Origin of the sequence: Nostoc sp. (assembly GCF_036917555.1) — a bacterium.
Taxonomy (GTDB): domain Bacteria; phylum Cyanobacteriota; class Cyanobacteriia; order Cyanobacteriales; family Nostocaceae; genus Nostoc.
In genome coordinates, this window is sequence record NZ_JBALDD010000074.1 from 57,672 (window position 1) to 173,014 (window position 115,343).

Below are 115,343 nucleotides of genomic sequence, written 5' to 3' on the forward strand. Positions count from 1 at the left end.
ATGTCATGTATACATCAGGTTCTACAGGTACACCCAAAGGTGTTAGCGTTATCCATCGTGGTGTAGTTAGGTTAGTCAAAGAAACTAATTATGCTCACCTCACGCCTGAAGAAGTAATTCTGCAACTTGCTCCTATTTCCTTCGATGCTTCCACTTTTGAAATTTGGGGTTGTTTACTTAATGGTGGTCGATTAGTAATCTATCCTCCAAATACACCATCTTTAGAAGAATTAGGGCAGATTATTCAGCAATACCAAGTTACTACTCTTTGGCTGACAGCCGGTTTATTCCACCTCATAGTAGATGAAAAAATTGATGTTTTAAAATCTTTACGTCAACTTTTAGCAGGTGGTGATGTCTTATCTGTTCCCCATGTACAGAAATTTATCCAAACAGTAAAGAACTGTCAACTAATTAATGGTTATGGACCAACTGAGAATACAACTTTTACCTGCTGCCATCCTATAACAGCACCACTACAACTAGATGTTTCGATTCCTATTGGTCGTCCAATTGCTAATACCCAAGTTTATATATTAGATAACAATCTCCAATCAGTATCAATTGGAGAAACTGGTGAATTGTACATTGGTGGTGATGGATTAGCTAGAGGCTATTTGAACCGTCCTGATTTGACTGCCGAAAAGTTTATTTATCACTCCTTTGATAGTAGTTTAGCAACGCGCCTTTACAAGACTGGAGATTTAGCTCGTTATCTTCCAGATGGCAATATCGAGTTCTTAGGTCGGATTGACAATCAGGTAAAAATTCGCGGTTTCCGAATTGAACTAGGGGAAATTGAGCGGGAAATTGCACAACATCCTGACGTTCGGGAAATTGTCGTTTTAGCTTGTCAGGATGAAGCAGGTGAAAAACAGTTAACAGCTTATATTGTTCCTCACTATAACAGTGGATATACGCACAATAAATTACGTGGTTTCTTACAACAGCGACTACCTAATTATATGGTGCCATCGGCATTTGTGATGTTAGAATCACTGCCTTTAACTGCAAATGGCAAAGTAGATAGACATAAATTGCCAGCACCAAGTAGAGAACGTCCGCAACTGGAACAAGCGTATATTGCTCCCCAAACCGATTTAGAACGTCTGCTTGCAGGTATTTTGTCCGAACTGCTGAAAATTGATCGCGTCGGGATTGATGATAATTTCTTTGATTTAGGAGCAACTTCAATCTCAATTTTACAAGTTGCGGCGCGAGTCAAACAGGAACTTGGTATTGAGCTACCTGCTGTAAAGCTATTTCAGTATTCAACAATTGGCTCTTTAGCAAAGTATTTGGATTCAAACCAGAATAGCCAACCGTCTTCTGACAAGCTGCAAAATCGTGCCCAACGCCAACAAGCAGCTCGGACTCGTCGCCGTAATCATCAACAAGGTGTTTAAGCAATGGTGAATATGCAAACCTCAGATAACCAAGATCCTATTGATGGTATTGCCATTATTGGTATGGTAGGAAGATTTCCTGGCGCTGGAAATGTCGATGAGTTTTGGCGCAATCTGTGCGAGGGATTAGAATCAACGACTTTTTTTGAAGATGAGGAGTTAGATCCTAGTATTGATCCGAACCTTTGTAAAGATCCTAGCTACGTGAAAGCTAGAGGAGTAATTCCTGGGGGAGAAACCTTTGATGCTGCGTTTTTTGGCATTAATCCGCTAGAAGCTGTGGTTATGGACCCACAGGCTAGAGTTTTCCTAGAGTTGGTTTATGAAGCTTTGGAAAATGCTGGTTATGAATCAGAGTCTTTTGAAGGTTTAATTGGTTTATACGCTGGTTGTGGTCAAAATACTTATTTTGCTAACCACATTTCTGGACGTATGGAAATTGTCGATCGCATCGGTGAGTTCCAAACGATGTTAGCCAATGAAAAAGACTTTTTGACAACCCGTGCTGCTTACAAACTCAACCTCAAAGGCCCAGCTGTCAGCGTCAATACAGCCTGTTCCACTTCTTTGGTAGCAGTCATTCAGGCTTGCCAAGCCTTAACCAGCTATCAGTGCGATTTGGCTTTGTCTGGTGGTGTATCTATGACTACACCTCAAAACAGCGGTTATGTGGCTCAAGAAGGCGGTATGTTGTCTGGAGATGGGCATTGTCGTCCCTTTGATGCCAGCGCTCAGGGCACAATGTTCAACAATGGCGCAGGAGTAGTTGTCCTCAAGCGTTTAGAAGATGCACTTAATGATGGCGATCGCATCTATGCTGTAATTCGAGGTTCTGGTATCAATAATGACGGCGCTGATAAAGTGAGCTTTACGGCTCCCAGCGTAGACGGACAAGCAGAGGCGATTGCGATGGCGCAAGCTTATGCCAACTTTCACCCGGAAACCATCTCTTATATTGAAGCTCACGGCACAGCAACACCTTTAGGCGACCCAATTGAAATTGAAGCGCTGACACAAGCATTTCGCGTACATACAAATGCTAAACAATTTTGTGCGATCGGCTCTCTTAAAAGCAATGTCGGACATTTAGTTGCAGCGGCTGGAGTAGCAGGGTTAATTAAAACCGCTCTCGCTCTGCATCATAAAAAAATTCCACCTAGTTTAAATTTTGAGGCTCCCAATCCCAAAATTGACTTTGCCAACAGCCCCTTCTATGTAAATACCAAACTAGCTGAATGGTCGGAAGGTGAAACTCCGCGACGAGCTGGTGTGAGTTCTTTTGGTGTCGGCGGGACTAATGCTCATATTGTGCTAGAAGAAGCGCCACAAATCCAAAGTTCAGGATCTTCTCGCCCACAGCAGCTATTTTTACTCTCGGCAAAAACTAGTCAAGCTTTAGAGGCTGCAACAGCAAATTTGCAGCAACATTTGCAGTACAATGCCGAAATTAATTTAGCTGATGTAGCTTATACTTTACAGCGAGGGCGCAAAGCTTTTAACTACCGATGCAGTATAGTTTGTCACGATATCACAGATGCGATCGCAGCCCTGCAATCTTTAGATCCAAATCAAGTAAATACCCGTCATACAGAAATCCGCAATCCAGCCGTTGTCTTCATGTTCCCCGGACAAGGATCGCAATATGTGAACATGGGATTGAATCTCTACAACTACGAACCTGTGTTTCAGGAAGCAGTAGATGAATGTGCTGAAATCCTTAAGCCTTTGCTGGGCAAGGATTTACGAGAAATCATCTATCCTGCACCGAGCGATGCCTACGGCGGGCTACGCCTACGCGAAACTGCGGCTATCTCCCTGCGGCAAACCTGCTTTACCCAACCAGCATTATTCGTCATTGAATATGCCTTAGCGCAACTGTGGCGAAGTTGGGGAGTCAAGCCGCAAGGCATGATTGGTCACAGTATTGGCGAATTTGTCGCCGCCTGTATTGCGGGTGTATTCACCTTAGAAGATGCGTTGATGTTGGTTGCAACTCGTGGTCGCTTCATGTGGGAGTTACCCGCAGGGGCTATGCTCTCAGTGCGCCTACCAGCCAAAGAGGTAGAGCCACGATTGAGTACAGAACTTGCGATCGCCGCAATTAACGGCCCTTCCCTGTGTGTAGTTTCTGGCCCCACAGAGGCGATCGCAGTTCTGCAAAAACAACTTGAAAGCGAAGAAGTTATCTGTCGCCATTTACACACTTCCCACGCTTTCCACTCTCCAATGATGGATAGCATTATTCACCCCTTTGCTGAGGTAGTTGCAAAGGTTAAATTATCACCACCCCAAATTCCCTTTGTATCTACAGTTACCGCCGACTGGATTACAGTCCAGCAAGCAACCGATCCGATGTATTGGGCTACACATCTACGTCAGACTGTAAGATTTGCAGAGGGCGTACAAACCCTATGGCAGCAACCAGAACGCGTACTGTTAGAGGTGGGGCCGCGAATCACAACTACAACCTTAGCCCGCCAACAAGCAAAAGATATTAAACAACAGATAGCGATTCCTTCTCTGGGTGATAACGCTGAGAATGAAGCCGAATGGACGGCATTACTCAAAGCAGTAGGACAACTGTGGCTAGCAGGAGTATCTATTGATTGGAGCAACTTCTATCAAAGGGAAACGCGACAACGAATTCCCCTACCCACCTATCCCTTTGAACGCCAACGCTTCTGGATTGATCCTCCACCTCATCCCAATCGTGCAGTAATTCCCAAACTTGCAAATCCCCAGTTATTAGAAAAGACCCAAACTATGACAACATCTCCTCAGCAAAAGCTCATTCCCCTGCTCAAAGAAATTATCGAAGAAACATCAGGATTGGAAATCGCTAGTGTTGACGACTTGACGACGTTTTTAGAAATGGGATTAGATTCCTTATCTCTGACACAAGTCGGGTTAGCTTTAAAGAAAAAGTTTCAAGTCAAGGTAACGCTTAGACAGTTACTAGAAATTTACCCGAATTTAGGAACACTGGCTGACTTTATCAATTCAGCCTTGTCTCCCGAAACTTTATCCGCATTAGGATTAACAGAAACCGTTGCAGAACCAACTCCAGAAGCAGCATTATCAGCACCTGCAACCACATCACCCACTTTGCTAGTGCATGAAGTTCATACAAATGGATCAAATGGATCTGCACCTCAGATTTCCCTGCAACCTGCTGTATCTAATAGCATCCTAGAAAATGTGATTAATCAGCAGCTACAAATCATGAGCCAGCAATTGGCACTATTGGGTAATAACAGTCAATCTCTAACAATTCCAGTTGTACCTGCGGCGACATCTCAAAATAATCATGTCAAGCCACCAAACGCTGTATCTGTCCCCACAACCCAAACGAGCAAAGAATCACAAACATCGGTAGATAATGAGTCAAATGGTGCTAAAAAGACATTTGGTGCGGCTGCTCGAATTGAAAAGACCCAAACTAAAACTCTGACAGCGCAACAACGCACTCATTTAGACAAAATTATTCAAAGATATACAAAACGGACTCAAAAATCCAAAGAATATACTCAATCTCATCGCCCTTATCTGGCAGACCCAAGAACTGTTTCCGGATTTAACCCGACGATGAAAGAGATGGTTTACCCCATCGTGGTGTTTCGTTCATCAGGTTCTAAACTTTGGGATGTTGATGGCAATGAATATGTCGATTTAAGCAATGGCTTTGGCTTGAATTTGTTTGGTTGGTCGCCACCTTTCATTACCGAAGCAATTGAAGCACAACTTAAACTCGGCATGGAAATTGGGCCGCAAACTCCCTTAGTTGGAGAAGTGGCAAAGCTAATGTGTGAGTTGACCAACTTTGACCGAGCAGCCTTTTGCAACACAGGTTCAGAAGCAGTATTGGGAGCGATGCGGATGGCACGCACCATCACAGGGCGTAACTTAATCGCCATCTTTTCTGGAGCTTATCATGGTATTTTGGATGAAGTAATTGTTCGAGGTACAAAAAAACTCCGGTCAATTCCAGCTGCTCCTGGTATCCCACCTGAAATGGTGGAGAATATTTTGGTGGTGGACTACGATTCGCCTGAGTCTCTAGAAATCCTCAAAAGTCGGGCTGATGAGTTAGCAGCAGTGATGGTGGAATCTGTACAAAGCCGTCGCCCTGAATACCAGCCTAAGGAATTCCTCCAACAATTGCGTGATTTCACTCAGGAAGCTGGTATTGCCCTAATTTTTGATGAAATCGTTACCGGATTCAGAATTCATCCAGGTGGCGCTCAAGCACATTTCGGTATCAAAGCTGATATAGCAACCTACGGTAAGATTGTGGGCGGTGGGCTACCAATTGGAGTCATTGCTGGCAAATCACAATATATGGATGCTTTAGATGGCGGGTTTTGGCAGTTTGGCGATGACTCTGTTCCAGAAGTAGGCGTGACTTACTTTGCCGGCACTTTTGTTCGCCATCCTTTAGCACTAGCAGCGGCGAAAGCAGTACTTCAGCATTTAAAACAGAGTGGCCCCAGCTTGCAGCAAAATCTCAATGCAAGAACTGATAAGTTTGTAGCGGAACTTATGGGCTATTTACAGCAAGTTCAAGCACCGTTTACAGCTTATAATTTCGGCTCCCTGTTCATGGTGAAATCTGCACCAGAGTTCACCTATGGAGATTTACTGTTTTACTTGCTCCGGGATAAGGGAGTGCATACTTGGGATCATCGTCCTTGCTTCTTGACGACAGCCCATTCCGAAGCCGATCTGGCTTTTGTAATGGCAGCCTTTAAAGAAAGTATTGCCGAAATGCAGTCTGCTGGCTTCTTCTCTGCACTGCCCATAGAAGTAACAAACCGCGAAATTACCAATAACAGCCTACGCAATCGTCCTCCGCAACCTGATGCCAGATTAGGACGCGATCCCCAAGGGAACCCCGCCTGGTATATTCCTGATACTGAGCGACCTGGGAAATATTTACAAGTTGCCAGTGTTTCCTGAAGTATTTTAAAAAAGCAATTGCAGAGAAAGTATAGTGCGTGTCAATAATTTTTGCAAATAGCAAATACTCATCCATAAAGGTTTTGTATGTCGATTGATAATCTACTTGAACCTAGTTCTATAAAGTCCGATGCAAAGCTCCCGGAACAAATCATTGAAACTGATATTTCAAACTTCCGGGAAAACTTCAACTCTTCTCACTTCATGTTTTCGCATAACCTTGCAGGACATGCTTTATTTGAGATTCCCCGCTTAGTTGAGCTGGCAAATACTATGTTAAGTCAGGGTAGAACAAATAAAATCCAGTCTTATATCAGCAAAGTCCCTGTTGAGCAAAAGTGGAATCAGCGTCCTGGAATCAAGCAAATTAACGAGGCGATCGCACATATTGGAGAATCAGATTCTTGGGTCATGCTTGAAGATGTTCAAGTAGACTCAGAATATGCTGCCTTGGTTGACCAAATTATAACTGAACTCGAAACTCTTACAGGTAAACCCCTTCGGCAGCAAATGACGTGGCTAGGTGCTTACATCTTTATTGGTTCTCCTAATTCTATTACACCTTACCATATCGATAGTGAGTTGAATTTCTTGTTTCAAATTCAGGGCAAAAAAGATATGAGCCTCTTCAATCAAAACGATCATTCTGTACTGAGCGAAGAGGAGATTGAAAAATTTTACGTAGGTGACCTGAATGTAGCAAATTATAAAGAGGAAAATCAGAGTAAAGCAAGGGTTTACCATTTGCAACCAGGCAAGGGACTCCATCATCCAATACTGGCACCCCATTGGGCCAAAAATGATAATAATGTCTCTGTAGCTTTGAGTATCCTCTTCTATCTGCGACCTTACGATCTCAAAGCCAGAATATATCAAGTGAACAGTTATTTACGCAGACTGGGATTAGAACCCACTCCACCAGGTAAGTCTCCCTTGAAAGACCGGATCAAAATTTTGGCTCTGGGTCTTCTATCCGATCGCCGACCGAAAAATAAATTTATGCTACTGCGCTCTGGTGTATTAAGACTCAAATCTCTTGAGGGAAGGCTAAAGCAATTTCTCGACAAGATTACGAAAAAAATCTAAATTTTTCCAAATGATTAATTATTAATTAGCCTGAATACTGAATCTGTGTTCTATAGCAATTCTAAATCATTTGTGAAATATTCTATTTTAGATGCTTTGTGTAGCTTATTTTTATACAAACTTACATCCTCCATAGTCGCTGACAACAAGCAACTACGCATCTACATTAAAAAATAACTTTCACAACTAAAACAGGATTGCTATAAGTAAAAATTAAAACCAAAAATGTCAATATATAAACACATTAAATCGCTCACTTCTTTACGCGGTATTGCAGCCTTGGTTGTTGTTTTACACCATTTTTCTTCCTACGGTTTACCGAAAACAGGTTCAACTTTATCAACTTATAGCAATTTTTTTACAAATGGATATTTATGGGTTGACTTTTTCTTTATTTTGAGTGGTTTTATCATGACCCACGTCTATGCGGAGGATTTTTATTTAAAAGTAAGTTTAAATCACTATTGCTCGTATTTATTCTCGCGTTTTGCTAGAATTTATCCTTTGCATATATTTATAATTTTTCTATTTATTGGATTAGAATTTGTCAAAGCATTTTTACTAAACACTTCTGCTTTTACTGGTAAATTTAACTTAACCGCTCTTGTTGCCAATATTTTTCTTTTACAAGCGTTCGACCTAAAGTGCCCACCTTTATTATGGTGTAATACCTATTGGAATGAACCGGCTTGGTCAATTAGCGTAGAATTTTTTATTTACTGTATATTTCCATTTTTATTATTAATTTTATTAAAAAAAAACCACAAAATTGATTTAATTATTTATAGTTTTACTCTTGTTAGCATTTTAATGCTAATCACCTTTACCTGTGGCAATTTAGATACTATTATTGGCATACCTTCAATAGCTAGATGTGGGCTAGAATGCATATTGGGTATTATTACTTACAAAATTTACTGCAGAGGTAATTATAAAAAGCATTTCAATCTTAATTTCCTGGCAATTATAGCTATAACTTGGATAATTTTAATTATGCATTACTATTGGCATGATTTTCGTAACATTCATGATTGGCTAATTTTACCAGCTTTTTCTCTACTGATTTTATCAGTATCTATCAACAACAGTTTAATATCAAATTTTCTAAATTCACAGTTAATGCTATATATTGGGACGATATCTTACTCAATTTATATGGTTCATTGGTTTGTTCTAGAATTATTAAAAGTTTTCTGGCTTTATAAATTTCACAATGTTTTTTGCAAAGGATTCACAGAATATCAACAATTGATATTTTTAGGAGTATTTCTGATGATTATTTTATTGGCTGCATCATTGACATATAGATTTGTAGAAGTTCCTGCTCGTAATTATTTAAAGTCTAAAATTTTAGAGCTACCAGGTATTTAAAGTTATTTTTAAAGAAAAGATTGAGATTTAATCACATTCAATACACTGAGAAAATAATAGAGTTTTATGACCTCATCACCTATAGATTACCAATCTACATTAACTGCGGTTGATTTTGATCCATTTGCAGATGGAGAATTGCTTTTGACCGCCCCTGCCACAGAATCACAAAAAGAAATTTGGGCTTCTGTGCAAATGGGAGATGCTGCCAATTGTGCTTATAACGAGTCTCAATCTCTGCGACTAAAAGGCGAACTTGATGTCAAAGTTTTCCAGTCTGCGGTGGAAAAGTTAGTACAACGCCATGAAGCACTACGGACAACTTTTAGTACTGATGGCAATACACTCTGCATTGTTGCTTCTCGGCAAATTGAAATTCCGATTATTGAACTTTCTAACCTGGAACCACAGGAAAAACAGGAAAAATTAGCTAGTATCTGGCGACAAGAGGTAGAGCAACCTTTTGATTTGGAACATGGCCCTCTATTTCGAGTAAAAATTGTCAAATTGCAGCCGCAGGAGCATCTAGCTATTTTGACAGCCCATCATATTATTTGTGATGGTTGGTCTTGGGCAGTGCTGATGCCAGATTTGGGTAAACTTTATTCTGGCTTGCAACAGGGTATTGTTCCTGAATTAGAAGAACCAGACTACTTCAGTGAATACGCGACTTTGCAGGAAGAAGAGGCGGATAGTCCAGAAGCGATCGCCACAGAAAAATATTGGTTGGAACAATTCGCTGACTCTGTACCTGTACTGGATTTCCCTAGCGATCGCCCCCGTCCCCCACTCAGAACCTTTAACGCCGCTCGCGAAGATTGGCATTTAAATCCCGAACTAGTTGCCAACCTGAAACAATTAGGAACGAAACTCGGTTGTAGCTTTATGACTACGATCCTGGGAGGATTTGAGGTCTGGCTGCACCGTTTAACAGGACAAAACGACTTAGTTGTAGGTATTCCAGCCGCCGGACAAGCTGCTTTAGGGCAATATAATCTCGTAGGTCACTGCGTAAATTTACTACCCTTGCGTAGCCAAATTCATGGCGAAACATCGTTCAGCGACTACTTGCGATCGCGGCGCTCGGCTGTCTTAGATGCTTATGACCATCAACAATTTACTTTTGGTAGTCTGATAAAAAAATTAGTATTGCCACGGGATTCTAGCCGCATTCCCTTAGTACCAATTATATTTAATGTCGATCAAGCTTTAGACAGCGATCGACTTCCGTTTATCGATTTAGAGGTAGAATTTTTCTCCAATCCCCGCGCATTCGAGAATTTTGAACTGTTTATCAATGCTACAGAATCGCATGATGAACTTATCCTCGAATGTCAGTACAACACTAATTTATTTGACGCTGATACTATCCGCCGCCGGATGGCAGAGTTTGAAACTTTGTTATTGGGCATAGTTACTAACCCTAATCAAAGTATTGCTAAATTGCCAATTTTGCCAGTAATTGAGCAACAGTTATTAGCAACATGGAACAATACTCAAACAGCTTATCCCCAAAATATCTGCATTCACCAGCTGTTTGAAACTCAAGTGGAGAAGACTCCAGATGCGATCGCTGTAGTTTTTGAAAATGAACAAATTAGCTACCGCGAACTGAATCAGCGAGCCAATCAGCTAGCCCATTACCTCCAAAGCTTAGGAGTCGGGTCAGAAGTTCTAGTTGGTCTGTGTGTCGAGCGCAGTTTGGAAATGGTTATAGGAGTTTTAGGCATTCTCAAAGCTGGGGGAGCTTATGTACCATTAGATTATGCTTATCCTCAAGAACGTTTAGCTTTCATGCTGCAAGATGCTCAGGTATCAGTGCTACTAACGCAACAGAAGCTAAAATCGGGTCTACCCAAACATCAAGCAGAGATTGTTTGCCTTGATAGCAACTGGCAATCCATAGATTATGAGTTGGATAACCCTACACATAACGTCACTGCCAATAACTTAGCCTACGTCATTTATACATCTGGCTCGACAGGTCAACCGAAAGGCGTTCAAATTCAACATCAGAGTGCTGTTAATCTCCTGAATGCGATCGCACAAGAACCCGGTTTAACTGCTGAAGATACTCTCCTCTCTGTTACTAGCCTATCCTTTGATATTGCCGTCTCAGAAATTTTTCTACCCCTGTCTGTAGGTGCGAAGTTGGTATTAATAAGCCGTGAAGTTGCGGCTGATGGTACTCAACTGTTAAAAGCGCTAACCACCTCCGGGGCAACCTTTATGCAACCTACACCAGTTACTTGGCGGCTATTACTGGCAGCCGGATGGCAAGGTAGTCCTCAACTCAAGATGATTTCCACAGGCGAAGCCTTACCTAGAGACCTCGCAAATCAATTATTACCGAAGGGAGCTTGTCTGTGGAACCTCTACGGGCCTACAGAAACAACGATTTGGTCAACAGGCTACAAGGTGACAACGGCAAATAAACCAATAGGCATTGGTTGCCCTTTAGCTAATACGCAAATCTACATTTTAGACTCCCATTTACAACCCGTTCCCATTGGTATATCAGGTGAGTTGTATATTGGTGGTGAAGGACTAGCAAGGGGCTACCTAAATCGTCCCGAACTGACTGCTGAGAGATTTATTTCTAATCCCTTCAGTTCAAATCCTAAATCGCACTTATACAAAACTGGAGATTTGGCTCGTTATTTACCAGATGGACATATTGAATACTTAGGTCGTATCGACTATCAGGTAAAATTGCGTGGTTTCCGCATAGAATTGGGTGAAATTGAAACCGCACTTCTACAACATCCAGGAGTCAAAGAAGCGGTTGTAATTGTTCGAGAAGACATTCCGAATGAGACTAGTTTAGTAGGTTATATTATTGCCGAAACTGCTCAAGATAGCTTGCAAGTTATTTCGCAATTGCGTCGATTCTTGAAACAGCAACTTCCTGACTTTATGGTGCCAACGATTTTTATGGCACTGGAAGCGATGCCGTTAACCCCCAATGGCAAAGTTGATCGCAAGGCACTGCCAGAGCCAGATGCTTCCCGCCCAGAACTGGAGGCAAATTATGTAGCACCTCGCACTCCCATTGAACAGCAGATTGCAGATATCTGGGCGCAGGTTCTTAATGTCAAGCAGGTTGGGATTAACGACAACTTTTTTGAATTGGGTGGATATTCTCTACTAGGAATTCAAGTGGTTTCTCGAGTGCGCCAAGCCTTGCAAGCAGAAATTCTGATGTCCAATTTATTTGAATTACCAACGGTAGCAGATTTGGCTGAACGAGTGGAAACTCTGCGGTGGGCAACCCAAGGCGTTCAAGCTGCTGAGAGTGAAACAGCTGATGATTACGAGGAAGGTGAGCTATGAAAACATTAAATGAACTACTATCTGAGCTACGTCAGCGCGATGTCAAACTTTGGCTAGAGGGCGACCGCTTACGTTATCGGGCCGCAAAAGATAGTCTCACACCGGAATTGCTGACCGAGTTAAAAACTCAAAAAGCCGAAATCATCAACTTTCTCCGACAAATTAACACAGCCGCCAGTTCACAAATTCCCCCAATTGTCGCTTGTGAACGGAATGGCAACTTGCCGCTTTCCTTTGGTCAGCAACGGATATGGTTTCTTCATCAGTTTGAACCTGATAGTTCCTCAAACAATATGCCAGTTGTAGTACGTTTTACGGGGAATCTCAATGTTGCTGTCTTAGAGGAAAGTTTAAGAGAAGTCGTCCGTCGCCATGAAGTCCTGCGGACAACTTTTCCAGCAGTGAATGGAAAGCCCACTCAAGTCATCGCCACTGATGTTTCCTTGACACTGCCAATAATTGATTTACGGCAAGTACCAGATGAACAACGAGAGGCAGAAGCTCATCTACTGGCAACTAAAGAAGCTCATCAACCCTTCGATTTAGGTAATGGGCCGATTTTGCGGGTGTTATTGCTGCAATTAAGCGATCGCGAACATCTGCTAATTTGGAATATGCACTGCATAATTTGTGATGGAGCTTCGTCCGATCTGTTCTATCAAGACCTCATTACCATTTATAAAGCATTGTCGGCGGGAAAAGCTTCTCCTCTAACTCCCTTACCAGTGCAGTATGCTGATTTTACCAATTGGCAATATCAATGGCTCCAGGGAGAGGTTTTAGAGTCACAGGTAAACTACTGGAAGCAAAAGCTAGAAGGTAATTTACCGATCATTGAGTTACCTTACGATCGCCCCCGTCCTCAAAGTGTGCAAACCTATCGAGGCGATCGCGCGGCCCTGCTGCTATCAAAGGCGCTGAACCATGCCCTAACAGACATGAGTCAAAAATGGGGTGTCACCCTGTTCATGACTCTATTGGCAGCATTTGAGCTATTGCTCTACCGTTATTCTGGACAAGAAGACCTACTAATTAACTTTGCAAGTGCAGGTCGAGGACAAGTTGAAACTGAGGGGTTGATTGGATTTTTTTCTAATACTCTTGTACTGCGGAGTAACTTTGCTCTTAACCCAACTTTCCGAGAATTATTAGACCGAGTGCGTAAGGATTGCTTAGAGGCTTATACCCATCAAGACCTACCCTTTGAGAAGCTAATTGAAGAACTTAGACCAGAACAGCGAAGTCGCAATAGCTCACCACTGTTTCAGGTAAAATTTTCCCTCAATCCTCCTTGGTCAAATGGTCGTGGCATGGCATCAGTGCAACTACCTGATTTGACTATCATATCTCTATTTGGCTACATCTATCATGGCAAAACCAAATACGATCTGACATTGGTCTTGCGGGAACAAGATAATGGTCTAGGCATGGTATTTGATTACAATGCCGAGATGTTTGATGCCAGTACAATAGAGCGGATGTTGGGACACTTCAACACTTTACTCGAAGGTATTGTTAGTAATCCCGATCTGCCGATTGCTGAATTACCCCTGTTGACAGCACCTGAACAACATCAATTGCTAGTTGAGTGGAATAGCAAACAAGCTGATTCTCCTCAGGATACTTGTATCCATCAGTGGTTTGAAACTCAAGCTAAAGGAACTCCAAATAATATTGCAGTAAGTTTTGAAAATCAGCAACTAACCTATCAGGAACTCAACCAGCGTGCAAATCAACTAGCCCACTATTTACAAACTTTAGGGATAAAATCGGGGGTACTCGTCGGTCTTTATCTAAAGCCTTCTCTGGAGATGATTGTCGGGCTGTTGGGTATTTTGAAAGCTGGAGGAACTTACGTATCCATCGCTCCAACATCTGGGCAAGATGGTCTGGCTTTCATTTTAGAAGATGCCCAAATATCTTGGGTATTAACCCAAAGCTCATTAGTTGAGAAACTCTCTAAGCATCAGGCACAAGTTATCTGTTTGGATAGTGATTGGCAAGGTATCTCTCTGCACCCGACTGAAAATCCAGAGAATTTTACCACAGATCAAACTCTTGCCTGTGTGATCTATGTGTCTGGCTGCAATGGAAAACCCAACGGTATAGCTATTACCCACCGTAATCTTGTCACCCACAGCTTGGCAATTAGCGAAACTTGGGAGTTGAACCAGAGCGATCGCCTATTACTTATACTTAGTAGCAATTGCAATACTTTCATTGAATCACTTTTCCCCAGTTGGATTACTGGTGCTACTGCAATTCTCCAGTCTCAAGAGCTACAAAACTCGACGACGCAGTTTTTCCCATTCATTGCTCAACAACAGATTACCGTTGTCAATTTACCTACTTATTTTTGGTATGAGTTAGTTAAAGAGCCATCTCTATCTCCACAAACCTTGCCAGCCAGCTTGCGCTTAGTCATGGTTGGTGGCGAAAAAGTCTCACGCCATGCTTATCTAACTTGGGTAGAAAAAGTTGGCAAGCAAGTACGCTGGCTGAATGCTTATGGATCGCTAGAAACAACTTTAACCGCCACGGTTTACGATCCAGAGACTGCCACTGAAGCCAGTAACACTCGGTCAGAAATTCCTATAGGAAAAGCGATCGCCAATACCCAAATCTACATTCTCGATCAGCGATCGCAACTCCTCCCTATTGGCATAACTGGTGAAATCTACATCAGCGGTATTGGTATTACCCAAAGCTACTTTAATCGTCCCGAATTAACATCTGAGAAATTTATCTCCAATCCCTTTAGCAGCGAATCTGGGGCATACCTTTACAGAACTGGTGACTTAGGACGCTACTTAAGTGACGGCAATATTGAGTTTCTGGGTCGCTTAGACAATCAGGTAAAAATTCGTGAATTTCGCATTGATTTGGCTGAAATTGAAACAATTTTGGCTCAATATTCAGGCGTGCAAAAAACTGTGGTGATTGCCAAAGAAGATGTTCCTAGGGATAAAGGTTTAGTTGCTTATGTTGTCCCCAAACAAGGGGAAACTTTTGGGAGTGAGCAACTGCTGAGTTTTCTCCAGCAAAAGTTACCTGAACATTTGTTGCCTTCTGGCTTTTTCATAGTCGATTCTCTGCCATTGAATGCTAATGACCAAGTTGATCGCAAAGCCTTATCTGCGCTGAATCAAAATAATTCTAAAATAGAAAAAATATTTGCCACAGCAGAAGATCCATTACAACTTCAGTTAACTAAAATCTGGGAAAACCTTTTAGGTATTCATCCCATTGGCATAAAAGACAACTTTTTTGATTTGGGTGGAAACTCACTACTTGCAGTACATCTGTTTTCTCAGATTGAAAAAACATTTGGTCTAAATCTGCCCTTAGCTATTCTCTTGCAATATTCAACCATTGAGCAATTCACTAATTTTATTCGCCAGCAAGGGTTTTTGCCAGAAAGCCATAATAAGGTTGAGAGTAGTACTACCAACTCAGGAAAATCGATACCTTGGTCATCACTAGTACCAATGCAGCCCAATGGTTCCAAGCCACCTCTATTTTGTATCCATGCAATTGGTTTAAGTGTCCTCTACTATCGAGATTTATCACTTCATTTGGGTGAAAATCAGCCATTTTATGCACTACAAGCACGAGGATTAAGTGGGAAAGAAGCTCCCTTTACCAAGCTTGTAGAAATGGCGGCTCATTACATCAAAGAGATACAAACTATTCAACCTGAAGGGCCTTATTTTTTGGGTGGTTCCTCCTTTGGTGGACTAGTAGCTTGGGAAATGGCTCAACAACTCGTAAGGCAAGGTCAAAAAGTAGCTCTGTTAGCTTTATTTGATACCACTGGCCCAAATTATATTAAACAAGCGCCATTAGAAAAGCGAGTTTCTCAGCATTGGGACAACCTAACAAAACTTGGGGCTAATTACGTGCTTGAGCAAATAAGGAACAAAAGTTCTTGGCTGAAGTATAAACTTCAAGAAAAGTTCCGAAAATTGCTCTTTAAGTTTTCCTTAATAATCTGGCGGACTGTACCTTATAATTACCGGAAATTAACAATCGAAGAGGCCAATAAACAGGCAGCTAGAGAATACGTTTTAAAAGCTTATCCAGGTCGAGTTACTGTATTCCGAGCAGAAGAGCGCTTTGCATTGGAAAAACGGGAGGTTGACCCCCAAATGGGTTGGAGTGAAATGGTCTTAGGAGGTTTGGATATTCAAAATGTCCCAGGAAATCACGATTCTATTTTTAGAGAACCCCATGTCCGAACTCTATCTGAAAAAATGAGGGCTTGTATAGATCGAGTTATTGTAGACATCTAAAATTCATCTAATTTGCAGAAATAGTTATAGCTTTTCAACCTCATCTCGCTTCCGGGATGGGGTTGTTTTATTTGCGGGTAATAACTTCAACTATGTATGTATAAATGCGATCATTGCCAAAAAAGCCTTTGGATAAGTCCTAAACTTGTGCGTAGGCTTGTTGCAGGCATTTTTTGACGGTGAATAAGGACAGCAAATTACACCGCGACTTTCAAAGCTGATTCCCTGTTTGCACTATTTATTGTTATTGATGCCAAACCTGATGCTATTTTCGATGGCAATGGTAATATTGATCCGCAGGTTTAGGCAGTAAATTTACTGGAGTTAACTATTAGCCTTTTATATAAGTTTAATAATGACTCTTTCACGATGCCAAAAAAATCCTGCTTCTACGTGATTTACACCAGACAACACGTAACGGCTGTAACGAAAAAACTATTAATTAATAAGAGGAATTATGTCAAAGACCATCGCGATCGCAAAAGAGCCAACTCAAGACTTGTATGAGCAAATACCTGCTACTCACTTAGTTTTCATCGACCCACAGGTTGAGAACTACCAAAGTCTGGTAGCAGGTGTCTTGCCGAACACCTCTGTTATAGTCTTAGATCCTGACCAGAATGGCATTGAACAAATTAGCCAAGTGCTGGCAACTTATCGGAAAATCAACAGCCTACACATTGTTTCTCACGGCGCACCAGGGCAAGTCTACTTGGGCAACAGTCAACTCAGCTACGAAACCCTCAACCATTCTGCTTGGCAACTCATGAACTGGGCAAATGTTTTGAGTGCAGATGCACAACTACTATTGTATGGTTGCGAAGTTGGGCAAACACAGCAAGGTAAAGCATTTGTACAGCGCCTGAGTGAATTAACAGGTGCAGTAGTAGCGGCGTCTGATAACTTAACCGGGAGTACTGCATTAGGTGGTGACTGGGAACTGGAAGTTTCTACGGGGGCAATTGTTCCTGCTCTAGCGTTTCAGCCAGAAGTAATGGCAGTTTACGCTTCAGTACTAAGTGTTCCAGTGGTAGCGAATGCAATTCAGGATCAACAAGCCACTGAAGAGATACTCTTCAACTTCACTGTCCCAAATAACACCTTCACTGATGCGGATGTTGGAGACATCCTCACCTACAATGCAACCCTAGAAAACGATAATCCTCTACCAAATGGTTTGAAGTTCAATCCTACTACCCGTACCTTCAGTGGTACTCCTGAGAATGCAGACGTAGGTAGTATAAACATCAAAGTTACCGCTAAAGATGTTGCTGGAGATCAAGCCAGTGATGTGTTTAAAATCACGATTAATAATGTCAATGATCCTCCAGTCTTGGTAAAAGAAATTGCAGACCAAGAAGCCACCCAGAACACACTCTTCAACTTCACTGTCCCAGATGACACCTTCACTGATGCGGATGTAGGAGACATCCTCACCTACACTGCAACCCTAGAAAACGATAATCCTCTGCCAAATGGTTTGGAGTTCGATTCTACTACCCGTACCTTTAGTGGTACTCCTGAGAATGCGGACGTAGGTAGTATAAACATCAAAGTTACTGCTCAAGATGTTGCTGGAGAGCAAGCCAGTGATGTGTTTAAAATCACGATTAATAATGTTAATGATCCTCCAGTCTTGGTAAAAGAAATTGCAGACCAACAAGTTACCGAAGACACACTCTTCAACTTTACAGTCCCAGCTGACACCTTTAGTGATGCGGATGTTGGAGACATCCTCACCTACACTGCAACTCTGGAAAATGATGACTTACTACCCACTTGGTTGAACTTCAATCCTACTACCTTTACCTTCAGTGGTACTCCTGAGAATGAGGACGTAGGTAGTTTGAATATCAAAGTCACAGCTAAGGATGTTGCTGGAGAGCAAGCCAGTGATGTGTTTAAACTTGCGGTTGCTGACGATACTGCTGTCGTGACACAAATTACAGGCGATATCTTTAGTGTCAAGACTAAGCTGAACATTAAAGGTGATAAAGGAAAACTCTCAGTCAAGATTAAAAACAACACCTCTTTAGAGGTGAATGAACTAAATGTATTTACTGTTGACGATGAAGAAGGTAGGATTAACGGCATAGCTCCTGGTGCAGAAGGCTATACACAAGCAGTTCTTTTCCGTTCAAAGGTGGTTTTCTCCACCCTTGCCAATCTGCCTAATGGTTTTAATCCCGCCGACCTGAAAAACATATTAGAATTCGACTCTGATACCAAACTCAGATTTTATCTGGTATCGAACAGTACTACTCAGGCTGTACTGTCTGGAAAAACCCCCTTCTCAAGTGTGCTTTTTTCCTCAGCTACAAATAACAACGTAGAAGATGAAGGGTTTTCTCTCAACTTCCAGAATTTGGTTGTGAATATTCAGCCAACCAGTCAAGAGGTATCTTTAGGTACAGGTCTGCAAGGTAAATATCAAGGCGAACTGATTGATTTACGGAGTGTGACACAATCGGTATCAGCTGAGTTTGCAGTCAACAGAGAAGCATCTTACAACAACTTTGTGGGCTTCTATCAGGTGGCTGATGAGAAGGGTGGAATTGACACCAACGGTGATGGGGTAGCAGATATTCTCGTTGGCCAGGCTGGCTACGCCGAAGCCGCTGTGCGTGGGCGTGTTGGAGGCATTGACTTGACGGTGGACAACCAAGGCACTGCAAATTACACTGGCACTTTCGGGCCGAATTCTTTGTTTGCACCATTTATTATTGTGGATGGCAGACCCGATGCAATTCTCAATGGCAAAGCCAATAGGAATGTTTATTTCACATTCTTGGGTGCTAACTCAGATAAGGTAGATCACATTCGACTATTGGGAAATAACACCTTTGGTTTTGAAGATTTACGAAATGGTGGTGACAAAGATTACAATGATGTGATTGTGCAGGTTAATTTGAGTGATAATCTTGCCTAGTATCAAATACGAGTAATTACTTACTAAAATCGAACAACTTCATCCCGGTTGCGGGGTGAGGTTGTTTTGTGCATAACAATTAGATGGACTCGCTATTACTTAAATTAGTAAATTTACTGAAGGCACTTGTTGTCTTTACTTCATAAATTTAATAGTTAATTACTCTAGGTGATAAACAGTCTTACTCTTTACTTTTCCAGTTAATTTTTATTAAATTAAGCTAGCAAAAAAGTGATGGAGAATTATTTCATAATTAGGTATAGGTGATTTTTAACGAGGAAAGCTGCTGTTTTTCGCCATTAGTGATATTGTCAATCCCTGTATTCAAGAATTTGTAAAAAATGATTCAGAAATTTAAAGTTTTTTTTATTACATAATTCTTAACTAGGATATTTACTTAGGAAAATATTTATGATATTTTCATGTTGACTATCATAAAGTAAAATATGTAGCGCTAAATTTAACAACCACGTTTATGTGTTTTGCTTTGATGATAAGTATCCATCTTGCATAGTTGCAATACTAAGATATTGATTTTAATTTTGTATAAATTATGTAGCGTTAACCAAGTGATAACTTGTCCTCAATCTATTTACAGTATGCTTTATTTTGAAAAACGTATAACGATTGTAACCGTGTGATATAAATACAGGTCTGCAATTAGACGAACTTGTCCTCTGTGCTTTTACACATTTAAACGTCTGAATTCCACAGAAGTCTTGTCACTGCTGGCATAAAAGCAAACACTGCCACTGTTAGTAAAAGAGATACTCCCTAATATTTCCGACTTAATTCCTCACTTTTACTTGTTTTATATGACTTATATTAAGAACACTTTTCCCGAATTTCTCACCACCCTAGAGGGGTTTGAGCAGTTGCCAGATGGAGCGATCGCTAATCTATCAGAACAACTGCAAGCCTGGCGCTATCGCATAGGTCAGAAAATCATCGGTAAAGAAAGTCTCCCGGAACATATCACCATCATTTATGAAGGACAAGTGCGCCTGTTGGGATACGACCCCCAGACGCAATTGCCAATCACCTTAAAATTACTGCAACCTGGGGAAATTATTGGTGAAATTGGTTTGTTGCGCGATGTCGCCTGTGAAACAGCGATCGCTTCTACCGAAGTAGTATGTTTAACCTTGAGTGCAACAGCATATTTTAGCTTTCTGGCTTCATACCCAGCTTTTGCCGAAGCTCGTAAGAACCGCAGTTATTTGGTAGAAGTTTTCGATATTCTCAGTTCCTATTGGCAAAAGCAAGCGATCGCTACCTTAAATCTCAGAGAACTGGCAGAAAAGGCCTTACCCCAGGCGAAAATACATTATCTCCCTTCAGGAAAAACTCCATTCAACCAACTCGATAGCAAAAGCGTTTGGTTTGTGAGTGGCGGTGGTACAGTCACGGATTTGTCACCTGGCGATCGCTTAGAATCAGACGATGACAGAGACAAGATCCAGGTCATCGGTCAAAACCCCGCACGCTTGCTTGGTATACATCCCTCAGATTTGATTTTAGAAGATAGTCATCAGATAGAACTTGCGGTAACTGAAACCAGAGTAGATAGAGATAGCGCTGACGACCTAGATATTATTCCCTACGCATCAGACGAAATAGTTCCACAGACAGCCCCTCAAAATTCAAATAATTCGTCAAAACAAAAATACCCATTTTTTGGCGGTAAAGGAGAACTGAATTCAACCTTCGCCTGCTTCCAAATGATCGCGAAGCACCTAGAAATGCCGTTTCGTCGAGAGGTGGTTCGCCGCATCTTAACTGAGCAAATCAAACGTCAGGGCACTATATCATTTCAAGTGACTGCTTACCTGGCAGAGTTAATTGGACTTAAAGCGCAGTTGATAGAGTTACCAGTCGCCTCAGTGACGCGCATTCCGACACCAGCGCTGATTCGCTACGGTGATAATTTTGCCGTTTTATATGAAGTAGATGCCAATACCGTGGTTGTGGGTGTTCCATCCAAAGGAATTGTGCGCTGCAAACCCGCTCAATTGGTTGAACAATTAGAGGTCGATCCAACTGACTTTCCGCCCAAAGTTAGGGTCTTACTGCTGACTGCTACCAATCAAACGCCGCAAGAACGCTTTAGTTTACGGTGGTTTCTGCCCTATTTGTCAAAACACCGTCGAGTCCTGATAGAGGTCTTTATCGCTTCCTTTTTCGTGCAGTTGGCAGCGTTGGCAAATCCCCTAGTCGTTCAGTTAATTATCGACAAAGTTATCACTCAAAATAGTATTGGTACACTACATATTTTGGGTGTTTTGCTATTAGTAGTCGGACTATTTGAAGCAGTACTAACTACCTTACGAACCTACCTATTTGTTGATACCACTAACCGGATTGATATGGGTTTAGGGTCACAAATTATTGACCATTTACTACGTTTACCACTACGTTACTTTGAACGCCGACCGGTGGGTGAACTTTCCACTCGCATCAACGAACTAGAAAATATCCGCCAATTCCTCACGGGTACTGCCTTAACAGTGGGGTTAGATGCTCTATTCTCGCTGGTCTATATCGGTGTGATGCTGATTTACAGTTGGCAACTCACCTTAGTAGGCTTAAGCACAATTCCAATATTTGTGATTATCACCTTAGTTGCTTCTCCCACTATTAGCAGACAGTTACGTGCCAAAGCCGAACGCAACGCCGAAACTCAATCTTATTTAGTGGAGGTAATGTCAGGCATTCAAACAGTAAAAGCGCAAAATATCGAATTGCGATCACGCTTTTCCTGGCAAGAGCGTTACGCTCGGTTTGTCGCCGCTGGTTTTAAAACAGTTGTGACTTCCACCCTGGCTAACTCTACCAGCAACTTTCTCAACAAACTCAGCAGCTTACTTGTTTTGTGGGTAGGAGCTTATTTAGTACTGCAACAAGAATTAACTTTAGGCGAATTAATTGCCTTTAGGATTATATCTGGTTACGTCACCAGCCCAATATTACGTTTAGCTCAACTCTGGCAAAGCTTCCAAGAAACTGCCTTGTCTCTAGAGCGTTTAAGTGATATTGTCGATACCCCACAAGAAGGAGAAACAGACCGCTACAATATACCCTTACCTACGATCAAGGGAGCAGTGAAATATGAAAATGTTTCCTTCCGCTTTGGCACAAGTGGCCCTCTGCAACTTTCTAATGTTAACCTGGAATTTGCGCCAGGGAAATTTGTCGGTATTGTCGGACAAAGTGGCTCTGGTAAAAGTACGATGATGAAATTACTGCTGAGACTTTACGAAACTGAGTCCGGCAGAATTTTGATTGATGGTTATGATATTGCCAAAGTGGAACTTTATTCGTTGCGACGACAAATTGGCGTAGTTCCCCAAGAAACATTATTGTTTGACGGCAGCGTTCAGGAAAATATTGCCCTAACCAATCCCGATGCCACAACCGAAGAAATTATCGAAGCGGCTCAGGTTGCGTGCGCCCACGAATTTATCATGAACTTACCAAACGGTTACAATACGCGGGTGGGAGAACGGGGTTCTGCACTTTCAGGTGGACAACGACAAAGAATTGCGATCGCTCGTTCTGTTTTACAACGACCAAAATTATTAGTTTTAGATGAAGCAACTAGTGCATTAGATTATCCCACAGAACGGCAAATATGTCTCAACTTAGCCAAAGCCTTCAAGGGTGATACAGTATTTTTTATTACCCACCGACTGAACACCGTGAGTAATGCAGACATGATTGTTGTGATGGATAACAGCAGGGTTATAGAACAAGGTAGCCATCAAGAATTAATGGCTACTAAAGGTCATTATTGTTACCTGTATCAGCAACAAGATGTAAACTTGTAATTAATCATTCTTGAGGGCAAAGGTTTTTGGCATCGGGAAACATTGCCCACCCTACAAAAAATTCAAAATCCAAAACCCAAAATCATTATGACTCAACTTAATGGGAATCACCTCAACGGCAATCACAAAAACGGCAATCACAAAAATGGAGTGAAGCACGATTCACAGGTACTGACAAAACAACAGAAAGCTATTCAAGAGTCTTTCACTAACTCCAACACTCAAGAATTTGAGCAGTCCATTGTCTTGCGCCAATCTCCAATTTGGTCGCGTACAATCATGGTTACACTCATGGGGCTAGCCTGTTTTGGAATTGCTTGGACTTATTTTGCCAAAATTGAGCAAGTAGTGCCAGCAACAGGGCAATTAAAACCCCAAGGAACAGTCAAAGAAGTTCAGGCTCCTGTTAGTGGAGTGGTGAAAACAGTTAATGTAAAAGATGGACAAGAAGTAAAACCAGGAACTTTACTGCTAACTTTTGATTCCATAGCTTCTGTTGCCGAATTAAATTCTTTGAATAAAATTCGCCTTGCATTAATTAAAGAAAACCAGATTTATCGCCGATTGATGAATGCAAGTACTGCCACTGGCTCGGAATTGTTATATTTGCGCGGTAATTTGCCACAAGAAACTGCTTTTCTACTGAAAAGTCGAGCAGCATTAGTAGCAGAAAATGAATTATTCCGCACTCAATTAAAAAATTCCGGTCAAGATTCTGGAGTAGGAATTGATGAACAACAACTTCTACGAGTGGCCAAACAAGAATTAGACTCTCGCTCATCATCGGCGCGATTAGAAGTAGAAAAAACCAAAAAACAATTTACTCAAAATCAAATTAAACTGCAAGATAGTAAATCAAGTTTAGCTATTCAAGAGGGGATTTTAAATAAGCTGAAGATATTAGCAGAAGAAGGTGGTATTTCTCAACTTCAGTATCTCAACCAGCGACAAGAAGTACAAAACCGCACGGCGGAAGTAGCGCAACTAGGTGAAGAAGTGAAACGCCTCCAGTTTGATATAGAAAAAGGACAACAAGATTTAAGCAATACGGTAGCTGTTTCTGATAAAAACATTTTGGATAAGATAGCTCAGAACAAACAGCAGATTGCCACAATCGATAGCCAATTCATGAAAGTTGTGCTGGATAATGAGCAGCGTTTGGCAGATGTCAATAGTAAAATATCTCAATCACAGTTAAACGTTAAATATCAAGAACTCCGCGCACCTGTGGCGGGAACAGTTTTCGATTTGCAAGCAAAAAATCCTGGATTTGTCGCAACTCCAACTACAAAACTGTTGCAAATTGTCCCCAAAGAAAACTATATCGCTGAAGTTTTCATCACTAACAAAGATATTGGGTTTGTGCGAAAAGGTATGAAAGTAGATGTCAGAATTGACTCCTTTCCTTACAGCGAGTTTGGCGATATCAAGGGAGAAGTGACTGGTATAGGTTCAGATGCATTACCACCAGACGAAACCCATCAGTTTTACAGATTTCCGGCAAAAGTCGCATTAGATAAACAATCCCTAGTGATTAAGGGCAAAAAAGTTAACTTGCAATCAGGTATGTCCATCAGTGCCAATATAAAAGTGCGCGAAGAAAGGACTGTGCTTAGTTTATTCACTGAAATGTTTACCAAGCAAGTTGATGCTCTTAAACAAGTACGATGAAGAGGGTTGAGTTAAAAGATTGCAGTGGCTCCCCAAGGAGAATTACTGCTTCACCAAGTACATCCGTACTGAGTACTTACTTTTTCCTCTCTCAGCACTCAACACTCTTGATGATGGTTAATTTTCAACGCATCGAACCCGCTCCCGGACAAGAATCAGTTTGGGATTATCCCCGTCCTCCTCTTTTGGAGGACACAACCAAACATATTCAAATAATCTTTAACGGAGTAGTAATTGTAGATACTCACAACGCCAAACGTGTTTTAGAAACTAGTCATCCTCCTTCTTACTACATTCCCCCAGCGGATATCAAAATGGAATATCTACAGATGACTCCGCAATCTAGCTTTTGTGAGTGGAAGGGAAGTGCTGTTTACTACACAATTCGAATTGGTGATAAAGAAGTCCATAATGCTGCCTGGTTCTACCCCAAACCCACACCAGCTTTTGAATCTATCAAGGACTATGTAGCTTTTTATGCTCATTTAATGGATAAATGCTACGTTAATGACGAAGAGGTGCAACCACAACCAGGTAATTTCTACGGTGGTTGGATAACCAGTGATATTGTTGGGCCATTTAAAGGCGCTCCTGGTACTTGGGGATGGTGAGTCGATTTTAAATTTTGGATTTTGGATTTTCAATTTTGAATTCAAATTTAAGAATGTTGTTTCTAAATCCTGATGAAAGTAGAAGTAGTACCACATAATCCAATATGGTGCGGCAAATTCGACGATGAATCAAAGTATGTTGCACTTACACTAGGTGAAAATGTAGTTGCTATTCACCATATTGGCAGCACAGCAATTCCATATATCTACGCCAAACCCATTATTGATTTGTTAGTTGAAGTTGAAAATATCACCAAAGTTGATGATCATAGTTTGGGTATGGAAGCGTTAGGTTATGAAGTAATGGGCGAGTTTGGCATACCAGGTCGCCGCTACTTTCGTAAAGAGAATGAAACAGGTACAAGAACGCATCATGTCCACACCTTTACAGCCAGATCACCGGAAGTAGAACGACACTTAGTATTTCGGGATTACATGATTGCACATCCCGAAGATGCACAGAAATATAGTGAATTAAAACGTAAGTTAGCGAAACAATATCCTAACGATATCATCGGATATATGAATGGGAAAGATGGGTTCATTAAAGAGATGCAAAAGAAAGCATTGGTATGGTGGACACTTGATAAATCTGAATAACATAATCTCTTTTACCCATCTTTCATAACATTGAAAACTCCAGTTCTGTCTTCCAAAGATAGGTTAATAAACCAAGTTTTATGAAATCTCAAAAAACCCGTTTTTTAGGATTACTGAATTGATGTTTTAGCTACCTAGCAGCTTTCGTTTCAAACATCAAATACGTCCCTCCTAGTCCTTCCACAATTGTGCGTGTATTGGCAATCATCATTTTCTGATAAGTGTCCGCGTCGCTTCCTGGTTCACCAAGTCCCTCAGCATATAGCTTTCTGTTAGAAATGTTTACTTCAGCTTCTGTGGCTACAGATTGAATCAGATTATGATTAATTTCCACTTCAGCAAAAATTGTTGACACTTTAGCCCGTTTAATGTTTGTAGCCAAATTTTTGACTCGTTCTGCTGTCAGCTTTTGGTTATGACTAATACTTTGCAATCCTCCTGCCAATGAAATACGGTATGCTTTGGTGTAATAACTCAGTGCATCAGAGGTTGTAACTAACTTACGTTCTTTGGTAGGAATACTGGCAATTCTTGACTTAATCCAGCTATCTAGTTGAGTGAGTTCATTTGTAATTTTTTTAGTATTACTGCTATAAGCTTCTGCATCACTAGATTGTAATTTTCTTAAATTACTATTAATTACCTCCACCATTCTGATAGTATTTTTGGTATTGTGCCAAACATGAGGATCGGTTACATTCTTACCACCTGCCTGAAATTTTTGTGGCTTAGGCACTGCCAGTTGAGCGACGGCTATTTTTGGTGTAGGGTTTTTAGTCGCTTTAATTAACTTGATCAGATTTGGTTCAAAATTGTAACCATTATAAAGAATAAGATTAGCTTGCTGAATGGCTTTACGATCTTCCAGTTTTGGTTTATAAAATTGGGGGTCAGCAGTAGGGGGAATTAAGCAGGTGAGGTTAACTGTATTTCCGGCAACTTGCCTGGTTAAGTCACACAGTACGCTTGTAGTCACTACAACTTGGGGAAGATTCTCATTTACCTGGCTGTTAGTCTGAGTGAATGTAGTTCTTACAGCTTGATTTCCACACCCAACAAATCCAATCGTCAAGGCAGCAAGAATAGCTGGGAAGAAATTATTCAATGGTGATTTTTTTGACATCCTCATCTCCTACTGGATGTATAAAAAAAGCTAATCATTATTGGTAAAGTATTAGTAAAATACCAGGGAAAAGTCTTCAGCAGGGAAGAAGTTAAGGGCTGACGGGGAAGCCTTCGGCAAAGAAAAGGGTAAAGGTTAAGGGAAGAGGAATTAATAGACTTTCTTCTTTATCACTTGTCTGTTTTCCCAGTCCACACCCAGCAATTTTTGGTTGGCGAACCACTAGCGAGGTTTTTACAGGCAAAATATTAGTTAACTGCACACAACAGGCTAGAAAACTGGTAAAGGTAGGAGCACAATAATAAAGGCAATGCTGGGGAGTCTCCAAGGAGTGTAGTTCTCTTACCATCTGTTGAAGGGTTTATACCATTGTGCTTACATCCCACAAAGGTCGCAAATTGACTAGAATTCTCAGGTTAAGCAGTGGGAGGTAGTAATGATGAGGCTTATCGATCATACGGGTTGATTTCGCAAACCGAGTCGTGAATCTAAGGCAATTGTAGCTGTGGTTTTGTGAGGTGTGGACATATCATTGTTACAAAATTGGCAAATTGGCGATTTTTTAGCCATCAGCCTTTGTTACACTAATTTTCAGTTAGTAAAGCCTTTCAATATCGCTTAGAGCATCATCTAACTACTTTTTATTGCCAGAATCCAGATGTACTTTGTGCCATAAATTTTATCCTTTAGTTTCTTCATCATTAAATAAGAGCCAAATCAAGTATATAGAACAATTCCTCAAAGCTAATATTGGTCAAGATAAACAATGGTAATTTTAGTTGTCATAATTAACACCCTGATTTCACTGATACTAATCTATGTGGCTTGGCGGGTGTGGCAACTTAAGCAGCAGCTAGCATACATAGCAGATAGGTTAACCGCCTATGAAAGTTGTACCAATGCAGCCCTGAATAAAGCACCCGAAAATATTTATCTCAGTCAACAGAATATTTATAACTTACGGCAGAGAAATCAAGCGCTACAAATACAAATTCAACAAGTGCAGCAAATTATCAGTCTACTTTTGCTAGGACGCCAAATCTGGCAGCGTTATTTTCTGAAGTTAGAGTTAATATCTGGAAAAAGAACAGTTGCAAAATGAGTTACAGCAGAATTCAGAATTCAGAATTCAGGAGTAAAACACGCTTTATACCTAGGAAACAGAATTAGCTTGTGTACCTCACCAACTTGAAATCTTCTGTATGCCAGGTTGAGATGAACATTTATGATTAGGGGTGATGCGGGGACATATAGAGAAGTCCGTAGTAAGATCCCATAGGGTGTATTAGCTTCTAGCGTAGGCATAGCCCGCACTTCGACAAAGCTCAGTGACCACCGCAGGCATCGCTTCCCCTTTCCATAACCTAATTTTAAGCAACCTAGCCATACTGGTTACGAAACTACGCAAGACATAATACAAAGAAACGCCCGCCAGAAGGCTTACCGGAGGTATCAAAACTTTGGGAGATACAGGGAGTTTTGAATTATAAGTAATTAATGCTTTTAGTATTAATGAATAAAAGCAACATTTCTGGCTGATATTTTGTCACCATAGATTAACTGAATAAAATCGGTTGAGTCTTGCAAGGGGAGAAAACCCACCTAAAATGGGTGTAAGGAGAGAAACAACAAGATGTCTAATAACCGTTCTGGAGTATTTTTTGGCGGTTTGATCCTAGGAGCTACCATCGGTGCTTTAACCGGTTTACTCGTAGCTCCACGCACAGGGCGCGAAACGCGTAAAATTTTGAAAAAATCTGCCAATGCTATCCCAGAATTGGCAGAAGATTTATCAATGAGTGTGCAAATTCAGGCAGATCGTCTCTCTGCTAGCGCATTACGAAACTGGGATGACACTTTAGATAGATTACGGGAAGCGATCGCAGCAGGTGTAGATGCCAGCCAGCGAGAAAGCCAAGTCTTGAAGCGACAAACGTCTGTTGAAGACTCAGATTCACTTCCCCAGCAATTAGAACGCTCATAAATGACATAACCGTGATTGAACCCCTGTTTTGGTTGGGACTTTCTTTACTTTTAGTCGCCACAAGCTTGACTGCGGTTTTAGTGGCGGCGATACCGGCTTTGCAGGAGTTAGCACGCGCGGCTCGCAGTGCAGAAAAGCTATTTGATACTCTCTCACGGGAGTTACCACCCACTTTAGAAGCTATCCGCATGACTGGCTTAGAACTCACTGACTTAACTGATGATGTCAGTGAAGGTGTAAAAAGTGCTAGTCAAGTCGCGAAACAAGTCGATCAAAGTCTTGATACTGCCAGAAAACAGGCTCAAAATCTGCAAGTAGGTACACGCAGTATTTTTATTGGCGCGAAAGCTGCTTGGAGAAACTTCACGCGCCAAAAACCCGCAAGGCGGATGAGCGATCGCTTGCCAAATAATGAAAAACCACCACTAACGTTGCGAGAACGAGAAGTGCTGAGGCAAGAAAATCGCCGAATCAAAGCAGAAGTGTACCGCGCTAATGACGGTTACAACGACGCCACTAGCTGGGAAAACAATTTCGATGAGGAAGATTGAGCAAAGAAAGGGCATAGAGCATTGCTTATCTTCCTTGTTGCGGGTGTCAAAAGGTGCTATTTTATCAGCTTAAAAAAAGCGATTTTTGTTTATGGATAAACTTATATTTTAATTGGAGAAAGCTGTATTTTAACTATAGCTGAACGATGGGTACTGTAAAGTTAATTAGAAGGCATTCTTCAAAGTCGTCACCTTCCCAAGTGCCAGCGTGTCGAAGGATGGAGCGTCCAGAAGCAGGACAGTATGTAAGTTGCTCTTAATCATTAGAAGTTTCCGTAGAATCCCTTAAAGGGATAGGTTCAAGCTTACCTAGTTGCAACTCCTTTTTTGTATAGTTAACCTTAATAGAACGGATCAAATCGAGTGCTTCTGTTAGCAACTCCGGCGGTAAAGTTTCTATTTCTTGGATTAATAATTCTTTGTTAGTCGTCTCTCACCTCTAATCATTTCCCTTTTATTGTATGGGGAACCCACTATGGCTTAGTCAATTTTGAGTTGTTAAAAACTTTGACGATAATAATAATCAAAAATAGGGTAGATGAGTCTAGTGTCTATAGCCTCCTCCCCTCTCCCTAGCCACAGGAATATTTTGGGTATTTTAACTGATTGACAAAATACACTTTATCTTTATATATCACGAAGGCTACTCTCCACTCTCCAAAAACCTTTTGCTTTGATCCCCTGGATTAGAGTAAAGTAAACAAGTGTAAAGAACTATCATTTTTCTAGTACTCTTTTAAAACAACTTGTTCGCTTTTACCGTTGATATTTGTATAAAAACGTCCATGCAATCTTGTTTTTGGCGACGAATTCTAATATCTATTGCAATATTTTTCCTGGCTGGGTCAATTTGGGTGATGCATTCTTCCCCAGCACTGGCTTATGACAATCCTGAGTTACTTCCTGACACCTTTACCCCAGTTGTAGATTTAGCTAAATCTCTGCCTGTGCTGCAAGAAGAAAAGCTTGTCAAAGATTTAGAGCAGTTTGAAGCCGACACAGGTTGGAAATTGCGAGTCTTAACCCAGTATGACCGCACCCCAGGTCGCGCGGTTATCAAATATTGGGGTTTGGATGACAAAAGCATTCTACTCGTTGCTGATTCTCGTGGTGGTAACATCCTCAGTTTTAGCGTCGGTGATGCTGTTTATGAACTTTTACCCCGGACTTTTTGGATAGAACTGCAAACCCGTTTCGGTAATTTGTACTTTGTCCGAGAAGAAGGCGAAGACCAAGCCATTCTACAAGCCTTAGAATCAGTTAAAGGCTGTTTGCTCAAAGGGGGTTGCAATGTTGTCCCTGGACTACCACGAGAGCAGTGGATTCTCACCTTGATTACCTCAGTTATTGGTGGGGTGATTTGTGGATTTGCAGCTCAACCCCGTGAAAAAGGACAAGTTTTTGCTTGGCAATGGGCTTTAATTTTCTCACCTTTGTGGGGAATATTGTTTATTGCCTTCGGCATTGGGCCAGTTGTGACACGTACAAGCGACTGGTTGCCTTTAGTTCGCAATATATCTGGGTTTCTCATTGGCGTCTTGGTTGCCTACCTATCTCCTATTTTCAGTCGGTCTTCTTCTAGTAATGAGTTATGAGTCAGTAGTTAGGAGTGAGTAGTTTAATTAACTTATAAATCCTGACTCCTAACTCTAAACTCTCTGAAGCTGATAAGCTGAAAGCTAATATTTGAGAAGCTCAACAAAAATGGAATGGCATATAACTGATGCTCAAAGTTTAGCAATCATTGATAGTGAAATTGACGATCATGTCTTTTCACCCGCAGAGTATGAGATTGTGCGTCGGGTAATCTACGCCACTGCTGATTTTGAGTATAAGTCTTTGATTCGCTTTTCTGAGCGTGCCTTGCAAGCTGGAGCAGCAGCGCTAGCCGCACGTACCACGATTGTGGTAGATGTCCCGATGGTACAAGTAGGTATTGCCTACGACATTCAAAACACCTTTGCGAATCCAGTGTATTGCAGCATGGAAGCTCTGACACGCCCTCAAAAAGAAAAAACTCGCGCAGCATGGGGAATAGAAACCTTAGCAAAGCGTTATCCAGAGGGCATTTTTGTGGTGGGTCAAGCGCAAACGGCCCTGACTGCACTGGTGGATTTAATTGAAGTTGAGGAAATTAGACCTGCTTTAATAATCGCAACTCCAGTGGGATTTGTAAATGTTGATGAAGCTAAGAAGCGTTTACAAGACTCACTAGTGCCTCACATCACGATTGACAGCCGCAAAGGTAATGCAGTTGTAGCAGCTGCGATCGTTGATGGGTTGGTAGACTTAGCTTGGCAAGCCTATGGACAAGATAGAAATCGGGGGAGCTAGAAAAGTCGGCTGTATCATACCCTTGATGCCAAATAGTATTTAAAACGACTGACATATCCTGATATTATATTTTTGTTAAGTAGTGCCTATAAAGGAGCCTTTTGTTGTGGTAATTCGAGGTTTCAGGTTAAGCGCATATCTTGCAATTCCCGTGGTATTAGGTCTTTTGGTTGAGCGAGAAAGGATAAAAATATATTTAGTTGAAAACATCCCTCAGATATTCACTAACAAACAAATTATCCTATCTAGCCATCAGCTAATCAGCATTAGGGCAACTCCGAAAACATACTATGTTAGTGGTAGTGGAAATGACAAAAATAGCGGACTCTCTACTTCATCCGCCTTTAGAACAATTCAAAGGGCAGCAAATCTAACCAATCCTGGCGACACAGTATCGATTATGAACGGAGTCTACAGGAATGCAAAACCAAGTGGGGACGTAGTATCTATTACTCGCTCTGGAACAGCAAATGCATGGATTAAGTTTAAAGCATATCCTGGACATCAGCCGAAAATTCAACACAATGGATGGCAGGGAATTTTTATTCACAAGAAAGCATCATATATTGAGATAAATGGGTTGGAGGTGATAGGAAACAATGCCAACATAAGCCTTGATTATGCGATGAGTCAGAAAACTAATAAACAAAACCCGCTAACGAATGGAAATTGCATTAATGTAGATGGACGAAAAGATGGTCGTAGTCACCATATACGTATTGTCAATAACAAGGTACATGGGTGTGGAGGAGCAGGCATTTCAGCTATCGAATCGGACTATGTGACAATAGATAATAACGAAGTTTTCGATAATGCCTGGTATAGCGTTTATGGTAACAGCGGCATTTCGATTTTGAATAGTTGGAATTCTGACAACAAGCGGGGATACAAGATTTTTGTTATTAACAACAAAACCTACAACAATCGCATGTACATTCCTTGGATTGCAGTCGGAAAGATCACAGACGGTAATGGCATTATTATCGATAGTTCTAGAAACGATCAGAATAACTCAAAATTGGATGCATATAAAGGATATACTTTAGTTAAAAATAATCTTGCATTTAATAATGGTGGATCGGGTATTCATGCATTTTTAAGCGAACATGTTGATATTGTAAATAACACAGCTGTTTTAAATAATCAGAGTCCAGAACTTAATGGCGGACAAATATTTGCTCATACCTCATCTGATGTCAAAATTCTCAGGAACATTCTTTATGCTTTTCCTGGAAAAAATATTAATAATAAGACTAAAAATAAAAACGTTATTTATGATTATAACATCTACATAAATAGTTCTAAAATAAATGTTAAGGGGCCTCACGATATTGTTGCAGGCTCACAATTTTTAAGCAAGTATCCCACTCTAGAAAAAATATCTGGCGATTGGAAATCGCGGTTAGATAAACAAAATCCGCCAACACGGTCTTACGTAGAACCTAAGTCGGCAGGTTTTGCCTGTGGGGCAGTGACTTATCGTTTACAAGGGAAACTCATCAAAGTGGGATGCTCTCGTTAGTAACAAGGCAGGAAATTCAGGGTAGGAGAGATAGACTTATCCTGAGTCCGAAAGCTCGAACCTCCTGTAGCAATTTTGTATAAATATGCGCCAAATTATATAAGGAAGAAACCGCATAGACACTGCATCGGCTACCCTGCGGGTAGGGCGCATAGACACGAAGTGGTTTCCCGTTCGCGTAGCGTCTTTGACAGGAAAAGCGGTAACGCAAAATCAAATAGACAAATTTTAATGAGATGATTTCTTATTAAGAGCTAAGTTTTTATCTCAAGATCGCTATGACAATCACCCTTTCCCAGCAAGCCTTTGATGAACTATTTCAGGAGACGGTGGAACGTTCCCAACACCCAGATCCAGATGATGTGTTGGATGTGGTATATAAATATCCGCGACGGCTGGGACAAGGTTACTGGCGGAGAATTGAGTTACACCAAGGGTTGGAGTTGATAATTGGCAATTTGCAAATGCGCGATCGCATGATTATTCTACAACCAGAACAAGAACATGATTGGTTAGAATATCACTTTCATTTTTCTGGAGAACATCACGATCAATACAGAAGTGTTGGTGCAGGCGAGTATAGTTTCGTAGGAAGTGGACTAGATCCCAAGCAAACGAGTGATTGTTCGGATAAAAACTCCTTTCTGGAGGTGAATATCCTGATGCAGCCTGAATCACTATATTCTTTTGCTGCCAATCAACAAGGACAATTACCCCAAGCGTTGCAACCGTGGATTCGGCAATCTGATCAAACATATTACTGCCGTTGTGGAACTGCAACACCTGCTATGCAGACTGTTACACGGCAAATTATCGAGTGTCCTTATCAAGGAATTGCCAAGCGGCTGTATTTGGAAGGTAAAGCTTTAGAGTTGATGGGAATGTTGGTTGCACAGGAGATAAAAATTAAGGATGGTAATAACCACCCTCACACTTTGAAGTCGGATGTAGTAGAAAGAACCTATCATGCCAGAGATATTTTGGTGAAACGATTAAGTAATCCGCCTTCGTTTATGGAATTGTCAAGGGCAGTAGGTTTAAACGACTATCTTCTCAAACAGGGATTTCGTCAGGTATTTGGCACAACAGCTTTTAGTTATTTACATCACTATCGCTTAGAACAAGCGCGTCAACTCCTAGAAACTGGAGATATGAAAGTGTCAGAAATTGCTAACATTGTTGGCTTTATCAGTCACAGTTACTTTACCAGCGCCTTTAGGAAAAAATTCGGTTTTTGTCCTAAGCAATATTAAATGCAGCAGAAAAAATCCGTATAGCGATAAAAAAGTCTTCACGTTACACCAGAAAGTTGAGTAATGTTTTTGACAATTACTATCGATTTTGGTGTGAGCAGTGTTGAATTTGTGGCAGACATCGCTATTTTTGACAGGTATATTTTTTATTCTGGGGATACAAATAACATCGGCAGAGACTGCTGATTCTAATCGCACTGCCCAAATTTTGGTACAGTTACCAACATCCACATCAGAAATCATCCCAGTCACGGGAGTAAAGGCAAATCCTACAGACAAAGGTGTAGAGGTAATTTTAGAGACAACTCTTGGGGAACAACTGCAAATTACCAACCGCAGCACAAGTAATAATTTTATTGCTGATATTCCTAATGCTCAGTTGTGTTTGCCCAATGGTAATGGTTTCACCTTCCGTTCAGAAAAACCGCTTGCAGGAATTATTGAGATAACAGTTACAAATATTGATAGCAATACTATCTGAGTGACGGTGGTAGGTGAGAATACTTTGCCAAGGGTTGAGTTATTTGATGATGATGCAGGGCTGGTTTTTGGGATAAATTCTGCTGCAACAGCGACGCAGCCACAACCAGAAAAGCCAACAGCTGAGACACCACAAGAGCAACCAGCAGCGCAGCAGGATGAGCCGATTGAGTTGCTGGTGACAGGGGAGCAAGATGGGTATCGCGTACCCAACTCCTCAACTGGGACAAGAACAGACACACCTTTGTGTGACATTCCTCAATCAATTCAAGTCGTGCCCCAACAGGTACTGCGTGACCAGCAGGTTAACCGCCTAGACGATGCGCTCAGAAATGTTGCAGGTGTCATAGCAGAATTTACGGCTGGTCCAACCGTTTACTATAAAATTCGCGGATTCGGTGTAGCGGATAATAGCTTGCTCAGAGATGGATTACCCGATCCTGGCGTTGGAGATTCGGTTGAGCTTGCCAATGTAGAGCGAATCGAAGTTCTCAAAGGTTCCGCATCCGTGCTATTTGGCTTGGGCAGTCCGGGGGGAAGCATCAATATCGTCACGAAACGTCCCTTGAGCGAACCTTTCTACACTATTGACGCCACCATTGGCAGCTACAATTTCTACCGAGGCGCGGTTGATTTCTCTGGGCCGTTAAATGACTCAAAAACTGCACTGTATCGTTTTAATGCCGCCTATAGAAATTCAGGTAGTTTTATCGATTTCTACAATAGTGAAAGTTTGAGCCTATCCCCTGTCGTTAGTTTGGCGATCGGCAAGAAAACTAACCTAACTTTGAGCGCAGACTACATCGGAACTAGAGACTCTGGCAAAGGATTTGGTCTGCCGACTGTGGGCACGATATTTGCGAACCCTAACGGTAAACTCCCCCGTAATCGCAACTTGACTGAACCGACCGATAACATAGATGGAACAACCGTCAGAACTGGGTATCAACTAGAACATAAATTTAACAACAATTGGTCTTTAACCAATGTGTTTCGGTATGGTTATCGTAGTTACTATTCCACAGAAACGAGACTTGATGGTTTGGATGCAGACAACCGAACGATGAATCGTTCTTTCTCAATCTATGACAATAGGTTTACTAGCTATACTCTAACCACAAATGTTGTGGGCAAATTTTCTACAGGTTCAATTGGGCATCAGCTTCTATTTGGGGTTGATTTGAATCGGTCGATAAGTGCAGTACCAAGAATTGCATCTGATGGTGCTGTTGCTTCCATTAATATATTCAATCCTATTTACGGTCAACCCAATGGTGGTAGTGGTTTATTTCCCTTTGAATATAGTAATGAAGCAACAACAGACTCCTTTGGCATTTATCTTCAAGATCAAGTCGCTCTTACAGAAAGCCTGAAGGTACTTCTAGGCACGCGATTTGATGGGTTTAAGCAAGTTTCTAAAGATTTTATTGCGAATACAGAAAGTAGCCAATCAGATAGCGCCTTAAGTCCTCGAGTTGGCATTGTTTATCAACCCATTCCCGCTGTTTCACTCTATGCCAGCTATATCAGTTCATTTACGCCAGCAAGAGGCACATTTCTTTTTGGCAGTAATTTGGATACTCTTTTTGATCCAGAACGGGGTAGACAGTTTGAGGTTGGAGTAAAGGCAGATTTAAACAGCCGACTTTCGGCAACACTTGCTCTCTATGATTTGACCCGTACCAATGTTTTGGTAACAGATGATCAAGATTTTCAAATCCAAACGGGCGAGCAGAATAGCCGAGGGGTTGAACTGAGTTTGGCGGGCGAAATTTTGCCGGGATGGAATATTTCTGCCGGCTATGCCTATACGGATGCCCATATTACTAAAGATGCTACTTTTGAAGTTGGAAGTCGTTTGCAAAGTGTCCCAGACCATACTTTCAATCTATGGACAACTTACGAAATTCAAAAAGGTGATTTAAAGGGTTTAGGATTTGGTTTAGGTTTGTTTTTTGTGGGCGATGCCTACGGCGGTAAACTACGCGCTGGAGATTTACCAAATACTTACGATATCCCAAGTTATCTTCGGACTGATGCATCTATTTTCTACAACAGAGATAGATTTAGAATCGGACTCAATTTCAAAAATTTATTTGACGTAGAGTATTTTGAAATTGGATATTTTGGTGGTCGTGTTGACTATGGACAGCCCTTTACAGTTCAAGGAACTGTTTCTTGGCAGTTTTGAGGTTGATCGTAACAAAGGCGATCGCCAGTGGGAAACCAGTTGGATTGGTAGGGTTTATGAGTTGCACTACAAACTACTCGCAGGCGACACTGGCTTGCCGATCGTGGGTATCGTCGCCCTCTTGACCCTGATTCTCAAGCTCACAGGGATTGTGCTGTGGCCCAGTTGGCGCAAACTTGTTATCGGGACTTAAACATTTTTGAGGCACAAATAATCCTCAAACCCATACAGGGCAAGAAAAATACACCAAATGCTCAAAAAGGCTTTAAACCCAGATATATCAATAAACTAGACAAAACGATGTTAAAGTCTCTCTGTATATAAATTTGAGGCTTTTTTCTGACCACTTTTTGTCTAAGTCCCAAAACCTATACTAATCACTTCTTCAATCCTCTACTCTACGACGCCGCCGACGCGGCTTTTGTTGTTGGTCTTCACGCAAGCGGCGACCGACTTCGTTAAAGAAATCCCGCCGCAGATAAGGATAATCGCTAACCCACAGGTCACGATTGGGAAAGTATATATCGCTGAATTCATCAATACTGCTCAAATCTGGGCGATTTGACATCACTACCATTTCTGCAATTTGACCGCGAGTAATAACTTTGTGTGCTGAACGCAATGGTGCTACAAACTCAATGCTAAATCCTGTGTCATCACCTATCTCTAAATTTATCTGTTTTTCTCGGTTTTCTACAATCACCAATTCACCTTTGTTGTTGACTGTTTCGGTTTTACCTATCAACTGGTCTGTAATCCACCAATCTAGGACTCGACCACGAAAAAAGCCGCCATACTTGTAACGGCGGCATTGTAAATTCCGCATACTTGCTTGAAACACTGGATACCACAGCCAAAAAAAAGCGCTAATTACCCCTAGCACAAATACTATTGAAGCAAACTCAAGCTTGAAAATAACTGTTACAAGCAAAATAACAACTACCGCAACTACAGAAATTAACAGCCGTTGCAAAAAATTTGAGAACTTCCCCCAGTAGTACTTGTACTGCAAACCAGTGGCAATTAGGGGGACAACTTGTTCAAATTTCTGGCGAGTCAGTGGTACTAACATGAGTGCTGAGTAATGAATGCCCAATAGTGAGTTTAAAGTATCTTTTCTAATCCATATACTAGCGACTTTAGCGTTAAGACTTTGCGAATCGCTAGTAGCACTCCTGGCATATAACAAGCGCGATCGCTCGTATCATGTCGTAAAGTATAAATCTGTCCTGCTGCGCCAAAAATCACTTCCTGATGGGCAATCAATCCCGGCAAGCGCACGCTATGAATTCTAATCCCTTCATCTGCAATACTGCCCCTGGCTCCTGCTAATTTCTCCGTTTCTTCTACAAGCGCAGGGTTAAAAGTTTTACCCAATTCTCCTAGTAAGTGCGCCGTTTGAATGGCAGTACCACTGGGTGCATCAGCTTTTTGGTTGTGATGCAGTTCGATAATTTCCACATGGTCAAAATATTTGGAAGCTGCGATCGCAGCTTGTTGCAACAGTACCATCCCAATGGAAAAATTAGGAATAATTAGACAACCAGTGCTAGCTTTGTCGGCAAAGTCTGCCAAGTCTTGAATTTGTTCTGGACTTAACCCAGTGGTGCCGACTACAGGACGAATACCGTAAGCGATCGCACCGCGAATATTGTCATAAACTGAATCAGGATGGGTAAAGTCTACAATCACCCCTGGAGGAGACTGTCTGTCACCAGCCACATACCCCAACATCGGTTCTAATTGATTGGTAATCGGCACTTCCAGAGGTTCGCTTAAACCCGCCAACTCCCCAGCATCTTTATCTTGATGTTCTAAACTGTGGTCAATTGCACCCACTAGGTTTAAGTCAGGCGCTTGTGCCACCGCCTTAACCACCTCACGGCCCATTTTGCCAGCAGCACCGTTGACAATAACCGGTATAGGAGCTTGATTCGTCATAGGTCGAGAAATACTTTTTGAGTCAACAAGGGAATTGTAAAGACTTTCGCGATCTAGTAGCTAGCTTCTCAAATTTTTGGCTTAATTCCACCTACCCTGAGTTGTGCAGCTAATCGCTTACTTTTTCTACTCCCCAAAATATCAGTTCTCGTTTTCATTGCACTATAGCGCTTCTCATTTGTGTGAGATACACCCCGCGATATGATTTTGTACCGCATCCAAATGGGAACCGCTATATCTTACCCAGTAACCCGTTTTATTTGCCGATCCTACTGCCTTGATAAGTAGTCCTTATAAAATATATCAGCCTTTGTTTGTCAAGTCTAGTTGACCATTTATAATATTATTGTTATATTTATTTACATAGCTTAGTAAAGCCCCAAAGTAAGCTGCATAGCTAAAATTGCACCTTGTCTATTACCTACATAGTTTTGGTTGCGTTGGGTGTTAACTAAGAAAAACAGACTTCGGTTTTACAATATCCCATCGATATTTGGACTTCTCCCATCTACCTCGGCTATCAAGTCGGGGTTTTTTATGTTCTCGATTATTCCCTTATTTCTTTAACTTTTCTAAGGAAACTTTCGCTCTCGCACTTCCACGGCATAATCTTGCACAGCTTTGGTAATCGTCTCGCGCAAATTTGTGTAAACTTTAGCGAATGGTGGATGCTTTTCTGCCAGTCCGAGGACATCTGAGGTAACTAATACTTGTCCATCACAGTGAATTCCTGCACCGATACCAATTGTGGGAATACTTAATTTTTGTGAAATCTGCATTGCCAAATCTGCGGGTATATGCTCTAAGACTAGAGAAAATACACCTGCTTGTTCGAGAGCGATCGCTTGTTGTAAAATCCTCTCACTGGCTTCTTGGGTTTTTCCTTGTTGTCGCAAACCCAGTTGATGTATTGATTGCGGTGTCAAACCCACATGACCCATGACCGGAATTCCAGCTTCTACTAAACGAGCTACAGTTTGGGCGATCGCTGGATAGCCACCTTCCAATTTTACCGCTTGAGCGCCCGTTTCCTTTAGTACCCGCCCAGCTGAGTGCATCGCTTGTTGGAGACTTTCTTGATACGTCAAAAATGGTAAATCTACAACTACTAATGCCCGTTTAACCCCACGGCGCACAGATTTGGCGTGATAGATAATTTCATCCAAAGTTATTGGCAGTGTTGTTTCATACCCTAGAACTACTGCCATAGAATCACCCACAAGGATTAAGTCTACACCAGCTGCGTCGAGGAGTTGAGCGATCGCATAATCCCAGGCGGTCAACGCGACAATTGAACGTCCCTGTTGTTTCCATTGAATTAATTGCTGGGTAGTGATTGCCATTTATTTGAGTGCTGAGTAGTGAGTGCTGAGTGCTGAGTTAGAAGTTAGGGTTTTGAATTTAAAAAATTTTTTAACTTATAACTCCTAACTCATAACTCTTAACTAATCATTTAACGGCGCGGCTGAAAGCAATATGGGGTTTTGCACTGTCTGTTTTGGGCATTAACCAAGCTAGACCTTCACTAGTGCCAATCCATAATTTATTGCCGATGTCAGGTGCAAGGGTAATAACCCGACTAGAAGGAAGTCCAGCAACTTCTCCGTCTAATACAGCTCCTGTATTTGGATTTAATCGTAACAAACCATTATTAGTCCCCACCCAGAGACTACCATCTTTAGCAAAACGTACCGCGGTCACGTCACGCCCACGTAAGCGAGTTACAGACCGCAACACTGCACCAGTTTTTGGGTTAATAACTAGCAAATTATTCGGCATTCCCGCCCAAATTAACCCTTCTGGACTAATAGCTAAAGCTTGTACAGTTGTCCCTGGTAAATCGGCTATTCGCTTCATAATCGCAGCACTAGCAGTATTTACCCGCACCAATCCATCAAGAGTACCAACCCACAATTGACCTTCAGCATCTAAAGTTAGGGCGTTAGCGCTGACACCAGGCAGATTTTTTAATGTTGTCATAATCAAGCCTTGGTCGGGACTAATGAGAGCTAAACCGCTATCAGTTCCAGTCCACAAATAACCTCGTTTGTCAAGTAATAGTGACAATACGCGTTTTGAAGGCAAAAATAAATTTTGTGCAGTAATTTCGTTAGTGCGGGGGTCAACTCGAACTAGTCCCTCATAACTTCCTACCCACAAACGTCCTACTTTGTCTTGGGCTAAAGCACCAATGGCAACATTTGGTAAGCTAACACGAGAAATAATCTTGCCGGTTTTAGGATCAATCCGCGATAGTCCCCGCCAAGAACCTACCCAAAGATTACCTGTAACATCTCCTAGTAAGTTACCAACACGATAATCAGTTTTTGGCGAATTTTCTTCAACTCCCCGCTCATCGGGCAAAGGTTCTACTCGCGGTGGCGGTGGGGAAAGTGGGTAAGCGGGGGTTACATCAGATGCATTAATCTCAGGGGTTTTTTGTGCCCATCCCATATTTGGCAAAGCTATCAACCCCAGCAAGATAGAAGTAATTAATAAACTAGTACGCTTGTAAAACAATACCACGGTGACATTTCCTTTGGAGACAGTACCCATAGCATTTACCTAAACTGGCTTTGGGTTAATTTCAGTGTTCCCTTGGCTGTGATTTTTTAAACATTGGGAGTGGGGACACAACCTTGGAGAGGCTGCACTTCTCTACAAGACGCTGCGCGAACGACAAAGCTCTGTCACCACACCAACGACAAGCGGTAGTTGAGCGCAGCGATGCACTGAGCTTGTCGAAGTGTCGAAACTCAGTGCATCGCTGGGGACTGGGAATTTCCCCATCTCCCTCATCTTTTCAGTCCTTTACAGTTATTAATGACATTTTGTAAAGCTCTTGTAACAAAAAGTTTAAATCTTTATGTAATAACAAAATTAAATAGATAAGTTAAAAACTTTCAAAGAATAACTTATCGAATTCTTGATATATTGTGAAACAAGTTACAAATTACGTGGTGTGCAATTCTTTTATCTTTTGCTCACCACTCTGCTAAATCTCTGTCAAGTAAATTCTTTTCTGGTATCTTTTCCATCAAAGGGAAAGATATAAGGAGTGTAAAGGCGGGAATGTGTGCCAGCCAGCCCAATCCCCTGAATACCCTGATTTATGGGGGAATTATCTAAATCAAGCCACAAAAGGCGGAAGTTTTAGTGAAATTGAGAAGGTTTAGTTGGGTGCGAAGAAGAGGTAAAAAAGAATTTTGATTTTTAGCAAGAGGGAACAGTAGAAGCGCTAGGTCGTGTACCCCTAGAAGGGGAAAACACTGGTGAGGAGGGCTACCACTGCTACCAAAGTGTCCGCCGCAAAAAAACTGCTAACCTTTGCCAAAGGCAACTCCTAACAAAAAATTTTTCGGCTCTTACCCTCGCTCAAGGGGGGCAAGAGCGAGGTGAGGGTGAAGTTGCACGAAACGTGATTTGATAATTAAAAAAGAGTGATTTCAGGGAAGGATAAAATTATGTCTTACGCTCAAACGAAGACTCAGAGCAAATCTGGGTATAAAGCCGGGGTTCAAGATTACAGACTAACTTATTACACACCGGATTACACTCCAAAAGATACCGATCTTCTAGCTGCGTTCCGTATGACACCCCAGCCAGGTGTTCCTCCCGAAGAAGCAGGTGCGGCTGTTGCGGCTGAATCTTCCACAGGTACTTGGACAACTGTGTGGACAGATTTGCTCACCGACCTCGATCGCTACAAAGGTCGTTGCTATGATATCGAACCAGTTCCGGGTGAAGACAACCAATATATTGCCTACGTTGCCTATCCTTTGGACTTGTTTGAAGAAGGTTCTGTAACCAACGTGTTGACCTCAATTGTCGGTAACGTATTTGGTTTCAAAGCTTTACGGGCATTGCGTCTAGAAGACATCCGTTTCCCAGTAGCTTACATCAAGACCTTCCAAGGGCCTCCTCACGGTATCCAAGTTGAGCGCGACAAGTTAAACAAATACGGTCGTCCTTTGCTGGGTTGTACCATTAAGCCCAAATTGGGTCTTTCTGCTAAGAACTACGGACGCGCTGTATACGAGTGCTTACGCGGTGGTTTGGACTTCACCAAAGACGACGAAAACATCAACTCCGCACCATTCCAAAGATGGCGCGATCGCTTTTTGTTCGTAGCTGAAGCTATCAACAAAGCCCAAGCAGAAACTGGTGAAATCAAAGGTCACTACCTAAACGTCACTGCCCCCACCTGTGAAGAAATGCTGAAGCGGGCTGAGTACGCTAAAGAACTCAAAATGCCCATCATCATGCATGACTACCTCACCGCAGGCTTCACCGCCAATACCACATTGGCTCGTTGGTGCCGCGACAATGGTATATTGCTGCACATTCACCGTGCTATGCACGCTGTAATTGACCGTCAAAAGAACCACGGTATCCACTTCCGTGTATTGGCTAAAGCTCTACGTTTGTCTGGTGGCGATCACATCCACACTGGTACAGTAGTTGGTAAGTTGGAAGGTGAGCGCGGCATCACAATGGGCTTCGTTGACCTGTTGCGTGAAAACTACATTGAGCAAGACAAGTCTCGCGGTATCTACTTTACCCAAGACTGGGCTTCTCTACCTGGTGTAATGGCAGTTGCTTCTGGTGGTATCCACGTATGGCACATGCCCGCGCTGGTAGAAATCTTTGGTGATGACTCCGTACTACAATTCGGTGGTGGTACTCTGGGACACCCTTGGGGTAACGCTCCTGGTGCAACCGCTAACCGCGTCGCCTTGGAAGCCGTTGTTCAAGCTCGTAACGAAGGCCGTAACTTGGCTCGTGAAGGTAACGATATCATCCGTGAAGCTGCCAAGTGGTCTCCTGAACTGGCTGTTGCTTGCGAACTGTGGAAAGAAATCAAGTTCGAGTTTGAAGCAATGGATACCGTCTGATCAAAAGCTAGGAGTTAGAAGTAGAGACGCGATTAATCGCGTCTCTACAAGAGTTAAGAGTTAAGATTTGCATAAATTCATAACTCATAACTCATAACTTATAACTCTTCAGGGCTGGGGTCAAGCATGAATCTTAAGCAAATTGCGAAGGACACAGCCAAAACTCTCCAAAGTTATCTGACTTATCAGGCTCTAAGGACAGTATTGGCACAGCTAGGCGAAACTAATCCGCCATTAGAACTTTGGCTACATAACTTTTCGTCTGGCAAAATTCAGAATGGTGAGTCATTCATTGAACAACTGTTGCGAGAAAAACCAGATTTGGCTTTGCGAATCATGACTGTCAGAGAACACATTGCGGAAGAAATTGCAGAATTTTTACCAGAAATGGTACGCACTGGCATTCAGCAAGCCAACATGGAACAGCGTCGCCAGCATTTAGAGCGCATCACACGAATAGACACATCTAACCCCAGTCTGCAACCAGAACAGCAAGCAACTTCAGATCAAAATTTGGATAACTTATCCAATTAGTTCGGTCAATCTACTAGTAAAAATCGCAACCCATTATCAAAAGATATGCAAACTTTACCAAAAGAGCGTCGTTACGAAACCCTTTCTTATCTGCCCCCTCTGTCTGACGCTCAAATTGCCAAGCAGATCCAGTACATTTTGAATCAAGGTTACATCCCAGCGATCGAGTTTAACGAAACTTCTGAGCCAACAGAATTATATTGGACACTGTGGAAGCTGCCTTTGTTCGGTGCTAAATCTACTCAAGAAGTATTGAGCGAAGTTCAAGGATGCCGTTCTCAATTCAACACCAGCTATATCCGTGTTGTGGGTTTTGACAACATCAAGCAGTGCCAAATTCTCAGCTTTATTGTTCACAAACCCAACAAAGCCAACAGATACTAAGCCTAGTAAGTTGGAATTAATCATGGGATAGTTGAAGCAATTTGTCTATCCCCGTATAGGAGAGGTAGAATTATCTGCCTCTCCTTTTTTATAATTAGGTGCGGATTGGAGTGTATTGCAATAGTCAAAGGATGGTACAAACGTGCCATACAAGAAGTATTTGGGATCTTAATATCATTGAGAACTTTAAGCATTTATATTTCACCATCTAATGCATTATCCGAAGCGTCCCGGTTGGTGGGAGAATAGAGACGAGAAATGATGCAAGTCTTGTGTTATCTCCAGCCCAAAGGAATCTGTAGAAATGTGGAAACGAATTGTATTAATTTTGCTATTGGTGTTGAGCTTCAGTCTGAGTAATTCGGATGTAGCGGCTGCGGCTGGACTCAAAAGCTTTGTAGACAGTAGTGATGGCTATCAGTTTTTATATCCTAACGGCTGGCTGCCAGTTAAAGTTGCCGATGGACCAGATGTAGTTTTCCACGATTTGATTGAGGTGTCTGAAAATGTTTCGGTTGTGATTAGCCCAGTTCCAGAAGGCAAAACTTTGTCAGAATTGGGAACCCCAACAGAAGTAGGATACAAATTAGGAAAAGCGGCTCTTGCGCCTCCTGACTCTGGTCGTTCGGCTGAATTAGTCAATGCCGCACAGCGAGAAGTAGACGGTAAAACATACTACCTTTTAGAGTATGAGGTTAATCTCCCAAATCAACAGCAACGACACAACATCGCTAGTGTTGCTGTGAGCCGTGGTAAACTTTTTACCTTCAACGCCTCAATTCCTGAAAAACGTTGGCAGAAAGTCAAACGAATGATTGATGAGGTTGTCAATTCTTTTTCTGTTTATTAATTAGGGAGTAGGGAGACATCAATTAAAAATTAAAAATTAAAAATTAAAAAAAGACTGAGGGAAAAGGGGAACAAGGGAAATAAGCAATGCCTAGTACCCCATCCCCAATTACCAAGTTGGTCAGATTATGAAAATTCCACCTTTTGTACTTGCTTCAGCTTCTCCAGCCCGACGCCGCTTGCTGCAAACTGTTGGTATTGAACCGATAGTTCGACCTAGTGACTTTGATGAGTCGCAAATTGAACTAAGTGAACCAGCAGAATTGGTCAAAACTCTTGCCCAGTATAAAGCAGAAACTGTAGCCCCACAGTTTGAATCAGCTTTGATTATGGGTTGTGATTCAGTTTTGTCCATCAATGGTGAAATTTACGGCAAACCAGCAGACTTCTCTGAAGCGATCGCACGTTGGCAGATAATGCAAGGTAACTTTGGCGACTTGTACACAGGTCACACCTTAATTGACCATGACCAAAACCGTACTTTAGTCAAGTCACAAGTTACAAGAGTTTACTTTGCTCAAATGAGCGAGAAGGCAATTAAAGCTTATGTTGCCACAGGTGAACCCCTCAAGTGTGCTGGTGCCTTTGCCATTGAAGGTTTTGGAAGTTTCTTCGTGGAAAAAATTGAAGGCTGTCACAGCAATGTAATTGGACTCAGTTTACCCCTGCTGCGGCACATGTTAGAGGAACTGGGATACGATGTCACTGATTTGTGGCAATAGTCGTTTATCCTTTGTCCAAAGTTAATGACTAATAACTATAACGGTTCTCGACCCAGTAAGGTACAACTTTGACCTCACTTCCATTCTTCTCTCCTTGTAGGAGAGAGGCTTTGAATTTTTCCCCCTTCCCGCTTCAGAAAGGGGGTTACGTCTGTTTGCATACCTGTACCTCACCAGATTGAAAATGGCTATAACCTAAGTTTTGTGTAATTTACTAACGAAAATTAGTTTGACAATCTACTGTTTCAAATCATGTTTCAACAAACGTTTGAATAGCGTATAAGTTGTATATTTTGTGCAAAAAAAAGTTAAATTTTAACGATAGCTTAGAAAACATTAATTAAAATTATCTTGGAAGTACTACAATAATATTAAAGCTAAAAATAAAAATATTTATTCCTCAAAATAGATCAAAAAATTGGATAAAAAATAGTGAATGCATCGACTTGGAGAAATATATTGTTTTAATTTATTTATTTTTGAAGGGCAAACTGAACGATGGGATATGTCGGGAGATAGATATGTAAGTCAAATTAATCATGACGGAAAGAAACTTGTCTGATTTTTACAGCAAGCTTGGTGATAAAAAACAACAATAAATAAGAGAAAAAAATGCCTAGACTTGTAGGACAGCGCTCTAATACTGGAGCAAACATCACCGTTCTCATCATCCTTGTCGCCATCTTTAGTGTACTCCTTGAATACTTTGGCGTTATTGACATCGTTCCCGGTTTTGGTAGAGAGGGACGATATTTTCAGCTAAAAATTCAGCCAACCAACGAACAAGTCACTAAATAACCCAATTAATAATAACTGCAAGGGATAGAGAAATGCGTAAAGGTAGTGATGTGATCGATAAAGTAGTCGTCACCTCTGACAAGGGTAAGAAAATTCAGCGAATTCTAGATTTAATTTTTGATCACAAACGTAATCAGCTTTTAGGTTTCCTGGTTGAAGAGAAGGGACTATTTCGGGATGCAAAAGTCATTCCCTTACAAGAGGTGCAAGCGATCGGGTCAGATGCGATCATAGTTAAATCAAAAGAATCTGTTGTTAAGGCACATCGTGTCCCTGCAATTAAAGAGATTCTGCACCAGAATATCGTACTAAAAGGAACAAGAATTCTGACCACTGAGGGACTTTACCTTGGTGGACTGGTGGATTTGTTCTTCGATGAGCATAGTGGACTGGTGGAAGGATACGAAGTTTCTGGCGGTATATTTGCCGATGCTTACTCCGGGCGATCGTTCGTTCCCGCTCCCGAAACACTGACAATTGGTTATGATGTTGCCTTTGTGCCTCCAGAAACTGCTCAGATGATGGAAGAACAGGTTGGTGGTATCCGGGGAGCCGTCCAAGCAACTGAAGACAGGTTCCAAGAATCGGCTCAAACAGCTAACCGCAGGCTACAGTCAGCCAGCCAAGCGGCAGGTGAGCAACTGCAAAGCTCAGTAGAGAACGTGAACCGCAGGCTACAGTCAGCAAGCCAGAATGCAGGTGAGCAACTACAAGCCGCAACTGATGCTACTAGCAGCAAACTGCAAGACCTCAATCGAAATGCAGCTGCCTCCTTGACAAACAATTTGGTTGACCCTGCCAAGCAAAAAGTATACGTGATTGGCAAGCATGTTGAGCGGGATGTGCTAACTCCAGACGGTAGTGTACTGCTACTACAGGGGCAGTCAGTCACCCTAGTCGATGCAGAAGCGGCTGAGCGCATAGGTATCCTTGATGAACTCTATCGAGCCACGGGTGGCAGTCTGACTGCAAACATTAGCCGCAATTTGAAAGCAGCAACAGAATCTACTAGCAATCAAATTGGGAGTGCAACGATGAGCAGTGCTGCTAATCTACGTCACTCGGTTGATGGGCTGGCAACACAAGTACGTGTGGCGATCGAGCAGGCAAGAGGGCGCAGAGTTTTGCAAACAGTACGTGCTGACGATGGCTTAATTATTGCGGCATCTGGGCAGATTGTAACTGAATCCGTCCTTGCTCGTGCCCAGACTTACGGCAAACAAGCAGAATTACTGAACGCTGCTGGTCTGGTGGCAACCGCAGTTCGTTCTACCACAAGTGACACATGGTTAGAAACCAAAGTTCAAGTGCGCCAGGGGGCAAGCGTCGCCCAAGAAAACCTCAACACTTTCTGGCAAGCCTTGAAACAGAAGGCAGAAATGCTACAAAGACGCAGCACACGGGCGATGAGGAAGCAACGAATTGAACTTGCACTGGGTCGTCCAGTTACCCGCGTCATTCTTGATCCAGAAGACAACGTGATTCTGAATGTGGGTGAATTGATTACGCATCGTGCTGTGCGTCAGGCTGAAGAAGGTGGAGTCCTGAATATCTTAGTGAGTTCGGTCTATATTAAGGAGCCAGAAATATCCGATCAAGAGCTACGTGCCCAAGAACATGGAATGGCAGCCCTGGTGCATCACGATAATGGGCGATCGCAACTTGAAGCCAAATCAATCTCAGTAATTTAATGCTCGACTTTAAGACCTTTGGGCATTTGTTTCGTGTCTTGTGCCTTATCCGGTTCAATTGCCGCTACGGTTATAGCGTTTATTTGCGGTAACAGGCATCATCTACAGTGATAGGATGTCGAACATACGCTGCCAGTAGCTTTTGAGTTGTCGTTTTGGAAGACAATAAAAGTGCTTCGTCAAAATTAAAGGGGTTGAGAAGTAGCAAAAGGTCTAACCAATTAGAAGCTCTTAACTGCTGTAAACTTCGAGATAAAGCCTTCTTGCTTGCATAGCAAAATCTGGTCTATGAAAATCTAGTTTCATAGCTTTCTATTAGCCTTCAAAAATGGGCTAATCTAAAATTATTTTTGTAACCTAGACTACAAAATAAATAATCCTTGTGAAAAGTATCTGTCTTATAAATTTACGTTGGCTGGGTGTAAGTGTTTGCTTGTATTGCAGACCACAACAGATATGACACGACAAGTTGTAAACTGGCCACTAGATCGCATTCCCAACTAGAATATGTCATTTACTTCTATGCCCTCGCTGCGTGAGCAACAACATCCCCTAATTCGTCAGCTAGCTGATTGTATTGAGGCAGCTTGGCATCAGCACCTGGATTTATCCCCCTACCATTTGCCTAATGAGTTGGGGTATGTGGAAGGTAGATTAGAAGGCGAAAAACTGACGATTGAAAACCGTTGCTATCAAACGCCCCAGTTTCGGAAAATGCACTTGGAACTGGCGAAAATCGGAAATATGCTGGATATTTTGCACTGCGTCATGTTTCCTCGTCCAGAATACAACCTGCCGATGTTTGGTTGTGATTTAGTTGGAGGTAGAGGTCAAATTAGTGCAGCGATCGCAGACCTTTCTCCGATTCAGTTAGAGCGCACCTTACCAGAAGCTTATACTTCTGCACTGACACAGCTAACAGTGCTTAACTTTTCCCAACCCCGTGAATTACCAGAATGGGGAAATATTTTTTCAGATTTTTGTATCTTTGTGCGCCCCAGTTCCCCAGAAGAGGAAACAATGTTTCTGTCGCGGGTGCGAGAATTTTTAGACATTCATTGTACCCAAGCGATCGCCTCTAGTCCTGTTTCCGTTGAACAAGTCACACAAAATCTTGCCGGACAACACAACTACTGTACCAAACAGCAGCAAAACGATAAAACCCGCCGTGTACTAGAAAAAGCCTTTGGCCCAGTTTGGGCAGAAAATTACATGACTACAGTTTTATTCGATCTCCCAACTTAATCATCTCCTCCATCTCCCTCATCTCCCCTATCTGTAGGCTCTGTTACGTTTTCAGCTAACGGATAAATGTAGAATTCATTCAACGAGAGTTTAATGGAGTTCCAAAACAGCAACAGGGAGAATAGTAAGGTCTTTGAAGCGAATATCACAAAATGGTTTGTTGTCTAGGTAGGTGCAAACAACTAGAGACAGCTAACTCATTGACCAGAAAATTAAGGAAACTGTGATATTAGGAATGTTCAAGTTGACCCTTCGACTTCGCTCAGGGTGAACAGACATTTTTTAGTTAGTTAATTGTTGATTTACTTAAGGAAGACTAACTTTTGTAGCAAGATTGTGTCCAACAAAGGCAACAGTCTATTTTTGACGTTTCTTTTCAATTTTGTGACTAACTATAGCTGTAATGAATGTAGCAGTAAAGTACCGCATCATACCAATTTAGAATTTTTTATAGACACATGATATGTCGCGTCTCTATATCTAGATTCATACTGCTTGTAAATTCTGCTAACTCCCATTGCACTCATGTCTCAATAATACTCAGAGTTATTGAATAGCCAGCTACTATAGCGTTTCTCAGTTTCAATACACACCTAAACCTAGTAAGCCTCAAAGCTTCTCTCCTTTTAGGAGAAAGATCAAAGTGTATTGCATAGATAATGATACCAATTTGAAAAAAGAATGCGACAGATACATACTCCCAAACCTTTGTTCTGTCTGGCTTTCTTAATTTTGAATTTTGTTAGCGCAGCGTAAAGCCTTCTCTTTCAGAGACGCTAACGCGAACGGCATAGCTTCTCTACGAGACGCTACACGAACGCTTAGAGCGAGTCCGTGTACTCTTACAGAGAAGCAAGCTACGCGTAGCGTCTCGTAGAGAGCGTCATTTTGAATTTTAAATTGGTATGAGCAGCTATAGAAAACACCATTTTGTAAAGCCATAGTGTTGAACGTTCATCACACAATGGATTTTTAAGCCATACCCAGCTTGAAACCACTGTTGTTTGTCCTAACAGCTGGCTGTTGATTAAAAACCTTTTTATTTTTACTTCCATCAGCACAATTCAGGTAAATGGGCAACATACTATGTCAAGGGTGACTGAAAAGCCGAAGCCAAGTGAACAGACACTAAATCATGAACAACCTAACATTTGGTGGGGTATCGCTGTAGCCGTGCCAGTAGTAATCGCCGCTGGGATACTAGGTACGGCCAAAATCGAGCAGTTAAGAAAACTAACTACATCCGTACCAGTAATGCCATCTACCAATAGCATTAGCGCTGTAGGGCGTTTGGAACCGCGAGGTGAAGTTGTTAAATTGTCTGCTCCATCATCAGGATTAGCGCCATCGTCACGAATTCAACAACTTCTGGTGAAAGAGGGTGAACAGGTAAAGCAAGGTCAAATTGTGGCAATTTTGGACAACCGCGATACCCAAGTAGCCGGACTACAAGAGGCAAAAGCGAAAGTCCAAGAAGCCAGTGCGAATTTAGCGCAAGTCAGGGCTGGCTCTCCAAGAGATATTCAAGCTCAAAGAGCAGTTATTGCTCGCCTACAAGCGCAGTTAATTGGGGAAAGGAATGCTCAACAAGCAACGATCGCGCGGATTGCAGCTCAGTTAAGTGGTGATAAACTTGTCCAACAAGCAACTGTGAATCGCCTAGAAGCTGAACTCAGTGGGCAAAGAGATGCTCTCAGAGCGACGCTTACACGTATTAAAGCCGAACAGCGTAATGCTCAAGTCGATGCCGGACGCTATGATTATTTATACAAAGAAGGTGCTATTTCTGAGCAAGAGCGGGACAGAAGACGCTTAAGTGCAATAACTGCTAATCAGCAGGTGGCTGAAAGCCAAGCTACCCTAAAGCAGACATTGGCAACTTTGCAACAGCAACTTGCTGAGGCTAGAGCCAACCAAATACAAAATTTAGCAACTTTGCAACAGCAGTTAATCGAAGCTAAAGCTAACCGCGATAAAGCTGTAGCAACTTTGCAAAGACAAATCGATGAAGAAAAGGCCAAACTAAGCAGAATTTTAGATGTTAGTCCTACCGATGTGCAAGTAGCGCAAGCCCAAGTTAGTAATGCGATCGCAAATGTCAGAAAAGCCGAAGCAGAACTAAGGTTAAGCTACGTTCAAGCACCAATCGCTGGAGAGATTTTAAAGGTTTACACCAAATCGGGTGAAGCGATCGGCGCAAATGGCATTGCTGAAATTGGCCAAACCAAGCAAATGTTTGTCATTGCTGAAGTCGCTGAAGACAGCATTGGTAAAGTGCGTCTTGGTCAAAATGCTACTATCACCAGTGATAACGGCGCATTTAGTGGCGAATTAAAGGGAACTGTCACTGAAATTGGCAGAAAAATTGGTAAAAAAGATGTGCTGAATACAGATCCAGCAGCAGATGTGGATGCCAGAGTTGTAGAAGTTAAAATTGCTCTATCTCCAGAAGATAGCCAGAAAGTTTCTGGTTTAACTTACGCCAAAGTTATTGTCGATATTAATAATTAATTAAGTTGTAGGTGAGCAGTAATCCCAATCCATAATTTGATATTTTGGATTAAAAATATTCTTTAATAGTCTGTTTAATCAATTTTAAACATTCTATCAATCCGGTACGGGTGTCACCATAATAGGTTGAAAATCTAAAATCACTAAACTTGCTGAGACGCCTATAAAATGAATCAAAAAATTACTTTGTCATGGCTACAACTGACAAGAGAAAAAACTCGCCTAGCTGTGGCTTTAGCAGGAATTGCTTTTGCCGATATTTTAATGTTTATGCAACTCGGCTTTCGGGATGCTTTGTATTATAGTAACGTTCGATTCCATAACAGCTTGCAAGGCGATATTGTTTTAATTAATAGTCAATCTAACGCTATATTGGCGATGAGAGGCTTTTCTCAACGGCGATTATATAAAGCTTTAGAATTACCCACAGTTCAATCAGTACATCCGATATATTTGGACTATACAATCTGGAAAAATCCTGTTACAGGAAGGCCTCGGAGTATCCTGATATTTGGAATGAACCCAGAAACTAACCTACTTAACTTACCTGGAGTTCAAGAAAATTTAGATAAACTTAAACTACCTGATGTAGTTCTATTTGATCGGTCTTCTAGGGTAGAGTATGGCCCGATCGCTGCTAGTTATGAGCAAGGAAAGACTGTAACAGCAGAAGTACGAAGGCGGCGAGTTAAAGTAGAAGGGCTATTTACTTTAGGCGCATCATTTGGCGCAGATGGTAATTTAATTACCAGTGATATAAACTTTTTGCGAATATTCAGCAATCGTCAAAAAGGATTAATTGATATTGGGCTAATTAGATTAAAACCGGGAGCCAATGCTAATGTTGTTGCCCAAGAATTACGAAAGTATTTACCTAATGAAGTAAATGTTTTAACTAAACAAGAATTTATTGAGTTTGAGCGTAATTATTGGGCAAATAGTACAGCTATTGGCTTTATTTTCACATTAGGGACTGTCATGGGTTTCATTGTGGGGACTGTAATTGTTTATCAAATTCTTTATACAGAAGTTGCAGATCATTTAGCTGAGTACGCTACCCTCAAGGCAATAGGTTACACACAAAACTATTTATTGACGGTCATTCTTCAAGAAGCTTTATTATTAGCTGTTTTAGGCTATTTTCCTGGAATAGTTTTTGCCTTATTTATGTATAACAGCGCCAGAAATGCAACACTTTTACCAGTTTTTATGAGTTTTGATCGAGCGGTAATGGTATTGATTTTGACTATGCTAATGTGTATTATTTCTGGTGCGATCGCAGTTAGAAAATTACGCTCTGCCGATCCAGCAGATATCTTTTAATTAATTCAATATTAATTAAAAGATATTAATAATAAGTTTGATTTATGATAATAACTAAGCAAATTTAATTTCTGACAGTCACTACAGTTAAATTTTGGAACTACTAATTTATATCTAACAAAAATATGATCGAAAAAGAACCTGTAATCGCAATTAAAAATCTCAATCACTTCTATGGCAAAGGCGCACTGAGAAAACAGATATTATTTGATATCAACCTAGAAATTTATCCCGGTGAGATTGTGATTATGACTGGGCCATCAGGTTCAGGTAAAACAACATTACTGAGCTTAATTGGTGGTTTGCGGTCTGTACAAGAGGGAAGTTTAAAATTTTTAGGTGAAGAACTTATTGGCGTCAGTCAAAACAAATTAGTGCAGATGCGACGCAACATTGGTTATATTTTCCAAGCTCACAATTTGCTAGGGTTCTTGACAGCCAAGCAAAATGTGCAAATGGCAGTAGAATTGAACGATAATATTTCTCAAACAGAAGCAATGGCTAAATCAAAAGCTATGCTAAGGTCTGTTGGTCTAGAAGAACGAGTCGATTACTACCCAGACAATCTTTCTGGTGGACAAAAACAAAGAATTGCGATCGCCCGCGCCTTGGTGAACCGTCCTCCCTTGGTATTAGCAGACGAACCAACAGCAGCATTAGACAAACAATCAGGACGTGATGTTGTGGAAATAATGCAGAGTCTAGCCAAAAATCAGGGAACTACCATCTTATTAGTGACACATGACAACCGCATTTTAGACATAGCCGATCGCATCGTCGAAATGGAAGATGGTCTTCTAACCCGTAATTCCCCCAATACAGTTATTCAGTCATGATTTTAGTCATTAGTCATTTGTCCTTTGTGAATGACCAATGACTAATTACCAATGACTAATAACAGCCATAATTTATTGTCTAGCCGAGCCTGATTTTTTAATTCCAGATGACTTTGGTGGAGTTGGAGTATTTGGTTGACGACTAGTACGAAAAGTTACATTCACGCCTTCATTCGATTGTTCCAGCACCAGTAGAGGCGTAGGTTTAGCCTTTTGATCCCAATGCATGGTAGCAATCCGACCTTGAATTATTGGTTGCCAACTATCTTCATCTTCTATGGGGCTTAGGTAAGTTTCTATACAATCAATAATTTGACTAATAGTCGCAGAAGTTGCTTGCGTCGGTAACTTCATTAACTTGATTTGAATCCGAAACAGCACCCGTTTAGCAGAATTCCCTGGACTACCAGTCTCATACTCTACATCAAAAATTTCATCTACTTGCCGTCCAGCGCTATTAGCAATTCCGACCGATCCAACTTGTGCTTGATTTGGACGCAGGGCTTGAGAAATTTTTTCTTTAATCTGAATCTTTATTTGATTAAGAATTGCAAAATGAAACACCTCCTCTGACATCCGCATTCGCAGATAATCCAGGTTAAAGTCCCGTGAGTTCACCAAATCGGGATTAGTTTCCATTTTGCGAATTGTTTCCAGCGCCAGCTTAAATTTTTTCTCTAGTTCTCGCGCACGGAATTGTTCAAACTTAAGTTTTTTCTCCAGCTTATCCATCTGGAGTTTAATATACACAATCAAAGCAATCACCACTAAAGCCAGTCCTCCAGAAGTTACCAACAATAACGGTGGTATTTGAGGATTACTTGCTGGTACTTCCTGGGATGCCTTTTTAGTAGTCTTTTTCCCAGAGGATTGGGCAAGAAACATTGAGGTGGACATGGTTGGAAACTGAAAAACTTGACTCCTGATGTTTAGGATGCCCAAATCTTCAAGGTCATCTTGCTGTATGATTAATATTTTTTACAGCGTTTTAGAAACCGTATATGTCCAGACACTTGAGCCTCCATCCCCTATCTGAGGTTTCATCTACAAGTTTTAGCAATATTCGTCTGATAGCCACAGATATGGATGGCACTCTGACTAGACAAGGAAAATTTACTCCTGCACTGCTGCAAGCTTTAGAGGATTTAGCCGCAGCTGACATTAAAGTGCTAATTGTCACAGGACGTTCTGCTGGGTGGGTAAGTGGATTGAGTAGTTTGATGCCAGTGGCAGGTGCGATGGCAGAAAATGGTGGTTTATACTTTCCACCTGGAAATCAGAAACCAGTAGTTTTAACACCCATTCCCGATTTAGTTCACCATCGCCAGCACTTGGCTACAACTTTTGAGAATTTACAAACTAAATTTCCCCAAATCCAAGAATCTGCTGACAATCGCTTTCGCATCACTGACTGGACTTTTAATGTAGCTGGTTTGCGTGAAGACGAACTACAAACTCTAAATAATCTCTGTCAACAAATGGGTTGGGGATTTACCTATAGCAACGTGCAGTGTCACATTAAACCCCAAGGGCAAGATAAAGCTGTAGGATTGTTGCAGGTATTGCGCGAATATTTGCCCCAGTATTTATCAGAACAAATTGTCACTGTTGGCGATAGCCCCAATGATGAAAGTTTATTCGATCGGCGTTATTTTCCTGTTTCTGTAGGCGTGGCAAATGTCCTGGAATATCTGAATCAGTTGAAATATCAGCCTGCTTACATTACCACTGCTGCCGAAGGGGAAGGATTTTGTGAGTTGTCTAGTTATATTTTGAAAAGCTTACACATCTCAAGGTAGGCAGAAGTAGAGTTGTTCTACAATAATCTCGTAGCACTGAACTTACAACCATGACAGCTACTCTACCTGTTAGTGTCGAATCAGAAATCTTTTACCCCAGTGCTGATGGTCAACCAGTGGCAGAAACCTACGACCACCTTTATGCTTTACTAACTACCTTAGAAGTCCTAAAACAGTATCTGGCAAATCGTCAGGCAACAGTATTGGCAAATCAATTTCTTTACTATGCACAGGGCTTTCCCAAATTGCGGGTAGCCCCAGATGTAATGGTGATTTTTGATGTTGCACCTGGCGGTCGGGACAATTATAAAGTTTGGGAAGAGGGTCAAGTACCCACAGTTATTTTTGAAATGACATCCTTTGGGACTAAGGGACAAGACGAAATCTTCAAAAAGACCCTCTATGAACAGCTAGGTGTTAAGGAATACTGGCTATTTGACCCTAAAGGTGAGTGGGTGGAACAACAGTTACGTGGCTATCGCCTGCGGGGAGAAATTTACGAACCGATACAAGATAGACGCAGTGAACCCTTACAACTGCGCTTGGTGGTTGAGGGAAGGCTAATTGGGTTTCATCGAGAGGATACAGGGGAAAAATTACTGATCCCAAATGAACTGGCAGAAGCTTTACGACAGGAAGTTTTAGCAAGACAGCAAGCAGAAGAATTGGTAGAACAGGAACGCCAACGAGCTGAACAGGAACGCCAACGAGCTGAACAGGCAGAATTGCAGATAGAACAGTTAAAGGCAAGGTTGCGATCGCTCAATGTAGACCCCGATACTATTGAGTAACACACAGGGTCGTCGCTGGACTATAAAAATTGCTGTACGCTGTAGTAAAGACAACCCAGACTGCCGATGATACTATACTTTTACACTTTTTCCACTTTCTTGATGAGTAATAATATTTATAATCGGAGAAGTAGAATTAAGGCACTCTTCACGCAATTTACAGCTTTAAGTATTCTGCGATCGACGCTGCCGATCGCAAAATGAGAGAAACTATCGACGATCAGATCGAACAACGGCGACAAAAACCCAAACCCAAGGATCAAGAAGACCGCGAGTAGATGAGATGCTAAAACAGCAACATTTTCATCACTAAAAGCATAGTGTTGCCTGATTGTTGAGTGGGCAGCCCTATTTTCTCACCCTCAATCTATTAATCAATCTACAACTCTTCCTATTGGGTTAGCAGTCTGTGTTAACCTAGTATGGTTAACTAATCTCGCACATCTAAGAATTCGGGTGTTTTCCGATTGGGAAATACTTGGATGGAGGTTTAACCCGAATTGGAGTTGAAAAATATATGCCAGTAGTTTCATTGGCTCAAATGATGGAGTCAGGGGTTCACTTTGGGCATCAGACCCGGCGTTGGAACCCAAAAATGTCTCCTTACATTTATACTTCCCGCAATGGTGTGCATATTATCGACTTGGTGCAAACTGCCCAGTTGATGGATAATGCTTACAACTACATGCGATCGCACGCAGAACAAGGAAAGAAATTTCTTTTCGTCGGCACCAAGCGCCAAGCAGCTGGAATTATTGCCCAAGAAGCTAGCCGTTGTGGTTCCCACTACATTAACCAACGCTGGTTGGGCGGAATGTTGACCAACTGGGCAACCATTAAAACACGGGTTGACCGTCTGAAAGATTTAGAACGCCGTGAAGAAACTGGCGCACTAGATTTATTACCGAAAAAAGAAGCATCAATGCTACGTCGGGAAATGACGAAGCTTCAGAAATACTTGGGCGGCATTAAAACAATGCGGAAAGTGCCCGACATCGTGGTAATCGTAGACCAACGCCGGGAATATAACGCAGTTCAAGAATGCCAAAAGCTGAATATTCCCATTGTGTCCATGTTGGATACAAACTGTGACCCCGATGTAGTAGATATCCCCATCCCAGCAAACGACGATGCTATCAGGTCAATTAAGCTGATAGTCGGAAAATTGGCAGATGCCATTTATGAAGGTCGTCACGGTCAGCTGGATGCTGAAGATGATTACGAAGATTATGACGGTAGTGAGTATGACGATGACTACGAAGAAACCGAATATACTGATGCCGTAATTCCCGACGAGGAAACAGAAGAATAGTGCTGAGTCAAGAGTGCTGAGTGCTGAGTAAGATAGAAAGACTCAGCAAATTGGATAGTGCTGAGTCTTTATTTTTGAAGTTGTAAGTTGTGATTTGTCAATGAAGAATAAAATTGATAACTGAACACTCAAAACTCAGCACGGGCTAAACGCCCCGCTAACGCTAACAAAACTCAGTACTCAGTACTAAATTAGGTGAGTGATTACAACTCGAGGTCAAGTTAGGAATTGAGGTAAAATGGCGGAAATATCTGCAAAACTCGTCCAAGAGCTACGCCAAAAAACTGGTGCTGGCATGATGGACTGCAAAAAGGCACTGATAGAGACTGAAGGTAACGTAGAAGAAGCCGCAGACTGGCTACGGAAAAAGGGCATCTCTAAAGCGGGGGCAAAAAGCGATCGCATTGCGGCAGAAGGTCTAGTAGACACTTACATTCAGCCTGGAGGTCGAGTGGGTGTACTCTTAGAAGTCAACTGCCAAACCGACTTTGTTGCTCGTAACGAGGCTTTTAAAGCTTTAGTTAAGAATCTAGCAAAGCAAGCAGCGACAGCTGATAGTGTTGAGTCTTTGTTGGCTCAACCCTATATTGATAATGAAAGTGCGACTGTAGAAGAATCTATCAAGCAAACCATTGCCACCCTTGGTGAAAACATCCAAGTGCGCCGCTTTGTTAATTTTGCAATAGCAGAAGGCACACAAGGTGTAGTAGACAGCTACATTCACACTGGCGGTCGAGTTGGTGTATTAGTAGAACTGGGTTCTCAAACTGAGTCAGCGGCTACTAATTCAGAGTTCCAAACCTTGGCACGGAACACTGCAATGCAAGTTGCGGCTTGTCCTAATGTCGAGTATGTGAGTGTAGACCAAATCCCTGCCGAAATTGCCCAAAAGGAAAAAGACATTGAAATGGGCAAGGATGATTTGGCGAACAAGCCTGAAAACATCAAAGAAAAGATTGTTCAGGGACGGATTGAAAAACGCCTGAAAGAATTAACTTTGCTCGATCAGCCTTACATTCGCGATCAGAGTATTTCCGTGGAAGACTTGATAAAGCAAGTGAAAGCGCAATTAGGCGAAGAGATTCAAGTGACTCGCTTTGTCCGTTATATACTGGGCGAAGGCATTGAAAAGCAAGAAATGAGCTTTGCTGATGAAGTTGCTGCACAAATGGGCACCAAGTAATATTAATTAAGAGTTAGGAGTTAGGAGTTAGGAGTTAATAGGAAGTTAGCTTCATAATTTATAACTTAATAATTCTTAATTCCTAACTGCTTAAAGGACAGGTCAAGCAAATAGCCTGACCTGTATTTTATTTAGTAAAGACAGAAAATTTCGCCTTTAATTTAAAATCTAAAATTCTCTGGAAAGTTATCCTAAAATAAATTTGTACATTTGTACTATGTAATGGTTCAGATGGGCAAGAGTGAAAAATATGGCAAGAGCAATCGAGCGAATTGAGCAGGATATTGCAGCACTCCAAGAAGCGATCCGGGCGATCGCAATCGAACTACAAAGCGCTTATGCTAGTTATCTAAACACCTTGGGGCTAGCTGTACGCAAACAGTTGATTCTCGCAAGTTACCACCTCTGTACCCAAGGATATCCCGAAAACTTTCTGCATTTGTCATTGAATCAGCGCCAGCAATTGCAACAAGCCATCCGCAAGTTGGGTCAACTCGCAGCTGAACAATTGCTCATTTATCTTACAAGTGAACAATCAGGGGAAAATGAGGGAGATGAGGGAGATGAGGTGGATGAGGAAGTAATATCCTCTTCATCTTCACTATTTCTGGACACTTCTAATTCTCAATATCTCACTGCCAACACCTCTGATCCTATAGAACTGGCAAAATGGCAACAGAAATTAGAAGAAGCCGCGCAAGATATACTGAAAAAACTTTCGCACGATGCTAATCTTTTGTTACAAAAAGCTGGAGTATTACCGAAAAAATTACCAGAACCGATTTTAGCAGCAGCGGCGGCAGCGGCATCAGAAGCATCTGCTGAGGTAATGCCAGGGCCACCCAATTTATTAAACTTAGTAATTGAAATTGAAAATGAGCAACAGTCAGAAGATTCTGGACTGACTCAAATTATGGCTATTAACCTGCGGCTAGGAGAAATTGAATTTGCTGATGTGACACTTTCCTCAGAGCGCAAGCGAATCCGCAGTATTTTAGTTCAGCTAAACAAACTAGGACGAGAGTATAAAAAGAGATATAAAGAAAAGGCGATCGCTGAAGCGGAAGCTGCATGGCGTGCTAGTTGGTTTGAGGATTAGTCATTTGTCCTACCCTGCAGGAAGCCGCTGGTGCGTCTATGTCCAGAGTCAAATGACCAATGACCAATGACCAATGATTAATGAAAAACCAGATTGGATCCGATTGCACAAAGCCTTGGCAATAGAAGCTGAACGTGGCTTTACAGACTTGATGGGCAGAGAATACCGTTTCAGTGAATTTCTGAGCCTAACTTTGGGCAAATTCCCAACAGGCTTACCCCAAACTGAACGCCGCCGTTGGCAAGGATTAGCGGTGCAATTTGCTAGTTATCCACATCTAGCACTGGAAGAAAGGCAGCATTTAGTAGCAGAGACTCGTAGGTATCTTTCCCAACTACAGCAAGACGAGCAGCGGAAGGAGGAGCAGGGGGAGCAGGGGAACAGCACTTCTCTACGAGACGCTGCGCGAACGGCTACGCTCAGTGACCGAGGAGCAGACGAGCAAGGGAGAATTTATAAATCCAAAATTAAAAATCGTTCGACTGAGCGTAGCCGAAGTCCAAAATCTCCAATTGTTACTGAGGTGAGTCGGAGACTTGCACCAAAAATTGAGCAAAAACTCAGTGATTTACCAGAAATAGGTTTTAAAAAAGCTGATAATTTGGCACGGCTTGGTTTACATACCGTCCGTGACTTGCTTTTCTACTATCCTCGTGACCATATTGATTATGCGCGTCAGGTGAATATCCGCGAGTTACAGGCGGGTGAGACAGTGACAATAGTGGCTACAGTGAAGCGTTGCAACTGCTTTACTAGCCCTAAAAATCAGAAATTATCAATTTTAGAATTGGTAGTAAAAGATAACAGCGGTCAAATCAAAATTGGTCGTTTTTACGCAGGTACGCGCTTTAGCAGTCGCGCTTGGCAAGAAAGTTTAAAACGCCGTTATGCAGTAGGTAGCATTCTGGCAGCCTGTGGGTTGGTGAAAGAAAGTAAATATGGATTGACACTGGATAATCCAGAACTAGAGGTTTTGGCAAATCCAGGAGATACGATTGAGTCGCTAAATATTGGGCGGGTAGTGCCAATTTATGGACTAACTGAAGGCGTGGTGGCGAATACAGTGCGACAGGCGGTAATTGCTGCTTTACCCGCTGCGGCTAACCTGAAAGACCCTTTGCCAAGTGGTTTGCGGCAGAAGTATGGTTTGATGGAATTAAAAGATGCGATCGCTAATATCCATTTTCCCAGCGATAGCGCCGTCCTACAAGTTGCCCGTCGTCGCCTAGTTTTTGATGAATTTTTCTACTTACAACTTGGGTTACTGCAACGTCAACAGCAAGCAAGAGCGATTCAAACCAGCGCCATCCTTGTCCCACGTGGTCAACTTGTAGAGAAATTTCACGAAATACTGCCTTTTCAACTCACTGGCGCCCAGCAACGAGTTCTCAACGACATTCTCAACGATTTACAAAAACCTGCGCCAATGAATCGTTTGGTGCAAGGTGATGTCGGTTCTGGTAAAACAGTCGTCGCCGTGCTGGCTATCCTTGCAGCAATTCAATCTGGCTACCAAGCGGCGCTGATGGCTCCTACAGAAGTTTTGGCAGAACAACATTATCGCAAGTTAGTTAGCTGGTTTAATCTACTGCATTTACCAGTGGAATTACTGACAGGTTCGACTAAAACTGCGAAACGAAGACAAATACATTCTCAGCTAGGAACTGGTGAATTACCTCTGTTAGTGGGAACTCATGCCTTAATTCAAGACCCCGTAAACTTCCATCAACTGGGGTTAGTAGTTATAGATGAACAGCATCGCTTTGGGGTAGAACAACGGGCACGTTTGCAGCAAAAAGGCAATCAACCTCATGTGTTAACTATGACAGCTACCCCAATTCCCCGAACCTTAGCACTGACGATACACGGGGATTTGGATGTGAGCCAAATTGATGAGTTACCACCGGGACGGCAAAAGATTCAGACAACAGTATTGTCAGGTCAGCAACGCAACCATGCTTACGACCTGATCCGCCGAGAAATTGTCCAAGGTAGACAAGTTTATGTGGTTTTGCCTTTAGTGGAAGAATCAGAAAAATTAGATTTGCGATCGGCTGTTGACGAGCATCAAAAGTTACAAGAAAGTGTTTTTCCCGACTTTCAAGTTGGGTTGCTACACGGTCGCATGAGTTCAGCCGAAAAGGACGAAGCAATTACTAAATTCCGCGATAACCAAACGCAAATTTTGGTTTCTACTACTGTTGTTGAGGTTGGTGTAGACGTACCTAATGCTACAGTAATGCTCGTTGAAAATGCAGAACGATTTGGCTTATCGCAACTGCACCAACTGCGGGGGCGCGTTGGTCGGGGCGCGGCTCAGTCCTACTGTTTATTGATGAGCAGTTCTAGAAGTCCTGATGCTCAACAACGGTTGAAGGTGTTGGAACAATCTCAGGATGGCTTTTTCATCTCCGAGATGGATATGCGTTTTCGTGGCCCAGGGCAAGTATTGGGAACTCGTCAATCTGGAGTGCCAGATTTTACCTTAGCGAGTTTAGTTGACGATGAGGAAGTTTTACTTTTAGCGCGGCAAGCAGCGGAGAAAATAATAGAAATGGATGTTACTTTAGAGCGTTGGTATTTAATGAAAGAAGAGTTGAAGTATCGATATGAGCGATTGATGGGTGGGGCGATTTTAACTTAATATATCTTATCTGTTTCCTCTTCCTGCTTCGGGTTGTTAAATAAGGTCGTCAGCCATTCCAAACTCGTTTAGCATCTCTCTCAGCTTATGTTGTGTATAGTATTTTATTATTGTGATTTAAATGGGGCAGAAGAAGTTACATTGTGATAAATCCAAAAATTCAACAATTATCTGATCAAGATTTACTAATTTACCGAACAAAGAATCTAGAAGTCCCCTACGATTTCAACGCTGGGGATGAAAGTATTTTGAGCTACTCATTAGTTTTGAGTGACAAAATACCATTGACATTCTCTTGTAAGTTTTCAACATCTAAGTTGAGTAAGGGTATCTCCCACGGACACGAGATTGAAATTTGTCAAGTAATTGTCAATGCTGACAAGGTAGGTATTGTTATTAAAAATGTAACACGACTGCCTGAAAAGGCACGTCTAACTATTAATGTAAATTATGAACCTATATACATAGGTTCTCATGCTGATGTAATCATTTTTCAAGCAATACCGCATTGGATAACTGTAGCTGCTAGTTTGGTTAATTCAAATCAAATAGCGCCTAGTTGGCTTATCACAGTTAATCTGTTGAAACAATTACAGTTTGAAGTGGATAGATTCTGGGATACCAGTACACGAAAAAAATTCTTACCGTTTTCAGAAGAGAACTACAGGATAGCTCTTATTGAAAGCGCAAAACAAGCTCCTAATAATTCAAAGTTGTTACGAGCAGTCTCCCATAGTTCAGAAATGTATGAAAAATTGTTTGAAAATGTTGATTCTCCTAGTGGTAGTATTCCAGTCGCAGCAATAGAACCATATCATGAACTCTCATCTTTTGAAGAGATTATGAATGAAATAACAGCAGAGGGCAGAGGTTATAGCGGTGCAAAGTAGTCAAAAGCTAAATAATTAATAGTAGCCAATCAATCGTGAGATTGCGGCGGGTTACTTGCACCTTTTTTAATTCGTCAAACTCACGTTGGATTAGAGACTTTTTTTACGTCGAACTCAGGTTAATTTAACACACCACTTTTCAATCACGATGCTTGCTGCATTTGAGTATACGCTTCATAGACACCTTTCACGTTGTACCAGTTGAGGAAAATCCGGGCGATTTCTAAAGCTAATTGCGGTTTACCTAAATTAATTAGCCATTGCAATAACGGAGCCATTGTCCGTTCATTTAACACACCATTAAGTGACAAAATTCCCCAAAGTAAGCGATGCAGCCAAGTCATTTGTATCATCATTCGCACTTCCCATGTGGGATGCTTTTGATAAAACAAAACTCCCATACGTCCGCGTTGAATTTCTTGGTCAATCAATCGGGGAATTTGCTCTAAGTTAAATGCTGGATGCCAGTGATATCCTACGGCTTCTGGACATTTAATTAGTGTTAAACCTAGTTTTTTTAGCCGCACACCTAATTCTAAATCTTCCCAGCCATAGAGTCGAAAACTAGTATCAAAAAGTCCGGCTTGCTCTAAATAATGTTTGGGAATTGCTACATTTCCGGTAGCAAAAAAAGCTGCTGAAAAATCGGTTACTTTGTAGGGTTCAGCAGTTGGGTTATCGAAATTACAAGTATTAATAACTGCACCGTAAGTGAAAAAGCGATCGCTCCCCAATTTCTCTTTCCCTAGCACTAGTGCATCAGTATGAGCTTGCAGGAAATTCTTCAGCACTACCAAATCACTATCAATAAAGATAATTGTGTCTCCTTGGGCCTTCTCTACTCCCAAATTCCGAGCCGCAGCTGGGCCAGCATGATCTTGCTTAAACCAGCGCACATGAGGAAACTCTTCTTTGTGTGCTGCTAACCACTCCAATGTGCCATCGGTAGAACCATCATCTACCAAGACAATCTCGTAATCAGTAACTGAACTTGGCTGACTTAACTCCTGCAACTCCAAGGCGCGGAGGCACTTTTCTAAAATCGGTTGGCGATTATAAGTCGGTATCACAACGCTGAAAAACACAGTCTCACCCACAACACTATTGATTTATCCATCTCCAGGATAGGACACATGGGGTGCTGACACTGTTCCTGACTGGATTTGTAACTTCTTATTTTGAGATTTAGTAGAGAACAAAGGCTTTAATCAACTACAAAATAAATCCCCATTAATCAAGATATAACCTAGCGTTAATTTTTAGTCATTAGATTATGTGACAAACTGAAAATTTTTTGTCTAGTTAACTAACCTAAATAGCAAACAACCTTTTGTTTAATAACAGGTTACTGACTATTCAAAATATATGGCATTTCACCTAAATAATTGATGGCTTTTTCTGTCAGTAATCAAGATTTGCCTTTATGAAATTTTTGGTGTCACAACAGAGGAGAGTTTAATGTCTAAATTAAGTCGCAGACAAATTTTAGTATTTTTTGCTGGCAGTGCTGGTGCTGCTGTCTTAAAAGACACAATTATAGATGGTGTTTCTAGTATTGCCGGAGCAAGCAACAGGCCACTGAGCTTTACACCAGTGCGCTTACCCCATTCCTTACCCGTTTATAAACAGCAAAAAAGTTTCTTGCCAACGGGAATCGGTCAAGGACAGGTAATCAATGCATCTGCTAATACAAAGTTAAATAGCTACAACGTAGTTGATGATCTGATAGTGCCACCAGAATATGAACGTTATGTAATTATCAGCTGGGGCGATCGCGTCTTTCCTAACAAAGATGAATATTTCGGTTACAACAACGATTATACGGGTTTCATTCCTCTGGGTAGAAGCAACGATGTCGGCTATTTGTGGGTTAATCACGAATACGTCAGTTTTCCATTTTCCGATCTAGCACCAGAAGCTCCTGCTGATGTTAAAGGATTGACTACCACCTTTGAATCAGTGATTGGCTGGGCTTTACCTACAAGCAGAGGTATTGAATTTGACGGCGAAGTTCTATATAACTTAGGCGGATCAATTGTCCGCATCTCTCGACGTAATTCTAGTAACCGTTATGCTGTGGTTAAAGGTGATGCAAGAAATCGTCGCCTTCATGGTCTTTCTGGGTTGGGAATTAATAGCCAAAGGAGTGATGAATATAAAAATGTCACTTCTTGGGGAAGTCGCAGCTACCAAAAAGGCGATCAAAACTATCTCATCGCAACTGGCCCGGCTGCAACCCAAGTATTTAACCTCTCCTCTGATGGATTAGGTAACAAAATTATTGGCACTAGCTATAACTGTTCTGGCGGTACAACTCCTTGGGGAACTATTTTAAGTGGCGAAGAGAACTTTCAAGGAAGTGTAGGAGCTTTTGTTGGTGTTACAGAACCAGTCAACCCTAATGGTACTCAAACAGGTTACATTGATGCTACTACTGGTAAAACTTTCGGTTTAGTTGGTGAAAAATACGGTTGGATTGTCGAAATTGACCCTGTTAATCCAAATTTCCGCCCTCGCAAACACACTTCATTGGGTCGTTTCCGCCATGAAAACGTTGCCATCCGTGCTGAAGCTAGGAAGCCGTTAATCGCCTACATGGGTGATGATAGACGTGGGGGACACACCTGGAAATTTATCAGCGCAGGTGTTATTTCTTCACTAACCAATAAAGCTAACAGCAGTTTATGGGAAAGTGGTACATTGTATGCCGCCCGCTACAATCCAGATGGTACGGGTCAATGGATACCGTTACGTTTAACCACTCCCACCAATCCTATTTCGCCATCGGTAATTTCTTCGGTGGAGTTTGCTGCTTTGGGTTCTGCTCAAAGAAATGGTCTTTTACCCCTACCAAAACGCAATGGTATTGCAGGTGAAACTACAGATGGTGGTTCCCTCGCAGTCGATCGCACCAACGAAGCAGAGAGACTACCTGCTTATCAAGGTAAGAAGCTATCTGACTTCTACACTTCCCAAGGTGCTATTCTCAGTGATGCTTTTTTAGCAGCGAATTTGGCCGGCGGAACGCCCACCGCACGTCCAGAAGATATAGAAGTGCATCCGACCACCAAAGAAGTATTCATTGCCTATACTGACGGTGCGCCAGGAGGCGACGGTTATCCAGATTCGCGCATTTTCCAGGTTGCCAAGTTAAGTACAAACGTCAACGCAACGCAGCAATCCGGGGGATTGTACAAGATTATTGAAGATAGCGCCGATGGTACTGGTCTAACCTTCCGTTGGCAAAGATTTGCTCAGGGTGGCGAAGGCGGATCAATTTCTGGTGCTGGTTTTGCAAATGTAGATAACCTAGTTTTCGACAATAAGGCAAATATTTGGGGGGTAACGGATATGTCTACCACCACTCACAATGGTTTTAATGTCGGTGCTGCCGGGACTGTAACTATCATCGACCACACAGTTAGTGGTAATGTTTCCAATTTCACAGGAGTTTTCGGTAATAACTGGTTATTCTACATTCCTACTACTGGTACTCATGCGGGAGAGGTAATACCTTTTGCTCAAGGGCCAGTGCGTTGTGAGATGACAGGGCCAACTTTCGTGGGAGATACGCTGATTATTTCCGTACAGCATCCCGGCGAAGATAGCCCAATTAATGATGGTACGATTTTAAGTCGTGAGATTGAACTACTGGATTTGAATGGTATTACATTCAATCAGACCCGGACTGTCCCTCGTGGCAGTAGTTGGCCAAGTAACATCTCAACTGCTGACGGTGGAAAGGGTCAACCTAGAAGTCTTCCCAAACCATCTGTAATTGCTATCAGACGTAAAAATCCTACTGGCAATTTTACTTAACTATGTGTGTAGAGACGTTATTATCTAACGTCTCTAGATTAATTTTCAAAGTAGGACTATTAATTTGTTACTCTAGATAGTTTTTTTGGGTTTCGTTCCCAATGCCATAGCACTAGCGATCGCTATACCACCAAGAGTCATCGGTTCTGGTACGGATGTACTTTTAGAGTAAATGACCGTACCCACCTCGGTTGTAGTCAATAAGTCGGCACTCAGAATGCTATAAAACTTTGTTCCTCCTGTATTTGGATTACCTGGATCGTTACCAATCAAAAACCGATCTTCAACCAAATAGCTCAATCCTGACAGGTTGCCATTTGTAAAGCTGACTACAGGAGATGATGGGTAATCAAAATCACTTGCCTCTGTATACTGAGTCCCCAAGTAGTCAAATACAATAGATAATCCATTGCTAACGCCTAGAGTTTCCTCGCCTAACCCGCTTAAAGTCGAGTCATCATACTGAAAAGAGCCGAAATACTGACCGGGGCGATCGCCAGATATCGCATTTACGGTGAAATCATAATTAACTAAGGCAGCTTGCGTCGGTTTAACAACAGCAGCAACCGAGATAGCAACAGCAAAAGCAGCAATGCTAATATCTTTAGCTAATTTCATCAGAAAATGCTCCGAAGCTAAAAAATGAATAATTCTGTAATTTCACTTAAATAAACTTTCAACCAATGTATATAGGTTAAGAAATAATAAACAAAAGATAATCTTCATTAAATCTTTAACTTTGGCAGTTATATATAAATTTTGTGTAAACTTATTTCAATATTTACAGTAGGTTATGGTAATCAAGACTTACGCAAACAATAGCTGAAATTCTGATTTTCAAGTAGGGGCAATACCCTGTGGGTACTGCGTTGGAGAACTCATAGAGAAAGATACAGTGTTTTACAACTTATATGAGGTACACCCCTTCCCCAACCCTGCCCTTAGTAAGGGCAGGGTTGTACCTCACGTTGGCGTAGCCTCTCATAGATAAGTTGAAATTTGCTATAGCTATTTATACCAAAAACGCCATGAATGAAGTTCATAAGGAAGCTTGAAGAAGAATTCAGGAGCGGAGCCGGAGACGCTCCGCCTCCGGTCAGAATCAAGACGCTCGCGGACTCGCTAACGCTACGCTATCAGTCGGAGATTCAGACCCGCGACTGAATTGTTGCACCCCCACCAAATCGTAGATTTGGTGGGGGTGCAAAAACGCCGGTTATTCATCCGCTTTTTCGGTCAAAATACCCAACTGAATTCTGACTCCTGATTCCTGAATTCTGTTCGATAAAAATACCTACTCCCTACTCCTCTTTGGAATTAAGCGCGGGTGAACCCGGTACGTATTTGACTTGCTCGATCGCACCAGTGTATTTAAAGACCCCATATTTTTTGTAGAGATTCCATGACACGGGACTACGGGCATCTTTACCGATGTCCAATCCTTCATAGGGAAAGCCACCAAACGTTAGCCCCAGTTTACCTGCCGCGACTTGCTGCCCATTGACAGAAAGTGTTCCAGACCCCTGACGCTTGCCCAGTGCATCGTAATTCAAATCGATGTTAAGTTGACCTGGCTGTAGCTGGACTGCGGGAAATTTAATCGACTGACCATAATTATTGTGTTCGTAGAACAGCTTGCCATCGTCAATATAGAAGATATAACCAACTTCCTGTCCACCGTGGGCAAGAATCACCCCGCGATCGCCTGCTTTATACTGAGCCTTCACCTGGATAGTATAATCGCGATCACTAACCAAGGGCAAAATGTCTGGTTGCAGTACCGAGTCACCCGCATGGAATGTCTTCGGCTTCACTTTCTCCTTGATGTAAGGCGGTACTCCTCCATGTTGGGGGGATTCTAACAGAGGATAAACTTGATACTTGAATGCCGCTGCATCAAAGGCTGTTGCCAGTTCTTTGACTTTTTCTGGATACTGGTTCGCCACATCGTTGCTTTCCGAGTAATCTTGCTTGAGGTTGTACAACTGCCACTCGGAGTCACTAAATGGTTTCCCAGTCTGATGGTCGGTGACAGCATACCAACCATCTTTGTAATACCCTCTATTGCCAGAATTCTCGTAGTATTGTTCAGTTCTTTGTTCCGGTGCATTGGCATCATTCAAAAGATAGGCAAAGCTGATACCTTCAAGAGGTTTTGTGGATTTACCATTAAACCTGTCGGGATGCTTGATGCCCGTTAATTCCAGGATGGTAGGTGTAATGTCTGTGATGTGCGTAAATTGTGTTCGGGTAGCACCCAAATCTTTGATTTTTGCTGGATAGGAAACAATCAATGGATTCCGTCTACCACCGCCAAGGGTAAAGAATTTGTACCGTTTTAGGGGTGTATTAGAAACTGTTGCCCAGCCAATTGGATAGTGAGGCGCAGTCTGAGGACTACCAATCAACTCAAACCGACTGATATCTAGGGCTTTATCGTCTGGTAAACCGGAGTAATGTCGAGCTACATTCGTCGTACCATTTGCTCCGCCTTCTCCAGAACCGCCATTATCAGAAGCAACAATAATAATTGTGTTGTTGAGTTCCCCGGTGGACTCTAGATACTCATAGAGTTTCCCAAAGTTTTGATCCAGGTTATCAACAAAGGCTGCATAGGCTTCCTGGTAACGAGCAAATAGCTTTTTATCCTCTGCTGATAGTGTATCCCAAGCTTTAACCCCTGGATTTTGGGGTGGTAGTTGAGTGTCGGCAGGAATTAGCTTTGATGCAAGTTGCTTCTGGTAGCGTTCCTGGCGCAGCACGTCCCAACCAACATCATACTTACCTTGGTATTTGGCAAGGTCTGCTGGATGAATATTAAACGGTGAATGAACAGCATTGTTGGCAAAATACAAGAAAAATGGCTTGTCTTTTGACTTGGTTTTTGCTTGTTTGAGCAATGCGATCGCTTTTTCTGTCCAGTAATCAGTAGTGAGAAAATTCTCAGGATAGCGATCGACTGAAATAGGTTTATTGTCTTCGTAGAGAATATGGGGTGTCTGGGGATGTTCTAATCCATCTAAGAAACCAAAGAAATGTTCAAACCCCCGTTGTAACGGCCAGGAATTTAATGAAGCGGTGGCGGTGCGATCGTAAGTCTGAGTCAAATGCCACTTACCTGTCAGCAGAGTAGAGTACCCATTGCTACGTAAAATTTCTGCCAGAGTCACGACATTGCTCTGAATTTCACCCGCATAACCGGGAAAACCAGGGTTTCCTTCAGCAACCCAACCGACACCCGCAGAGTGGGCATTTAATCCCGTTAGTAAAGATGCTCTTGTGGGAGAACAAAGTTGATGGGTTGTGAAGTTGCTAAACCGCAGTCCGTTAGCTGCCAATTTATCAATATTCGGTGTACTGATTTCTGAACCGTAGGGGCCTAAATCCGCAAACCCCAGATCGTCAATTAGGAAAACGACAATATTGGGGGCCTCTTTTGGTGCTATGGTGGTGCGAGATGAAGTGAGAGATTTTTTGGGTGATGGTGGCTGTGGAGTCCACCAAGGCGTTGATTCTGCCAAGGTTCTGCCGATTTTGCCTTTAAATCCAGCATAAGGTTGTGTACTTGCAACACCTGGTGGGTTCTGGGCTAAACTGCTGGCGATCGTTGTGCTAGTAACCAGCAAGATACTAAACACAACCAGTGCTAACCAAGCGATGGGTGAAACAAGTTTTTGCTTGACTTTTTGAATAAATGATGAATTCCGTTTTCTGTTCAACAGACCTGCCTCCTTGCAAGCGATAGTAGTTAAGCCAGCACATCATCTGCGCCGGATCATCTGAAAAATGCACTCATATTTCTGCTGATAAATTGGATAATCACACCCACATTGTTTACTTTGGGAGTGTGGGGTGAAATCACTTTTCCTGCTGTATACAATGCAAACAATACATCAGTTTTTTTGATGGTAATGCCTTCCCCTTAACAGACGGTTTATAGTACAAACAAATGCAAACATTATACGATATGTCTATCGAATTATCGTAGTATTAAGTTAAGCAAAAGTACATACCCCATCTAGACCTCTGTAGGGTTACTCTCAGCCGCCCGAAGGAAATATTGAGTTTGGGCGTAGTAGGTGTAGCCCTTTGCAGATATTGGGTAGCTTTTAGTGAAGGTTTAGCGATGTCTGCGACGGGCTACGCCTACACCCTCACACATAGCAATCCGATCTAAATTGTGAAAATGAACAAACCACTTTTTCTGCAAAATGCCAAGAAAAGAAAAAGAAGTTTTCACATCTAATCTAGGGCTGCTAAAGTTGCGAAAATCAGGCATGGAGATTTGCTTGTTCCTGCAACCAAGGATCTACAGGTTGTCCATCTTTGCGGCGTAATTCAATTTCTACAACCATTACTTCTTTGGAACCAGGAGGTGCGGGTTTTTTATGAAAAATAATGTCATAATCTTCTGGATTGTGCTTATGTTCTTTCAACCATTCCTGTACCTTGGTTGTGGCAAAAAATGATTGCCCTTGCTCAAACATTCGGGTAATCTGCAATTGCAGCGTGTAAGGATTTAAGCGACCCATTTTCTACCGCCTTTGTTAAGTTAATTTGAGGACAAGTAATCTACTTATTGTAGATAATCTAATGTTAATGCGAAGTAAGCATACCTGACACTTCCCATACAGGTAGAACTTCCAGTTTCACTGCCCTGTTATCTGTAATCACAAAGTCTGAAGCTTCTTTGGTGGATGGTCTAAGAAAGCGTTGATACTTTCGCATTTTGTCTTCCACTGGTTGATAAATTATTATTTTTACTGCTTGACTTTCACCATCTTTAGCAGTAATTACAACGTAGTAATATTCTAGTAGTACCTCACCAAAAATTGTCACAAAATTGACTGTACTCTACGACTAAAGTTGTACGTACACTAAGGACTAGGAAACCGATTAGTTAAAGATTGCTCAGAATTTTACACTGCTTTTACAACATTTAACTACTTAATTCTGTTATAGATTGGAGAGAGGCACGCTGCTTCAAAAACTGACCAACAGACTGAGATGGTTGTTATGCAGAGCAAAAATCAAGCTGTTTTCGCTTTAATTGTAAAAAGCACTATTGTATTTTTACCCTTACTGTTATCCGTTGGAATTGCCAGTGGACAATCTGCACCATTACCCAACCCAGCACTAACTCCGACTCCGGTGTTATCGAATTCAGAACGGGAAGAATTAGCACGATTACGAGCAGAAAGACGAATTCAACAGCAAGTCCAATCTGATTTTAAAAGCACTTTTAGCCGCACAACCATATTACTCGATGTTTGGCTAGTTATACTAAGTCTCTTTCCAGTCGCAGTGATTGCTTTGTTATGGCTGTTGCGACGGGTGATAATCCGGGAAATTGTTGATAGGGCAATGCAACAAGTCCAGGGAATGGAAAAATTACAAAATCAGCTAACCACCGTTAAACAAGAAGCTGAAAATGTTATTCAAGATGCGAAAAAAATAAATTATGAATTAGAACAGCAAACGACTGCTTTACAACAAAAAATTAAAAATGAACAAGAAAATGTATCTATTCTGATATCCGATCTAGATTTAGCTAAAGTACAGGTATTAAGTAGATTAGAAGTTGAACTAAAAAAATCTCAAGAAAATATAGAAAATTTAGAGTCAAAATTTGCTTTGGGGTTATCTAAGTTAGAGTTTGATGCTCAACAACAAAAAGATATAGCACTGGAGAATTTAGGAAAATTAGCATCTGTTATAGCAAAAGAACTGTCTAAGTTAAAGTTAGGTGTACAACAACAGCAAGAACTAGCCGTTGCTGATTTAGAAATATCAAAGTCTGAGTTCACATCTCAACTTTCTGGATGGCAGTCTGATGCTCAACAACAAAAAGATATAACTTTTGAAATTTTAACAAAATTGCAGTCAGAATTTGTAGAAAAGTTATCTGAATCACAGATTGATGCTCAAAAGCAAAAAGAGATCACAGTTGATAATCTAGGCATATTTGATCGAGAACTTAAATCTCAATTATCTGAATTGCAAATAGATGCTCAAGAACAAAAAAATAAAATTATTGATAGTTTAGCAGCATTGCAATCAGAATTTAAATTTCAATTATCTGAATTACAAGTCGATGCTCAAAAGAGTAAAGAGCTAATCATTGAAAATTTAGAAAAATCTGGTTCTGAGTTTACTTCGCAATTTTCAGAATTACAATGGAATGCTCAACAACAAAAGATTCTAATTTTAGAGAAGTTAGAAAGATTAGAAACGGAGTTTGTCTCTCAACTCTCTGAATTACAATTGGATGCCCAAGAAAGAAAGGATCTGATTCTTCAAGAACTAACTGAAATTACGCCGGAATCGATTCTAGAGGTGGTGAATTTTGAAGTTGAGGAAGAAATACAAGAACAGCCGCAAAAACCGGAATTCCCTGCTGATGAGTATGTAAAACAAGGAGACGATCTGTTTTCTCAAAGGCGCTATGAAGATGCGATCGCAGCTTACAACCAAGCAGTAAAAATCCAACCTGATGAACCTGTAAGTTGGTTAAAACGGGGTCTAACTCTAGGAAGGTTGAAACACTACCAAGATGCGATCGCATCTTATGATAAAGCGATTGCGATTCAGCCAGATTATTCTCAAGCTTGGTGCGATCGCGGCGTTGCTTTTGGTAACTTACAACAGCATCAGCAAGCCTTTGCCTCATTTGACAAAACTACACAAATCAAACCTGACGATGCCGTTGCCTGGTTAAATCGTGGTCTTTCCCTAGTAGCATTAGAACAATATGAAGAGGCAATAATCTCCTTTGAGAAAGCGCTAGAATTCCAACCCAATTCTCCCAAAATCTGGGATAAACACGGTTATACTTTGGTAAGATTGGGACGCGATGATGAAGCGATCACTAGTTTTAATAAAGCCTTAGAAATTAAGCCAGATTATGCTAGTGCTTATTACAACAAAGCAGCCTGTTACGCACTGCAAAGACAAGTTGACCGATCTCTGTTAACTCTACAACAAGCGATTGAACTTAATTCTAGGTATAAAGATGACGCAGCAACTGACCTCGATTTTGATGATATTGCCGACGATGAACGCTTTAAGCTGTTAGTTGCAGAATAAAAATCTAAAAGGAATTTGTCGTTTGTCATTCGTCATTCTCCCCCTACTCCCTGCTCCCTTGCTCCCCAGACATGGCTTTGAGTTTAGATGTAAAAGACTCAGAGCGATCACTTTTTTCGGGAGTAAATTGCCCAATTGGGGCATGAATAAGAGCAGGTGAGAGCAGTTTTGGCTGTCGTTGATGATAGTTTGGTGATGGGGAAGGCGCTGGACTTTCTTGTGAAGTTAGCCTTTGGCTGACAGCAGATAATCGCTCAAGGGTTGCCGAAGAGGTAAATTTCCCAGAAAGCGGAGACTTCAAGACGGTTTTATTGTCTCTATCTTCCTGCTTTCCCTCTTCTTCACTCAAAGATGTCTTTGGTTGATAACTTTTCAGTTGGAGAGTCGCAGTATTGCTGTGTTGATAGCCGTTGCCAATCTTAGCTGGTGGTAATTGAGGACTTGTCACTTGCTCTACAGTGGGTTCTCTCTTGGCTGGCGCTAGAGCTGGCGCAGCCATTGAGGTTAAGCTTTGCGGAAATTTGCTACAAATCATCCGTTCAAATTCCATATTGAAATGATACGTAGCCTGATCCCGGCGCTGCCAAAATACTAAAATTTGCTGCACGGAAACCCCTTTATAACGACCTTGATATAGTGCCTCAATCACTGCCAGGTGTAGCCAGTTAAGGGGGTATTGCGTTTGCCAACGCTCAACTAGCTCATTGGCACTATACCCACCGAGATCAAAACTATAGTTAATTAATAAGGCGATCGCCAAGTTGGCAGAGGTGTCTGGAAGTGTTGTTAACATCGGGCTATTAGCTTTAGGCAATAGTTCTAAAATTTGTCACCCATCGCATATTAGCCTAGCGTGCTTTTAACTACATGGTTTTTTTTCCAATAGTTGCCAAGCCGATAGGCAAGTGTTCCCTATTCTACTTATCAACTTTTAAAATGCAACCCCACATAGACTGATTTAATCGCAGATGTTTGCCCAATGGCAACTAATGCCTGATAAATCATCGCTGCAACTTCGGCGCGTGTTGCCAAACGTAAAGGTGCAAGCACTTTCGGATCTGGATAGTTGACAACTATTCCCTGTTGTGTCGCAGTTGCAACGGCTGTCCGAGCGTAGTCGGGAATGGTATAACGATCGTTATATACTTCTAAAACATCGCGATCAACAGCTGGTAGTCCCAGTCCGTTTACTAAGGAGACAATCACCTGTAGCCGCTGCACAGTTTGATCAGGGCGGAAAGTGCGATCGCTAAATCCGCCAACAAAGCCACCACTAGCCGCGATTTGAATAGCGCTATAAGCCCAAAAATCCTTGGGTACATCCGTAAAATCAGGAGTTGGGATTTTGGGAAATGGGTTAAAAGCGATCGCCACCAAAGCTGCATACTGGGCGCGAGTCATGGGTTTATCTGGCTGGTAGCTACCATCAGCAAAAGCATGAGTTAAATCCATGCTCACTAATGCCTGAATAAATGGTTCTGCCCAATGTCCGTTTAGTTCAAGAGAGGTGGGAAGGGGGGAAGGGGGCAAAGGGAGTTTTTGAGGTGGGGATTCTGTCGAGGTATCAGAGGGACTGGTGTTAACCGTTACTCGATTGATTGGGAGTAAATCTACCAAACCCTTGACTAGATCTGGATTTAATTGATTACCTACGGAAACTAGTTTTTGTGTAGTGGCATTATATAAATCAAATTCACTATGATCGCGAAAAATATTATCACCTGGATCTTCGCTATTACCTAAATCGGGGACTGCATTACCATTGACTAATAAACCACCTTGAGTATTTTTAGCAATGAGATTTTGACGCAGTACAGGTTGGGCGTTGCGAGAAAGTGCGATCGCTGTGCGATTTTCTGATAATTTGTTATTTGCGATCGTCGGAGCGGCAAAGTCACTAATTGCTATGCCTAAAGGGTTTCTTTGAAATACATTCTGCAGTACTTCTCCCTGGCTATGACCTGCTATTACTAACCCGCTAGCAGTATTTTGCACAAATATGTTATTTAAAATTGCGGGTTTGGCAGTACCAGTGGTAAACACACCTTCCCGCCCACAGTTGCTCAGAGTATTGTTACTTAAAGTAGGTGCAGCCGATTCAATCCAGATACCAGTACCTTTAGCAGAGGGATTGGTGACAGTTACACCTAAAAGACTGGCATTATCTACCAAGAGCAGCGTAATATTTTGTATACCAAAACTGGGACTTTGATACTCGCCACTCCCGGAAATTACAATCCCTGCACCAATGTTTGCTTCATTACCCACCACTGTCGCCCCTCCAGGGACGATTAGTGGAAACACTTCACCACTAGCGGCGTTGTAAGTCCCGGACTCCAGATGAATTATCGTCAGAATTTTGGTTACTTTTAAAGCACGGGTGAGGCTTTTAAATGGATTCAACCGTGAACCAGTATTGGTATCATTCCCTGTCATAGGGTTGACATAGAGTGTGACGACGAGGGTAGAGTTCACCATTAATAGTTGAGAGTCAATTGTTTTAATTATGACAATCGTAAATAACACTACTTGTAGCAAACTTTTTTACAGTAGTATCTTTGTGTATAGAAAATATATCCACCTGACTTTTTCTGGCAAGCAGATCGTGTGTACACAAAAGTTATAAACTCTTGTGCAATATTCCAAGTTCTCATCTCAATGGCATTGTTAGCCGCAACAATAGCATTGTCAGCCAAAACAATCGCGTTGTTAGTCGAAACAATGCCATTGCAACTCTAAAAGACTTGTTTGTAAACTGTAGCGTCTGTGCAGAAAAGATTAAGGTATGGGGTTCTCCGGGTTTACAGCTATTTTCAGATAAATAGACCAGAGGGTAGGGGCACAGTAATGCTCATTGGTGTCAACTTAAGCTGAAAGCTATATCGGGAGGTATTTTACACATCACCTCACGCTCTCATCCCCTAACCCCTTCTCCCTTGGGAGAAGGAGAATTGAATCTCTGGCTCCCCTCTCACGAATGGGAGAGGGGCTGGGGGTGAGGGCAAAACGTTCTCACCAAGCGGGTTTCACGTTAAGTTGATACCAATGAGCAATGCTGTGCCCCTACGATAGATGTGGTTCAAATACATGAAAACTGCTGTAATTAAGTAATTAAATAAACATACAGCAGATTTCAAGTTGGTGAGGTATACAATCTAAGTATGTTACCCAGATATAAAGCGTGTTTTACTCCAGAATTCTGAATTCTGAATTCTGAATTCAGAATTTTGCTGTAATAAGAAGCTCAAGTTTTGAGTTTTGATCTCGGTGTTCCGAGGCACTGTTTGGGTTAATATATTAAGTCAGCAACCCAGAATCCATGCTCTGTATAGAAACGAGATTAAACATTCTCATCCAGAACAGTTCCTTCTATATTGGCTCCATCCAAATTGGCTCCACTCAAATTTGTCTGGCTCAAATCTGCTTGAGTGAGATTTGCCTGGGATAAGTCAGCTACAGTTAAATCTGCACCACTTAAATCCGCTCCATCTAGATTCGCTGCTATCAAGCTTGCTTCCTGCAAATCCGCCTCACTCAATTTAGTTTCAATCAATTTAGCAACCGTCAAATCAGCGTGACTCAAATTAGCTCCTTCCATTGTTGCTCCATCCAAGATAGCTCCATCCAAAATAGCTCCGCTTAAGTTGCTACCACTGAGATCCGCATTGCTTAAATCTGCTCCATTTAAGTCTGCTTCAATTAAACTGGAGTGGGCTAAATTAGCGTGACTCAGATTAGCTCCATCTAAAATTGCTCGATCTAAAATTACGCCACTGAGATTGGCTTCTCTTAAGTTGGCCTCGCTCAAGTTGACACCAGTAAAGTCTCTGACACCTGCGGCATAGTTTTTCAGGAGTTGATCTGCTTTCATATCTGTCACTGTGCTAAGGAACGTTTAACTAATTCGTAATTCGTAATGACGCTCTCTACGAGACGCTCTTGCTAGCTTGCAACTCTTACAGAGTACGCGGACTCGCTAACGTAATTCGTAATTTTTAGGTTTAATTCCCTTTTGTCTATACGCGGCTTTGTTTGAGTGTAGGTCTAAATAAGAGTCTGAAACAGTCTTCAATTACGAATTACCTTAGCGCAGCAGTAGCGAGTCCGCAAGCGTCATTATCAATTACGAATTATTTTGATTAAGACTATCCAGACAGGCAATAAATCCCCAGCACGCGCCACGGAGGATTAGTGTTGTGAATCAAACCAGAGTGAACATTGAATCAGCTTTATTTAGATTAGCTATCCTTAACTACTGGCGCTACTACCTAGAGTTATGAATTAATTTCATACTTGGGAGGGATGTTGCCCACCTTAAAAATTTAAGCATTAGTGCAAAACGATCGCTATACTCAATTGTGATGTTCGTCTGGCAGAGGTTATGGCAAAACCAATTCGTATTCTTTTGCAGACTACGATTCCTACGACTGAAGATGACTGGAGTATTTTTCGTTTCTCGATGTTACAAGATTACTTAACATCGATTAAAGACGAAGCCGGAAACTCCTTATTTGAAGTTACGGGACGCGATTACGAATCAGATGCAGTCGGTGGTGACTCAGTTTTAAGTAGTCTCGACAAATCAGATTTTGATGAACTTTGGCTATTTGGCCTAGAGGTAGATAACGGTTTAACCGAAAAAGACATTGCCGGAATTAATGCTTTTCGGCAACGCGGCGGCGGGATTTTGACAACACGTGATCATCAGGATATGGGCTGTTCGATGTGTGGTTTAGCTGATATTGGTGATATCCACTATTTCAACACCAAAAATCCCGATCCCGATGAATCTCGTTGGAGCCGAGATGACTCATACACAACTTATATCTCCTGGCCCAACTATCATTCTGGAGCTAACGGCGATTATCAAAAAATTACCATTATTGAACCCATTCATGAACTTTTAAAAAATCCCAATTCACCTTCGGGAAGTATTGAATTTTTCCCAACACATCCCCACGAAGGCGGTATTGGCGTACCTTTGGGCAATGCAAACGCGCGGGTAATTGCCCTTGGTAAAAGTTTAGTTACAGATCGTCACTTCAATCTGGTGGTAGCGATCGAGCATCATCAAGATCAGCAGGGGAATATACTAGGACGATCAGTCGCTAACTCTAGCTTCCATCATTTAGTAGATTACAACTGGGATATTAATAAAGGTTGCCCCACTTTTGTAGATGAACCACCAGGAGATGGGATGAAAAAAGAGCCACACGCCTTAGAAGATATCAAAACCTATGTGCGTAACGTCGCTTTCTGGCTAGCAAATTGATTTTTTTACTAATTGCCGTAAGACCACGGATATATAGCAATCCTACTTGATTTGTAAGAATTGCAACCCGCAGATCCCCGACTTCGTAAAAGTTGTCGGGGATCTTGTTTTTGCGCGTTTGATTCAGGATTGCGATCGCAGCGGATAGTTCATGTTTCCCCACCAACCACTACATCTCGAATTCGGAGGCTAGGACCACCACAACCCACTGACAAGCCATTTTGCCCTCCCTTACCACAACCGCCGGATTCATCCCAGTAAAAATCATCACCAAGTGCCTCAATATCCGCTAAAGTTTGAAATACATTTCCCGAAAGCGTCACATCCCGGACAGGTTCAGCAATTTTGCCATTCCTAATCATCCACGCTTCCCCAGCACTAAAGGTGAACATTTCCCCATTCGTCATCCCACCCAACCAATTACGGGCATAAACTCCTTCTTTGATATCGGTGAATAAGTCTGCAACTGGTGTTTTACCCCGTTCAATCCAGGTATTTGTCATCCGCACAATCGGATTAAAGTGATAGTTGAGACAGCGAGCGTTACCCGTAGGCGCTTCCTCCAATTTGCCAGCAGTTTCACGAGAATGTAAACGTCCCACTAAAACTCCATCTTTAATTAGTTGAGTAGTAGTAGCAGGCGTGCCTTCATCATCGTAAAAATAGCTACCGCGATGTCCCTCTGGAGCCGCACCATCAAAAATTTGCAGTTCTTTTGGGCCAAACCGCCGTCCGATGGTCATAACTTCCAGCAGATCGGGGTTTTCGTAAGCCATATCAGCTTCAGAAAGATGTCCGAAGGCTTCGTGGACGAATAAACCCGTGAGAATTGGGTCAATGACTACAGTGTAAGTATTGCCTTTGACCGGTGGTAGAGATAAAGCGGCGATCGCTCTTTGAGCAGCACTTTTTACCTGTTCATCCAAACCAGTTAAATCTTCGTAAGCTTTGCGAGAGCCAGTAGTTTCCCGTCCAGTTTGTACGGTTTCGCCATTTCTGGCGGTGGCGGCAAAGCGCATTTCCATATCCACCCAAGATTGCTCGATTAAAGTACCTTCTGAAGTAGCAATGATTACTTTTTGGGCGCTGTCACCATAACGCACTGAGGTAGTGGTAATTCGGCGATCGACGCTTTTAAGCAATTGGGTATAGCGATCGCACAATTGTTTTTTCTGCGAGAGTGAGACATTTCGGGGGTCAGTACCTTTTAGGGGTAGAATGCATACTGCTTGCACCGGGTCAATGGGTGCAAGTAAAGTTTCTTCATCACCAACCATCCGTGCAGCAGCGATCGCTTCTTCTATGCGCTCCTTGATTGTTGCCAGCTGGTTAAAGCAGCTCAACCCCCATCCGCCTTTATAACAAGCACGAATATGTCCACCAATGGAGATACCTTCACTGAGGGTTTCTACCTTGTCGCCACGCAACAAGATATCAGTCCCTTCTGCTTCTTCAAGGCGAATCATCAGATAATCTACACGCCCACAGTAGCGAGCGATCAGGTCAGAAAGTAAATTTTGTGCGTCAGCAAGTGTAGTCGGCATTTCCAATTAGTAACAATGACGAACTGCATTTATTTTGCAATTAATTGGGGAATTTCTGCTAATCAATATTATGAGGAGACTAGGTACTGGGGGAAATAAGGGAGTGGAAAAACAGAGGAGAAGTTGCAGTAAGTTTTTCCTCTGTACCCCTTTGCACCTTTGTCTCTTGTGCCCAATCTCCAATCCCCAATCTTGAGTTACGGTGGGTAAGAACTCAATGATGTGCTAAGGTAATTAAGTGAGAATAAAATTCGGTTACATTGTTTGTTTTTAGTATTGACAGGCTTTTCCCTTTTGGTCTTAACAAGCTTGCCTCCGAAATCTAAATCTCTACACACCTATGATTTTGGAGATAATGCATGTCAATTTATGTAGGTAATCTATCCTACGAGGTCACACAAGATGACCTCAATTCTGTGTTTGCCGAACACGGTACTGTAAAGCGGGTTCAGTTACCTACTGACCGTGAAACAGGACGTCCACGCGGCTTTGCCTTTGTAGAGATGGGCACAGAAGCTGAAGAAACAGCTGCCATTGATGCTCTTGATGGCGCTGAATGGATGGGACGCGATCTCAAAGTGAATAAGGCTAAACCAAAGGAAGATAGAGGTGGTTCTTTTGGTGGTGGCGAGCGCCGCGGCAGTGGTGGTGGCGGTGGCTACAATAGATCGCGCTACTAAGCTTTAAGATCAAAAATTAAGTTTTAACGTCTAAAGGGCAGAATCATTATCTGCCCTTTTTGCGCTCCGGTCTACTGGATAGCTTAAATTGCCCAGTACCAATTAAGTAGGAGAATATAAATGACCCAAGTATTTGTGGGCGAAAATGAAGGAATTGAGTCAGCCTTACGTCGATTTAAGAGGGAAGTTTCCAAAGCAGGTATTTTTCCAGACATGAGAAAGAATCGTCACTTTGAAACGCCTTTGGAAAAACACAAGCGCAAAGAAGTCGCTCGACACAAACAACGCAAGAGAAATTTCCGTCGTAATTAACTATTAGCGATACCTCCGGTTACTTATGCTAACACACTCTCATTAGATTCTTAGCTATCGAAAAGGCGATCGCTGTACTCCAAAGGAGAATCTAATGAGTAAGTTTTGAACTTCAAAAACCTTTCCTGATATAAGCTATTTATCAAAATCATTCTAAATTTGTTTGAGTTACTGCTCTTCTGTATCAATGAGAATTTCCAGGGGTAACTAATTAGAAAATAAGTCAAAAATATTCTTAATCATAAGCTATACCAATCAATATCAATAAAAAGCCCTCAAGCAAAGATGAGGGCTAGGCAGTTTTTTCTAGAGATATCATCTCGATTTCTTCTAAGCACGAGCACGCGTAATCTGAGTAGTATCAAAGTCTTGTAGCCGAGTCATATTTCCACTGTTCTTATCAACAATATACACAGCATTAGGTGTCTCATATCTCATAGCTCCAAAGGCGAGGAGTTGACCTGTTGCAGAGCAAACTAAGCTTTGTAAGCCATTATTCCATGCTTGACCATTAACTTTCAATTGTCCTAGTCTGATGGGCTTTTTTTGATTTGAATCTAGCTGCACCAGAGTTGTATCACCATACGCACCAACTACAGAGGTATAAAGTATTCCATCTGGGCACTCAGCTAGATTGCTGACCCGCTCATCATTCAGGAATTTAACCTTACTAATAGAACTTATCTCTCCTGTTTGAAGGTTAATATCTACCAATCTGACAGGTGGTGTACCATTCTTCTTACCTACTAGACCAATGAGTCGCCCATCATTAGTACCTAGCAAGCTCCCAAGCTGTTGATTTGGTTTAAGTCCTGAGACTATCAAAGTTTTTACAGGCGTACCCAAAAATGTAATGCGAGTAGGTGTCGCCTCTCTCCGAGTAATCGCAACAGGAGTAATGGCTACAACAAGTGTGCCATCGCTTAAAGAGGTAAAACCACTCAATATCTCATTAGGCTCTAATAAAGGTGTACTTTTATCCGTAAGTACCTGAGCCTTTCCTGTAACTAAGGATTGCAAAACTAGTCCTACAGGCTTAATATCTGTGCTTACACTGTTTAAGGCAGTGTTCTCTACTAATTCAGTGGTATTTACCTCTGTAATAGCCGTTTGGTCAGTAGTAACCATTGGGCTGGAACCTATACCTACAATATTTAAACTTGGTGTTTCTGCCAAGGCTTTCTTGGTGAGATAACTAAGTCCAGATAATACAGTTCCAGCAAGTGCCAACTGTCCAAACTGTCGACGTGATAGCTTGTAATTCATATTTTCCTTCCTAGAATTGATGACTTTTATTAGGTAGCAGTGGGAACATAAACAGATAAGGCTAATATATTTGCGTCCAGGTTGCTACTGAGGGTGTTCCATTGTTGTCACTAATAAAAAGCATGTACCAGCCTGGGGGTGCGATGTTTCGATTGTTTATTACCGTGACCTTAAGAGAAGTAGCGTTTCTAGAAGTAATCGGTGCATCCACTAACCTTTGTTCTGTATCGCAAGAATGGGTAGTTGCCATTGGTCTAATAAAACTAACCCATTTAATATTCGCAGCCTGGGGTGTCTGAATCGTAAATTCCTGCCTGTAGGTCACTGTTTGAGGAGCGCTCTGAATAACTGGTCGCGAGCGCGACATATATGCAGGACTGTAGATTTCTAATCGCAGTTCATTGACCCTCCGTTGAGGGTTCCCCCCAGCTGTGACGACCCTACCATCTGGTAGCAGCAAGGCTACCGAGTGATATACACGGGGGACATTTTGTTTAGCTACTACTGTCCAAGTATTTGTAGCTGGATTGTAGATTTCTGCTGGCAGCATTGATTGTTTTGTATCCTCATTCATTTTGCTACCATTGCAAACAAACACTGTGCGATCGGGCAATAAAACTGCGCTGTGATGCATCCGGGCATAGTTTAAAGGCTTTGCTGCTACGTAAATTGGATTACTAGCTTTTAAATCGACAATATTTACCCTCTTTGTTGCTGTCTTATTACTACCCCCACCGAGAATCATCACCTTTTGATCTTGTGCAGGTGGTAAAAGCACACTGGCACCTTGATCGCCGAAAGCTGAGTCTTGCAGCCCTGTCACCACTTTTTCTGTAATGGATTGTGTAAATGTCTCTGGCAGGGTTAATATCCTTGGTGTCACTCCAGTGCCACCCATCTGAGCACCTGAATAAAAAACTGTTCCACTACTTAGTAGAAACAGATGCGCGTATGCCGGTAAAGCACTAGTTGTTGGAAAAGCGTTCCAACCATTTGGAAAGAAAGCAGAATAAATTTCTGGTTGTAGATTGAGCTTGCCATCTTTATCCAGCCCAGACACTGCTAAGATTCGACCACTGCCTAGTGTTAACGCAGTCGGATACCAGCGACCATTATTCATTGATAGTATCTTGACCCATTTCTCAGCAATGGGATCGAACATCAGAGCATAGGGTGAACCATAAAATGGGTCATAGCGCAAAGTTCCACCTGCAACTAATAACTGACCATCAGGGCGGAAGGAGTGACCAGCGCAAAAAAGATCCATAGGTTGATTGTTACTATCCAATGGAGGCGCTTGACGGGAAAAGGTTCCCTTGTTTACATCCCAGACCACACTGTCATAGGGAGTATTTAACCGATTGGGATCGTTACCTGAGCCACAGAAAAAGAATATCTTACCAGTACGAAGTAGAGCGGCATGTATAGGTAGGATTGGAGCACTGTACGACAATACTTCCCATTTATCTGTAGTAGTAGCCAGAGCAATGGAAGTCCCTAAATCTGTTTTCTCTTGAAGGTTGGTCTTGTTATTAGGTTGAGTCACTTTATTTACAATTCTTCCTACGTGAACTTGATTTTTTGTACTTTATTTTATTAATTTATTTCTCAATTCATATCTATACTTCTTTAGGCTTATTTAGCGTCAAGATATGATGTGTTTTATAATAAGGAAATATAAAATCAGCTTCATAATATAGTAATTGCGCTGTTAATCATCCATCCTGTAGAGCATCTAATTAAGCCTGAAATACATTGCAATTATCAATAATACTACATCTCGTTGATAAACTTTTTTCACATTTATATTTTCTTCTTTGAGAAAATATAAATTTTTGGTTTTGCGGCCTCAATTTGTGAAATAATCGAAAATCTATAATCACTTTTGGATAATCATATAAATTAATAAAAATATTGTATAGTAGGGGTTTTGTAGGTTAAAACTAGCAACATTAATTTGTGAATATATATTAATCAAGAATAATTATCCAAGACTATCTATATCCCTACAACTATTTAATGTGGCGGATTACTTCGGCAACTGACCAAGCTTGAGCGATCGCTCCTCTAGGTGTATGAGGTGAATCGCCATCAAAAATCTCAGAAATAGAACCAAGACAAGCGTCAAATAAAAAGTGATCTAGCAAGGGTTGCCAATCAAAAGGCAGCGATTGTTGTGGATAAAAACGTTGCCAAGCCCGAATATATGGCCCAATTAGCCAAGTCCAAACAGTACCTTGGTGATAAGCGCGATCGCGTTGCTGTTGATTGCCCTCGTATTTACCTTTATATTCGGGATCTCCTGGATCGAGACTGCGAAGACCATAAGGTGTGAGCAAGCTGGTAGTTGCCAAATCTAATATCTGACACCCTTGCTGTTCAGAAAACCCACAATGGTGTAGTGACAGTGCCAAAACAGCATTCGGACGAATTTGAAAATTCCGGCGATCGTCCGGTTCAATAGTATCGTACAGATAACCTAGCTGAGGATTCCAGAACTTTTGCAGTGAGGTTTTCACGTCTTGTGCTTGGTTAGCATAACGCTGTGCTTGCTTAATGAGACGCACTGGTGAGCCATATTCCATTTGGCTCAAGCGCTCTGCCCACTGACTCAACCAACATAAAGCAGAATACCACAGCGCATTGATTTCCACTGGCTTCCCGTAACGGGGTGTGACGGGGTGTGCCCCAATTACAACATCCATCCAGGTGAGAGCTACACCACGAGCATCCCAACTAACTAGCCCATCGGTAGCATCGACCTGAATATTGAAATGTGTACCACCGACAAATGCTTTATAGATTTGCTGTACTACAGGGAATTGCTCTGCCAAAAAATCCCAGTCTTGGGTAGCTTCTAAATAAAGTCCTAAAGTTTCAATCCACCACAATGCCGCATCAATACTGTTATAAATTGGTTCACCATTGAGATCGGGAAATGCATTCGCAATCAAACCGTGGCGACAATAATGCCCAAAAGTTCGCAATACTTCTTTTGCTAGATCAAAGCGCTGTGGAACTAGTGCCAACCCCGGTAAAGCGATTAATGTATCGCGTCCCCAGTCATTAAACCAGTGATAACCAGCAATAATTGTGGGGCCTGCAATTGAGGCTCGGTAGACGATAAACTGATCGCTTGCTTTGAGTAGTTGTTGCCAGATTGGGGAGTGGGCATTGAGGAGCCAGTGCGTTGGGTGGCTTTGCCGACTTGTTCGCGTAGCGTCTCCGACAGGAGAAGCAACTGGTGTCATTGGGCATTGGGCATAAGAGGCAGAGGGGAAAAACTGACTGCAACTTCTCCCCTGCTCCCCTGCTCCCCTGCTCTCCTGCTCCTCTGCTCCCGTACCTCCCTCTCTGCATCCAAAAATCTGTGAGAGCCTTTCTTGCTCTGCCTCCACAGCTTCTGTGAAGGTTTTGAGGGTGAGAACAGCTGGCACTGAGTCGTCGGGAAAACCGACTCGTGCTTCTAAAGTCACTGTATCTCCTGGTTGGAGTGTGACTATCAAGTAACCAGGACTGTGGAGGTCTTCTTTGTCGCCTAATCCCCGTTTTGTCTCCTCAGACAATCCATAATCCCAATACCAGACTGCATCCGGTTGATAATTTCCTTGTGTCCAGCGCAAGTGCCAAGGTATGCCGAAGCGCCCAGAATTGATTGCTTGCAGACAGACTTGCTGTTGCCCTAGCAGTTGTGAGAACTGTAATTCTTGACTAACAGTCTGCTGGTGGTGAAAGTCACGTTCTGCTATCAACAGTCGCAACCGTAAAATTGCTGTATGACTTCCCTGGTAGCGATACTGGATTAAAATTCGATGGCAAAATTGGGCATTGGTCCATTGCTTATCCCCCCTTGTCTCCTTGTCCCTTTGTCCCCTTTTCCCTTTGTCCCCAATCCCCAATTCCCAATCCCCCGTCCCCACCAAACCATAGGGCATTACCAATTGTCTAGTTAATTGCCAGTTATCTTGACCCCAAGTCCATTTGGGAACTGGGTTAATATCAAAACTGCGTAGCTGCTCGTACCCTGTCAGCTCAATCTGACCGTTACCCCAAAAATTTGTCCCCAGTGCTACAACGCTCCCTAATATTTCCAAGCTAGCTTCTAGGTGCGAAAACAGCAGAGTCCGCCCAGAAGGTGGGTTTGTCGCGGCAAACAGCCAACCATGATATATGCGCGTGCGGACATCAGAAACTGTACCGCTGGCAAAACTTCCCAAGCCATTAGTAAGCAACCATTCTCTTGTATCTAAATCTGGCATTTGCTACTCAAAATCGTTATGAGTATGATATAGTCGTAACAGATCGTAATTAAACTGTGAGAGCGTGGATGGGTGAATTTTATTTGACCCAAATTCCAACGCTACTAAACCGATAAAGGAGAATTAGGTTAATGTCCCTTACTTACGGAACCGAAGGAAGCCTCCGCGTTGGTCAACAAGCTCCCGATTTCACAGCAACGGCTGTGGTAGACCAGGAATTTAAGACAATCAAACTTTCCGATTATCGCGGTAAGTATGTCGTCCTGTTTTTCTACCCATTAGACTTTACCTTTGTTTGTCCTACTGAAATTACAGCATTTAGCGATCGCTACGAAGAATTCAAGAAAATCAATACTGAAGTCCTTGGGGCTTCTGTTGACAGTGAATTCTCTCACCTCGCTTGGATTCAAACAGATCGTAAGTCTGGTGGCGTTGGCGACCTGAATTATCCTCTAGTCTCCGACATCAAGAAAGAGATTAGCGCCGCTTACAACGTTCTTGACCCAGCAGCAGGCATTGCCTTGCGTGGTCTGTTCATCATCGATAAAGATGGTATCATACAGCACGCCACCATTAACAATCTAGCTTTTGGTCGTAGCGTTGATGAAACCCTGCGGACATTACAAGCAATTCAGTATGTTCAGTCTCATCCTGACGAAGTTTGCCCAGCTGGTTGGCAACCTGGTGACAAGACAATGAATCCTGACCCAGTGAAGTCTAAAGTCTACTTCTCTGCTGTCTAATTTCGCTAGCGAAAAAACTCTAATCCAGCCTTTTGGAGTTGAAAGCAAAATCAATGAAAACCACAGATAAACAGGGATACACATTAAACAATGTCAACCTCTGTCAATATCTGTGGTTTTTTATAAAATAGTATTTAAATAATCAAGGTTAAAAATATGCTGACTTCAACTGACTTTAGTGGCTTATTAAATGAGCGATTTTTCCGCAATTTTTTACCAGTTCCAGCGACAAATAAACTCAGGTTGGGAGTGGGAACACCAGATTTTCAATTGCCAGATATTACCAACGGAACTTTAGTAAGATTGTCTGATTATAAAGGCAAACAACCAGTGTTACTCGCCTTGACTCGCATCTTTACCGAAAAGCAATATTGCCCTTTTTGTTTTCCTCATATCAAAGCTTTGAATGAAAGCTATGAGCAGTTTAAAAATAGTGGTATAGAAGTTTTGATGATTACTAGTACCGATGAACAGCAGAGTCAAATAGTTGTCAAGGATTTAGGTTTAAAAATGCCACTATTGAGCGATCCTAGTTGTCGACTGTTTCGTATATATCAAGCAGGACAAGCACTGGGAGCGCCTTTGCCAGCACAGTTTGTATTAGATAAAGAAGGAAAACTGCGCTATTGGCATTTATTTTCTTTTTTGGATCACAATGCTAGTGTTGAGACATTGTTAGAACAATTCAATTGACTATAAATATTCAAAATAAATTGCATTGGGTGCTGGAAACTAGGGATTAGGAATTGGGAACTATTAAGATTTGAATGGGAATTCAGACCCTAATCAAATCTTAAGCCAATATAGAGACGCATTAATTTTGCGTCTCTGAATTTTACTTATTTTAGCGATCGCAACAAAAATCCCTTAATTATTATTTGTCGTTACCCACATCTTTTTATCTTTAGCTTCGTTGCTATTCAACCTCAGAATATAATTCCAAGGCTAATAGTTCAAGTTCTCTTAACTGGACTAAACAACAATTCATCTTAAGTTCGGTTAAACATTCATCCGAACATGATTCACGTCCACTTGAGTGAACAGTAGCTCTAAGCCGCGGAACTTAAGTTCTAGACAGGATGTAGTTTAGCATAATACTTTGACTGTTACCAAAATGTGGGTAATGACGGGGATTCTGTTTTTGCTTGTTAAAGCCTGAATTGGTTCAAATGACTACGGGGGTTATAAGTACGTATAGCCCGGATTTTTTCATAATATTCCCGCTCTTGTTGGCTGAGGTCTTTTGGTGGAACGATCGCCACTTTCACTAACTGATCGCCGCGTCCACCTTTGGCGAGGGGCCAACCTTTGCCACGTAAACGTAGAGATTGACCAGAACGCACTCCTGCTGGTAGTTTGACATTAACTGAACCATCGGGAGTGGGTACATCAATAGACGCTCCCAGAGTAGCTTCATCTGGTGTGATTGGCACTTCGCATACCAAGTTATCGCCTTCCATTTGGAAGAACGTGTGCGGTTGAAGTTCGACTTTTAAGTATAAATCCCCCCGTTGTTGAGTCATGGGGTTGATTTGACCTTTGCCTCGCACTCGTAGGCGAGTACCAGTTTTAGCTCCAGATGGGATGTTGACATCTATTGTTTCATTACCTAAACTGAAGCGCTTTTTCACACCATTAAATGCTTCAGTAAAAGTTAGAGCGATCGCAGCTTCACTATCCTGGGTACTACCCACACCTCCATCTTGAAATCCAAAATCGTTAAAGCTGCTGCTAAAATGAGTTGAGGTACCTGGAGAAGTGCGGTAAGAGTGACTTCGTGCATGACTTTGGCGCCCCGCACCACGAGGGGTAGGACCACCAAAGCGTCCTAGCAACTCATTAATGAACTCATCAAAATTGCCGTATTGACTGAAGTCAAAGTTACCCATATCGGGCCCAGCGCCGCCAGATGGGAAACCTTCACCAGCTTGTTTCCAATATTGACCGAATTGGTCGTACTTTTTGCGTTTATCTGGATCTGACACAACTTCGTAGGCTTCGCTAACTTCTTTGAAGCGTGCCTCTGCCTGTTTGTTGTTTGGGTTGACATCAGGGTGGTATTTGCGGGCTAGTTTACGAAAGGCTTGTTTAATTTCCTCTGAACTGGCAGTCTTACTGACTCCCAAAATAGCGTAATAGTCCTTGAAGTCGGTTGCAGCCATCTACCAGCCTCCTATAGAAATTCCCGTTATGTTTATTTTGAAGATGAGAGATGTTTAATTTGTCTGGTATAGTGCCAAACAAAAAGAATATGATTTCAAATTAACAAAAAATATAGAAAATCAAGTGTGGTTCTCGCTCACCAAGAAATCGCAATTCCCGTACTCCGATTTTTCTGATAAGCGGCTCAGGCTGTCTAATCCTTCTTCCAGACTTGGGGGAGCATCCCGGAGTTGACGGTGCATCCGCAAAATAATTTCTTCTGGAACTTGGCGCGATCGCCTTTTATTCCGTGCCAAACACAGCCAAACTGGTGTATCTACCCAAATTCCCCTAATGTGGGTAAAGCCCAGGTTACGGGCTAAAGAAATGACTTCACGACGATGGCGGCGCTGGGCATTGGTCGCATCAAAAATAGCTGTATTAGTTGTGGAAATAGCTTGCTGAAATTGCCGCTCAATTTCGCGCCAAATCAGTAGCCACGACCCTTGAACAGCTTGGGAACCGAACAATTGCCCCCGAATGGCATCTGTAGAAATTAGCGCCATTTGGGGGCATTCTGTCAGTAATTGTTTTGCCCAAGTTGACTTTCCGCTACCTGGAAGACCAATCAGCAAAAAAAGTGAGGAGTGAGAAGTCAGGAGTGAGGAGTAATCAGAATTTTTAGTCATTAACTCCTAACTCCTAACTATTAAATGATGGTTCCATCAGGAATTACAGCATTTTTCAACACGACAACGATGCCACTACGGATGTAGAAACCTTGACTTTCGCGGTCAGCTTCTTGCACGTTATCTTTATTGATGATTTTGACATCGTGACCGATACTGGCGTTTTTATCAATGATGGCACCGCGAATAATCGAGTCAGTACCAATACCTACAGGAATGTCACCTTTTTCTACATTACATTGACGTTCTACAAAAGCTTGATAAAAATCTGCACCCATGAGTAGGGACTCTTCGATGACACAACCAGATTCAATTCGCGATCGCACTCCCAACACAGAATGTTGAATGCGGCAATTTTTCAAAATACAACCTTCGCCGATGATTGATTCTGTTACCTGGCAATCTAAAAGTTTACTTGGAGGTAAGTAGCGAGCGCGGGTATAAATTGGCGCTTTTTCATCATAGAAACTAAAGGGTGGCTGGGGCTGCTGAGTTAGGGCTAAATTGGCATGATAAAATGCTTCGATTGTTCCAATATCTTCCCAGTAGTCATCAAAAAGGTAAGCTTGAACGTTGTAATCTTTAGAGGCATCAGGAATAATTTCTTTGCCGAAATCAGTCCTTTCTATACCTTCTCTCAACAACTTGAACAAAACCTCTTTTTTAAAGACATAAATGCCCATTGAAGCGATGTAGGGCTGTTGCTGGGCTTGTTCTTTTGATAATCCCAGTACACTTGTATCAACTTGCATTTGGAGTAACGCTTCACCTTTAGGTTTTTCGCTAAAATCGATTACTCTACCAGAGTCGTCAATTTTCATCAAACCAAAATCTGAGGCGCGGCGCTCATCGATGGGGATGACTGAGAGAGTAATATCAGCCCCCGTTTCTCTATGGCGCTGGATAAACTGGCGATAATCCATGCGGTAGAGGTGATCGCCTGAGAGAATTAGATATTCTTCTACATCCCATTCTTCCATTAACCACAGGTACTGACGTACAGCATCGGCTGTACCTTGGAACCAGTTAGGGTTTTCTGGTGTTTGTTGTGCGGCTAGCACTTCTACAAAGCCTTCATTAAAGCCAGTAAAGTTATAGGTACGGGCGATGTGACGATTCAGGGAAGCTGAGTTGAATTGTGTCAGGACGTAGATTTTGAATATTTCGGAGTTTATGCAGTTACTAACAGGGATATCGATTAAGCGGTACTTACCCGCCACTGGTACTGCTGGTTTAGCACGTAATTTGGTTAGCGGGTAAAGCCGAGTACCCGCGCCACCACCAAGGATGATTGATAATACTTTTTTCACAAAATTTCTCCAGACTGCCTTTCAACTCTCATCTTCAGTTTAGGACTGTCTGCCACCACAGGTAAGGGGGATCGTCTGATTCTTTGAGATGAATTTTACAGAATGCTGCTGGTGATGGATAGTACTGCTAGGGAAAAACTAATTAGAACATTTGTATTAATTGAGATGAAAAATGTAGGAAGTTTCAACTAGACCGCCCTCACGTGGAATTTTATCTCTGTGAGAGACAGTTTGCAAGAGAAAGAGGTAAATAGTCTGTAACAAACCTTGTTATAAAAATAAATCTAAAAAAATTCTATGTGTAATCCGTAAAAGATTGTTTTTATAGTGTATTCACTTAACAGTCAGCTAAAAGTCACCTATTAAGAGGATATTTGAAAAGTTTAATTTATTACTAGCCTTGGCTATTAGAAGTCGCACACCAGGTGCTTTAAGTCGGCAAAGCCGCTCAATGCACTGGCTCGGCTACACAGACAAAACCCACCTCCGTGAGTTAGAAAACTCTTAATTTTGAATTAGTCCACGTTCACGTAGCGTTCTGCAGGAAAGGTGGACTTTGCTTGCGTAGTAGCGAATTCTATTCGCCTAATACTTTTCAAACATCCTCTAAAGTAACTTCCTAATTTATTTAAAACAGGATAAAAAACATATGCCGAACTTTAGAATGGGTTGGTTGCCAGATCGTCCAGATTTTAGAGACTATTCCCTAGAGAAGATAATCGAACGCTCTAACAACAAAGAAGGAATTCTACTCCACGAAGCAACTTTAGTAAATGATTGCAAGTTACAAATAGAGAACGGGACAGAGAATCAAGAGAATGGGAGAGAAGATAAAAAGCAAACTAGCGTGCTCTTACCTTTGAAAAAACCAATAGACCAAAGTTGGGCAAGTTTGCAATATCCAATATCTTTACCTTCCTATGTCGATTTGCGAGAATGGTGTTCTCCAATTGAAGAACAAGGAAACCTCAAGTCATGCACAGCAATAGCTGGCGTTGCTTTAGTAGAATATTTTGAAAGGAAGGTAACGGGTGAATATATAGATGCCTCCAGCCTCTTTCTCTACAAAGTTGCACGAAAATTGATGCACTTAACTGGAGACACTGGAGCATCTACACGCTTCACAATGAAAGCAATGGCACTTTTTGGCATACCTCCAGAGGAATATTGGCCTTATGAAATTGAGAATTTTGACAAAGAACCACCGGCTTTTTGCTATGCCTATGCCCAGAATTATCAAGCACTTCAGTATTTTAGGCTTGACTTACCTCAACTTTCAAAAAAACAAGCGTTAGTTCAAATCAAAGCTTTTTTAGCTGCTGGCTTTCCTGCCATGTTTGGGTTTACAACCTATAGTTCTCTTTTTAATAAGAAAACTGTAAAAACAGGAAAAATTCCTTATCCTACTATAAACGAAAAGATGCTGGGTGGTCATGCAGTTGTTGCCGTTGGTTATAACGACAATAAGTTAATTGACCATCCCAACTATAAGTTAATTAACGATTATAACAAAAATTTTCCAACTCAAGGAGCTTTCCTAATTAGAAATTGCTGGGGTGAAGATTGGGGTAAAGATGGTTATGGTTGGCTACCCTATGAGTATGTGTTACGGGGATTAGCTACTGACTGGTGGTTATTACTGAAGAATGAGTGGATTGATGAAAGAAAGTTTGGCTTGATAGCTAAGGATGGCGTTCTACTAGGAGGTGAAAGTCAAAAGCTTCCAAAAAAAAGTGAATCTAAAACTGTAATTATAAAACCTGATCCTAAGCCTAAAACTGCCAAATTGATTTTTGCTCAAGATTAGAATAACACCTCACAAAAGAAGAAGCCGTAATAAGAATATTTTCAGTTTTTGCTAATTGAACACATACCAGATTGGTGATTCATCCAATCTGGTATCTTCTTATTAGTCCGTAAGTATTCTTTTAAAAAGTTGCAACTATAATTTAGCATTTTTTCTGCATCAGGAGTAGCATCATCTCTTGCATCAAAGTGCCAAAGCCAAAGTTTGACAGTTCCATCATCACTGGAAGATGCTATTGTCTTACCATCATGACTAAATGCTAATTGATTAACGCCTTTAGTATGTCCTTTTAGACTTTCTAGCAAAAATGCTTCTTTAGTAGTAGGACTTTGTATAGCTCTATCTAAATTCCACACTTTAACAGTTTCATCATTGCCACCAGAGGCAAGTTTACGTCCATCAGGAGAAAAATCTAACCCATAGATTGTATTATTATCAGCTTTATTATCATTGAAAGATACCAATGGTTTGTTACCTCTACTTTTAGTGTTCCAAATATTTATTGTACCTTTATCACTAGCAGAAACAAGTACATTTGCGTATGAGCTGAACCTTACTAATGTTACTATCTCGCCCTGATTCCCAATATTTTCGAGTCTATTAATTTTGTTAACATTCCAAAGTCTGATTTTACCATCATTACCCCCGTAAACGATTTTTGAATTATCAAAAGGCTCAAAGTCTAAACTATGAATTTTATATTCTTTGCTAGCATTATTATTTCCTTTTTTTAGAAAGAAATCTTTCATATTTAGTTCATTTTCTACTTTTGCCTGTTTTAGTTGAACTTTAGTATTCCAAATTTTTATAATTCCGTCTTCACCAGCAGAGGCAATTAGTTTGTCATCATGACTAAAACTAATATCATAAATAATTCCATGATTACCAGAAAACGTATTTATGAGTTTGTTTTTATTCGATTCTATACTCCAAAGTTGGACTATTCCATTAATACTTGCAGAAGCTAGTAATCTACCATTATGACTAAATTGTAGACGCCAAAATTTTTCTTTTTGATGTGTAAGATCATATAAAAATTTGCCATTGCTATCCCAAATTTTAATAATTCCGTCAGCACCACCAGATGCAATTATTTTACTATCAGTACTAAAACTTACCCCATAAACTGAACCTTTATGACCTTCGAGCCGATTATGCTCTCGCACTTTATAAATTATTGATTGCACTTGGTTCAGTTGTTCAGTGTGTTTTCCATCTATCTTCTTTAATTGGTATAATGCTTGCACACTTGCCATTAATGCTTCAATTTGCTTATCGGCATTAAATAATGTTTGAGACACCTTAATCCATGTATTCGCTTCTCCTATTTTGACTACTTCTGCATTATTTTTTTCAGATTTCACCCAAATCCCTGTTGATGCAACTAATACAGCTGCTAAAACTCCAAATGCTTGAGTTCTTTGCCTTTCAGCTTTAACTTTAGCTTTTTCCTGTTTAACTTTTTCCCCTTCTACATTAGCTCTGGCTTCCGCCGCTTCTCGAAATTGGCGTTCTTGTTCTAATTGAGCTTGAATTTCTCTGTCCCGTCTCTCCAAACTTTTATGCAAAAATTCTGATTCTAATAGCGTAAGTCTTGGTTGAGTCTTATTCACCCACTCAGAAATTACAGCCAACTTTGCACCCGCCAATAATGCTTCATCTAATTTATTAAATCTTTGTAGCCATTCCTGGCAATCTTCCTCTAAAGAACGACTCAGACGAATATTCTCCAGATTTTCAGCAATCCAAGTATTTAATAATTTCCACTCAGATAAAAGTGCTTCATGAGCTACTTCAACCGTCTTTTCGTCGGTGATAATTAAACGTTGTTGAGAACCTGCTAGTAATCCTACAACTCTTTGCAATTGTTGTGGAGAATCTGCAACTACTTCTAATCTCTCCCAGCTAGCACGCCGCCGCGTCACTTCTCCAGCTTCACCTAACTGCACTAATTCCATAAACAAGCGACGCGCAAAGGCTTGATCTACAGTTGTTAAACTTTCATACAAAATTGTCGCTCGTTTATCTAAAGCTCCTTTAACTCCGCCAATTTCCTCATAACCTTTATGAGTTAAAAGCGGTTCTGGCGATTCAGGTTCTTCAATGCAAACTCGCCATAATTCCTTAAGCGCATATTGCAGTATGGGTAATACACCGGGACGGTTGACTACATCGGCGGAAATTTGTGAAACTAAACCACGCTCAAATGTTACCCCATGTAATTTGGCTGGTTTTTCAATTGCTTCTTCTAACTCAGCAAAAGACATCGGTGTAATGATGAATGATGTAGGAGGAATATTATTAATGAGAGTAATAATTTCTCGATAGTCAGCACAACGATTTAAGAAATCACCGCGAATTGTCAAAATTATCCGCGTTTCTACCTCAGCCTTTTTTACTTCCTGTGCTATTAAGCGGATAAAAGTTTTGCGTTCCTCATCGTCTTGACAAAGGGTAAATATTTCTTCAAATTGATCGATAAATAATAGATGTGACTGATTTTGCTGCTGTTGTCGAGCTAAAATGTCAACCAATTTACCTAAAGGATGCTCTCCTGGTGTAAAAGATGCGATTTCCCATTGACTGCTTCCAGGAAGGCGATCGCCTTTCAGTTGCGGTAACAAACCCGCTTTGACTAAGGAAGATTTACCACTACCTGAATAGCCAATTACAGCCAGAAATCGACTCTCTGCTAAACGCGAAATTAGGGTACGAACTGCTTCATCTCGTCCACAAAAATATTGCGCTTGCTCTGATTCAAAAGCATAAAGTCCCCGATAAGGATTTTCCTGATTGAAAGGAATTTTTTCGCCTGTAGGAATATCTAATTGGGGATAAGTAACCAGAGTAATCGAACGTCCCCAACCCATGCGAATCGGCTCCTGTACTGAACCTTTAAGTTCATTGCTGACAAAATCAAACAAGCGATCGCCACTAATTCGCCTACTACTACCTGCATTTTCAGCCGCCAATCCCTTAACAACTACACCTGTGAAAATACTATATTCTTCACTCTTAATCACTCCGGCACGTTCAAAGCCCCGACACGCTGTAATTAAGTAATAATCTTTTTGTGTACTGAAAGCGTTAAGAGTTCTTTCTATTAACTGTCTCTCAAGAAAATAGCCGCTATGACAGCAATCGAGTAGCATCACCAAACTACTCAATTGCGAATCTCGAATTAAGTCGTTAAGGCTATCCAGGGGAATACCATATTTTTGTTCAACATTTTCGTTTTCTTTAAATTCAATCTGACAATCGGAACTTGCCAAATATCCTTTTTGTTGTCCTAAATTGTCGGAAATGGTAAAACCGTGTCCGCTAAAATAAATCAACGCTTCATTATTAGCAGCTTGCTCTAGTAAAAACGTTCTTAAATCTTGCCCAAGTTGAGCGCCAGTAACTTTTTGCGCTGCCATTTCATAGCCGTTTTTATCTTTATTCCAACGCTGTGGTAGTCTTTGCACAGACTGGAAATCACCATATTGCTCTAAGAGTTGTGCTATAGCCTCAGCATCATTTGTAGTCTTCGACAAACGCGGTAATGATGGGCTGAGATACTCGGCGATGCCAATAACAAGCGCATATCGTGCCATTTAACACACCTTGGGTTGGTAAATGCTGGATAATCTTGACAGACACAATCAATGGCTGTGTTATTAGAAACAATACCATCTGTTAGTTTTCTCCAAGCAAGCAGAAATTTATTCAGATACGTTACAAAACTTTAATCGAGGTAGCTTATGTCAGAAGTACAGCAACTATTTTTCCAAGCAGACGGGGAGATTGAGCAGATTGAGATTAACGTCACAGCTACCGAAATAAGTTCGGAAATTGAGGAGGACGATGATGGCATAGAATACAAGGATGCACGAACAGATGCGATCGCTCGAATGCAACAAGCTCGTCAAATGATTCGCTCTTATACTATCTATGCTCTTAGTGCTTTTAAAGACTTCAACACTGCTGAGATTGAAGAGGTAAAACTTACATTTGGTATTAAGTTGGGCGGCAAAGCAGGTATTCCTTACATTACCGAAGGTTCAGCTGAAAGTAATCTGCAAATTGAGGTGAAGTGTAAGTTTACAGAAAAACCAAAACCTGATTCACAGTAATAGCAAAAAATTATTTGTACAAAGAGCGGGCAATGCCCATTAAACACCCAACTTTCCGATATTTATTCTCTTATTAACCAAACGTAATTGCTGCGATCGCTTCAGACTCATCACCCAAGGTTGCTCTGACAACTGAGAAATGGTATTTGGTGACAGTGTTGCTGTGAAAATATCTTTCCCACTGGTAACACCACTAACGCCTAAACTTTCTAAAAAACTAGTTGCAGCAGAGTCTAGAATTGGTTCAGTATGGATGAAAACCCCTAAACTAGTTTCTTCTGAATTTTGAACATCATTCAGCGCTGTAGCAAGAGCCGCATCTAGTTTTTGATAATTCATCAGTAATTCCTTGGTAAACGGGGTAGGCAATTATTGCCTACCCTAACTTATCAAAGTTATAGGTTTTTATCGCCTACCCTTGTGCAGAAATAATATCCATCATTCTCAATCTAATTACAGATTTAAAGCGCTAATCACTCCATAACCCCATTTGTCATCAAATGTGCCTGCGGGTTTTCCGGGAATGGCACTATTTTTACGTAGCAAGTCTTTCACCGCAGCCGGATCGAGTTTAGGATCTCGCTGCAACAGCAGTGCTACTAACCCACTAACAAACGGTGTCGCCATACTCGTACCAGCCTGCACCACAAACTTGGAATTAATCATCGATGAGCGAGCAAAATTTGCATCGGCGGAAAGTGTCGAAACAATCATTGCTCCTGGTGCTGCTATATCCGGCTTCTGCCCATCATTGCGTAGAGGCCCTTCACTACTGAATTCCGAAATAGTATCCAGTTCTAAGCCCATTTCTCGCACTTGGTTATCAATATCTGTGTATTTAGTTTTAGTCGTATAAGCAGCAACTGTAATTGCACTGCTGGCGGCTCCTGGCGAACCAATTTTTAATGCATCCTTTACACTTTTACCTGTAAAAAACACTGATGAACTGTCATCTAGTGTCCACACATCTAAACGTGTGTCAGTTGAAGAAGTGTTGCGGACTCGCAACTGCCAAACACCTCCCATTACTGGCGAGGGGTCAATACCGCGTATTTGCACAAAGAAATTATGGTCGCCGTTGGCTTGGTCTGGTGCTGGTGTCGCTAATTGCACCCGTGCATCTGGTAACTGATAATCTTGTGCAGCATTACCGTCAGTAATGATTTTTTGAAAGGGGGTGACAAAACCGTTAGGACTCCGCACAGATACTTCCAATTCGCTGTCTTTGGCATACCAAGCGTTTAACCAAACTATGCCTACTTGATTCAAAGGAACATTAAACCGCATACCACGAGTGCGTCCACTGGGTATCGTCGCTTGTCCATGAATGTTGTCGTTTCCTTCGTTACCCGCAGCACAGCAAACAATTCTTCCAGGGCCAGTTTCGGCGTCGATGACTTTGGATAAGGAGTCGCTACCATCATGGGCATCAGCGTGTCCGCCCAAGCTGAGATTTACCACTGCTGGGCGTCCCAACTCTCTAGCAACTCGAAAAATGTAACGTACACCATCCGCAATGTGGGCATCCTGTAAATCTGACCTGACGACAACTAATTCCGCTTCTGGTGCGACACCACTAAAACTAGCATCAGCACCAGCGGCAATGCCCGCAACGTGAGTACCATGACCACCAGTATCTTGAGAAACTGTCAGTTGCGCTCCCGTAACTTCAACTCCATAGCCGCCCTCTGTGACTCCTGGGCCTGACAATGTTTGATCCCAAATGTGTAAAATTCGTCCAGCAAAGGCGGGGTGCTTCGGATCGATGCCACTGTCTACAATGCCGATGATTACTCCTTTTCCAGTCAGTCCGGTTTTATTCTGGAACTCCGGCAGTTTGACTGTTTTCATTGCAGTGTCCATCCTCAAATGAAGTTTGCGTGATGGCTTAATCCGTTGAATCACATCTTCTTCAGATAAGACATCTAAACTCTCTATGGGTAAGAAAGCTGTCCGCACACTCCCAGAGTTTTGATTGACTTCAATATTATATTGTGATAGATAACTTAAGTCTGCATCAGGGTCGCAGTAGATAAAAACGACGCTCTTAGTAGGCTTGACCGGGCTTTTGTGGGCAATGATGCCAAGTGATCGCTTGTGTGTAACTAAAGCTTTATCTCCTTCATTTTGATAGTCTTGATATGCCAAAAGTAGTCCAGGAGAAAGTTTTTCGTGTCTCATTTTTACCTCAAATCTAATTTATTGGGTGAAAGCAAAGTAGTTTTAAGTCGTAGCATTAGTGCAGACTATGTAGTTTTTTTACCTTGATTATTTTATGCGACTGTAAGTGAGCTATTTTTTTCAGAGATAACATCAAATAAGCTTAGGAGGCGGGAAGTTATTCCTAAGACAATTACTAATTCATAACTTATATTCCTGATCTATACTCAGAAGACATCTTTGAGCAGCCGCATTTCAGAATTACCCAATACTTGGATAACAGGTAATTTTTATGAAGCTATTAAACTAATCCAGTATCTGCCTAAATCATTACGGACAAAGTAAAAAAAAAAAATTAAGAATAATCAAGTAAAAAATAAAATTTACGTATAAAAAAGGATGTTATCGTTAAGTATTACTTTTTTATCTCAGTGTCTCTCCGTGTCGTGCCAGGTGCTACAACGTGGGGAACCCCTGCAACATACTGGCTTCTTTTCACCTCTGTGGTTTGTTAAATAAATTGACTTTCAGTAGGGGACTTCCAAGGAATAAAATCACCAGTTATCAGAATGATAATCATTGTTAGGGGGGTAAGGAGAAGCAGCCGATGGCTGCTTCTCCTTACCCTTTTTGTAGTAAATTTAATTGGCACTTTAATTTTTGGGTGGAGAAGAGTGTTGGTAGAATTAACTGATTCAGTTAAAAAATTGTTCTTAGATACAGCAAGCCAACTCAAAGGTACAGCAAGGCGGCGCTTTCTCTTCCCAAGTTGTGATCTAGTTAGGTTATGGAGGACAACTGCTTATCGCATTCTTTTTTCTAATTGGTATAACTCCTAACTCAGCACTTTTCAGATACCTTTAAATCCCATACCTTGTTCTACTTGAGTTGCAACTTGACGATAACTCCCAAAGCGAATACCAACTTGGCTGAGGACTATGCCAACTAAAATCAAGCTACCACCGACATATTGAGCTAGGGTAGGCGTTTCATCCAGTACCAAATAAGCTGCTATGATTCCTACAATTGGGGTAAAAGAGCCAACTAAGGAAGCCGCCGATACGGTGGAAGCTCTCAAGCCCTTGAGCCAAAATAACTGACCTAGTACTACAATCACAGCCCCATAAACAAGCATCCACTGCCACAGAAAAGGTGAAAATACATCCATAAAGTGGTTGCTACCATAGAGAACTAAAGCCGCGAAGAAAAATATTACAGTTCCTAAAGCAGTGCGAAAGATACTAAAGATTCCCACTGGGATATGGGAGAGCCATCCTTTAATCATAATGGTTGAAACTACTGAAGCTACAGCTGCGATCGCTGCTAAAAGTTCCCCAATACCCACTCTGAAAACACCCATATTCATCATAGCCGCCTCTGAGGGTTGAAGGAGAATAGTTAGGGCAACACCGACAAATGCTGCGATTGCTCCTACAACTTCCCAACGATTTACCCGTTCCCTCAGCAACCACACTGATAAAACCATAGCCAAAGGTGGCTCCAAGCGTCCAATCAAAATAATATTGTTGACCCCTGTTAATGCTAATGCCTGAAAAATTAAGCCAGGGACAAGCGCCCCTGATAAAATAGCTACCACTGTCAGCACCAACCAATCTTTCCTTGACAGTTGCTGCAAAGCCTTTTTGTTCCACTGTCGCCTATAGATAGGTAACATCACTATCAAGGCACACAGATTCCCTACGAATAAAACGTTACACAGAGAAATCGGATTTCGGCCATCCATGAAATGTTGAGAGCCAATTTGCGTCAGCTTGCGGGTAACTGCACTAGAGGCTCCAAAAATCAAAATTGCTAGCCAGAGATAAATTTGACCTGGAATTTTATAGATATAAGGATGCCATATTCTCGGTCTGCTCACAATAATACCACTGCAAAAAATACTCAATACTCATACTCAGCTGACTTGGTTAATTTCACTGAGATGAATCTGGTAAAACACTTAAATTGAAAAATATCACTATTTCCTGAGAATATGCTGAGTCTAAACTAAATTTTACCAAGGGATAAATTCAGACAATTACTAGACTGGTTTCATTTGAGTTTCAGTAACAGATGAGATGCTTTAGTTGATCCAGAAACTTAAACACAAGGAAAAACAAATGAAAATTGCTTCTTCTGTGCTCACAAGTGTTGCTCTTGCTGGTATGCTGACAGTCTGGGATGTTCCACTTAAAATTGTGAGTCCTTCACTAGTGCAAGCATCAGCTGCAGAAATGAAAGATGCTACAGGTTTGACTACTCAACAAAAGATTGATTTGGTCATCAAGCATAAGGGTCAGTTTGGTGGTGGTGATGAACTACGTCGTTTCTTTTTTGGTGATCTTGAACCGCTAGCTGTTCAGCCCGGTGGTGCAGGTATGGTGGTTAATCTTTACAACAAAGCCAATAATGTGACCTTTGCTTACTGTTCTACCTTCGATGTAATAGTTGCAGTAAAAAAGGGTAAAGTAACAAAGTTTGCCGCTGATGAAGTTAAATAATTAGGACTTACGCATCCCGAATTTTGAGCTTTTCACCTTCGTGTTTTAGCGCTTTAGTAGTTAAAAAATTGACTTTTCAACCACCAAGGCACTAAGACACCAAGAAAAATACATTACACCTTGAAAGGGCTAGTCCTGATAACTATGGAATTTAGAGATGTTATCTTGTTGTTACATCCAGCGATCGCTGTACTCGTAGTCTTTCCCTTAATTGGCATCATTATTAACCGCGCTTTACAAGTCCGTCAACGCCGATTGCAAACTTTAGCCACAGGTAAGAGTAAAATTCCCCCCACTGTAGGACAAGAACATACTCAGTTGGGTCGCTGGCTAACTGGAGCAGTTGTAGGTATTGTTTTAATAGCGTTTGCTAACGATATTTTTGGTAATATTTTAGATAAGCAAGTTTGGACTAAAGCACCATTTCAGGTAGTCTTTATCGGGCTATTGTTTGTGGCTGCGCTCGCTTCTCTGTATTTACTCTATCAGGCAAAGGAGAAAAACTGGCGTGGTATATTTGCAACTCTTACAGGAATGGGACTAGTGGTACTTGGATGTCAAGATGGTATCTACCGTAAAACTGATCAATGGTATATCTCCCACTATTATTATGGGCTAACATCTGCTCTGCTGATGATTTTTTCACTCTCCATTTTGCCAGACATCTATAAAGATAAGACTAATCGCTGGCGCAAGGTTCACATTATTCTGAGTTCCATAGCCCTCTTATTATTTATCGGACAAGGAATAACAGGAACAAGGGCATTATTAGAAGTTCCTCTCACTTGGCAAGAACCCTATATCAATATGCTTTATGAGCAAAAATGTGATACTAAATCCTGTAATATTCAACCACTTACTCTACCCCAAAAAAATCAATGAATAGAACTAACAATATTTTTCAATGCCTAAGCCAAAACTAAAATAGTGAAGCAACCCAAAAAGATTTGGATAAATATTGATCCTTTCTCGTTACAGCTACGCCTAACCATTGGTATTGCTACATTTTCAACTTTAATATTAGGTAGCCTTGCTGCATGGACTAGTTGGAAAATGCAGCAAATTTTGATTGATAGCCGGAAGTATAATATAGAAAAAATTGCTGAACGCTTGCCGCATGATGTGCAATTTTACAGTGAAATGATGCAACCGAAAATTGGATTACAAAAGGCTATTAATAACTTAGCAAATACCAATACCTTAATATGGTTAAAAAGTCCAGATAAGAAAATATTAATAAAATCTGCTACTTTGGATTTGTTATCTGACTCTACAGTAAATAAGTTAATGTCCCTTAGTAATATGGAGATTAAACCACAAGTTTATAAAGTAAATCAAAGCTACTTTGTTATAAGTAGCGGTTCTTTGCAAGTGCAGGGTAAGTCTCTGGGTAAGCTATTTATAGTGCAGGATATTACTCGTGAACAGATAATGTTTATGGCAATGCTGCGAAGTTTGAATATTAGCAGTATTTTGGCAATTATTGTAATAATAGCTTTAAGTGCATTTTATATTAGCCGTTCTTTACAACCATTGCGCCAGCTAAGTCAGATGACTTCTGTGATTTCTGTAGAAGATTTAGGACAAGCACAATTATATGTTGATAATGCACCTAGCGAAGTCAAAGAATTAGCTCAAACTTTAACCATGCTGTTATCACGTCTTTCGCAATCTTGGGAGCAAGAACGAGAATTTGTGAGCAATGTTTCTCACGAGTTACGTACACCTTTGACAATTGTACATGGTTACTTGCAAAGTGTCTTGCGACGGCAGAATAACTTAACAGAAATGCAGCAAGAAGCTTTGGAAACTGCTGCATCGGAAGCCGAACGTACCATTCGCCTACTACAAGATTTACTTGATTTAGCACGAGCAGATAGTGGACATTTACATTTTCAAATGAAATCTTACGTGCTAAATGACTTAGTTGAAGAAGTCGTGGTGATGGCACAAAAATATAGTGATCGCTTAATTACAATCGAGTCAACAATTTACCCCATAGAAGTTAAGATAGATTACAGCCGATTTAAACAAATATTACTCAATTTGATTGATAATGCTATTAAGTATTCTGAAGCTACTACGCCCATAATTTTAAAGTTAAATCAGTTTCACGACAAAGCGATTATTCAAGTTTGTGATCAAGGTTATGGCATTCCTTTACAGCACCAAACACGTATTTTTGAGCGATTTTACCGCGTAAATGAACCCCGTTCTCATGCTAGTGGCGGTTGTGGTTTGGGTTTATCCATTGTCAAGACACTTGTAGAAGGTATGGGTGGTAGTGTATATGTGCAATCAAAATTAGGAGAAGGGAGCGTGTTTACAATCACTCTGCTTACATAACTAGTCAAAGTCAGGTTAAAGTAGCACTTTGATTATCACCCTATCTACTTTCAAGTCACAAATATGACAGCAAATATCCTGTTGGTTGAAGATGAAATTAAACTGGCGCGATTTGTTGAACTAGAACTAAGTAGCGAAGGTTACAATGTAAACGTAGCATATGATGGCATCGTTGGTTTAACGTTAGCACGGGAGTTATCGCCAGATTTAGTCATTCTTGATTGGATGCTCCCAGGGCTATCAGGCTTGGAAATCTGTCGTCGGTTGCGGGCGACTGGTATCTCCATACCAGTAATTTTATTGACAGCAAAAGATGAAGTTAATGATCGTGTAGCAGGTTTAGATGCAGGAGCAGATGATTATGTAGTCAAGCCATTTAGTATTGAGGAACTGCTAGCTAGAATCCGCGCTCATCTACGCCGTACTCAAGAAATAGATCAAGATATTTTTCAGTTTGAAGACTTGAGTTTAAACCATCGTACTCACCAAGTTTACCGGGGTAAGCGGGCAATTGAGTTAACGGCTAAAGAGTTTGACTTGTTGGAATATATACTCTCGCATCCTCGTCAGGTATTCACTAAAGACCAAATTCTACAAAAAGTTTGGGGTTACGACTTTATGGGTAATTCCAATATCATCGAAGTCTACATCCGCTACTTGCGCCTAAAATTAGAGGAAAATAATGAAAAACGCTTGATTCATACGGTGCGTGGTGTGGGCTACGTACTTCGGGAATAATCAGAATCAAAAGATTTTTTTATCTTAGTAGCCTGCGAAATTTGTTTACCATCTGGGTGATTTTAGTTGATTTCTGTCGCTAATCAATAATCTTATCTTATCATTTATCGCGGATGAGCAGCTTTTTTCCATTCCTCTAAAAATGGTATTATAAACTACTATTTTTTAGTGATCGCAAAAGTTTTCGGTCTACTGAAATTCTCTATCATAAGTAAGAGCCATAAAGAAGCTAATATTTGCAACGATCGCTTCTGAACATACAAAAAGTTATTCATGCAAATTCAAACACCAGACTGGGTGAAACACGCTGTTTTCTACCAAATCTTCCCAGATCGTTTTGCCAGAAGCAAACAGCCGCGCAAACGGTTATTGCAGGAAGCCCGTTGGGAAGATTGGGACTCTATGCCAACCCTCCAAGGCTATAAAGGCGGCGATTTATGGGGCATTATGGAGGATTTAGACTATATCCAGAATTTAGGGATTAACGCGATTTACTTTACACCCATTTTTCAATCCGCTAGTAATCATCGCTATCATACCCACGATTATTATCAAGTTGACCCGATGTTAGGGGGCAACGAAGCTTTTAAGGAATTACTCGATGCAGCCCATCAACGGAATATCAAAGTTGTTCTGGATGGGGTGTTTAACCATTCCAGTCGGGGCTTTTTCTTTTTCCACGACGTTTTAGAAAATGGCCCCCATTCACCTTGGGTAAATTGGTTCAAAATAGAAGGTTGGCCGCTTTCAGCATATAATGGGGAGTTAGCTGCTAACTACGTGGGTTGGGCGGGAAATCGTGCCTTGCCAGAATTTAACCACGACAATCCAGAAGTACGAGAATACATTATGGAAATTGCCGAATATTGGATTAAATTCGGCATTGATGGTTGGCGATTGGATGTACCATTTGAAATCAAAACTCCTGGTTTTTGGCAGGAATTTCGCGATCGCGTTAAGGCAGTCAATCCCGAAGCTTATATTGTGGGCGAAGTCTGGGGAGATTCACGTGAGTGGTTGGATGGGACGCAATTTGACGGTGTGATGAATTATCTATTTGCCGGGCCGACAATTGCCTTTGCAGCAGGCGATCGCGTAGTCTTAGAACAAGTCCAAAGCCGCGACTATCAACCCTACCCACCCTTATTTGCCGCCGAATACGCCACCAAAATCCAAGAAGTACTGCAACTTTACCCTTGGGAAATTCAGCTAACTCAACTCAATTTGCTTGCAAGTCACGATACAGCCCGATTGATGACCATTGCAGGCGGCGATATCGCCAGTATAGAATTGTCAACTCTACTGTTGCTCACCTTTCCCGGTGCCTCCAGCATATACTATGGTGATGAAGTTGGCTTACCTGGAGCAATAGACCCAGACTCACGTCGTGGTTTTCCTTTAGAGACTAACTGGAATCAAGAAATTTTCAATACTCACCGCCAGTTAATTGCCCTCCGCCACACTTACCCAGCCTTGCGTACAGGTGATTACCAAGTTCTGTTTGCTCAAGGACAACTTTATATCTTTGCGCGAACTTTGGGGACAGAGGAATTAATAATTGTCGTCAACGCTGGTACAAGTTCGGCAACAGCGAATGCAGATGTCGCCACTTTGCGTACTCAACCTAACAAGCTTTTATATGGTAATGCTGAAGTTGAGTGGAATAGTAAAGGAGAAACTCAACAGTTGTCATTGACTGTTCCTGCACGTAGTGGCTGCATTCTGGGAGTGGGGGGTAGCGAGTAGGAAGTGGGGGACAAGGGGGATGAAAGGGATAAAGAGAATAAGCAATGCCCCATGCCCCACGCCCCACATCCCATAAATTACTTTCCTGCCACCAGTGCAGGCATCAACACCGCATCAATGATATGGATCACGCCATTGTCTGCCAGAATATCAGTTTTCAGGACATTGGCGTTATTCACCTTAAATTTACCGTTGGCAGATTCAATGGCGACAATTGAACCTTCAAGCGTCTCTGCCTCGTTAATCTGTACCAAATCATCAGACCTAACATCCCCACTAGCGATATGATACGCCACAATTTTCTGGAGCTTGGGGATATCTTGTAGTAGCGAGTCTAAAGTTCCCTCTGGTAGATTAGCAAAAGCTTCGTCAGTCGGTGCAAAGAGTGTGAAAGAACCAGGGCTTTTCAAAGTGTCGATGAAATTTACAGCTTTAGCAGCCTTTATTAGGGTATTGAAATTACCCGCTGCGATCGCAGTTTCCACAAGGTCAGCCATGAGGGTGCGTTATTTAATACTACAAGTTACTTATAAAGTGACTAAAATATCTTAGCCTCTATCAATAGAGAGGTTGCTGGCGATTAAACAGACAGCAGTAGACTGATTTAGTGCTGTTACACTGGAGAATGACCCTAAGAACCACTGATTATGCTAAAGCGTTCTAAGTTCGAGACAACTCAATCTCAGATTATGCACCGGGCTGAGGATCTGATTAGTGCAGCCTCAAATCGTTATCGCATTACGGTTCAGGTAGCAAATCGTGCTAAACGTCGGCGTTACGAAGACTTTGAAAGCAACGAAGATGCGATGATGAAGCCAGTACTAAGGGCAATTATCGAAATGTCCGATGAATTGACTCAACCAGAAATTATCGGCGAACTATAAGATTGAGTGCTGAGTGGTGAGTGCTGAATTCTGAATTCTAAATAAGACAAATTCATCTTTTCACTCAGCAACGCCCAAAATATTGTTCTATGAAAAAGAAAAAATTTCTGTTTAAATCAATTTCCTCAAAATTCGCAACTCAGCACTGGCTCAACCTTAGTTATCCGCTAACACCACTACTGCTTACCTTAATGGTAATGGGTGTAATTGTTTTGAGTTCAGGGGCGGATAAATCAATACATAGAAATTTATTTAGTATCCAACCTGCTTCTGCTCAGAGAATCACTCCTAGCGATGTTTGGCAGTTAGTTTATCAGCAATTACCAGATTTTCCACGGGAAAATAAGTATATCAGTAAAGAAAATGGTAAAGTTGCCGAAAATAATACCTTAGCAAATCGTCTAATTAGATATCACATTTATACCAAAGGGCGGGCCCCAATTTATCGCTTGGATTGGAAGCTGACTTTAGCTGATTACCTGGGTGCAAATGAAATAATGTATGATACTACCTATCCAGGAAATGATGCACTACGGGAAAATCCGATAGAAGGCGATCGCAAAGCTATCAAAAGCCTCACCCACAGCCAACGAGAGGCCCTAGTACAAGTCTTAGTCAATATATTTAATCCTACTTCCCAAAACACCGTACCTCCTAACTCCAACACCGCACCCAGTCCAACTACATCAACTAGCCCACAGCCACCACAACGAGGAGGTGCCGAACTACTAAAATGATAAATTTTCCTTTGCGCCCCTCTGCGTACCTCTGCGTTTAAAAAACTAAACTATGGAACGCGTTGTCAAAACCGGATCGGGTTGGCGTATTGGCTGGAACCCCCATACACCTGAGTTTAAAGGTTTAGTCGGTACAGATGATTGGGCAATTGAGTTAACCGAAGCCGAGTTAAATGATTTTTGTCGTCTACTAGCACAGCTAGCAGACACCATGAAGCAACTCGCAACTGAATTGATGGAAGAGGAAAAAATTACTTGTGAAGCCGAAAGCGATTTATTATGGATGGAAGTGGAAGGCTATCCTCATGATTACAGTCTGCGCTTCATCTTGAATACAGGGCGATGTGTAGAAGGTAAATGGAATGCTTCTGCTGTTCCAGATTTACTGCAAGCTAGTGGGATGCTTAAGGTTTTTTAAAATTCCCTCTTGATTATCCTATAGTTTTGTTATATGATAGGAATTCTGACCGGGGCGTAGCGCAGCTTGGTAGCGCGCCACTTTGGGGTAGTGGAGGTCGTGGGTTCGAATCCCGCCGCTCCGATTGATGATAAGCCATACCTGCTAGTCTTTTTAAAAGATTAGCAGGTTTTTTCATAGTTTTTACCTGAAAAAACCTAACCGAACAGTAAATTGGGATATACCCGCACAATCAAATTTTTTCAATGATAAGTAATTAGGCGGACTTAATATAAAATTTCTAGCAGATTAGTAGGTAGATTGGCATGAGTGAAAGTACAGAAACGATTTTCAGCAAAATCATTCGTCGGGAAATTCCCGCTGATATTATTTACGAGGATAATTTAGCCCTAGCATTCAAAGACATCCATCCCCAAGCACCCGTTCACATCCTGATCATTCCCAAAAAGACCATTGCTACACTAGCTGAGGCTGAATCTGAGGATCATGCTCTGTTGGGGCATCTTTTGTTAACCGCTAAACGTGTTGCAGAAGAAGCTGGACTAAAAAATGGTTATCGAGTTGTCATCAATGCTGGTGATGACGGCGGTCAAACAGTCAATCACTTACATTTGCATATTTTGGGAGGACGACAGTTGGATTGGCCCCCTGGTTGATGGAGAGGCAGGAGGCAAGGGGCAGAGTATAAAGGCACAAACTGAGTGGAATTGTGGGTGAAAGTACCCCTCTTCCCCTGCTTTTTAATATCAAGGATCATAGTACTTAATTCTGGTAGCGCGTTTTCACTTGATCGTGCGGTAGTGTAAAAACAAATCACTTCCAACCTGACGAGTTTCTATGAGTTGGAGATGAGGAGCAGCATTGGGAAGAAAACCCTCTCCCTCCACTGGGCTAGGAGCGTGCTTTCCTCCAAAAATGATCGGCCAAATGGTCAACCACCAATCGTCAATTCGGCCTGCGTGAACTAGAGCAGCTGTTAAAGAGCCACCTCCCAAAGCAACGACTTTGTGAATACCCCGCTCTGCCATCAAGGTGTAGGCCCGATCCCAGTCCAGGTCTGTATCTCCCAAATCAATTAATTCAGCCAGTTTTTGCAAGGTTGTTGTATCAGAACTGCGCTGCAAAGCAGTCCGTGTGGTAAATATCCATCGCTCAATGTCCTGACTCAAAAAAGGCAAGTCTGGCGATAGGTCAAGGGAACCTGAAACAACACAAGTAATCGGCTGGGGAGATTGACCCCGAACCTCACGTGCTGCCAATAGTTCGCGATCGCGAATTGTAAAGGTTCCCCCCTCAGCTCGAATTGTCCCTGCTCCTACCAGCAACAGATCGGCAAGGGAGGCTTGATATTCCAAGTGTGCTTGATCGACTACATCGGGTTCACGGGGCGCTTTCGGATTTACGGCACTAATTTTTCCATCGGCCGTCATGGCAAGAACCACAGTTGTTTGGATAGCTGACATGATTATGTTGTAACGATTCTTTATAATTTTACCTTTTTGAATCCACTCAATACTTGAGAGTGAATAGTTGTTGCGTTGTGCTTTAAATTACTTTGTGTATGGCTCAAGGTGGTAAAAAACTGAAGCTGTCATGCTTCCAAAATGCACCATTTACGTCATTTTCAAAAATACAGCATTTGCGATGCCTGCAGCGGGCTACGCCTACGCACCTGCAAAATATGGGATATATCTGCAATCGTCGTATTTGTCTTAATTTTAATTTTGGTTGCTTACCTTGTTTCTCCACAAAATCGGGATTTGGGCACAATACGCTTGGATTAAGGGTTATTGGTGTAGATAATTGGTCTTTCAAGACGCGATAAATCGCGTCTTTACATCTGGGTTTTGGTATTGGATTTGGGCATTGTTAAATATCAACCCAAATCTCGACACCGAAGCACTTTGGGCTTATTTCCACACCCTGCTTGACATTTTGGCGTAGGTGTAGAATGTCGTAGACATCGCTTTAAGTTGTCAGCAATCTACAGAGCATGGGAACGAGGAAAGCCTACAGCCAAGCTCGATCGTATTGAACAGGCCAGAGTTTATCGTGTCCAAGTTGCTTGGCTGCCAGATGTGGCCAGTAAGGATTGCGGAGTAGTTCACGTCCTAACAGCACTATATCAGCTACTTCTGTACGAATAATCTCGTCAGCTTGTTCAGGGGATGTAATTAAGCCCACGGCTCCTGTATGAATATTAGCTTCGCGGCGGATGCGTTCGGCAAATTGAGTCTGATAACCAGGTTTAATTGGTATATGAACGCCCGGTATAGTACCACCTGATGAAGTATCGATGAGATCAACTCCTAGAGACTTGAGTTTGTCGCTTAAAGCAATACTTTGCTCAATATCCCAGCCATTGTCTACCCAATCGGTGGCAGAGATGCGTACCCAGAGTGGATGTGTCTGGGGCCAAACCTCTCGGACTGCTTGAACTACTTCTCTGAGCAGACGAGTCCGGTTTTCAAAGCTGCCACCATAATCATCTTGACGATTGTTAGAAAGGGGCGAGAGAAATTGGTGCAGTAGATAACCGTGAGCAGCATGGATTTCTACTACCTTGAAACCAGCTTGTAGAGAACGTTTGGCAGCTTGAGCAAAGGCGTCAATAATTGCTTGAATTCCCTCAAGACTGAGGGCTTCTGGAACTGGGCTATCTTGGCTAAAAGCGATCGCACTACTCGAAACCAAGGGACGCCAACCTTCCTGAGATTCATCCAGCACTTTCCCTCCCTTACTCGGTTTGGCAGTGCTAGCCTTTCTACCTGCATGAGCAAGTTGAATACCTGCAACAGCGCCAAAGTTATGAATTAATGCCACAGTCTTGGCTAAAGTTTCGATGTGTGAATCTGACCAAATTCCCAAATCTTGCGGGCTAATGCGTCCACGCGGCTCTACAGCTGCTGCTTCTGTGAACACTATACCTGCACCACCAACTGCACGAGAAGCTAGATGAATAACGTGCCAATCATTAGCATATCCATTTGTACTGGAATATTGACACATCGGTGAAACGGCAATGCGGTTGCGAAAAACAACTTCACGAATCTTGAATGGTTCAAATAGATGTGCCATTAATCTTGATTCCTTCTCTTACTACGTAAAAGAAATTGGGGAGGGATTTGCAGCATGAATTCGATTTTGCATTAATTAAATAGAGAAGTCAAAATTCAGAATGCAATCAGTAGGGAATTTAGACCCACCACTTTATAGTCTCCCAGCAAATTCAAAATTTGGTGGGAGACTTAAACCCTTACTCTCAAAGCCTAATTTACCGCCGTAGGTATCGCAGTAGTTCTTGCGTAGGGCAGTATTATATCCAGCCGACACTCTCTACCAGACGCTGCACGTAGCTTGCAACTCTTACAGAGTACGCGGACTCGCTATACGCTATCCTGCCCTACACAAGAACTACCTCTTTTATTAAATATTTGTTGAATGACTAGAGTCATCATAGAGATTTGGATAAATAGGCTGATCCTCAGGCTTTTGAGATTGTAATTCCCAGATATCACGTTTTCCTAGTTCTTGATCCACTAATAACTGTAGATGATCTGGTAATTTAGTTGTTTGCGAAATTGACCAAATTTCTTCACCAAATAATTCTTTTTCAATTTTTCCAGAAAACATGATTTGACCTCCACGAATGTTCAAGTTTAAGTTTAGTAACTCCTAATTTAGGAAAGACGAAGTAACAAAATTGTCATTCTTCATTCTTTCGCTATCTTTAAAATACAGGTACTATTCGCCCTGAATACTGCTTGTTAAGAAAATCTCTAACTTGTGCATCGTTAAGTAA

At 41.7% G+C, this 115,343-nt stretch carries 89 protein-coding genes, 1 tRNA gene and 2 pseudogenes (2 of these 92 cut by a window edge); 60 read left to right on the forward strand and 32 right to left on the reverse strand.

The window, feature by feature from the left end:
• From V7K60_RS28640 to V7K60_RS28690, 11 genes and pseudogenes are all read left to right on the forward strand, one after another.
• A protein-coding gene (locus V7K60_RS28640) for a non-ribosomal peptide synthetase (protein WP_334930650.1) crosses the window boundary here: on the forward strand, nucleotides 1-1,406 show its 3' portion. The gene continues 622 nt to the left of window position 1, outside the view; only the last 1,406 of its 2,028 coding nucleotides appear in the window; the start codon falls outside the window, past its left edge; its stop codon occupies nucleotides 1,404-1,406.
• A gap of 3 nt (nucleotides 1,407-1,409) precedes the next feature.
• Nucleotides 1,410-6,362, forward strand: coding sequence for an aminotransferase class III-fold pyridoxal phosphate-dependent enzyme (locus V7K60_RS28645; protein ID WP_334930652.1), 4,953 nt, complete (start codon nucleotides 1,410-1,412; stop codon nucleotides 6,360-6,362).
• Between the two features lie 87 nt (nucleotides 6,363-6,449).
• Nucleotides 6,450-7,448 (forward strand): cupin-like domain-containing protein, encoded by a 999-nt coding sequence (locus V7K60_RS28650; RefSeq protein ID WP_334930654.1) that lies wholly within the window; start codon nucleotides 6,450-6,452, stop codon nucleotides 7,446-7,448.
• 225 nt (nucleotides 7,449-7,673) lie between these two features.
• A complete protein-coding gene (locus V7K60_RS28655; RefSeq protein ID WP_334930656.1) occupies nucleotides 7,674-8,819 on the forward strand; it encodes an acyltransferase family protein in 1,146 nt (381 codons plus the stop codon).
• A 66-nt stretch (nucleotides 8,820-8,885) separates the two neighbouring features.
• Nucleotides 8,886-12,149 (forward strand): annotated as a pseudogene (locus V7K60_RS28660) (non-ribosomal peptide synthetase); the annotation flags it as partial.
• A complete protein-coding gene (locus tag V7K60_RS28665; protein ID WP_334930660.1) occupies nucleotides 12,149-16,444 on the forward strand; it encodes an amino acid adenylation domain-containing protein in 4,296 nt (1,431 codons plus the stop codon). The pseudogene V7K60_RS28660 and the gene V7K60_RS28665, both read left to right, overlap by 1 nt.
• A gap of 457 nt (nucleotides 16,445-16,901) precedes the next feature.
• Nucleotides 16,902-19,373 carry a putative Ig domain-containing protein gene (locus tag V7K60_RS28670; RefSeq protein WP_334930661.1) on the forward strand — a complete coding sequence of 824 codons (2,472 nt, stop codon included), beginning with the start codon at nucleotides 16,902-16,904 and terminating at the stop codon, nucleotides 19,371-19,373.
• A gap of 815 nt (nucleotides 19,374-20,188) precedes the next feature.
• The gene (locus V7K60_RS28675; RefSeq protein ID WP_334930663.1) at nucleotides 20,189-23,200 is read left to right on the forward strand and encodes a peptidase domain-containing ABC transporter; all 3,012 of its coding nucleotides are present in this window, start codon (nucleotides 20,189-20,191) and stop codon (nucleotides 23,198-23,200) included.
• 87 nt (nucleotides 23,201-23,287) lie between these two features.
• Nucleotides 23,288-24,871, forward strand: a complete 1,584-nt coding sequence (locus tag V7K60_RS28680; protein ID WP_334930665.1) for an HlyD family efflux transporter periplasmic adaptor subunit — start codon at nucleotides 23,288-23,290, stop codon at nucleotides 24,869-24,871.
• A 113-nt stretch (nucleotides 24,872-24,984) separates the two neighbouring features.
• Nucleotides 24,985-25,482 carry a DUF427 domain-containing protein gene (locus V7K60_RS28685; protein ID WP_334930833.1) on the forward strand — a complete coding sequence of 166 codons (498 nt, stop codon included), beginning with the start codon at nucleotides 24,985-24,987 and terminating at the stop codon, nucleotides 25,480-25,482.
• 72 nt (nucleotides 25,483-25,554) lie between these two features.
• Nucleotides 25,555-26,082: a GrpB family protein gene (locus tag V7K60_RS28690; protein ID WP_334930667.1), complete on the forward strand. Its 528-nt coding sequence runs from the start codon at nucleotides 25,555-25,557 to the stop codon at nucleotides 26,080-26,082.
• Between the two features lie 130 nt (nucleotides 26,083-26,212).
• On the opposite strand, the gene V7K60_RS28695 is transcribed toward V7K60_RS28690, so the two are convergent.
• Together V7K60_RS28695 and V7K60_RS28700 are read right to left on the reverse strand one after the other, a co-directional pair.
• Nucleotides 26,213-27,205, reverse strand: coding sequence for a metal ABC transporter solute-binding protein, Zn/Mn family (locus tag V7K60_RS28695; RefSeq protein WP_334930669.1), 993 nt, complete (start codon nucleotides 27,203-27,205; stop codon nucleotides 26,213-26,215).
• 91 nt (nucleotides 27,206-27,296) lie between these two features.
• Complete coding sequence (locus tag V7K60_RS28700; protein WP_334930671.1) at nucleotides 27,297-27,554, reverse strand: hypothetical protein; 258 nt, start codon at nucleotides 27,552-27,554, stop codon at nucleotides 27,297-27,299.
• Between the two features lie 417 nt (nucleotides 27,555-27,971).
• Here V7K60_RS28700 and V7K60_RS28705 point away from each other — a divergent pair, with 417 nt between their 5' ends.
• The 10 genes from V7K60_RS28705 (at nucleotide 27,972) to V7K60_RS28750 (ending at nucleotide 37,713) form a co-directional block, all read left to right on the forward strand.
• Nucleotides 27,972-28,307, forward strand: coding sequence for a hypothetical protein (locus V7K60_RS28705; protein WP_334930673.1), 336 nt, complete (start codon nucleotides 27,972-27,974; stop codon nucleotides 28,305-28,307).
• Nucleotides 28,308-28,838: 531 nt separating this feature from the next.
• Entirely contained in the window at nucleotides 28,839-29,189 is a 351-nt protein-coding gene (locus V7K60_RS28710) for a YtxH domain-containing protein (protein WP_334930675.1), read from the forward strand.
• An 11-nt stretch (nucleotides 29,190-29,200) separates the two neighbouring features.
• The gene (locus V7K60_RS28715; RefSeq protein ID WP_334930677.1) at nucleotides 29,201-29,740 is read left to right on the forward strand and encodes a DUF948 domain-containing protein; all 540 of its coding nucleotides are present in this window, start codon (nucleotides 29,201-29,203) and stop codon (nucleotides 29,738-29,740) included.
• Between the two features lie 785 nt (nucleotides 29,741-30,525).
• Nucleotides 30,526-31,335, forward strand: a complete 810-nt coding sequence (locus V7K60_RS28720; protein ID WP_334930679.1) for a TPM domain-containing protein — start codon at nucleotides 30,526-30,528, stop codon at nucleotides 31,333-31,335.
• A gap of 109 nt (nucleotides 31,336-31,444) precedes the next feature.
• Nucleotides 31,445-32,074, forward strand: a complete 630-nt coding sequence (locus V7K60_RS28725) for a precorrin-8X methylmutase (protein ID WP_334930681.1) — start codon at nucleotides 31,445-31,447, stop codon at nucleotides 32,072-32,074.
• A gap of 106 nt (nucleotides 32,075-32,180) precedes the next feature.
• Complete coding sequence (locus V7K60_RS28730) at nucleotides 32,181-33,596, forward strand: right-handed parallel beta-helix repeat-containing protein (RefSeq protein ID WP_334930682.1); 1,416 nt, start codon at nucleotides 32,181-32,183, stop codon at nucleotides 33,594-33,596.
• A 278-nt stretch (nucleotides 33,597-33,874) separates the two neighbouring features.
• Nucleotides 33,875-34,849 (forward strand): AraC family transcriptional regulator, encoded by a 975-nt coding sequence (locus V7K60_RS28735; protein ID WP_334930684.1) that lies wholly within the window; start codon nucleotides 33,875-33,877, stop codon nucleotides 34,847-34,849.
• A 100-nt stretch (nucleotides 34,850-34,949) separates the two neighbouring features.
• The gene (locus tag V7K60_RS28740) at nucleotides 34,950-35,330 is read left to right on the forward strand and encodes an AMIN domain-containing protein (protein ID WP_334930686.1); all 381 of its coding nucleotides are present in this window, start codon (nucleotides 34,950-34,952) and stop codon (nucleotides 35,328-35,330) included.
• The gene (locus tag V7K60_RS28745; protein WP_334930688.1) at nucleotides 35,331-37,520 is read left to right on the forward strand and encodes a TonB-dependent siderophore receptor; all 2,190 of its coding nucleotides are present in this window, start codon (nucleotides 35,331-35,333) and stop codon (nucleotides 37,518-37,520) included. It begins immediately after the preceding gene.
• Nucleotides 37,474-37,713, forward strand: coding sequence for a PepSY-associated TM helix domain-containing protein (locus V7K60_RS28750; protein WP_334930690.1), 240 nt, complete (start codon nucleotides 37,474-37,476; stop codon nucleotides 37,711-37,713). The genes V7K60_RS28745 and V7K60_RS28750 overlap by 47 nt, the downstream gene beginning before the upstream one ends.
• Nucleotides 37,714-37,905: 192 nt before the next feature.
• Here the strand turns inward: V7K60_RS28750 and V7K60_RS28755 are convergent, their stop codons facing one another.
• From V7K60_RS28755 to V7K60_RS28775, 5 genes are all read right to left on the reverse strand, one after another.
• The gene (locus V7K60_RS28755) at nucleotides 37,906-38,592 is read right to left on the reverse strand and encodes a phosphate ABC transporter permease (RefSeq protein ID WP_334930692.1); all 687 of its coding nucleotides are present in this window, start codon (nucleotides 38,590-38,592) and stop codon (nucleotides 37,906-37,908) included.
• Between the two features lie 32 nt (nucleotides 38,593-38,624).
• A complete protein-coding gene (gene dapB / locus V7K60_RS28760) occupies nucleotides 38,625-39,461 on the reverse strand; it encodes a 4-hydroxy-tetrahydrodipicolinate reductase (RefSeq protein ID WP_334930694.1) in 837 nt (278 codons plus the stop codon).
• Nucleotides 39,462-40,033: 572 nt separating this feature from the next.
• Nucleotides 40,034-40,804 carry a 3-methyl-2-oxobutanoate hydroxymethyltransferase gene (gene panB, locus V7K60_RS28765; RefSeq protein ID WP_334930697.1) on the reverse strand — a complete coding sequence of 257 codons (771 nt, stop codon included), beginning with the start codon at nucleotides 40,802-40,804 and terminating at the stop codon, nucleotides 40,034-40,036.
• A gap of 106 nt (nucleotides 40,805-40,910) precedes the next feature.
• Nucleotides 40,911-42,017, reverse strand: a complete 1,107-nt coding sequence (locus V7K60_RS28770; protein ID WP_334930699.1) for a ligand-binding sensor domain-containing protein — start codon at nucleotides 42,015-42,017, stop codon at nucleotides 40,911-40,913.
• A gap of 102 nt (nucleotides 42,018-42,119) precedes the next feature.
• Nucleotides 42,120-42,251, reverse strand: a complete 132-nt coding sequence (locus V7K60_RS28775) for a hypothetical protein (protein ID WP_334930701.1) — start codon at nucleotides 42,249-42,251, stop codon at nucleotides 42,120-42,122.
• A gap of 674 nt (nucleotides 42,252-42,925) precedes the next feature.
• Between V7K60_RS28775 and V7K60_RS28780 the strand changes: the two genes are divergently transcribed.
• The 11 genes from V7K60_RS28780 (at nucleotide 42,926) to V7K60_RS28830 (ending at nucleotide 55,249) form a co-directional block, all read left to right on the forward strand.
• Nucleotides 42,926-44,356: a form I ribulose bisphosphate carboxylase large subunit gene (locus tag V7K60_RS28780; protein WP_334930702.1), complete on the forward strand. Its 1,431-nt coding sequence runs from the start codon at nucleotides 42,926-42,928 to the stop codon at nucleotides 44,354-44,356.
• 126 nt (nucleotides 44,357-44,482) lie between these two features.
• A complete protein-coding gene (gene rcbX, locus V7K60_RS28785) occupies nucleotides 44,483-44,890 on the forward strand; it encodes a RuBisCO chaperone RbcX (RefSeq protein ID WP_104905045.1) in 408 nt (135 codons plus the stop codon).
• 45 nt (nucleotides 44,891-44,935) lie between these two features.
• Nucleotides 44,936-45,274 (forward strand): ribulose bisphosphate carboxylase small subunit, encoded by a 339-nt coding sequence (locus V7K60_RS28790; RefSeq protein WP_334824616.1) that lies wholly within the window; start codon nucleotides 44,936-44,938, stop codon nucleotides 45,272-45,274.
• 304 nt (nucleotides 45,275-45,578) lie between these two features.
• Nucleotides 45,579-46,124, forward strand: a complete 546-nt coding sequence (gene psbP / locus V7K60_RS28795; protein ID WP_334930705.1) for a photosystem II reaction center PsbP — start codon at nucleotides 45,579-45,581, stop codon at nucleotides 46,122-46,124.
• A gap of 127 nt (nucleotides 46,125-46,251) precedes the next feature.
• On the forward strand, nucleotides 46,252-46,845 hold the full coding sequence (locus tag V7K60_RS28800; protein ID WP_334930707.1) for a Maf family protein: 594 nt from the start codon (nucleotides 46,252-46,254) through the stop codon (nucleotides 46,843-46,845).
• A gap of 612 nt (nucleotides 46,846-47,457) precedes the next feature.
• Nucleotides 47,458-47,643 carry a hypothetical protein gene (locus V7K60_RS28805; RefSeq protein ID WP_334930709.1) on the forward strand — a complete coding sequence of 62 codons (186 nt, stop codon included), beginning with the start codon at nucleotides 47,458-47,460 and terminating at the stop codon, nucleotides 47,641-47,643.
• A gap of 32 nt (nucleotides 47,644-47,675) precedes the next feature.
• Complete coding sequence (locus tag V7K60_RS28810) at nucleotides 47,676-49,334, forward strand: PRC-barrel domain-containing protein (RefSeq protein WP_334930711.1); 1,659 nt, start codon at nucleotides 47,676-47,678, stop codon at nucleotides 49,332-49,334.
• A gap of 507 nt (nucleotides 49,335-49,841) precedes the next feature.
• Nucleotides 49,842-50,579, forward strand: coding sequence for a phycocyanobilin:ferredoxin oxidoreductase (locus tag V7K60_RS28815; protein WP_334930713.1), 738 nt, complete (start codon nucleotides 49,842-49,844; stop codon nucleotides 50,577-50,579).
• 1,086 nt (nucleotides 50,580-51,665) lie between these two features.
• Nucleotides 51,666-53,090: an HlyD family efflux transporter periplasmic adaptor subunit gene (locus V7K60_RS28820; protein WP_334930715.1), complete on the forward strand. Its 1,425-nt coding sequence runs from the start codon at nucleotides 51,666-51,668 to the stop codon at nucleotides 53,088-53,090.
• 168 nt (nucleotides 53,091-53,258) lie between these two features.
• Nucleotides 53,259-54,413, forward strand: a complete 1,155-nt coding sequence (gene devC / locus V7K60_RS28825; RefSeq protein WP_334930717.1) for an ABC transporter permease DevC — start codon at nucleotides 53,259-53,261, stop codon at nucleotides 54,411-54,413.
• 125 nt (nucleotides 54,414-54,538) lie between these two features.
• The gene (locus tag V7K60_RS28830) at nucleotides 54,539-55,249 is read left to right on the forward strand and encodes a DevA family ABC transporter ATP-binding protein (RefSeq protein ID WP_334930719.1); all 711 of its coding nucleotides are present in this window, start codon (nucleotides 54,539-54,541) and stop codon (nucleotides 55,247-55,249) included.
• 72 nt (nucleotides 55,250-55,321) lie between these two features.
• On the opposite strand, the gene V7K60_RS28835 is transcribed toward V7K60_RS28830, so the two are convergent.
• Entirely contained in the window at nucleotides 55,322-56,146 is an 825-nt protein-coding gene (locus V7K60_RS28835) for a hypothetical protein (protein WP_334930721.1), read from the reverse strand.
• 104 nt (nucleotides 56,147-56,250) lie between these two features.
• Here V7K60_RS28835 and V7K60_RS28840 point away from each other — a divergent pair, with 104 nt between their 5' ends.
• The 7 genes from V7K60_RS28840 (at nucleotide 56,251) to V7K60_RS28870 (ending at nucleotide 64,967) form a co-directional block, all read left to right on the forward strand.
• Nucleotides 56,251-57,048, forward strand: coding sequence for an HAD family hydrolase (locus V7K60_RS28840; protein ID WP_334930723.1), 798 nt, complete (start codon nucleotides 56,251-56,253; stop codon nucleotides 57,046-57,048).
• A 50-nt stretch (nucleotides 57,049-57,098) separates the two neighbouring features.
• Entirely contained in the window at nucleotides 57,099-57,839 is a 741-nt protein-coding gene (locus V7K60_RS28845) for a Uma2 family endonuclease (protein ID WP_334930725.1), read from the forward strand.
• Between the two features lie 517 nt (nucleotides 57,840-58,356).
• Nucleotides 58,357-59,151, forward strand: a complete 795-nt coding sequence (gene rpsB, locus V7K60_RS28850) for a 30S ribosomal protein S2 (protein ID WP_012411819.1) — start codon at nucleotides 58,357-58,359, stop codon at nucleotides 59,149-59,151.
• Between the two features lie 238 nt (nucleotides 59,152-59,389).
• The gene (gene tsf, locus V7K60_RS28855; protein ID WP_334930727.1) at nucleotides 59,390-60,334 is read left to right on the forward strand and encodes a translation elongation factor Ts; all 945 of its coding nucleotides are present in this window, start codon (nucleotides 59,390-59,392) and stop codon (nucleotides 60,332-60,334) included.
• A gap of 250 nt (nucleotides 60,335-60,584) precedes the next feature.
• Entirely contained in the window at nucleotides 60,585-61,433 is an 849-nt protein-coding gene (locus tag V7K60_RS28860; RefSeq protein WP_334930729.1) for a hypothetical protein, read from the forward strand.
• 73 nt (nucleotides 61,434-61,506) lie between these two features.
• Entirely contained in the window at nucleotides 61,507-64,077 is a 2,571-nt protein-coding gene (gene recG, locus V7K60_RS28865) for an ATP-dependent DNA helicase RecG (protein ID WP_334930731.1), read from the forward strand.
• Between the two features lie 143 nt (nucleotides 64,078-64,220).
• Nucleotides 64,221-64,967: a hypothetical protein gene (locus V7K60_RS28870; RefSeq protein ID WP_334930733.1), complete on the forward strand. Its 747-nt coding sequence runs from the start codon at nucleotides 64,221-64,223 to the stop codon at nucleotides 64,965-64,967.
• A 143-nt stretch (nucleotides 64,968-65,110) separates the two neighbouring features.
• On the opposite strand, the gene V7K60_RS28875 is transcribed toward V7K60_RS28870, so the two are convergent.
• Nucleotides 65,111-66,052, reverse strand: coding sequence for a glycosyltransferase family 2 protein (locus V7K60_RS28875; protein WP_334930834.1), 942 nt, complete (start codon nucleotides 66,050-66,052; stop codon nucleotides 65,111-65,113).
• A gap of 373 nt (nucleotides 66,053-66,425) precedes the next feature.
• On the opposite strand from V7K60_RS28875, the gene V7K60_RS28880 reads away from it, so the two are divergent.
• Nucleotides 66,426-68,786 (forward strand): PhoX family protein, encoded by a 2,361-nt coding sequence (locus V7K60_RS28880; RefSeq protein ID WP_334930735.1) that lies wholly within the window; start codon nucleotides 66,426-66,428, stop codon nucleotides 68,784-68,786.
• Between the two features lie 72 nt (nucleotides 68,787-68,858).
• Here the strand turns inward: V7K60_RS28880 and V7K60_RS28885 are convergent, their stop codons facing one another.
• The 4 genes from V7K60_RS28885 to V7K60_RS28900 all read right to left on the reverse strand — a co-directional run bounded on the left by V7K60_RS28885 (nucleotide 68,859) and on the right by V7K60_RS28900 (nucleotide 73,625).
• Nucleotides 68,859-69,404 carry a PEP-CTERM sorting domain-containing protein gene (locus tag V7K60_RS28885; protein WP_334930737.1) on the reverse strand — a complete coding sequence of 182 codons (546 nt, stop codon included), beginning with the start codon at nucleotides 69,402-69,404 and terminating at the stop codon, nucleotides 68,859-68,861.
• Nucleotides 69,405-70,087: 683 nt separating this feature from the next.
• The gene (locus V7K60_RS28890; protein WP_334930739.1) at nucleotides 70,088-72,505 is read right to left on the reverse strand and encodes an arylsulfatase; all 2,418 of its coding nucleotides are present in this window, start codon (nucleotides 72,503-72,505) and stop codon (nucleotides 70,088-70,090) included.
• Nucleotides 72,506-73,057: 552 nt separating this feature from the next.
• Complete coding sequence (locus V7K60_RS28895; protein WP_265274552.1) at nucleotides 73,058-73,318, reverse strand: hypothetical protein; 261 nt, start codon at nucleotides 73,316-73,318, stop codon at nucleotides 73,058-73,060.
• Between the two features lie 64 nt (nucleotides 73,319-73,382).
• Nucleotides 73,383-73,625, reverse strand: coding sequence for a hypothetical protein (locus tag V7K60_RS28900; protein WP_334930741.1), 243 nt, complete (start codon nucleotides 73,623-73,625; stop codon nucleotides 73,383-73,385).
• A 177-nt stretch (nucleotides 73,626-73,802) separates the two neighbouring features.
• Between V7K60_RS28900 and V7K60_RS28905 the strand changes: the two genes are divergently transcribed.
• Nucleotides 73,803-75,872: a tetratricopeptide repeat protein gene (locus V7K60_RS28905; RefSeq protein WP_334930743.1), complete on the forward strand. Its 2,070-nt coding sequence runs from the start codon at nucleotides 73,803-73,805 to the stop codon at nucleotides 75,870-75,872.
• Between the two features lie 43 nt (nucleotides 75,873-75,915).
• On the opposite strand, the gene V7K60_RS28910 is transcribed toward V7K60_RS28905, so the two are convergent.
• From V7K60_RS28910 to V7K60_RS28920, 3 genes are all read right to left on the reverse strand, one after another.
• On the reverse strand, nucleotides 75,916-76,665 hold the full coding sequence (locus V7K60_RS28910) for a hypothetical protein (protein WP_334930745.1): 750 nt from the start codon (nucleotides 76,663-76,665) through the stop codon (nucleotides 75,916-75,918).
• A gap of 131 nt (nucleotides 76,666-76,796) precedes the next feature.
• Complete coding sequence (locus tag V7K60_RS28915; RefSeq protein WP_334930747.1) at nucleotides 76,797-78,350, reverse strand: DUF1565 domain-containing protein; 1,554 nt, start codon at nucleotides 78,348-78,350, stop codon at nucleotides 76,797-76,799.
• A gap of 862 nt (nucleotides 78,351-79,212) precedes the next feature.
• A complete protein-coding gene (locus V7K60_RS28920; RefSeq protein WP_334930749.1) occupies nucleotides 79,213-79,743 on the reverse strand; it encodes a pentapeptide repeat-containing protein in 531 nt (176 codons plus the stop codon).
• Between the two features lie 510 nt (nucleotides 79,744-80,253).
• Between V7K60_RS28920 and V7K60_RS28925 the strand changes: the two genes are divergently transcribed.
• On the forward strand, nucleotides 80,254-81,144 hold the full coding sequence (locus V7K60_RS28925; RefSeq protein WP_334930751.1) for a hypothetical protein: 891 nt from the start codon (nucleotides 80,254-80,256) through the stop codon (nucleotides 81,142-81,144).
• Between the two features lie 149 nt (nucleotides 81,145-81,293).
• Here the strand turns inward: V7K60_RS28925 and V7K60_RS28930 are convergent, their stop codons facing one another.
• On the reverse strand, nucleotides 81,294-82,688 hold the full coding sequence (locus tag V7K60_RS28930) for a TldD/PmbA family protein (RefSeq protein ID WP_334930753.1): 1,395 nt from the start codon (nucleotides 82,686-82,688) through the stop codon (nucleotides 81,294-81,296).
• Between the two features lie 359 nt (nucleotides 82,689-83,047).
• Between V7K60_RS28930 and V7K60_RS28935 the strand changes: the two genes are divergently transcribed.
• Nucleotides 83,048-83,368 carry an RNA recognition motif domain-containing protein gene (locus tag V7K60_RS28935; protein ID WP_292776541.1) on the forward strand — a complete coding sequence of 107 codons (321 nt, stop codon included), beginning with the start codon at nucleotides 83,048-83,050 and terminating at the stop codon, nucleotides 83,366-83,368.
• Nucleotides 83,369-83,488: 120 nt separating this feature from the next.
• Nucleotides 83,489-83,680, forward strand: a complete 192-nt coding sequence (gene rpsU, locus V7K60_RS28940; protein WP_069073774.1) for a 30S ribosomal protein S21 — start codon at nucleotides 83,489-83,491, stop codon at nucleotides 83,678-83,680.
• Nucleotides 83,681-84,010: 330 nt separating this feature from the next.
• Here the strand turns inward: rpsU and V7K60_RS28945 are convergent, their stop codons facing one another.
• From V7K60_RS28945 to V7K60_RS28955, 3 genes are all read right to left on the reverse strand, one after another.
• Nucleotides 84,011-84,946, reverse strand: a complete 936-nt coding sequence (locus tag V7K60_RS28945; protein ID WP_334930755.1) for a hypothetical protein — start codon at nucleotides 84,944-84,946, stop codon at nucleotides 84,011-84,013.
• Nucleotides 84,947-85,007: 61 nt separating this feature from the next.
• Complete coding sequence (locus tag V7K60_RS28950; protein ID WP_334930757.1) at nucleotides 85,008-86,492, reverse strand: galactose oxidase-like domain-containing protein; 1,485 nt, start codon at nucleotides 86,490-86,492, stop codon at nucleotides 85,008-85,010.
• A gap of 466 nt (nucleotides 86,493-86,958) precedes the next feature.
• A complete protein-coding gene (locus V7K60_RS28955; protein ID WP_334930759.1) occupies nucleotides 86,959-89,205 on the reverse strand; it encodes an amylo-alpha-1,6-glucosidase in 2,247 nt (748 codons plus the stop codon).
• 131 nt (nucleotides 89,206-89,336) lie between these two features.
• On the opposite strand from V7K60_RS28955, the gene V7K60_RS28960 reads away from it, so the two are divergent.
• Nucleotides 89,337-89,948 (forward strand): peroxiredoxin, encoded by a 612-nt coding sequence (locus tag V7K60_RS28960; protein WP_069068387.1) that lies wholly within the window; start codon nucleotides 89,337-89,339, stop codon nucleotides 89,946-89,948.
• A 156-nt stretch (nucleotides 89,949-90,104) separates the two neighbouring features.
• Nucleotides 90,105-90,641, forward strand: a complete 537-nt coding sequence (locus V7K60_RS28965; RefSeq protein WP_334930761.1) for a peroxiredoxin family protein — start codon at nucleotides 90,105-90,107, stop codon at nucleotides 90,639-90,641.
• A gap of 455 nt (nucleotides 90,642-91,096) precedes the next feature.
• Here the strand turns inward: V7K60_RS28965 and V7K60_RS28970 are convergent, their stop codons facing one another.
• The 3 genes from V7K60_RS28970 to V7K60_RS28980 all read right to left on the reverse strand — a co-directional run bounded on the left by V7K60_RS28970 (nucleotide 91,097) and on the right by V7K60_RS28980 (nucleotide 94,089).
• Nucleotides 91,097-92,110 carry a DnaJ C-terminal domain-containing protein gene (locus tag V7K60_RS28970; protein WP_334930763.1) on the reverse strand — a complete coding sequence of 338 codons (1,014 nt, stop codon included), beginning with the start codon at nucleotides 92,108-92,110 and terminating at the stop codon, nucleotides 91,097-91,099.
• A 120-nt stretch (nucleotides 92,111-92,230) separates the two neighbouring features.
• A complete protein-coding gene (locus V7K60_RS28975) occupies nucleotides 92,231-92,779 on the reverse strand; it encodes an AAA family ATPase (RefSeq protein ID WP_334930765.1) in 549 nt (182 codons plus the stop codon).
• Nucleotides 92,780-92,799: 20 nt separating this feature from the next.
• Entirely contained in the window at nucleotides 92,800-94,089 is a 1,290-nt protein-coding gene (locus V7K60_RS28980) for a glucose-1-phosphate adenylyltransferase (RefSeq protein WP_334930767.1), read from the reverse strand.
• A 649-nt stretch (nucleotides 94,090-94,738) separates the two neighbouring features.
• Here V7K60_RS28980 and V7K60_RS28985 point away from each other — a divergent pair.
• Nucleotides 94,739-95,896, forward strand: coding sequence for a C1 family peptidase (locus tag V7K60_RS28985; protein ID WP_334930769.1), 1,158 nt, complete (start codon nucleotides 94,739-94,741; stop codon nucleotides 95,894-95,896).
• A 41-nt stretch (nucleotides 95,897-95,937) separates the two neighbouring features.
• On the opposite strand, the gene V7K60_RS28990 is transcribed toward V7K60_RS28985, so the two are convergent.
• On the reverse strand, nucleotides 95,938-99,492 hold the full coding sequence (locus V7K60_RS28990) for an nSTAND1 domain-containing NTPase (RefSeq protein ID WP_334930771.1): 3,555 nt from the start codon (nucleotides 99,490-99,492) through the stop codon (nucleotides 95,938-95,940).
• 147 nt (nucleotides 99,493-99,639) lie between these two features.
• Here V7K60_RS28990 and V7K60_RS28995 point away from each other — a divergent pair, with 147 nt between their 5' ends.
• Nucleotides 99,640-100,011 (forward strand): CU044_2847 family protein, encoded by a 372-nt coding sequence (locus V7K60_RS28995; RefSeq protein ID WP_334930773.1) that lies wholly within the window; start codon nucleotides 99,640-99,642, stop codon nucleotides 100,009-100,011.
• 39 nt (nucleotides 100,012-100,050) lie between these two features.
• Here V7K60_RS28995 and V7K60_RS29000 read toward each other — a convergent pair whose 3' ends face one another.
• Together V7K60_RS29000 and V7K60_RS29005 are read right to left on the reverse strand one after the other, a co-directional pair.
• Nucleotides 100,051-100,350, reverse strand: coding sequence for a hypothetical protein (locus V7K60_RS29000; protein WP_334930775.1), 300 nt, complete (start codon nucleotides 100,348-100,350; stop codon nucleotides 100,051-100,053).
• Between the two features lie 114 nt (nucleotides 100,351-100,464).
• The gene (locus V7K60_RS29005) at nucleotides 100,465-102,192 is read right to left on the reverse strand and encodes a S8 family peptidase (protein WP_334930777.1); all 1,728 of its coding nucleotides are present in this window, start codon (nucleotides 102,190-102,192) and stop codon (nucleotides 100,465-100,467) included.
• A gap of 656 nt (nucleotides 102,193-102,848) precedes the next feature.
• Here V7K60_RS29005 and V7K60_RS35450 point away from each other — a divergent pair.
• Nucleotides 102,849-102,981 (forward strand): annotated as a pseudogene (locus V7K60_RS35450) (ISAzo13-like element ISMae28 family transposase); the annotation flags it as partial.
• 40 nt (nucleotides 102,982-103,021) lie between these two features.
• On the opposite strand, the gene V7K60_RS29010 reads toward V7K60_RS35450, so the two are convergent.
• Nucleotides 103,022-104,050, reverse strand: coding sequence for a DMT family transporter (locus V7K60_RS29010; protein ID WP_334930779.1), 1,029 nt, complete (start codon nucleotides 104,048-104,050; stop codon nucleotides 103,022-103,024).
• Between the two features lie 241 nt (nucleotides 104,051-104,291).
• Between V7K60_RS29010 and V7K60_RS29015 the strand changes: the two genes are divergently transcribed.
• The 5 genes from V7K60_RS29015 to V7K60_RS29035 all read left to right on the forward strand — a co-directional run bounded on the left by V7K60_RS29015 (nucleotide 104,292) and on the right by V7K60_RS29035 (nucleotide 109,502).
• Nucleotides 104,292-104,672: a hypothetical protein gene (locus V7K60_RS29015; RefSeq protein WP_334930781.1), complete on the forward strand. Its 381-nt coding sequence runs from the start codon at nucleotides 104,292-104,294 to the stop codon at nucleotides 104,670-104,672.
• Nucleotides 104,673-104,816: 144 nt separating this feature from the next.
• Nucleotides 104,817-105,554: a DUF4079 domain-containing protein gene (locus V7K60_RS29020; RefSeq protein WP_334930783.1), complete on the forward strand. Its 738-nt coding sequence runs from the start codon at nucleotides 104,817-104,819 to the stop codon at nucleotides 105,552-105,554.
• 45 nt (nucleotides 105,555-105,599) lie between these two features.
• Nucleotides 105,600-107,018 carry a sensor histidine kinase gene (locus V7K60_RS29025; RefSeq protein ID WP_334930785.1) on the forward strand — a complete coding sequence of 473 codons (1,419 nt, stop codon included), beginning with the start codon at nucleotides 105,600-105,602 and terminating at the stop codon, nucleotides 107,016-107,018.
• A 63-nt stretch (nucleotides 107,019-107,081) separates the two neighbouring features.
• Entirely contained in the window at nucleotides 107,082-107,756 is a 675-nt protein-coding gene (locus tag V7K60_RS29030; protein WP_334930787.1) for a response regulator transcription factor, read from the forward strand.
• Between the two features lie 273 nt (nucleotides 107,757-108,029).
• Complete coding sequence (locus V7K60_RS29035) at nucleotides 108,030-109,502, forward strand: glycoside hydrolase family 13 protein (RefSeq protein ID WP_334930789.1); 1,473 nt, start codon at nucleotides 108,030-108,032, stop codon at nucleotides 109,500-109,502.
• 77 nt (nucleotides 109,503-109,579) lie between these two features.
• Here V7K60_RS29035 and V7K60_RS29040 read toward each other — a convergent pair whose 3' ends face one another.
• Nucleotides 109,580-109,999 carry a fasciclin domain-containing protein gene (locus V7K60_RS29040; protein ID WP_334930791.1) on the reverse strand — a complete coding sequence of 140 codons (420 nt, stop codon included), beginning with the start codon at nucleotides 109,997-109,999 and terminating at the stop codon, nucleotides 109,580-109,582.
• 150 nt (nucleotides 110,000-110,149) lie between these two features.
• Between V7K60_RS29040 and V7K60_RS29045 the strand changes: the two genes are divergently transcribed.
• The 5 genes from V7K60_RS29045 (at nucleotide 110,150) to V7K60_RS29065 (ending at nucleotide 112,197) form a co-directional block, all read left to right on the forward strand.
• Nucleotides 110,150-110,386: a DNA-directed RNA polymerase subunit omega gene (locus V7K60_RS29045; RefSeq protein WP_094351515.1), complete on the forward strand. Its 237-nt coding sequence runs from the start codon at nucleotides 110,150-110,152 to the stop codon at nucleotides 110,384-110,386.
• A gap of 191 nt (nucleotides 110,387-110,577) precedes the next feature.
• Complete coding sequence (locus V7K60_RS29050) at nucleotides 110,578-111,123, forward strand: hypothetical protein (protein ID WP_442944483.1); 546 nt, start codon at nucleotides 110,578-110,580, stop codon at nucleotides 111,121-111,123.
• A gap of 52 nt (nucleotides 111,124-111,175) precedes the next feature.
• Entirely contained in the window at nucleotides 111,176-111,541 is a 366-nt protein-coding gene (locus V7K60_RS29055; RefSeq protein WP_334930793.1) for a DUF1818 family protein, read from the forward strand.
• Between the two features lie 50 nt (nucleotides 111,542-111,591).
• Nucleotides 111,592-111,665, forward strand: a tRNA-Pro gene (locus V7K60_RS29060).
• 181 nt (nucleotides 111,666-111,846) lie between these two features.
• Nucleotides 111,847-112,197 carry a histidine triad nucleotide-binding protein gene (locus tag V7K60_RS29065; protein ID WP_334930795.1) on the forward strand — a complete coding sequence of 117 codons (351 nt, stop codon included), beginning with the start codon at nucleotides 111,847-111,849 and terminating at the stop codon, nucleotides 112,195-112,197.
• 126 nt (nucleotides 112,198-112,323) lie between these two features.
• Here the strand turns inward: V7K60_RS29065 and V7K60_RS29070 are convergent, their stop codons facing one another.
• On the reverse strand, nucleotides 112,324-113,004 hold the full coding sequence (locus V7K60_RS29070) for a RibD family protein (RefSeq protein ID WP_334930797.1): 681 nt from the start codon (nucleotides 113,002-113,004) through the stop codon (nucleotides 112,324-112,326).
• Between the two features lie 340 nt (nucleotides 113,005-113,344).
• On the opposite strand from V7K60_RS29070, the gene V7K60_RS29075 reads away from it, so the two are divergent.
• Nucleotides 113,345-113,485 (forward strand): hypothetical protein, encoded by a 141-nt coding sequence (locus tag V7K60_RS29075; protein WP_334930799.1) that lies wholly within the window; start codon nucleotides 113,345-113,347, stop codon nucleotides 113,483-113,485.
• Between the two features lie 66 nt (nucleotides 113,486-113,551).
• Here V7K60_RS29075 and namA read toward each other — a convergent pair whose 3' ends face one another.
• From namA to V7K60_RS29090, 3 genes are all read right to left on the reverse strand, one after another.
• Complete coding sequence (gene namA / locus V7K60_RS29080; protein WP_334930801.1) at nucleotides 113,552-114,619, reverse strand: NADPH dehydrogenase NamA; 1,068 nt, start codon at nucleotides 114,617-114,619, stop codon at nucleotides 113,552-113,554.
• Nucleotides 114,620-114,967: 348 nt separating this feature from the next.
• A complete protein-coding gene (locus tag V7K60_RS29085; protein ID WP_334824706.1) occupies nucleotides 114,968-115,174 on the reverse strand; it encodes a hypothetical protein in 207 nt (68 codons plus the stop codon).
• A 97-nt stretch (nucleotides 115,175-115,271) separates the two neighbouring features.
• Nucleotides 115,272-115,343 carry the end of a hypothetical protein gene (locus tag V7K60_RS29090; protein ID WP_334930803.1) on the reverse strand. 105 nt of this gene lie beyond the right edge of the window, so only the last 72 of its 177 coding nucleotides appear in the window; the start codon falls outside the window, past its right edge — the gene reads right to left on this strand; the stop codon is at nucleotides 115,272-115,274.

Excerpts from the sequence above, each read along its gene's own strand:
- V7K60_RS28645 (WP_334930652.1), top strand. The coding sequence starts at position 1,410 with ATGGTGAATATGCAAACCTCAGATAACCAAGATCCTATTGATGGTATT.
- V7K60_RS28650 (WP_334930654.1), top strand. The coding sequence starts at position 6,450 with ATGTCGATTGATAATCTACTTGAACCTAGTTCTATAAAGTCCGATGCA.
- V7K60_RS28655 (WP_334930656.1), top strand. The coding sequence starts at position 7,674 with ATGTCAATATATAAACACATTAAATCGCTCACTTCTTTACGCGGTATT.
- V7K60_RS28665 (WP_334930660.1), top strand. The coding sequence starts at position 12,149 with ATGAAAACATTAAATGAACTACTATCTGAGCTACGTCAGCGCGATGTC.
- V7K60_RS28670 (WP_334930661.1), top strand. The coding sequence starts at position 16,902 with ATGTCAAAGACCATCGCGATCGCAAAAGAGCCAACTCAAGACTTGTAT.
- V7K60_RS28675 (WP_334930663.1), top strand. The coding sequence starts at position 20,189 with ATGACTTATATTAAGAACACTTTTCCCGAATTTCTCACCACCCTAGAG.
- V7K60_RS28680 (WP_334930665.1), top strand. The coding sequence starts at position 23,288 with ATGACTCAACTTAATGGGAATCACCTCAACGGCAATCACAAAAACGGC.
- V7K60_RS28685 (WP_334930833.1), top strand. The coding sequence starts at position 24,985 with ATGGTTAATTTTCAACGCATCGAACCCGCTCCCGGACAAGAATCAGTT.
- V7K60_RS28690 (WP_334930667.1), top strand. The coding sequence starts at position 25,555 with ATGAAAGTAGAAGTAGTACCACATAATCCAATATGGTGCGGCAAATTC.
- V7K60_RS28695 (WP_334930669.1), bottom strand. The coding sequence starts at position 27,205 with ATGTCAAAAAAATCACCATTGAATAATTTCTTCCCAGCTATTCTTGCT.
- V7K60_RS28700 (WP_334930671.1), bottom strand. The coding sequence starts at position 27,554 with ATGGTAAGAGAACTACACTCCTTGGAGACTCCCCAGCATTGCCTTTAT.
- V7K60_RS28705 (WP_334930673.1), top strand. The coding sequence starts at position 27,972 with ATGGTAATTTTAGTTGTCATAATTAACACCCTGATTTCACTGATACTA.
- V7K60_RS28710 (WP_334930675.1), top strand. The coding sequence starts at position 28,839 with ATGTCTAATAACCGTTCTGGAGTATTTTTTGGCGGTTTGATCCTAGGA.
- V7K60_RS28720 (WP_334930679.1), top strand. The coding sequence starts at position 30,526 with ATGCAATCTTGTTTTTGGCGACGAATTCTAATATCTATTGCAATATTT.
- V7K60_RS28725 (WP_334930681.1), top strand. The coding sequence starts at position 31,445 with ATGGAATGGCATATAACTGATGCTCAAAGTTTAGCAATCATTGATAGT.
- V7K60_RS28735 (WP_334930684.1), top strand. The coding sequence starts at position 33,875 with ATGACAATCACCCTTTCCCAGCAAGCCTTTGATGAACTATTTCAGGAG.
- V7K60_RS28750 (WP_334930690.1), top strand. The coding sequence starts at position 37,474 with ATGGACAGCCCTTTACAGTTCAAGGAACTGTTTCTTGGCAGTTTTGAG.
- V7K60_RS28755 (WP_334930692.1), bottom strand. The coding sequence starts at position 38,592 with ATGTTAGTACCACTGACTCGCCAGAAATTTGAACAAGTTGTCCCCCTA.
- dapB (WP_334930694.1), bottom strand. The coding sequence starts at position 39,461 with ATGACGAATCAAGCTCCTATACCGGTTATTGTCAACGGTGCTGCTGGC.
- panB (WP_334930697.1), bottom strand. The coding sequence starts at position 40,804 with ATGGCAATCACTACCCAGCAATTAATTCAATGGAAACAACAGGGACGT.
- V7K60_RS28770 (WP_334930699.1), bottom strand. The coding sequence starts at position 42,017 with ATGGGTACTGTCTCCAAAGGAAATGTCACCGTGGTATTGTTTTACAAG.
- V7K60_RS28775 (WP_334930701.1), bottom strand. The coding sequence starts at position 42,251 with ATGGGGAAATTCCCAGTCCCCAGCGATGCACTGAGTTTCGACACTTCG.
- V7K60_RS28780 (WP_334930702.1), top strand. The coding sequence starts at position 42,926 with ATGTCTTACGCTCAAACGAAGACTCAGAGCAAATCTGGGTATAAAGCC.
- rcbX (WP_104905045.1), top strand. The coding sequence starts at position 44,483 with ATGAATCTTAAGCAAATTGCGAAGGACACAGCCAAAACTCTCCAAAGT.
- V7K60_RS28790 (WP_334824616.1), top strand. The coding sequence starts at position 44,936 with ATGCAAACTTTACCAAAAGAGCGTCGTTACGAAACCCTTTCTTATCTG.
- psbP (WP_334930705.1), top strand. The coding sequence starts at position 45,579 with ATGTGGAAACGAATTGTATTAATTTTGCTATTGGTGTTGAGCTTCAGT.
- V7K60_RS28800 (WP_334930707.1), top strand. The coding sequence starts at position 46,252 with ATGAAAATTCCACCTTTTGTACTTGCTTCAGCTTCTCCAGCCCGACGC.
- V7K60_RS28805 (WP_334930709.1), top strand. The coding sequence starts at position 47,458 with ATGCCTAGACTTGTAGGACAGCGCTCTAATACTGGAGCAAACATCACC.
- V7K60_RS28810 (WP_334930711.1), top strand. The coding sequence starts at position 47,676 with ATGCGTAAAGGTAGTGATGTGATCGATAAAGTAGTCGTCACCTCTGAC.
- V7K60_RS28815 (WP_334930713.1), top strand. The coding sequence starts at position 49,842 with ATGTCATTTACTTCTATGCCCTCGCTGCGTGAGCAACAACATCCCCTA.
- V7K60_RS28820 (WP_334930715.1), top strand. The coding sequence starts at position 51,666 with ATGTCAAGGGTGACTGAAAAGCCGAAGCCAAGTGAACAGACACTAAAT.
- devC (WP_334930717.1), top strand. The coding sequence starts at position 53,259 with ATGAATCAAAAAATTACTTTGTCATGGCTACAACTGACAAGAGAAAAA.
- V7K60_RS28830 (WP_334930719.1), top strand. The coding sequence starts at position 54,539 with ATGATCGAAAAAGAACCTGTAATCGCAATTAAAAATCTCAATCACTTC.
- V7K60_RS28835 (WP_334930721.1), bottom strand. The coding sequence starts at position 56,146 with ATGTCCACCTCAATGTTTCTTGCCCAATCCTCTGGGAAAAAGACTACT.
- V7K60_RS28840 (WP_334930723.1), top strand. The coding sequence starts at position 56,251 with ATGTCCAGACACTTGAGCCTCCATCCCCTATCTGAGGTTTCATCTACA.
- V7K60_RS28845 (WP_334930725.1), top strand. The coding sequence starts at position 57,099 with ATGACAGCTACTCTACCTGTTAGTGTCGAATCAGAAATCTTTTACCCC.
- rpsB (WP_012411819.1), top strand. The coding sequence starts at position 58,357 with ATGCCAGTAGTTTCATTGGCTCAAATGATGGAGTCAGGGGTTCACTTT.
- tsf (WP_334930727.1), top strand. The coding sequence starts at position 59,390 with ATGGCGGAAATATCTGCAAAACTCGTCCAAGAGCTACGCCAAAAAACT.
- V7K60_RS28860 (WP_334930729.1), top strand. The coding sequence starts at position 60,585 with ATGGCAAGAGCAATCGAGCGAATTGAGCAGGATATTGCAGCACTCCAA.
- recG (WP_334930731.1), top strand. The coding sequence starts at position 61,507 with ATGATTAATGAAAAACCAGATTGGATCCGATTGCACAAAGCCTTGGCA.
- V7K60_RS28880 (WP_334930735.1), top strand. The coding sequence starts at position 66,426 with ATGTCTAAATTAAGTCGCAGACAAATTTTAGTATTTTTTGCTGGCAGT.
- V7K60_RS28885 (WP_334930737.1), bottom strand. The coding sequence starts at position 69,404 with ATGAAATTAGCTAAAGATATTAGCATTGCTGCTTTTGCTGTTGCTATC.
- V7K60_RS28895 (WP_265274552.1), bottom strand. The coding sequence starts at position 73,318 with ATGGGTCGCTTAAATCCTTACACGCTGCAATTGCAGATTACCCGAATG.
- V7K60_RS28905 (WP_334930743.1), top strand. The coding sequence starts at position 73,803 with ATGCAGAGCAAAAATCAAGCTGTTTTCGCTTTAATTGTAAAAAGCACT.
- V7K60_RS28910 (WP_334930745.1), bottom strand. The coding sequence starts at position 76,665 with ATGTTAACAACACTTCCAGACACCTCTGCCAACTTGGCGATCGCCTTA.
- V7K60_RS28915 (WP_334930747.1), bottom strand. The coding sequence starts at position 78,350 with ATGGTGAACTCTACCCTCGTCGTCACACTCTATGTCAACCCTATGACA.
- V7K60_RS28920 (WP_334930749.1), bottom strand. The coding sequence starts at position 79,743 with ATGAAAGCAGATCAACTCCTGAAAAACTATGCCGCAGGTGTCAGAGAC.
- V7K60_RS28925 (WP_334930751.1), top strand. The coding sequence starts at position 80,254 with ATGGCAAAACCAATTCGTATTCTTTTGCAGACTACGATTCCTACGACT.
- V7K60_RS28930 (WP_334930753.1), bottom strand. The coding sequence starts at position 82,688 with ATGCCGACTACACTTGCTGACGCACAAAATTTACTTTCTGACCTGATC.
- V7K60_RS28935 (WP_292776541.1), top strand. The coding sequence starts at position 83,048 with ATGTCAATTTATGTAGGTAATCTATCCTACGAGGTCACACAAGATGAC.
- rpsU (WP_069073774.1), top strand. The coding sequence starts at position 83,489 with ATGACCCAAGTATTTGTGGGCGAAAATGAAGGAATTGAGTCAGCCTTA.
- V7K60_RS28945 (WP_334930755.1), bottom strand. The coding sequence starts at position 84,946 with ATGAATTACAAGCTATCACGTCGACAGTTTGGACAGTTGGCACTTGCT.
- V7K60_RS28955 (WP_334930759.1), bottom strand. The coding sequence starts at position 89,205 with ATGCCAGATTTAGATACAAGAGAATGGTTGCTTACTAATGGCTTGGGA.
- V7K60_RS28960 (WP_069068387.1), top strand. The coding sequence starts at position 89,337 with ATGTCCCTTACTTACGGAACCGAAGGAAGCCTCCGCGTTGGTCAACAA.
- V7K60_RS28965 (WP_334930761.1), top strand. The coding sequence starts at position 90,105 with ATGCTGACTTCAACTGACTTTAGTGGCTTATTAAATGAGCGATTTTTC.
- V7K60_RS28970 (WP_334930763.1), bottom strand. The coding sequence starts at position 92,110 with ATGGCTGCAACCGACTTCAAGGACTATTACGCTATTTTGGGAGTCAGT.
- V7K60_RS28975 (WP_334930765.1), bottom strand. The coding sequence starts at position 92,779 with ATGACTAAAAATTCTGATTACTCCTCACTCCTGACTTCTCACTCCTCA.
- V7K60_RS28985 (WP_334930769.1), top strand. The coding sequence starts at position 94,739 with ATGCCGAACTTTAGAATGGGTTGGTTGCCAGATCGTCCAGATTTTAGA.
- V7K60_RS28990 (WP_334930771.1), bottom strand. The coding sequence starts at position 99,492 with ATGGCACGATATGCGCTTGTTATTGGCATCGCCGAGTATCTCAGCCCA.
- V7K60_RS28995 (WP_334930773.1), top strand. The coding sequence starts at position 99,640 with ATGTCAGAAGTACAGCAACTATTTTTCCAAGCAGACGGGGAGATTGAG.
- V7K60_RS29000 (WP_334930775.1), bottom strand. The coding sequence starts at position 100,350 with ATGAATTATCAAAAACTAGATGCGGCTCTTGCTACAGCGCTGAATGAT.
- V7K60_RS29005 (WP_334930777.1), bottom strand. The coding sequence starts at position 102,192 with ATGAGACACGAAAAACTTTCTCCTGGACTACTTTTGGCATATCAAGAC.
- V7K60_RS29015 (WP_334930781.1), top strand. The coding sequence starts at position 104,292 with ATGAAAATTGCTTCTTCTGTGCTCACAAGTGTTGCTCTTGCTGGTATG.
- V7K60_RS29020 (WP_334930783.1), top strand. The coding sequence starts at position 104,817 with ATGGAATTTAGAGATGTTATCTTGTTGTTACATCCAGCGATCGCTGTA.
- V7K60_RS29030 (WP_334930787.1), top strand. The coding sequence starts at position 107,082 with ATGACAGCAAATATCCTGTTGGTTGAAGATGAAATTAAACTGGCGCGA.
- V7K60_RS29035 (WP_334930789.1), top strand. The coding sequence starts at position 108,030 with ATGCAAATTCAAACACCAGACTGGGTGAAACACGCTGTTTTCTACCAA.
- V7K60_RS29040 (WP_334930791.1), bottom strand. The coding sequence starts at position 109,999 with ATGGCTGACCTTGTGGAAACTGCGATCGCAGCGGGTAATTTCAATACC.
- V7K60_RS29045 (WP_094351515.1), top strand. The coding sequence starts at position 110,150 with ATGCTAAAGCGTTCTAAGTTCGAGACAACTCAATCTCAGATTATGCAC.
- V7K60_RS29050 (WP_442944483.1), top strand. The coding sequence starts at position 110,578 with ATGGTAATGGGTGTAATTGTTTTGAGTTCAGGGGCGGATAAATCAATA.
- V7K60_RS29055 (WP_334930793.1), top strand. The coding sequence starts at position 111,176 with ATGGAACGCGTTGTCAAAACCGGATCGGGTTGGCGTATTGGCTGGAAC.
- V7K60_RS29065 (WP_334930795.1), top strand. The coding sequence starts at position 111,847 with ATGAGTGAAAGTACAGAAACGATTTTCAGCAAAATCATTCGTCGGGAA.
- V7K60_RS29070 (WP_334930797.1), bottom strand. The coding sequence starts at position 113,004 with ATGTCAGCTATCCAAACAACTGTGGTTCTTGCCATGACGGCCGATGGA.
- namA (WP_334930801.1), bottom strand. The coding sequence starts at position 114,619 with ATGGCACATCTATTTGAACCATTCAAGATTCGTGAAGTTGTTTTTCGC.
- V7K60_RS29085 (WP_334824706.1), bottom strand. The coding sequence starts at position 115,174 with ATGTTTTCTGGAAAAATTGAAAAAGAATTATTTGGTGAAGAAATTTGG.